The following is a 108,102-nucleotide window of genomic DNA, read 5'->3' as shown; positions in this document are numbered from 1 at the left end:
GTTTCGAGCCCGATGGACGACGTCATCAACCTAGTTGAGCACCTCGACCGAGTGCAGGAGTCTTGGGCGCGCAACATAGCCGCCCGCTTAAACCGGTTCGTTTCGGGCGAAACGGATGACGTCGCCGCAGCGCTCGATCTGAAAGTGACACGCGGAAAGCGCTGGCGCGGGGCATCAGTGTTTGACGCACGCAACGCCGCCATTCGGGAAGCCGCAGAGAAATTCTTTCCGGCACTGAAACCGACGCAGCAGGCCAAAGAGCTGGCGGCAGCGCTTCTACGCTATCAAGCTTCCGCCTGGCGCATCGATCAGCAGAAGCAAAACTGTCCCTACAAAGCCGGCGACCTGCGTGCGGCGCTCTGGCTCATCCTCACCCGCGTCGATCATGCGCTTGCGGCCCGGCGGATCAGAAAAATTCTGGCCACAAGATAGGGCTTTTCGTGGCCACGCTTTCGAACAATCCTCAAGACAACCGAATTGAGGCAGGCATGTCAAAACTGATCGTAGACGGCGAGCTGATGCTTTACGGGCCGGTTGGCTTCACGGATTTCTGGGATGAAAGCGGCTTCACCAGCTCGCAGGTGGTCGAGGCTTTGGCCGAGCTTTCCGGCGACATCGTCGTGCGTCTCAACTCCGGTGGTGGCATCGCCATGGAGGGCTCCGCGATCCACAACGCTCTGAAGCGCCACGACGGCCGGGTGATCGTGAAGATCGACGCGATCGCCGCCTCGGCGGCTTCTTTGATCGCCATGGCCGGCGACGAAATCGAAATGTCTCTCGGCACGCTGTTGATGATCCATGAGCCGTCCGGAATGACCCTCGGCCCGGCCGATGATCACCGGCGCACCGCCGGCGTTCTCGACACGATGACCGGTGTTTTTGCGCAGGTCTATGCCGACCGCACGGGCCTCTCCGAAAAGGAAATCCGGCAGATGATGAAGGATGAAACCTGGATGGCGCCGCAGGAGGCGCTGGCCAATGGCTTCGCCACCTCCGTTTCCGAACAGGCACCGTCCGCGCCGACGGCCGATGCGGCCTTCGACTATCGCAGCTACGCGAAAGCGCCGGATCGCCTGAAGAGGCTGGCAGGAGAGCGGAAGGCAATGGGTCTTCCCATGGTGGCTGTTGCGGCCGCTTCGCACAAACGAAAGGAAGTGACCATGACCGAACCGAACATGGATGCGGCCGACGACCTGGCGGCCGCCAAGATGCAGGACGTCAATTCCCGCATCTACCAACTTTGCACCACCGCGAAGATGACGCTTGCGGAGGCAAACAAGATCGTTATTGACGCGAAGGGCGACTTTGCCAAAGCGCAGAAGATGATTATCAATCATCTTGCCGATCAAGATCCGATGGGCGGGCGCGTGTCGCCATGTCATTTTGACGACAGCTACGGCTCGATGATGGTTGCCCGCGACATCGAGGATGCGCTTTATGCCCGGATCGCCGGCAAGCCTGCCCAGGGCCGCGCTTCCGAATGGCAGGGCCGCAGCCTTCTTGACATGGGGGCGGCTCTGCTGGAGGCGCGCGGCGAGCGGATCATTTCGCGAAATCGCGATCGGCTTGCAACGCAGATCATGAGCAGCGGGTCGACACACAGCACGTCGGACTTTCCCTTTGTCACCGGCAACGCCGCAAACCGCTTCCTGCTCGATGCCTATCGCGCCGCCGAGACCCCGCTGAAGCAATTGGCACGTGTCCGCAACGCCGCCAATTTCAAAGCCATGACCATCGGCCGAATGTCGGAAATGCCGAGGCTCGAAGAGGTGCTTGAAGGCGCCGAAATCACCTACGGCTCGCGCTCGGAGGCGAAAGAAACCTATCGCGTCAAGACATATGCGAAAATGTTCGGCATCTCGCGGGAAGCGCTCATCAATGATGATCTAGACGCCTTCTCCGACACGCTCCGGGCGTTCGGCCAAGCCGCCGCTCAAACGGAGGCGGATTTGATTGCCGACCTTCTGCTCGACAACAACGGCCTCGGGCCGCTGCTCGATGACGGCGTCACGCTCTTCGCAAATGCACGCGGAAACAAAGCGGTTACGCCATCCGCGCTGACGATCAGCAGCGTCAGCGCTGGCCGCAAGGCGCTGCGCGATCAAAAGGGGCTCGACAACGAGACGCCGCTTTCGCTGAAGCCGCAGTTCCTCATCGTCGGCTCTGATAACGAAACGACGGGCGAGCAAATTATCGCCGCGATCACGCCCTCGGCCACCGAAGAGGTGAACCCCTTCTCCGGGAAACTCACGCTGCTGGTCGAGCCCCGCCTTGAGGATGCGGCCTGGCGGCTCTTCGCATCGCCCGATCAGGCGCCTCTCCTTGAGATTGCCTACCTGAACGGTGTCCAGCAGCCCAAATTGGAAACGCGCGAAGGCTGGAACACGCTCGGAACCGAATTCCGGGCGATCTTGGATTTTGGCTGCGGCATAACCGGCTGGCGGGGCGCCTATCTCAACGAGGGCGAATAGAAGGTTTTGGGCTTTCCGGCCGTGCAGGCCGGAAAGGGCCGGCGGATTGAAGCGACCGCTCTGTGCGGTCTCAATCGAAAGAAGCGGACATGTCGGAACATTACTCGCATTTGACCGACGACGAGATTATGGCCGAAGGCGCAAAGATCGCCGAGGAGCGGGCGCACGGCAAAATCATGTCGATTGACGAACTTTGCGACCGCTTAGGGATCACGCTGGAAACGGCTCTCGCCCTGGCAGCCGAAGAGGCGAGCCGGATCTACGGCCGCCCAATGAGGATCGAAGTCGTTCTTGATCGTGTTCAGTGATCTGAATCTCGCACGTTCGGCAGAACTGCCTCCCTGTCCCTAGCATTTTGGTTGAATGCAAGAGGTTCTATCCGCGAGCTTTCACGGCGAGCAGTCAGAGCGCGCTTAGTCTAGAGTAATATTGCTGGGGATAGCGCGCACTGCCACAAGTGCAACCACTGCATGTCACGATATATTGCCCAATCAAAGGGTGATTCGTATGTGGGCAGGGGTGCGACAGCGGTTCCGCCGCTTTCATGAAGATCTCAATTTATCCAAGGACCAGATTGATGACGGCTTGGTTAAACAACTTGGCGTCCGGGAGTCGCTTCACCGGGCGTACTTTGGAGATTCCACCGATGAGCCGCTTGGTTTCATCGTAGGGTCCTGGGGGAAGGGAACCGCCGTCGCTCCGCCAAGCGACGTTGATATCTTCTTCGAACTGCCGGTTGACGTTTACCATCGCATCGAAACCTACCAGGGCAACAAGCAATCCGCATTGCTTCAAGAGGTGCGCGGGCATCTGTTGACCACCTACTCGCAGACCAACATGCGTGGTGATGGCCAGGTTGTCATCGTTGGTTTCAATACGATCACCGTGGAGGTGGTGCCAGCCTTCCGTTACGACGCCCACGGCCGGTTCTATATACCTGATACCAATGATGGCGGTCGGTGGAAGTTGGTCGATCCGCAAGCCGAAATGGCTTACATCGATGCGGCGGATCGGAACTCAAGCGGCAATGTCCGCCCGATCGCGCAGATGCTCAAAACGTGGAAGCGCCATTGCAATGTGCCACTGAAATCCTATCAGATCGAACTGTTGGTGGCTGAATTCATGCAGAACTATCTCTACCGGCACCACGACTACTTTTACTACGACTGGTTTATACGAGATTTCCTCGCCTGGCTGTGCAACAAGGCATGGGCGAACTTGACCATTCCGGGCACCTTGGCATTGATCAATCTCGGCGATGCTTGGCTATCTAGGGCGCAAACCGCGCACGAGCGAGCCATCCGGGCTTGTGATGATGAACACAACGATTACACGATCTCGGCGGGCGAAGAATGGCAGAAGATATTCGGGCATCACATCCCGATCCAAGTTCTATAGAACAGCGGCGCAGGGCCACAATTGCGGAATGCAAGCGGCAGGAGGAATCCTGTCTTTACACCTCTACCACGCTTTACATTTGGCTTCGCCGCGTGCGCCGGCAGAAGCAGTTCTTCGTTGCCGCGCCGATTGTCATCGGTGGGATTGCGGCGCTATCAATCCTGCAAGATCAGGGTTGGGATTGGATCATTGCCATACTGACATTCGTAGCCAGCTTATTTCCGGCCTTGGCCGATGCGTTACAGTTTGAAACGAGCGTGGATGAAATTTCCCGGTTGGCGGCAGAGTTCAAAGCCCTACAGGATCGCTTCCGCCGGACGGCAAATATCACAGCCTTGGGCGACGTACAGGCAGCAGAAGATGCTCTGGCCGAATTGATGGATCGGATGGACATAGCGAGAAGCAGTAGCGTCACCCCGCCGGAGTGGGCTTTCAAGGAAGCACAGCAGAAGATTGAGGAAGGCGATTATAATTTCGCCGTCGACCAACCGCTAGGGAAGTAAGGTGGAGCCGATAGGTATGATGAGGCAAAAGAGGTGTCTCAGCCCATTACCCTTGGCCAGCGGGTCTCTGAAAGATGCAATAATTTTGACCACGATCGAGCTGACCGATGATCAATACGGATTTACTGCGCCCGGACAGTGCCGGTTGATTATTGTCTGCATCTCCTCTCTGGCCAGTCGCTTCTGTTCGGGTGTTGGCGGCTTTGCCGGCCGTCCTCCGATCTGCGACGGGTACTTAGTTGTCGCACTACGCAGAATGTAAGTGATGTCTGGTTCCTTTTTCGCCTTTTCCTCTTTGGCGATAAGATCCAATAAATCCTTCGCCCCGCGCATTCGCCAGATGCCGACTATTTCTCCGAAGCGCTCGTAGGTCATTGGCCGACCGTTCTTGGCCACTTCAAACAAAGCGTCCCTAATCTCGTTTTTTCTATCGATGAATTTGACCACCACGAAAGCTCCTCCATCCTGCGTTGAGTTTTACAGAGCGCAAGCGCTTGTCAAATTATCCAAACGAATTAGCCACAAAAGCTTACTCAAGCTCGCTTGATTGTCGCTTATGCGTCGCTTATTGTTAGCACGCATCACACAAGCGCGTGTGTGCATCGCTTAGAGAGGGTGAGATGATGATTCCCATATCAGTGCACGTCAATAATTTGGAAGAAGCCGCTGTCGCGATTAAAGCTGTCGAGGCCATGAGGGATGGCATTCCTTATAAGGAAAAGGAGAGTGAGCAGAGCACTGCGGACGCCGGCCTTGCCGAGAAGCTCGTGGAGGCGCTGTCCTATCCCGACAAGGATGGTATCAAGAGTTCCATAATTGAGACGCTGTTCGCTGCGCCGGCATTTGAATGGGTAGCGTATCCAACAATGGTGGAAGCTGCTGCAGAACAGGTACAAATGACCAAGGAGGTCAGTGCCCGCCGGACCCCTGCAGCACTCCGCGACCTGTCGTGGCAGGTAAAGCAAAAGGTTGATCCCGTGGATTTGTCCGGGAAGCAAAAGCCTATCGAAGTTTTAGCCGAGCGAATCCGATCTGGCGGTGAATTCAGCTATCGCTTGACGCCAGCTGGTCGTCGCGCGGCTGAAATCTGGTTACACGCCTAAGTGCGTGCCAAGGGAGTTCGGCGCGGCGTCTTCCGCCGTCGCGCCGCTGACTGGTTTCCAAGCGATCCATACACGCGCTCGCTCGATCCACCGTTGTTGCCAATTGTTGCGAGGCGATTCCACCGCTATTGGAGATCGGACAACCTGTCGGTGATCGTGAACTTGAGCCCAGTACGGGGATCGAAAGTGACGTCGTCAACCGCGAAAATTGCGACATAGCTCTGTCGCGTGAATCCCGACACCATCCCTTGCGAGTCGCGATGAACGGTGTCGTTTGTAAGAATCACTTTTTTCCCATGTTGAATTGATTGAACGTATTCCTGAATATTGGCGAGGCTTGGCCCATTCTCTATTGGCTTAAAGGGATCGTGGTAATGAGGCCATTTCAACCAGTGCTTATGCACGCATGGCAGTTCTTTCCCATCCACTGTGGCGAACCAGGAACCTCGTTGACCAACGGCTTTCTTGCTCATGGAAAAACCTCTTAGTTGTCGAAGTTGGGTAGCGCCCTATCGATCCGGTCGTCAAATTAGACAAAGGTTCCCTGGTAAGGTCGCTTTTTACCCCTTTTTGATAAATATCCGCCGTGCGCCAACTCCGTTACCATCTTCGCGCCGAACTGGCGGGGATGGGGCATGCGTCACAGTTATCGCAATCCGCAGAAGAAATCGGTGCTTCTCAAGTTTCCGGGGTTGGTGATCGGCGCGCTCGCGTTTGGTGCAGCCGGCGGCATGACCGTTAGCGACTTGCTAGCGTCATGGAACGATTCTGGCGGCTCCGGACAATCGTGTAAAATCAAGGGCAATATCAGCATCGAAACGGGCGAGCGCATCTTTCACGTGCCGGGACAGCGATACTACGCACAGACAAAGATCAACCCTCAGTATGGAGAACGGTGGTTTTGCTCTGAATTTGAAGCTTGGGTGGCTGGCTGGCGGAAATCGAAATCGTGATGCTTTGGCGTGGGACATGACCAACGGCGTCACATCCGGCGGCGTCGAAGTTGAGTCACTTCTGCCGGTCGATTGCGAGCCATCGCGGATACCTGTCAGGAATGGAAGTTTTTGAGTTTCATCTCTTCACAGGCACCGTCGACGCCTGGAAAAAGGGAACCGGCTGCCACGCCCATCAGCCGGAGTTCCGACAATACCGATCCACGTTCCAAGTATGGCAGGTCAAACACTCGCAGATATGTCTTATTGGCAACTTTCCCACATTGATCGAGATAGTCCTCGACGTCGTCAACGGTCGTGATTGAGCAAACTGCTTGCTGCGGCAGTGCACGAGGGTTTTCTAATGCCACAGGATACAAAAGCGAAAAATGCGGTTTAACGTTCACGATTGAATAAACTTGACGGAAATCGGTTAGCCATGCCGCACGATCGAACATGAATATCCTAATTTTTCTACCGGGTTCCGGTGCTGTTTGCATTTTTTCGCGAAACGCGAAGTAAGCAGCCACATACGGCGAGTTTGTCCAATCCAATAGAGGCGTTGGATAACCGTGATGCTGAAGCAGATTCCAAAAGGCGGCGTTCTGAATATTGTTTTGAAGGTCGAAATAGTGGCGAGTCTTAGAAGTCACAATGCCGTGCAGTTGGGGAATATCGAACGCCTGGAAACGATGTAGATCACGCCGGTTAGTGCGATGAAACGAGGTTCTCAGGCGATTTACAACAGGCTGGCCGCGAAAGATAAATCTATCGCGCTCCATCCCACCGACCATCTGCTTGAATTTCTCCCAAGATCTAACCTTCTTGTCCGGGATAAGCTTACTTCTTTTTTCGGCCGACCCTCTGGTCATCATGGACGTTATTAGGCCGAGCGTCTGTGTGTCGTGATGCGTTGTCGCTGTAGCGCGGAGGCCCTTCCGCAACACTTTCAGATCGATCTCGGCGTGCGTCGGGAAAACCACATTTGGGAATGCTTCAGCCAGCTCAGATCGCGGGATCTCCGCAGCATCGCGATATCGTTGTATTTCTATCCGGGCGGTGAGGCGATGATGATCTCCTTTATCCGCGGTGCGAAACGTGGCTACGAAAACGCCATGGTCGTTATTGTCCTCGAAAACGCACGCTCGCCCGGCATAGTGATCATCGTACTCATCAATCTCGATAGTGAGTTCGCCGTGAGAGTATCCACTGAACCTTCCTTGCCACTGCCCCTTCATTCCCCGAACCCTACGCCCGAACGTCGATTGAGGAGTTATATCTGTTGAAGCTGTCGCGAACGACACTCGAAATAGCTTCATCAACCGGAAAATAGGTGTCCCCGTGGTGAATTGGCCGACGAGATGGTGCTGAATTGGGTGTCATTATCGCGCCACCTAAAAGGCATTTCCCGTGAGTCAGCGGTTTGTCAGTCAGTTTCCCGCTACTCATATACGGAACTTTGCCTTGACTTATACATCGTGTATAATATGGTTCCCTAAACATGGCGTATAACATGAAGGCAGTTTTATGCGTGGTTTTAGAGTCGGTGAGGTGGCCAAGCTTCTAGGAATTGAGCCTGGGGCAATTCGCATTTGGCGAAACCGTGGCATCTGTCGTTTCGGGCTTGACGGTCCGAGTATCGCCGCGTGCTATACCCCACAAGATGTGCTCGTCATGGCTTGGGCGCTTGCACTTAAGACGGTAGGCTTTGATCTGAGGGAAGCTTTCGATGTCGCTGAGTCTCACAGATGGTGCGCAGACCGTATACTCGCAGGGCAGGTCACTGAGCCGCACTATCTAATTGTCGAAAGCGGTCCATTGGACCCCCAGCGTTACGCTGAGTATCGGTTCGGCCCGGCTGCGGCCGTACTTAGAGAATGGTCGCCTGACGCGCCGGTCAGTGTAGTCATCAACGCCACAAAGATAGCGGATGATTTATTCGGCCCAGATGGCTCTCTAAGCCGCCTGGATGTTGAACTAAGCCGCCTGGGTTTTGATGCGGTTCGCAGACGGGAACTCGGGCAATGAGCAAGCTTCTTTCCCTTCGGAGGCGCTGACGTGGCGGGCGCCGATCGTAGACGAATTCCTTGCTTCGCTCTTCGGCGACAGGAGGCGGCTGCCTCAATAGGCATCTCGGCATCGTTGTTCGACGATTGGGTGGCTCAAGGTTTGATGCCGAAAGGCACAAAGATCAAAGGCGTGGTGCTGTGGGATACGGAACAACTACGCGCAGCATGGCAAGACTTGGTCGAGAGCGGTGCCGCCAACTCCCAAGACGATAACAATCCGTTTGATGGAGTGATCGCGTGATCAAGACCCGGCTCCGGTATTGCGTTTATGATCCCGATCCCCGTGGGAACCCTCGCTATTACGTGCGCAAGAAAGGCCAGAAAAAGGTCCGGATCTTTGAAAAGTTTGACGACGGCAGGGGTAACATCACCGAGGTGTTTATGAAGGCCTATTGGGCGGCGCTCGCAGCGCTGGATGGTGCCGCCCCCCCGAAAAAAGAGGTGCCGCGCGAGGATACCTTCGACTGGCTTGTCGATCAGTATTATCGGTCCAATGAGTTCAAGCGCTTAGAATTGATGACACAGAGCGATAAGCGCAGCGTGCTGTCTCGCTTCTGCGCAACGGCCGGGCCGCTGCCGTATAAGAAATTTCGGCAACAGGATGTCGCCAACAGCCAACTCAAGCGGAAGGCAACGCCAGGGGCGGCCGATAAGCTGGTGAAGGTTCTCAGGGCTCTCTTCAATTGGGCGATGAAGCAGCAGCCGCCGCTGATTGCCGCCAACCCGGCGGTAGGAATAAAGAAACTGAATGCTGCATCCGAAGGCTTTCACACGTGGACGTTGGATGAGATCGACAAGTATCGCGCACACCATCCTATAGGCACGACCGCGCGCCTTGCTTTGGAAATCATGATCAACGTCGGCGCCCGGATATCGGACGCAGCATATATTGGACGGCAGCACGAAAGCGGCGGCCAGCTTCGATTCACCGCCCGAAAAAATCGGAATCGGAAGCCCACGGTCATCGAAGTGCCGATGACGACAGATTTAATCGATGCTTTGAGGCAAACCAAAACTGGTGACTTCACCTACCTGGTGACGGAGTACGGCCGCCCTTTCACCGTCAACGGATTAGGAAACCGCATGCGCGAATGGTGTGACGCTGCAGGTCTGCCGCAGTGCTCCTCCCACGGGCTGCGGAAAGCGGCCGCTGTCATTTTCGCGGAGAGCGGCGCCAGCGCTCCAGAGATGTGCGCTGTTTTCGGTTGGTCGAAGCTGGAAACCGCGGAGACCTACATCCGTAAGGCTCAAAAACGAAGGATGGCGAGCAATGCTTTTGCCCGTCTAGCTGATTACCGAAAACCCGAAAGTGTCTCATTTTCACGCCCGGAAAAGGAGCGTGAGACAAATCGCGGAGAAAAACATGGAAAATCAACGTCGAAGAATAAGAATGGTGGGCCCGGAGGGACTCGAACCCCCAACCAAGCGGTTATGAGCCGCCGGCTCTAACCATTGAGCTACAGGCCCTCCGCGTCGGATGTCCGACGCCGTGATGCCGGAGGCCGGCACCTGGATGCCGGGGCAATGGTTCCCACGACATTGGTTCGCTCTAGCCCAAATTGCAGGGAGCCACAAGCGGGCAGGGCAACATCTGTGGATGATGCATATTTCATGGGCAGAGGCACTGGAACCTTCGCACAGCGGAAACACTTATTCGAATCATATTCCGCTCAAAAGGGCGATTGCAGATGGTGGCTTCGAGCAGTGCCGTGGTGCTCATCGTGGAGGATGAGCCGCTGATCCGGTTCAATATCCTCGATGTGCTGGAGGATGTCGGCCATGTGGCGTTGGAGGCGGCGAGTGCGGATGAGGCGCTGGTGGTGCTGAAGGGTCGGCAGGATGTCGATATCCTTTTCACCGACGTCAACATGGCCGGATCGATGGATGGCATCCAGCTTGCCAAGCGGGTGAGGGCGATGCGGCCGAATATCGGCATCATCATCACCTCGGGCATGGTGCGGCTCGATCCGATGGCCCTGCCTGCCAATACCGCCTTCCTGCCCAAGCCCTATCTGCACGATACGCTGATTTCAACGATCGATTCCCTGATGGCTTGACGTCCTTGAGGCGTTGACGACCCGAGGTGACCGGGGGGCGCGCAGCCGCAAAACGGGGACAGGTTTTGCGGCTGCGCGCGAGGCGCTGCGAGGCGTGCCCCTCTTCAGGCGCGGCGGAGGGGACCCGCGCCCTCAGCCGAAGCTGCTCTTCAGCGCCTCATTCTCATGCTGAGCCTTCTTTTCGTAGATTGTGAACAGCGCCATCGAAAGCAGATAGGAGAGGAAGGGATCCCCTATCTGCGTGGCGATGTCGCGGGATGCGAGGACATGGCGCTCCAGCGCGGAGATGTCTTTCGGTGTTGCGGTTTCAACGAGGCGTTTCATGCTGCCATCTCCAGGAATTGCGTCACGACCGAGCGGGCCGGAACATGTCTGACATAAAGGGGTAGGGTCAGGCCGAGGGCGGCGCGCATCTTGCGCAGCACGCGGTCAGATACTTCGAAGGCGCCGCAGCAGACGGGATACTTGCCGTAGCCGTCTGCCCGGCCGAGTTCTTCCACTTCGGCGCCTGCGCGTTTGTAGACACGCTTGAGATAGGGTTCGTAGTTGGAAATCATCGTGTGGATGCCGTGGTCGAGCGCGCATTCGCAGAGCGCCAGCAGCATCATCGAGAAGGCGCGGCCGGCATCGATGTTGGGGAAATCCCTGGCGATCGCCTCTTCGTCGATGCACATGCGCGTGCCTTCCCAGATACCCGGAGCGACGAGATCGGCGGCGGCCGGAAAGGTCTCACGGAAGACGTCGTAGAGAAGCGTCGGACCGGTCGTCGGCATCAGGCGCATGCCGCCATAAAGGCGCGTGCGGCTGTCGTTGCACCAGACGAGGTAGGCCGGAGAAAGCGAATCGTAGCTGTCGCGTTCGTAGGGCCCGATGACGGGAACGTCCCAGCCGAGCTGGTCGGCGAAGACCTTCTTGCGCAGGCGGAACATCTGCTCGAGTACGGCGGCGTATTTCTGATACTCGTGTGCCTGAATGATAACGAACATTTTGCCCTCCAGCGTTTGCAGTTCGTGGAGAGCAGAATGGTTCAGGCGTGCCGGATCGGAAATTCCCTCAGATGGGCCCCCTCAGATGGGGGGATTAGCCCAAAAGTATGAGGCTTGGGTCACGACCGGCGAAAACGAGGCGCGGCCGGAAGATCGCGATCCTCCGGCATTTGAAGTGACACGTCGTAACTTCGGAAAATCGATTTCGATTCTCAGGGATTGATGATGCGCAGCTGCACCGCCCGCGAGGCGGCGGCCGAAATCGTGGCGCAGCCGAGCTTGAAGCGGGCGGTTTTCAGGTAATCGCGCGTCGTGTGCTCGGATATGCCCAATATCACCGAGATATCCTTGTAATCCTTGCCGAGCGCGGTCCAGTGCAGGCACTCGATCTCGCGCGGCGACAATGTCGGCACCGGATCATGCTCGCCATGCAGTTCATAGACGGCCTTGCGGTGGATCAGATGGGCGATCTCGATCCATTCGTTGCGGCAGCGGCGCACAAGCTCGGCCCATTCCTCGACCGGGATGCGGGCGTTCAGCGACAAGAGCGCGCGGCGTTGCGCCTTGTCGGCGACGGGAATGGAATAGCCGTTGCCGCCGATGCCGTGTTTCTGGGCGTCGACCAGCATGGCATAGGCTTCCGGGGTCGGCTCGACCTCGCTCCAGTCGAAGGGCAGTTGGCGCTCGAAGCCCTGCTTTACGATCGGATCGACTTTCACATAGCTGTTCAAGAGGTAGCGGGAGACCCAGGCATCCGGATAGGTGGTGCGCACGAAGGGGGAATCGATCTTGCTCGCGATCGTCTGGGCGAGATGGTAGGTCACGAAATCGAGACCATATTCTGCCTGGAGAATACGGATGGCGGCATCCACATTGGTTGCAGCCCTGATCTGTTCGAAAGCGGGTTCGAACTTGTCGCTGTAGGTATTCTCGGTCATTTCCATTGTCCCAGTTCTCTCAATCTTACCGCGAGGACCGTCATAAATACAAGGCATCCCCACATATGCGGGGAATGACAATCCGGCCGCCGCCTGCTAGCGCCTTTCATGAGGAGACCTCATATGGACAGCAAGAGACCGTTCGAGATTGCCGAATGCCGACAGGCCGCCAAAGGCCTGAAATCCAGCTGGCAGGACATGGCAGGTTCCGAAGCGTTGATCCGCGCCCTTGTTGCCGAACGCAACGGCGACACCCCTTTGGCGCTGTTCTGGACCGAGGTCCACCGGGCGCTTTGCCAGGAAAACAACGCTTTCTGACATGGCCCGCCCCGGCGGGCGGTGTAAGGCTTTCCCCGACATGAGAGGCCCGGCCGGGCAGCAATCAGCGCCGCGGCCGGATGGAATCACGCTTCGCGCATGCGCACTTTTCTATCCCTGTTCCGTTTCCGATTTTGCGAGAAGAGTGTCGAGCGGCAATGTCGCGGGTGGGTGAAAGAAAAACCCGTACTCCATGGATTTGTGCCAATATGCTTGACGAAGTGTTTCAAGCGGAAACAGCGGCGTTCGGGAAGAGGGTTGGGCTGTGCCATTATCGACGCTCCCCGTCTTTAGGCGCCGTTCCGTCTTCCGTCGAACCAGGCCTCACCCTCTCTGAGGTGCCCCGCAGGGGCCTCGAAGGACGAGCTCGGCCACCGGGGCTTACCTGGCCTTAACCGACCCCCGTTTGGACAAATCTGGCAGCGCCCCGTAGTCCAAGGCGATCAACGCCTCCTTTTTGCGGCGCGACCAGCCTTTGATCTGCCGCTCGCGGGTGATGGCATATGATGCGGTCGTAGGTTTCGGTAAAGACAAGTTCGACCGGAAGGCGTTTGGCAGTGTAGCCGTCATAGGTCGCGGCATTGTGCTCCCACACACGTGCCTCGATCTCTTGCTTGGTCAGCCCGGTATAATAGGAGCCGTCGCTGTAGCGGAGGATATAGACGGTGACTTCCATGGCGGCAGGCTAGCACGGGGAGCGAGCGGGGCAATCGCGCGGCAGGGTGCTCCCGCCGCCAGGGAGGCAGGCTGCGCCCTCCCTCCGTTCTCCGGTGAGGCAAGCCGCACCTTCTCTCCGCCCTCATCCTAAGGCGCCCCGCAGGGGCCTCGAAGGACGAGGCCGGCCACCGGCGTCCTGGATTAACCGGCCTTGGCGGGCGGAGTGAGCCAGCCGGCGCGCGGCAGTTCCGGCCGTTGCGGCTTCGGGCGGAACTTCACCAGCACTTCACGTCCGTCGACGGAGGCCTGCGTGCGTTCCAGCGCGTCCCGCTCGGCGACTGCCTGGCGCCAATGTTCGCTGTCCCGGCCGTCAGGGCGGCCCTGTTCTTCCCAGATCGCATAGGCCCGTTTGCTGATCCACTCATGGCGTCTGTCGCTCATCTATCGATTCCGTTCGTGAAAGGCGTTATTCGGCAATTCTGTCCGGCAGAACAGGCGCGCGGCGCTTGGCTGCCATCAGCAAATCGAGTTCGATCGAGGAAGGCCCGAAACGGGTAAACAGACTCTCGGCCTGGTCGCTGCGCAGGCCATATTTGGAGGCGAATTCATCAAGGCTGTAAGGACGGCCGCGCAGGACTTTGGCCCGCCGCTCCGGTTCACGGATCTGCGTCATTGGTGGTAACCCCATCTGCTTTTACGAAGTGCGCGAACAAAACAGATTACAGCCGCAAAAGTTCCGTGATTTTTCAGGGTTTTTCCCGCCTCCCGCACAATCACACGCGGCAGGCATGGATTTTCACTAATCCGACTCATTGAGAAATTTTCGCCTAAAACATGCAGGAATTTCATGCGTTTAGGAAAACGGGTGCCGCCTCGGCCGAGAAATGGGCTTTATTCACGAAAGATTACTCTATAGAATCAATCGTGTTATTCGGTCCGCAGGGGCAAAAAACGCTGTGTTCCCCGCGTTCATGCTGACCGAGCCAGGAGGATTTGGCTTAATCCATCAAGAGGAGACAGACATGATGAATGCCCTGCCGCCACTTCATAACGGCCACGCGCCGTTTACCCTCCAGCAGCTATTTCGCGAAGCACTTTACGCCTTCGAGGAATGGGACAGCGAATTGACCGAACCGATCGTGACCCATGAAGGAAGGGTCATCCCGATCAGCTTCGTTTTCGAAGCCATGCGCGAATGCACCGACATCGTGCCGATGAATATCGTCGGTGCCGTCACCGAGCGGCTGACCAAGCCCTGGGAGGGCGAAGGTCCGCTTGACCAGATGACCTTCTCGACGGCCGCACGCGTCATGCGCGTGCTGGTGCGCAAACGCCTGCTTGCCAACGGCACAGCGGACCTTGTCGCCGTCTCGGCGCATGCGGCCGAGGACCAGAGCCGCGACTGACGGGAAAGGGATCGCGGCTAACGGATGTTGAGCTGCGATCCTTTTCCGCTTCGTCGGAACCTCCCCCATTTCCAGCCGTTTACTGAATGATCCCAGTTCGTACCGGATTTGGGAATTATTCAGTTATTCAGCGCTTTACAGCGTTCTCGCGCGTCTTGAATGCGCCGGCGCTGGAATGGCGCAGTCACAGCCCGTAGATGACGGGCGAGGAATAGCACCATGCTGAGATCCATCGTTCATGAAATCATCGGCACGCCGCGACGTGAGCCGGAACTTCCGCAATCGCTCGAGCAGTTTCGAGACAGCAAACGGGTGCTGATCATCTTCGCCGATGCGCAGGACGACCGCGCGGCAACCCAGGACGAATGGTTGCGGAACGCGCAGATGCGCCTCATCGAGGAAGACGTCGAAGTGTTCATCATCGCCGGCGGCGGCGCTTTCTCGCTGTTCGACGATGGCTGGGAACTTGATGCGGACGATATTCGCGAGCGGCTGCAAGGGCCATCTTACAGTGAGTTCGGGCTGATCCTGATCGGGCGTGACGGCGCGGTGAAGCTACGTTCAAGCGAGCCGCGGACGGCGGAAGAGATTTTCGCCGCGCTGGACAAGCTGCCGAAGAAGGCGTCGTGATAGCTGCTGGCGACGTGCGCCCAACCGCTCAGAGTTCGAAGGCTTCCTTGAGGCCGAGGCTCTTGCGTTCGCGCAGGTCGAGATCGGACTCGATATGGGCGATATGATGCAGCATCAGCTGGCAGGCGCGGTCGAGTTCCTTGCCTTCGATCGCCGAGATGATATCGCCATGTTCGGAATGGCCGCAGCTGGAAGCGGTCGACTGGCCGTAGAGCGCGATGACGAGGGATGAGCGGGCGACGAGCTCCTCCATGAAGCGCTGCATGATGGCGTTGCCCGAAATTTCCGCCAGCATCAGGTGGAAATCGCCGGATGCCTTGATCTCGGCGCGCCGGGCCGTCTGGCCGCGCTCGCTCATCAGGCGGCCTTCTTCCTGCAAAAGCTCTCGCAGATTCCCGATGTCATCAGGGGTGATCCGCGCCGCCGCCTCCCGCAATATGCCGGGCTCGACGAGGCGCCGGGCAGAAAAGATCTGGCGGGCCTCATCAGGGGAGGGATAGGCGACGAAGGCGCCGCGGTTCTTCTCGACGCTGACGAGGCCCTCATAGGAAAGCGCCTGCAGCGCCGCGCGGGCAAGTGTGCGGCTGACGTTGAAGAGATTGCCGACGTCGCTTTCGGAAAGCTTGGTGCCGGGGGAAAGCCTGCGCTCGACGATTGCCTCGCGAATGGCATCGCGGATCTGATGCGCGCCGGTTTCGGCGACTTCTTCGGCCTGCATGGCCTTGGCGGCGGATTTCATGAAAACTATTCCCTGATGGCGGGCAAACCATACCCGGCTTCGCGGCAAAAGTTAAACGGAATTTGTCATCGAAATGGCGGCTAAATTGTATACGATTTTTTGAGTAAATTGCAGACGATAGCCTAAATCCTGTGCAGGCGATGCGGTGCTTATAAAATGGGCCTGCACGGCTTTGAGTGTTAAAATCCTTTCCCGCTAAGGGCTTAGTTGGCGTTGGAAGCGATTGGCACGGCAGATGCATCATCTTTCCCGAACAGGGGAAGGCATGATGTCGAAAGCGGCAGAGATCGATATAGTATCCGTTTCGAAGGTCTACGGAGCGACGACGGCCGTGCACGGGATCAGCCTGAAGATTCCGGCCGGTTCCTATTGCTGCTTCCTCGGCCCGTCGGGCTGCGGCAAGACCTCGACGCTGCGCATGATCGCCGGCCATGAGAGCATTTCTTCCGGCGACATCAGGCTCGGCAAAACGGTCGTCACCGATCTTCCGCCTGCAAGGCGCGGCACGGCTATGATGTTCCAGTCCTATGCGCTCTTCCCGCATCTCGACCTGGTCGACAATGTCGCCTTCAGCCTGAAGATGAAGGGCGTCGACAAGGCGGAGCGGCGGGCCAAGGCGCTTGAGATGCTGAAGCTGATGCAGATGGAGCCCTATGCCAACAGGCGTCCGGCTCAGCTTTCGGGCGGCCAGCAGCAGCGTGTGGCGCTGGCCCGCGCCTTGATTACCGATCCGGAGGCGCTGCTGCTCGACGAGCCACTGTCGGCGCTCGATCCCTTCCTGAAGATCCGTATGCGCGCAGAGCTCAAGAAGCTGCAGAAGTCGCTCGGCATCACCTTCGTCCATGTCACCCACAGCCAGGAAGAGGCGATGGCGCTCGCTGACGTCATCGTCATCATGAATGACGGCCGGATCGAGCAGGCGGCGGCACCCCGCGAGGTTTTCGAGAAGCCGGCAACCGCCTTCGTCGCGCGGTTCATGGGTGATCACAACGTCTTGTCCGGCCGCGTGACGTCGAGCGCGGACGGCATGCTCGTCATGACCGTGCCGGAGGGGCAGAGCTTTTCCGTGCGGGGCGAGGGCAGGGAAGTCGGCGAACCTGTCGATATCGGCATCCGCACCGATCGCGTGCGTCTGCAGGTGGCGACAGAGTGGACGCTCGGCTTCAACGGGATAGTCTCCAACGTCGAATATCGCGGCTCCTCGGTGAAGATCACCGTTTTCGGCGCCGGCAGCGACGACTTCACCGTCATTGCTGACGATAGCGACTATTTCGCCCGTCCGGTCGCCGTAGGCGACGCGGTCTCGCTCAGCTGGGAGCGTGAGGATGCGGTGCTTCTCGGCCGCGCCTCTGCATGAACAATCAAAAACATCAACTTCCACATCAAGAAAAGGGGAACTGACATGACGACTGAAACGACATCGACTAAGGCGGAAAAGGGTCTTTCCCGCCGCACGCTCTTGAAGACGGGTGCTGCCGCCGTCGGCGCCATCGCCGGCTCCGGAGCCATCACCGGCTTTCCCACGATCTGGGCGAAGACGAACATCACGCTTCGCCAGTTCGGCACTGGCGTTTCGAACATCAACGCCATCGCCGAGAAGTGCAAAGCCGATCTCGGCATCACGCTGGAGATGACCGCGACCGATTCCGACGCTGCCGCCCAGCGTGCCGTCACCCAGCCCGACAGCTACGACATCGCCGACATCGAATACTGGATCGCCAAGAAGGTATTTCCAACGGGCGTGCTCCAGCCGATGGACGTCAAGAAGCTCAAATATTACGACAAGATCGTGCCGCTCTTCATCAACGGCAAGATGAAGCCGGACAGCGTCATCGCCCAGGGCACCGCACCGCACACCGTCGGTTTCGTTGAGGCGCAGGGCGCCAAGAAGTTCGCCAAGGAGCCGACGCAGTGGATGACGATGGTTCCCACCATCTACAATGCCGATACGCTCGGCATTCGTCCCGATCTCGTCGGCCGCGACATTACGAGCTGGGCCGACATCATGGATCCGAAGTTCAAGGGCAAGACCTCGATCCTCAACATCCCGTCGATCGGCATCATGGATGCGGCAATGATCATGGAGGCCTTGGGCAACATCAAATATGCCGACAAGGGCAACATGACCAAGGAAGAGATCGACAAGACGATCGACTTCCTCATCAAGGCCAAGAGCGACGGCCAGTTCCGTGCCTTCTGGAAGAGCTTCGACGAGTCGGTCAACCTGATGGCTTCGGGCGAGGTCGTCATCCAGTCGATGTGGTCGCCGGCCGTCGCCGCCGTCCGCTCCAAGGGCATCGCCTGCAAATACCAGCCGCTCAAGGAAGGTTATCGCGCCTGGGGCGGCGGCCTCGGCCTTGCCTCGCATCTGAAGGGCGCACAGCTCGATGCGGCGTACGAATACATCAACTGGTATACGTCGGGCTGGGTCGGCGGTTATCTCAACCGCCAGGGCTACTACTCCGCCTGCATGGAGACGGCCAAGAACTTCATGACGGCAGACGAATGGGGTTACTGGATCGAGGGCAAGCCGGCGCAGGGCGATATCCTCTCTCCCGAAGGCAAGGTCATGGAAAAGGCCGGTGCGGTGCGCGACGGCGGTTCCTTCGAAGCCCGCATGGGTGCAGTCGCCTGCTGGAACTCGGTCATGGACGAGGACCGCTACATGGTCCGCCGCTGGAACGAGTTCATCGCAGCTTGATCCCTCCTGGAGGGCGGGGAGCTGCTGTCTTTCGCCGACGCTCAAGACGTCAGTTCGCTCCGCCCCCTCAACAGCCCTTCGGGCATCGTCTCCCCGCTGGGGAGAAGCGGGAGTTTTGCGGGCGGGCCGCATGACGACAGGTGGAGTTGTGGTAGCGGAGACGCTGCCACGATTCTCTTCTCCCCAGCGGGGGTCCGAAGAACGGGTCGAGACCGGTGGCTCGACCCAGGCACAGGTGCCGGCAGGCGCATGAGGGGGGCCGCACCCACCTTTGTTCCGCTTGATGTAATCAGAACGGAGAACCGGATATGGCGACCATTGCAGTGGAAACGGAGGAAGGCAGCCGCGGCGCAGGCGGCAGACGTTCTTTCCGCCTCTCCCCCTCAGCCATCTCCTATCTCCAGGCGACGCCGCTGATCGCCATCCTCGGCTTCTTCTTCCTGCTGCCGATCGCCATGATCGCTGTCGTCAGCTTCTGGGATTATGACTTCGCCGGCCTCTATCCTGATTTCCTCACCATGAACTACACTGACACGCTCGGCTCATGGGTGACGTGGAAGACCTATCTCAACACGCTGAAATTCACCGCCATCGTCTGGGCGCTGACGCTCGTCATCGGGTTCTGGGTCGCCTATTTCCTGGCATTCCACATCCGCAAGACTTCGATGCAGATGATCCTCTTCCTCGTCTGCACCGTGCCGTTCATGACCTCGAACATCATTCGCATGATCTCCTGGATCCCGGTGCTCGGACGCAATGGCCTGGTCAATTCGGCGCTGATCAAGATGGGCATCATTCCTCAGCCGATCGAATGGCTGCTCTATTCCGATTTCGCCGTCGTGCTTGCCATGGTGCATCTCTATACCTTGTTCATGGTGACGCCGATCTTCAACACGCTGATGCGCATCGACCGGTCGCTGTTCGAGGCGGCGCGCGATGCCGGCGCATCGGGCTGGCAGGTGCTGTGGAACGTCGTCATTCCGCTTGCCAAACCCGGCATGGCGATCGGCACGATCTTCGTCGTCACGCTCGTGATGGCGGATTTTTCGACGGTACAGGTGATGTCCGGCGGCCAGAGCGCCTCGGTAGCGCTGATGATGAAGAACCAGATGTCGCTGCTGCAATATCCGGCCGCCGCCGCCAATGCGGTGGTGCTGCTTGCGGTCGTGCTGCTGATGGTCGCCGCCATCCTGCGGGTCGTTGATATCCGCAAGGAGCTTTGAGATGAATCACGAAAAACGCGGCCTCGAATTCTATCTGCTGGCGATCTTCTTCGTCGTCTTCGTGCTGTTCCTCTACGGTCCGCTCTCGGCGATCCTGATCCTCTCCTTCCAGGGACCGGATGGTGGCCTGACCTTCCCGATGAACGGCGTTTCCACGCACTGGTTCTTCAACCTGTTCGAAAAGCAGGCGGTCGGCGATTTCGGTGCCTCGTTCCGTCGCTCCTTCACCCTCGGGCTGATGGTGATGGTGGTGACCGTCGTCGTGTCGCTGCTGGCCGGCCTTGCCTTCCGCCGCCGTTTCCGCGGTTCGACTGTGCTGTTCTACGCCACGGTCGCCAGCCTGGTCGTGCCGTCGATCATCATTTCGCTCGGCATCGGCGTGGTTTTTCAGGAGGGCGGTCTCAAGCCCGCATGGTATTCCTCGGCCTTCGGCGCACATCTGACCTGGACGCTGCCCTTCGGCGTATTGATCATGTTTGCCGTCTTCAACCGTTTCTCGCCCGCTTACGAGGAGGCGGCCCGCGATCTCGGCGCCACCTCCTGGCAAACCTTCCGCCACGTCGTGCTGCCGATGATCGCACCGAGCCTGATCGGCGTCGGGCTGTTCGGCTTCACGCTGTCTTATGACGAATTCGCGCGCACATTGATGACATCGGGCAGCTACAATACGCTGCCGCTCGAAATCTACGGCATGACCACCAACGTCACGACGCCGGTGCTCTACGCTCTCGGCACGGTGACGACGCTGTTTTCTTTCACCATCATTCTCATCGCGCTCGGCATCATGACCATGCTGGGGCGGCGGCAGGCAAAGATAGACTGATATGCGCATCCTCATCGTCAATCCGAATACCACGGCCTCCATGACCGAGAAGGCTGCGGCCGCCGCGCGTGCGGTGGCGGCGTCCGGCACGGAGATCGTCGCCGCGACATCCAGCATGGGGCCGGTCTCCATCGAGGGGCATTATGACGGGGCGCTCGCGATTCCTGGCCTGCTCTTGGAACTTAAGGAGCGGCAGGCGGCGGGTTACGACGCGGCGGTGATTGCCTGCTTCGACGATACCGGGCTCGAAGCGGCGCGAAGTTTTGCCGATGTACCGGTTCTCGGTCTGTGCGAATCCGCCGTGGTCACGGCGGGCTTCCTGGCGCAGCGTTTCACCGTGGTGACGACGCTGGAGCGGTCGCGGGTGCTGATCGACAATCTGGTACGCCGCTACGGCATGGGCGACCGGGCGAAGGTGCGCGCCTCTGATATTCCGGTGCTGGAGTTGGAAAACGCGGCCTCGGGCGCGATCGGCAAGCTGAGGGCCGAGATTGAGCGGGCGCTTGTCGAAGACGGGGCCGAAGCGATCGTGCTCGGCTGCGCCGGCATGACCGATCTGGCCAGGGAATTGCAGGCGATTTACGGCGTGCCCGTCGTCGACGGTGTCGCGGCCGCCGTCAAGCAAGCCGAGGCGCTGGTGTCGCTCGGGCTTTCCACCAGCAAGCGCGGCTCCTACGCCTTGCCGCTGCCGAAACCCTTTATGGGCGCGATGAGCGGTTTCTCGCCGGCCCCGAAAATCGGCTGAACCATGGCGGTCTCCTTCGATTTCAAAGAGCTCAGCGAGCGCGAGCGTTACAAGCTGATGATCGGCACGATCATCCCGCGGCCGATCGCGCTGGTGACGACGGTCGACGAACATGGCCGGATCAACGCCGCGCCCTTCAGCTTCTTCAACTGCCTGTCGGCCGATCCGCCGATCCTGGCGATCGGCGTCGAGAACAATGCCGACATGTCGTTCAAGGACACCGGCCACAATATTCGCCTGACCGAGGTCTTCACGGTCAACATCGTCTCCTTCGCCATCGCCGAGGCCATGCATGTCTGCGGCGCGAAATATCCGCGTGGTGTCGACGAGTTGAAGCAGGCGGGGTTAACGGCGATACCTGGCGCGAAGGTGGCGTCGCCCTTTATCGCCGAGGCGCCGGCCGCCTTCGAATGCCGGCGGCATGTGACGCTGGAGCTCGGCCGCTCACGGCAGATTATCCTCGGTGAGATCGTCTATGCGCATTACCGCGACGGCGTCGTCGATCCGGAACGGCTGCATGTCGATCCGGCCGCGGTCGATGCCATTGCTCGATTGGGCGGCGATACCTGCGCCACCATCCGCGATCGTTTTGAGATGCTGACGCCGAAGCTCTGAAGACCAAGTTTTGCTTTACTTTTTCTCTTCTGATGAGAATGGTCTGCAGCGGATCATTGCAGGAGAGGAGCGCCTATCATGACAATCGACAACGATCTCAGTCGGATCGCCGAGCAGGAAAAGGCGCTGAGCTTCGATGCCTTCGATCTCACCACTGCCTGGCAGCTCGGCAAGCTTCTGCAGGAGCTCGCCAGCGAGCGCGGCCTCGGCATCGCAATCGACGTGACGCTGCATTCGATGCCGGTCTTCTATGCCGCGCTCCCGGGCGTGACGCCGGACAACGTCAATTGGGTCAGGCGCAAGCGCAACATGGTGCTGCGTTATTTCCGCAGCAGCTATGCCTCCGGCCTGAAGCTCAGCAAGGATGGCAAGACGGTCGAGGACAACGGGCTTGATGGCGCGGATTATGCGCCGCATGGCGGCAGTTTTCCGATCAACGTCAAAGGCACGGGTTGCATCGGCGCCGTCACAGTCTCCGGTCTGCCGCAGCGCGACGACCACAATCTTGTGGTCGAGGCTCTGGCGCTGATGCTGGCGAAGGATCTCGATACGTTGCGGCTCTCTCCGCTGTGACGCCGCCGCATCTGCCGGAACAATCCGAGCGCCGGACGGTCGGCGCCGGCCGCTGAAACAGCCGTCAGAGCCTGCCGCCGGCCTCGGCGATGCCCTTCGTCAGGCTGCCCGTTGCCGGGAAAAGCGGGATGAGGCAAGCCTGCAGGGCGTGATAAATGTCGCCCTTGCCGGGGAAGAGCGCGTGCGAGGGAACGAGATCCTCCGTCAGTTCCTCGTGCCAGCCTCCGCTCCTGTGGTCGATGAAGGCGCGTTCGATCACGTTCCAGATCTTGCGGTAGCATTCCTCGTGATAGTCGCTCGGCAGGTGCTCATTGAGGAAATGCGCGGCAGCCGCACCCTCGCAGGCCGGCCACCAGAGCTTGTTGCGCTTGGCCGGTTTGTCGTCCCAGTCGAGCGTGTAGAAGAAGCCGCCCTTGTCATTGTCCCAGCCGAGGGCCATGGATTGTTCGAAAAGGGCTTTCGCCGCATCCGGCATCCATTCGATGCGTTTGCCGCCGAGGGCCCAGAGCTGCAGGATGAGGCGCGCCCATTCTAACCAGTGGCCTGGCGTCGTGCCGGCCGGGCGGAACATTTCGTTTGGATGATAGTAATCCTTGTCGAGGTTCCATTCGGCGTCGAAATGTTCGGCGACGCGCCAGTCGACCGAACCGGCCGCACGGCGGATGACGAGATCGGCGATGCTTTCGGCCTTGGCGAGGTAATCCCTGTCGCCGGTGGCTTCAAAGGCCGCCATCAGCGCCTCGGTCAGGTGCATGTTGGAATTCTGGCCGCGATAGGCGCCGCCGTCGAGCGGCTGCCACTCGGCGGTGAATTCCTCGGCGATCGCGCCGTGGCGCGGTTCCCAGAACTTCTTGTTCAGGATCTCGGTGATATCGGCCAGCATGCCGTCGGCCAGCGGATGCCCGATTGTCTTTGCAGAGGAGGCGGCGAGCAGGACGAAAGCGTGGCCGTAGCCCTGCTTGTTGGAATCGACCGGACCGTTATTGTCGAGCGACCAGAAATAGCCGCCGTTCTTGCGGTCGCGATGGTGGTTCCAGAGATAGTCCATGCCATGGTCGACGACGTCGCCGGCGCCGGGACGGCCGAGCAGGGCGCCGATCGAGAAACAATGGACCGCGCGCGCCGCAATATGGATGCCGCGCACCTGGCCCTCGGCATCGAGCGGCCTACCGGTGCTGTCGAGATCGTAGAAGCCACCCTTGGGATTGATCGAATCGTGCTGAAAGAAATCGAAGAGGCCATTTGCCTGCGCCAGCAGCCAGCTGCGGTGATATGCGCGGCTTGTCCAGTTTCCAAGCGCGGCGTTGCCGGTTGCGGGTGCCATGATACTCCTCCGATTTCGTGCACAAGCCTAGCAAAGGCCTATATAGAGCTCGGGCGAGCCTGTCATCGGCGAAGCTTTGCAAAGCATGAAATCGATAGCCATATATTGACATAAAGATATCTTTATGTGATCTGGAAGTCTGGTCTTACGACGTCAAGGAGCCCTCCCGTGTTTGATACTCTCTTTGGTCCGGAAACGGGCAAGCGTGACGGCAGTGAAGTTTTCGCCGCTTTGAAGAAAGCCGCGAGCGAGCGCATCCTTGTTCTCGACGGCGCCATGGGCACGCAGATCCAGGGCCTCGGTTACGACGAAGACCAGTTCCGCGGCACCCGCTTCATCGGCTGCGCCTGCCATCAGAAGGGCAATAACGATCTTCTGATCCTGACCCAGCCGGATGCGATCGAAGAGATCCATTACAAATATGCCAAGGCCGGCGCCGATATTCTGGAGACCAACACCTTCTCCTCGACCCGCATCGCCCAGGCCGATTACCAGATGGAAGGTGCCGTCTACGACCTCAACAAGGAAGGTGCCGAAATCGTGCGCCGGGCAGCAATCCGCGCCGAGCGCGAGGACGGCCGCCGCCGCTTCGTCGCCGGCGCCATCGGTCCGACCAACCGCACCGCATCGATCTCGCCCGATGTCAACAATCCCGGTTTCCGTGCCGTCACCTTCGACGATCTGCGCGACGCCTATGGCGAGCAGATCGACGGGCTGATCGACGGCGGCGCCGACATCATCCTGATCGAGACGATCTTCGACACACTGAACGCCAAGGCGGCGATCTTCGCCTGCGAGGAACGCTTCGAGGCCAAGGGCGTGCGCCTGCCGGTGATGATCTCCGGCACGATTACCGACCTTTCCGGCCGCACGCTCTCCGGCCAGACGCCGTCAGCCTTCTGGAACTCGGTGCGCCACGCCAATCCTTTTACGATCGGGTTGAACTGCGCCCTCGGGGCGAACGCGATGCGTCCGCATCTGCAGGAGCTTTCGGGCGTTGCCGATACTTTCATCTGCGCCTATCCGAATGCCGGCCTGCCGAACGAGTTCGGCCAGTATGACGAAACGCCGGAGTTGATGGCGGCGCAGATCGACAGTTTCGCGCGTGAAGGCCTGGTCAATATTGTCGGCGGCTGCTGCGGCTCGACGCCGGAGCATATCCGGGCGATCGCCGAGACTGTCGCCAAATACAAGCCGCGGCCGATCCCGGAGCATCGTCCTTTCATGTCGTTGTCGGGCCTCGAGCCCTTCGAGCTGACCAAGGACATTCCGTTCGTCAATGTCGGCGAGCGCACCAACGTCACCGGCTCGGCGAAGTTCCGCAAGCTGATCACCAATGCCGATTACACGGCAGCCCTAGATGTCGCCCGCGACCAGGTGGAAAACGGCGCGCAGGTGATCGACATCAACATGGACGAAGGCCTGATCGATTCCGAGAAGGCGATGGTCGAGTTCCTCAACCTGATCGCCGCCGAGCCCGACATCGCCCGCGTGCCTGTCATGATCGACTCGTCGAAATTCTCGATCATCGAATCCGGCCTGAAGCGGGTGCAGGGCAAGCCGATCGTCAACTCGATCTCGCTGAAGGAAGGCGAGGAAAATTTCCTCGCACAGGCGCGGCTTTTGCGCAATTACGGCGCCGCCGTCGTCGTCATGGCCTTCGACGAAGCGGGACAAGCCGACAGTTATGAGCGCAAGGTGGAAATCTGCGAGCGCGCCTATAAGCTGCTGACCGAGAAGATCGGGTTCCCGCCCGAGGACATTATCTTCGACCCGAACATCTTCGCGGTCGCGACCGGCATCGAAGAGCACAACAATTACGGCGTCGACTTCATCGAGGCGACGCGGACGATCCGTGAGCGCATGCCGCTCGTGCATATCTCGGGCGGCGTCTCCAACCTGTCCTTCTCCTTCCGTGGCAACGAGCCGGTGCGCGAGGCGATGCATGCCGTGTTCCTCTACCACGCCATCCAGGCGGGCATGGACATGGGCATCGTCAATGCCGGCCAGCTCGCGGTCTATGACAACATCGATCCCGAGCTGCGCGACGCCTGCGAGGACGTGGTGCTGAACCGCCGTCCCGACAGCACCGAGCGGCTGCTCGAAGTGGCCGAGCGTTTCCGTGGCGCCGGGGCAAAGGAGGGTCGTGTCCAGGATCTCTCCTGGCGCGAATGGAGCGTGGAGAAGCGTCTTGAACATGCGCTTGTCAACGGCATCACCGAATATATCGAGGCCGATACCGAAGAAGCGCGCCGGCAGGCGGCCCGTCCGCTGCACGTCATCGAAGGGCCGCTGATGGCCGGTATGAATGTCGTCGGCGACCTGTTCGGCTCGGGCAAGATGTTCCTGCCGCAGGTGGTCAAGTCGGCGCGGGTCATGAAGCAGGCCGTCGCCGTCCTGCTTCCCTACATGGAAGAGGAAAAGCGCCTCAACGGCGGCGACGACCGACAGTCGGCCGGCAAGATCCTGATGGCGACCGTCAAGGGCGACGTGCACGATATCGGCAAAAACATCGTCGGCGTCGTGCTCGCCTGCAACAACTATGAGATCGTCGATCTCGGCGTCATGGTGCCGGCAACGAAGATCCTCGAAACGGCGATCGCCGAAAAGGTCGATGTCATCGGTCTTTCCGGCCTGATCACGCCGTCGCTCGACGAAATGGTGCATGTCGCGACCGAGATGGAGCGGCAGGGCTTCGAAATTCCGCTGCTGATCGGCGGCGCCACCACCAGCCGTGTGCATACGGCCGTGAAGATCCACCCCGGTTACAACAAGGGGCAGGCCGTCTACGTCACCGATGCGAGCCGCGCCGTCGGCGTCGTTTCGGCGCTGCTCTCGCCGGAGACGCGGCAGGGTTATGTCGACGATGTCAGAGCCGAATATGCCAAGGTGGCGGCCGCGCATGCCCGCAGCGAGGCGGAGAAGGTGCGCCTGCCTTTGGCACGAGCCCGCGAGAATGCGCATAAGGTCGACTGGTCGGCCTACAAGCCGACGAAGCCGCAATTCTTCGGCACGAGGGTGTTCGAGGATTACGATCTGGCCGAACTCGCGAGATATATCGACTGGACGCCGTTCTTCCAGACTTGGGAATTGCGCGGCCGTTTCCCCGCCATTCTCGAAGACGAGAAGCAGGGCGAGGCGGCGCGGGCGCTCTGGGTCGATGCCCAGGCGATGCTGAGAAAGATCATCGACGAAAAGTGGTTCCGGCCGCGCGCCGTCATCGGCTTCTGGCCGGCCGGCGCCTTCGGCGACGATATCCGCCTCTTCACCGACGAAAGCCGCAGCAAGGAGCTTGCCACTTTTTACACGCTTCGCCAGCAGCTTTCGAAGCGGGACGGGCGGGCGAACGTGGCGCTTTCGGACTTCGTGGCGCCTGTCACCAGCGGCGTGCCGGATTATGTCGGCGGCTTCGTGGTGACGGCCGGAATCGAGGAAATCGCTATCGCCGAACGCTTCGAGCGGTCGAACGACGACTATTCCTCGATCCTCGTCAAGGCGTTGGCCGACCGCTTCGCCGAAGCTTTCGCCGAGCGCATGCATGAGCAGGTGCGCCGCGAATATTGGGGCTATGCGAGGGATGAGCAGCTCAGTAACGAGGATCTCATCGGTGAAGCCTATACCGGCATCCGCCCGGCGCCCGGCTATCCCGCTCAGCCCGACCACACGGAAAAGGCAACGCTCTTCAAGCTGCTCGATGCAGAAAAAGCCGCCGGCGTGAAGCTGACGGAGAGCTATGCGATGTGGCCCGGCTCATCGGTCTCCGGCATCTATATCGGCCATCCCGACTCATATTATTTCGGCGTCGCCAAGGTGGAGCGCGACCAGGTGGAGGACTATGCCAAGCGCAAGGGCATGGAGATTTCCGAGGTCGAGCGTTGGCTTGGGCCGGTGCTGAACTACGTGCCGCGCAAGGCGGACGAGGAGATCGACGACGCGGCGTAGAGGTCCGCTCGTTGCCGTTCTTAATGCGATGAATCAACAGATGATGAAGCCGAAAAATGATTCACTTTCCGGCTTCATGCTTTTGATGTGGCGCGATAATTTCCCGTGGTCAGGCGGTTCGAATTCGATAGCGGAAGTGACGATGGAATGCATCCTTAGGTAGGTGAGGGAATGAGGCCGCAGTGCAAGTAACCATCCGAGCCGCAAAGGCCAGTCTGTCGAAATTGATCGATGCCGCTCTTTCCGGTGAGGAGGTGGTGATCACCAAAGGGCGCAAGCCCGTGGTGAAGCTTGTTCCGGTTGTACGATCCTCCTTCAAAATTGGACTGCTCAAAGGACAAGTCTTTGGAGACGGGCCGGATTTCTTTGAGCCGATCGACGAGGGCGCCCGCTGTCTCGAAAGGGATCGGTTGAGTTTGCTTCTGCTTGATAGGTTTCCAGCCTTCCCCGAATTATCCGTATAACTTGGATAGCCTCAAGCCGTCAGCTCACGCCGATCGTCAGCTCGGCCACGAAATCATAGGCATCGCCGCGATAGAGCGAGCGGGTGAATTCCACAGCGCGGCCGGAGCCGAGGTAGGAGATACGCTCGATCGACAGGCCGGCCGCACCGACAGGAACGCCGAGAAGCTGAGCGTCGGCCTCCTTCATGTTAGTCGCCGAAATGCGCTGTACGGCGCGTACCGGTCGGACGTTGAGGCGCTCCAGTTCGGCATAGAGCGAATTGGTGACGGCGGAGGGGTTCGGCAGGAATTCGCCGGAGACGCTGGCGTTTTCGATTGCCAATGGCTGGTCGTCGGCGATGCGCAGGCGCGAGAGTCGCGACACCTTCATGCCGGCGGGTAGGCCAAGGATCATCATTTCGTCGGGCGAGGGGGTATGCACGCCCTTGTGCAGCCATTCGGAGCGGGAGGACATGCCGCGGCGCGCCATGTCCTCGGTGAAAGAGGTGAGCTGCGACAGGCGCTGCTCGACCTTGGAGACTGGTTTGGCGACGAAGGTGCCCGAGCCGTGGCGGCGCACCAGCAGGCCATCGGCGACGAGCTCGTCGATCGCCTTGCGGACGGTGACGCGGCTGACGGCGGCAAATTCGGCGATGTCGCGTTCCGGCGGCAGCGCATCGCCCTGGCCGAGCGTGCCGGTGCGCACGGCTTCTTCGAGCGTGCGGCGCAGCTTGACATAGAGGGGTCCGGTACCCGCCGCCTGCAGGCGCTGCAAAGACAGGAGGGTGGCGAGATCGTCGGTCATGCCGCACCTCTCTGCTGATCGTTGAGGAGCTTGACCGCGAGTTCCACCGCGCCCTGCAGGGCATCGTTCTCCGGCCTGGCGAGCAGCGGCTTGTAGCGTTCGGAAAGCCAGGGCTCGTAAGCTTCCGCAAGACCGCCGAGCAGGCAGATCGACGGGCATTCCGGCCAGAGCAGCGCGTCGAGGCTTTCGCCGATCGCCGTTGCGGCGTCCCTGACGATACCGACCGCGACGACGTCGCCTTCTGACGCATGCTTGAAGACCATGGGCGCGTAACGGGCAAAATCCGTTGGCCGGGCCGTATGGGCGAAATTGACGATCTGCTCCGGGTCGTTGCCGTATTCGATCATGACCGCTTCGGTGATCGGCGATGCTGGGCGCACCCCGTCACGGGCGAGTAGCGACCGTTCCATGAGGTCACGGCCGAGGCGGGCGCCGCTTGCCTGGTCGCCGACAACGAAGCCCCAGCCGCCGATGCCCTTCAGCCGGCCATCCCTTCGCGCATTATAGACCGAACCGGTGCCGAAGGCGCCGACGATGCCGTCGGCATCGCCGAGCGCGCCCTGTAGGGAGATCAAGGCATCGGTGACGACACAGCCTTGGGCAAAGGGCAGGGCTCTTTCGATTCGTTTGCCGTAGTCCAAGACGTTGGCGCCCGCGACGCCGACGACCGATACAACGGAGGATAGGGCTTCAGCGTTGAGACCAGCGTCGCTGAGCGCCTGCCGGGCGGATTCGACGATGTTGAGCAGGGAGTTTTCCAGGTCGGACAGGATATTGGCAGGGCCTGCCTTGCCGCGGCCAAGGACGTTGCCGTTTCTATCCGCGACCGCTGCCCGGCAGCTCGTCCCGCCGCCGTCTATGCCGATTGCAAGCTCCGTCATCGGGCCTCCGATACGCCGTTCCCCTTGGATTTTCTTACAATACCAAAAAAATACCATTTACCAAGTGGGGGCAGCGGCGAAAATTTATCTTTTTATCGCGTTGATTTTGTTCATCAAAAATTTTTAATGAATTTTTGAAGGCCGAAAAGTTAAATTTCATCTGGACAATTGGTATTTTTTTGGCCTTAATTCCGAAAAAGGGAACAGCATTTCGAAGCCCACGAAACCCGGCAGCAAAGCCAAGCCGGACCCGCTTCGAAGATGATCGAAGAATGATCCGCCGGCTTGGTAGGCTGGCGGATAATTTAGGATCCATAGCTTTCCCCTCAGTCATCGCGCGGTGCAGATTATCTGCAGGGTGCGCAGCCGGACCGCAGGCGATCGCCTTCGGCCTATCGAGCTTTCGGGGCCGGCAGTTGCTGGCGGCCCTCCAAGGGGCATTGGGCGTTTCCTCAGGCGCGCCAATTGCTTGTTTCAGATCGAAAACGGCGCCTTGGCGCTAAAAACAGGAGAGGGAAATGAAAAACACTGCTCTGAAAAGCCTGCTGCTTGCCTCAAGCCTTCTGACCTCGGCAGGTCTCGTCCATGCCGCCGATGTCACGCTGACCGTCGAAAGCTGGCGTAACGACGACCTGCAGATCTGGCAGGAGAAGATCATTCCGGCGTTTGAAGCGAAAAACCCGGGCATCAAGATCGTCTTCTCGCCGACAGCCCCGACCGAATACAACGCTTCGCTGAACGCCAAGCTCGATGCCGGCTCCGCAGGCGATATTATTACCTGCCGTCCGTTCGACGCCTCGCTCGAACTCTTCAACAAGAAGCAGCTCGTCGACATCACCAGCCTGCCGGGTATGGAGAACTTCTCGCCGGTCGCCAAGGCTGCCTGGACGACCGACGACGGCAAGTCCACCTTCTGCGTGCCGATGGCTTCGGTCATCCACGGCTTCATCTACAACAAGGATGCCTTCGACAAGCTCGGCATCTCCGTGCCGAAGACGCAGGACGAGTTCTACGCAGCCCTCGACAAGATCAAGGCCGATGGCACCTATATTCCGCTCGCCATGGGCACGAAGGATCTCTGGGAAGCCGCGACCATGGGCTACCAGAACATCGGCCCGAACTACTGGAAGGGTGAAGAGGGCCGCCTAGCCCTGATCGCAGGCAAGCAGAAACTGACCGATCCCGAATGGGTCAAGCCCTTTGAAGAGCTTGCCAAGTGGAAGCCCTATCTCGGCGATGGTTTCGAAGCCCAGACCTATTCGGACAGCCAGAACCTCTTCACGCTGGGCCGCGCCGCCATCTACCCGGCCGGTTCGTGGGAGATCGCGCTCTTCAACACGCAGGCGCAGTTCAAGATGGGCGCTTTCCCGCCGCCGGTTCCGAAGGCAGGCGACCAGGGCTATATTTCCGATCATCCTGATATCGGCGTCGCCCTGAACGCGAAGAGCACGCATCCTGAGGAAGCCAAGAAGTTCCTCAGCTGGGTCGCTTCGCCCGAATTCGCCGATATCTATGCGAACGCGCTGCCGGGCTTCTTCAGCCTGAACTCCAGCCCGGTGAAGATGTCCGATCCGCTCGCTCAGGAGTTCGTTTCCTGGCGCGGCCCCTACAAGTCGACCGTCCGCTCGACCTACCAGATCCTGTCGCGCGGCACGCCGAACCTCGAGAACGAGACCTGGGTCGAATCGGCCAATGTGATCAACGGCACGGATACGCCGCAGGCCGCCGCCGAGAAGCTGCAGAAGGGCCTCGATAGCTGGTACAAGCCGGCCAAGTGAATGCGATCAGGGGTGGCGTTTGCGGCCCCTCATCCGGCCTGCCGGCCACCTTCTCCCCGCTTGCGGGGAGAAGGAGACTCGCAGCGACCTCCCAGCCCGTTATCGCATCCCCAGCGGGGCGTTCCCTCTCTTGCCAACCGCAGAGAGTTCGGGTGAGGCGCGACATTTTCCATCTGCGCCAGCAAGATTGCGGCGAGGCGACAAGAACAGGCAAAAGCCATGAGCGAAACCGACAACGCGGCCGATATCGTCCCGATCAAGCGCCCGGTGCGCTGGCACATCTTCGTCTTCATGCTGCCTGCGGTGATCGTCTACTCCGCTGTCATGGTGCTGCCGCTCATCGAAACGCTGAGGCTCTCGCTCTATAACACTGTCGACGGGCAGCCGGCCTTCGTCGGGCTTGCGAATTTCAAGGTGCTGTTCGGCGATCCGCGATGGGCGCATGATTTCTGGAACGCCCTCGTCAACAACGTGATCTTCTTCGCCATCCACATGTGCGTGCAGAACCCAATCGGCATTGCGCTCGCAGCCCTGCTTTCGGTACCGAAGCTGCGAGGCGTCGCCTTCTACCGCACGGCGATATTCCTGCCGACGCTGCTCTCCTTCGTCATCGTCGGCTTCATCTGGAAGCTGATCCTGTCGCCGATCTGGGGTGTGGCGCCCTGGATGCTCGACCTCATCGGCTTGAAATTCCTGTTCGCGCCGTGGCTCGGCAAGCCGGGTTCGGCGCTGATCGCCGTGTCGCTGATCTCCAATTGGCAATATATCGGCATTCCGATGATGCTGATCTATGCAGCGCTGCTCAGCATTCCCGAAGAGGTGATCGAGGCCGCCGAATGTGACGGCGTCACCGGCTGGGCCCAGTTCTGGAAGATCAAGCTGCCGCTCATCCTGCCGGCGATCGGCATCATCTCGATCCTGACCTTCGTCGGCAATTTCAACGCCTTTGACCTGATCTACACGGTGCAGGGCGCGCTTGCCGGACCCGACATGTCGACCGACATTCTCGGCACACTGCTTTACCGCACCTTCTTCGGTTTCCAGCTGCAGCTCGGTGACCGCTCGATGGGTGCGACGATCGCGACCGTGATGTTCCTCATCATTCTCGCCGGCGTCTCGCTTTATCTCTTCGTCATCCAGCGGCGCATGCGTCGCTACCAGTTCTGAGGAGCGCGCATGTCCAAGGCACGCACATCTCCGATCCGCACCGGCCTCGTGCACTTGGCGCTCAGCGCCTATACGCTGGTCGCTCTGTTTCCGGTGTTCCTGACCATCGTCAACTCGTTCAAGGATCGCAACTCGATCTTCCGCGAACCGCTGATGGTCCCGACGCCGTCGACCTTCAGCCTCGTCGGCTACCAGACGGTGCTGGGGCAGGGCGATTTCGCCACCTATTTCCAGAACAGCTTCGTTGTGACTGTTGTTTCGATCCTGCTGGTGCTGCTGTTCGGCGCCATGGCCGCCTTCGCTCTGTCTGAATACCGCTTCCGCGGCAATCTGCTGCTCGGGCTCTACATGGCGATCGGCATCATGATCCCGATCCGCCTCGGCACGGTGGCGATCTTGCAGGGCATGGTGGCGGCCGGTCTCGTCAATACGCTGACGGCGCTCGTCCTCGTCTATACCGCGCAGGGCATACCGCTGGCGATCTTCATACTGTCGGAATTCATGCGCACGGTTTCGGACGATCTGAAGAATGCCGGGCGCATCGACGGGCTTTCCGAATATGCGATCTTCTTCCGCCTGGTGCTGCCGCTGGTGCGCCCGGCCATGGCGACAGTCGCCGTCTTCACCATGATTCCGATCTGGAACGACCTCTGGTTTCCGCTGATCCTGGCGCCTGCCGAAAGCACCAAGACGGTGACGCTCGGTTCGCAGATCTTCATCGGCCAGTTCGTCACCAACTGGAATGCGGTGCTGGCGGCCCTGTCGCTAGCCATCCTACCGATCCTGATCCTTTACGTCATCTTCTCGCGGCAGCTGATCCGCGGCATCACGTCGGGAGCCGTCAAATGAACCAGGAGAAACCGATCCGCGTCGTCGTTGCGGGCCTCGGCAACATGGGCCGCAGCCACGCGCTCGCCTATCACAACAATCCCGGCTTCGAAATCGTCGGTCTCGTCAATCGCTCGACACCGGAGCTGGAGCCCGCGCTGCAGGGCTATACTGTTCATCCCGACTTCGCGACGGCGCTTGCGGAGCTGAAGCCGGATCTCTGCTCGATCAACACCTATTCCGACAGCCATGCCGATTATGCCGTCGCCGCCTTCGAGGCCGGTTGTCATGTCTTCGTGGAAAAGCCGCTGGCGACCACCGTCGCCGATGCCGAGCGGGTCGTTGCGGCAGCGGAGAAGGCGGGGCGCAAGCTGGTGATCGGCTATATCCTTCGCCATCATCCGTCCTGGATGAAGCTGATAGCGGAAGCGCGCAAGCTCGGCCCGCCTTACGTCTTCCGCATGAACCTCAACCAGCAGTCCAGCGGTCCGACCTGGGCGACGCACAAGTCGCTGATGCGCACGACCCCGCCGATCGTCGATTGCGGCGTGCATTATGTCGACGTCATGTGCCAGATCACCGATGCGAGAGCCGTCGAGGTGCGCGGCATGGGGCTGCGTCTCTCCGATGAAATCGCCGCCGACATGTATAATTACGGCCACCTACAGGTGCTTTTCGAGGACGGTTCGGTCGGCTGGTATGAGGCCGGCTGGGGACCGATGATCTCGGAGACAGCCTTTTTCGTGAAGGATGTAATGTCGCCGAAGGGCGCAGTGTCGATCGTCATGGATCCGAATGCCAAGTCCGACGATATAGACACGCACACCAAGACCTCGGTGATCCGTCTGCACACGGCTGAAACCGGCCCGGACGGCAAATTCATCAGGCCCGACCAGGATATGAGGATGACAGGCGAGCCCGGTCATCAGGCGCTCTGCGACTTGGAACAGGCCTTCATGCTGAGGGCGATCCGCGAGGATCTGAACCTCGATCGCCATATGGCGGATGCGGTGGCGTCGCTGCGCATCTGCCTTGCCGCCGACGAGAGCGTGCGTACCGGCCAGCCGGTCAGATTGTAAGGGAAACACAGTGGGATCGCTTCAACTCAAATCCATCCGCAAGACCTATGGCACGCATGAGGTGCTGAAAGGCATCAATCTCGAAGTCAAGGATGGCGAATTCGTCATCTTCGTCGGGCCGTCCGGCTGCGGAAAATCAACGCTGTTGCGCAGCATCGCCGGCCTCGAGGACGTGACCTCGGGCGCCGTCGTCATCAACGGCCGCGACGAGACGCTGACGCCGCCGGCCAAGCGCGGCATCGCCATGGTGTTCCAGTCCTATGCGCTTTATCCGCACCTGACGGTCAAGGACAATATGGGGCTCGGCCTCAAACAGGCGGGAACGGCCAAGGACGAGATCGACAAGCGGGTCGGCAAGGCGTCCGGCATGCTCTCGCTTGCGCCTTATTTGGGGCGGCGGCCAGCCGAGCTCTCCGGCGGCCAGCGGCAGCGCGTCGCCATCGGCCGCGCCATCGTGCGCGAGCCGGAACTCTTCCTGTTCGATGAGCCGCTGTCCAACCTTGACGCAGCGTTGCGCGTCCAGACCCGGCTCGAAATCGCCCGGCTGCACCGCGGCCTGAAGGCGACGATGATCTACGTCACCCACGACCAGGTCGAGGCGATGACGCTTGCCGACAAGATCGTCGTGCTGAATGCCGGCTCGATCGAGCAGATCGGCTCGCCGATGGAGCTTTACAACCGCCCGGCCAACGTCTTCGTCGCCGGCTTCATCGGCTCGCCGCAGATGAATTTCGTCCCCGGCGAAAAGGTGGGCGATCATAGCGCCAAGACGATCGGCGTGCGTCCCGAACACATGACGCTGTCGCGCGAGCAGGGGACGTGGCGTGCGAAGGTCGTGCATGTCGAGCATCTCGGCGCCGACACGATCATCTATCTGGAATCCGAGCAGTGCGGCCTGCTGACGGCGCGCCTTTTCGGCGAGCACCAGTATGAGCCCGATGAGATCGTCTATGCGACGCCGGATCAAGCGCGTGTGCATCGCTTTGACGCGGACGACCGGGCGATTCGGTGAGAGCGGCATTGTCAATTGTTTGGCGATAGGCCGGCATTGTGGGTTCACTGGCAGATGGCATTCCTGACATGAGGGTCTGCGCGCGATTGTTCCACCAGCCAACCCCACACTCCGGCATGCTCGGCCTTGAGCCGAGCATCCAAACCGCATCCATCAGCAGCTACGGGCATGGATCCCAGGCTCAAGGCAGCTCAAGGCCTGGGATGACCGAGAGTGGGGTTGGCGCTCAAGCCAAACTTGCCCCTGGCGTAGAGAGGCACACCGCGCCGGGTGTTTCAGGCGGTCACGACCTCTCCTCGATCATTCCTAACAATGAAAAGGCGCCGTTTCGCGGCGCCTCTTGCGTGAGCTATATTGGTGAACTCAGTCGCGGATGATCAGCAAATCGGCAGCCATGAAGCGGAGCGTCACGGTTTCGCCGGCCTGGGGCGGAGTGACGCCGGGGCTGTTGAACATGTCGAAGGAAATGACGTTGCCGCCGACATTCATGCGGGTGCGGATGACCGAACCGAGGAAGTGAGCCGAGACGACCTGGCCGGTCAGCGCCGTATCGCTTCTGGCGGTGTCGGAGAGCGAGCCTGCTTCCGGGCGCAGCGCCAGCGAGATGATTTCGCCGGCCTTGTGAGCTGCGACCGACTGCTTCAGGGTGATCTTCTGATCGCCGATCCGGATGACATTGGCGTCGGGGTCCACGACTTCGGCTTCGATCAGGTTCAGCGTGCCGACGAAGGAGGCGACGAAGCGTGTGGCCGGCTTGTTGTAGATCTCGAAAGGCGAGCCGATCTGGTCGGCCTTGCCGGCATTCATGACGACGATGCGATCGGAAATCGACAGCGCCTCTTCCTGGTCGTGGGTGACGAAGACGGTGGTGATGCCGAGCTGCTGCTGGATCTGGCGGATTTCCTCGCGCAGTGACACGCGAATTTTGGCATCGAGGGCGGAGAGGGGTTCGTCGAGCAGCAGCACTTGCGGTTTAACGGCGAGCGCGCGGGCAAGCGCCACGCGCTGTTGCTGACCGCCCGACAGCTGATAGGGGTAACGGTCGGCGAGATGATCGAGCTTGATCAGGCCGAGCATTTCCTTGACACGGGCGTCGATCTCCGGCTTCGGCGCGCCGGCAACCTTGAGCCCGAAGGCGACATTGTCATGCACCGACATGTTGGGGAACAGGGCATAGGCCTGGAAGACCATGCCGATATTGCGCTGGTTCGGCTTCAGCGCGCTCTGATCCTTGCCGTTGATGGTCAGCGTGCCGCCGGTCGGGGTTTCGAAGCCGGCGATCATGCGCAGGACGGTGGTCTTGCCGCAGCCTGACGGGCCGAGGAAGGAGATGAATTCGCCCTTCTCGATGTTCATGTTGAAATTCTTGACGACCTGAACCGGGCCGAAGGATTTCTGGATGTTATTCAGAGTGAGGAAAGACATGAGCCGGTTACCTTAAGCCTTTGCCGGGCGGGCTTTGCCGAAGCGGGAAACGAGATTGAGCAGGCCCATGCTGAGCCAGGTGATCGAGAAAGCGATGACGGCGAGCGCCGAAGGTTCATAGGCCTTGTTGGCGCCGACGAGCTGCAAATAGGGGCCGAAGGCCGGACGGTTGAGCAATGCGGCGAAGGTGAACTCGCCCATGACGATCGCCAATGTGATGAAGGCGCCGGAGAGTACGCCGCTCATGACGTTCGGGAAGATGCAGCGGAACATGATGGTCGTCCAGCGGGCGCCGAGGCTTTCGGCCGCTTCCGTCAACGTACGCACATCGATGGCGCGCATGGCAGTATCGACGGCGCGGTACATGTATGGCAGGGACAGCGTGATATAGGAGAAGACCAGCAGGACGTTGGTCCCGGTCGTCGAACCCGTCAGCGGCAAGTAGGATGACGAATTGTACATTCTGAGGTAGCCGAAGACGATGACGATCGCCGGAATGACGAGCGGCAGCAGCGTGATGAACTCGACAACAGGACGCATCTGCGGCAGGCGCAGCCGCACCCAGTAGGCCGTCGGCACCACGAGCAGCATGCCGAAGACGATGGTGAGCAACGCCATCAGCATGGAGTAGCCGAAGGTCTCGCGAAATTGTATGTCCGAGAAAACCGACTGATAGGCGTCGAGGCTGTATTCGCCGCGGCGCATGCGCAGCGAAAATTCGATCGTGCCGATCAGCGGGATGATGAAATAGGATGCGCCGAGAATGATGGCGATCCAGGCTCCAAGACGTTGTGTTTTCATTTCTGCCACCGCTCGGCGCGCATGCGCAGCATGAGGTAAAGGACGTTGGAGACGCCTGTGATGACGATCATGCCGAGCGCAATGGCGTAACCAAGATTGGCATTGTGCAGAACGTCGCCCCGGATCTGCGCGTAGAGCAGGATCGGCACGATGTTGAGCGAGCTGCCAGTCAGCGCGAAGGCGGTGGCAATGGCGCCGAAGGCGTTGGCGAAGAGAAGCAGCGTGGTGCCGAGCAGGCTCGGCCACAGGATCGGCAGGGCGACCATCATCCAATATTGGCGGTTGGTGGCGCCGAGAATCTCGGAGGCCTCGCGCCATTCCTTCTTCATGCCGTCGAGCGCCGGCGTCAGGATCAGCACCATCAGCGGGATCTGAAAATACATATAGGTGATGGTTAGGCCGAAGAAGGACAGAAGGTTGAAGCCGGTGCCGTAGAGATTGAAGCCAAACCATTCCCGCAGGAATACCGTCACGAGGCCGGTGCGGCCGAGCGTCGCCAGGAAGGCGAAGGCAAGCGGCACGCCGGCGAAATTCGAGGCTACGCCGGAAAAGGTCAAAAGCGTCGAGCGCACCGAGGCGGGCAGACCACCGAGCACGACGGCCCAGGCGAGAAAAAATCCGATCAGCGCGCCGCCAAGGGCGGATGCCACCGAGACCTTGATACTGATCCAGTAGGCGCTCATGATCGATGGAGTAAAAAGATCGCCGATATTCTTCAGCGTGAAATCGCCCTCGGGCGTCAGGAATGCGCCCGCCACAAGATAGAGTGTGGGGATGATCAGGAACAGCAGAGAAAAAATGATGAAGGGCGCAATGCCCAGCCAGTCGATCACGCGGTCTTTGTTGATCAAGGGGGCGCTGCTCACCATCGGCGTTGAAACGGTACTCATGAAAAGCTCATCCTGGGCATCGGAGTGAGAAAACCTCCCCGCCTTTGGGGCGGGGAGGCCGGATCGGAGTTTACTTAACGTTGGCGCCGACGACGGAATCCCAGTTCTTGGTGATGCTTTCCTTGCCTGCCGCTTGCTCTTCGAGCGTCGGGAAGACGGCCTTTTCATAGGCTGCTGCCGGCGGCAGCTTATCGAGCAGTTCCTTCGGGATCTTGTTGTTCTTGGCAAGATCGTTGAAGCGGATCGGGTGGCAATAGCCCTTCAGCCAGCCGAGCTGACCTTCGTCGGAATAGAGGTATTCCATCCAGAGCTTGGCGGCGTTCGGGTGCGGAGCGAAGGCGGAAATCGCCTGCACGTATACGCCGGCGACGACACCCGTCTTCGGAACGACGACTTCGAACGGAGGGTTGCCCTTCAGGCCTTCACCCCAAGACAACGCGTTATAGTCCCAGGCGATGATGATCGGTGTGGATCCCTGCGCGAAGGGAGCGGCCTTGCCGACGACGGGCACGAAGTTGCCGGCCTTGTTCAGCTCGGCAAAGAACTTCAGGCCTTCTTCGCCTGCCTTGGCAGCGTCACCGCCGGATGCGGAAAGACCGGCGGCGTAGACGCCCTGGACAGCCTGGTTGGCGGTGCGCGGATCGCCTGCCAGCGCGACGCTGTTTGCGTAATCGCTCTTCTTCAGGTCGGCCCAATCAGCCGGCGATTCCTTGACGAGATCCTTGTTCACGAGGAACGAGAGAACGCCGTAGTAGTCGCCGTACCAGTAGCCTTCCGGATCCTTTGCTGTGTCCGGGATCGAATCCCAGGTGGAGACCTTGTAAGGCTGGATCAGACCGTCCTTCTTGGCGGACGGGCCGAAGGAGAGGCCGACGTCGATGACGTCGGGGGCCTGCGGGCCGGTGTTGCCCTTGTTGGCCTTGATCGCTTCGATTTCGTCACCCGAGCCGGCATCCGGGTTCAGCTCGTTGACCTCGAGGCCGTACTTGGCCTTGAAGCCCGCAATGACCTCGCCGTAGCCGCACCAGTCGTGCGGGAGAGCGATCGTGGTCAGCGTGCCTTCCTTTTTGGCGGCGGCGATCAGTTCTGCGCTCGGTTCTGCGGCGGCAATCGCGGTCGAAGCCACGATCATCGCAGTAGAAAGCGACAGGAGTCGAGAAATGTTAGAGATCACTGTTGTTCTCCTTCGGGTTTTCAGTGTCTGGCGATGCTGTTAATCAGCTTACATGAAGCTTGTGTGACGGTTGGATGACGTTAGTTTTGCCGGAATAGCAGGCGCTTGTGACTGATGTTTCATTTGCGACGGCATCGTTCACTTCCGCCAAGTCCGCGTTTGTTTTTCCCTCTCTTTTAGCCTTGCCCTCTTAACCCGGTTTGCGGAAAAGCCTGCTCTGCTCGAACAGCCCTTCCAGCGTCTTCATGCGCTCCTTCGTCTCGTCCCAGGTGGAATTCTGGACGGCCTCGATCAGAGCCTCGACGATGAAAAGAGTGACGACCGACGAATCCCAGGCCGATGGCGCTTCGATGCGGACGCGGAAAGCGTGCCGTGCGAGTTTGGCAGCGGGCGAGGCCCATTGGTCGGTGAAGACGACGATTTCGGCACCGCGCTTGCGGGCGGCGGTGGCAAGGCTGACCATTTCCTGCTCATAGCGGCGGATATCGAAGATGATCAGGATGTCGCCGGCGTTCATGTTGAGGGCATATTGCGGCCAGCTGCTGGAATTGGACGACAGCAGTGTCGTGGCCGGCCGGATGACCTGCATATGGGTGAAGAAATACTCGGCCAGCGCGCCGGTGATGCGGCCGCCGACGAAATAGAGGCCGCGCTTGCGATCCGACAGCAGCGAGGCGACGCTGTCGAAGGTCGCCGTATCGAGATCGGTCAGTGTCTGGCGCAGATTGCCCATGATGGCATCGGCGAAACGGTTGAGGATATGAGTGCCCGGCGCGTTTTGCGCCCAGCGATCGTGCTTGGTGATGGGATTGGAAATCGTCGCTTCGACCTCCTGATGCAGGCGCGCCTGAAAATCGGGATAGCCCTTGAAACCGAGCTTCTGCACCATCCGCACGACGGTCGGTGTAGAAACGCCGGCGTTCTCTGCGATCGTGGTGATGCTGCCGAGGCCGGAAACCGGATAATTGTCGAGAAGGCTTTCCGCCAATTGTTTCTCGGCACGTGTCAACACGCCGAGATGCGAATGTATGACGTCCGAAACCGTCTTCGACGCAGTGGTCACTTGATCTTGCTCCCCGGGGGTGGTCTGGCGCCACTCCTCCGACCAAAGTTAACAACGCTGTCACAATCCATGTCAACCACTGTCATGAAAAGAAATTTTCAGCGACTGCTTGACAGTCGCCAAAAGCTGAAGAATTCTTTTCTATAAAGCTTTTATTAAGGGATAGGAGTGGCGCCGTTGGTGCTGGCCCGGCCAAAAATCCTCAGCGAGGCGGATGGCGATTGCGTCGGGATCGAACGCGTCGACGGCCGGAGCCCAGTGTTGCTCGTCTGCGAACACGCTTCGAAGACGCTTCCTGCCCGGTTCGGCGATCTAGGCCTGCCCAACGAAGCGCTGTCGAGCCATATCGCCTGGGATCCGGGTGCGCTCGCGGTTGCCCGCGGCGTGTCGCAGGCACTCGACGCGACTCTCGTCTTCCAGCGCTTCTCCCGGCTGATCTACGACTGCAACCGGCCGCCAAGTTCATTGGGCGCCATGCCGGAAACCAGCGAGATCTATGCCATTCCCGGCAACAAGGATTTGAGCGCCAAGGAGCGTCTGGCGCGCACCGATGCGCTTTACGTGCCTTTCCATGATGCCATCCGCGGACTGATCCGCGATCGTCGGGCGAGGGGGCAAGATACCGTCATCGTGACGATGCACAGCTTCACGCCGGTCTATCACGGCCGGCAACGCGCCGTCGAACTTGGCATACTGCACGACGAAGACAGCCGGCTCGCCGACCGCATGCTGGATGCTGCGGCTGAAGCGCCGCTTTACAGGACTGAACGCAACCAGCCTTACGGACCCGAGGATGGCGTGACCCACACGCTGATCCTGCACGGGCTTTCGAACGGCTTGCGCAATGTGATGATCGAGGTCCGCAACGACCTCATCGCAGACGATGGCGGCCAAAGGGTCATGGCCGACTATCTGACAGGACTTCTCCAGCACAGCCTGGAAGCCTGAATAAAAAGAAGACCCGAGGGAGCAGTTTATCTGCGGACGTCCGCACGGCGAAAATGCCGCGGGCAATTGGCACTGAACCGGCCCGCAATCCCGCGGCCGGTCGTGAACAGGGGGAAGTCATGTCGGATTATACCGATCTGGACAAAAAGCAGGATGTGCACATCCTGCACTCGATGGGCTATGCCCAGGAACTCGAGCGGCGAATGAGCTCGTTCTCGAATTTCGCCGTATCATTCTCCATCATCTGCATTCTCTCCGGCGGCATCAATTCGCTGGCGCAGGCGACCGCGGGCGCCGGCGGAGCCGCGATCGGCATCGGCTGGCCTGTGGGATGCTTCATCTCGCTCGTCTTCGCCGTCGCCATGGCGCAGATCAGCTCGGCCTATCCGACGGCGGGCGGCCTCTATCACTGGGGCTCGATCCTCGGCAACCGCTTCACCGGCTGGCTAACCGCGTGGTTCAACCTGCTCGGCCTAGTCACCGTGCTCGGCGCCATCAATGTCGGCACCTATTATTTCTTCATGGGCTCCTTCGGCACCACCTATCTCGGACTGACGGACACGACGACGGTGCGCATCGTCTTCCTCGTGGTCATCACCGGCGCGCAGGCGCTCGTGAACCACATGGGTATCGGCCTGACCGCGAAGCTGACCGATTTTTCGGGTTATCTGATCTTCGCGAGTTCGATCGCACTGGCGGTCGTCTGCCTGCTGGCGGCGCCTTCCTATGAGTTCGGCCGTCTCTTCACCTTCGCCAACTATTCCGGCGAAGTCGGCGGTAACGTCTGGCCGTCCACCTCGGGCACCTGGGTCTTCCTGCTCGGCCTGCTTCTGCCGATCTACACCATCACCGGCTATGACGCCTCGGCGCATACGTCGGAAGAGACGGTCAAGGCAGCCGAGTCGGTGCCGCGCGGCATGGTCGCCTCGGTCCTGTGGTCGGCGCTGTTCGGCTATATCATGCTGTGCGCCTTCGTGCTGATGCTGCCGAATATGGACGATGCGGCCGAGCAGGGCTGGAACGTGTTCTTCTGGGCGATGGATAGCCAGGTGAACCCGATCGTCAAGGACATCCTCTATCTGGCGATCCTCGTCAGCCAGTGGCTGTGCGGCCTTGCGACGGTCACTTCGGTCTCCCGCATGATCTTCGCCTTCTCTCGTGACGGCGGACTGCCTGCCTCCAAGGCGCTGTCGAAGGTCAGCCCGCAGTACCGCACGCCGGTGGCTGCGATCTGGACCGGCTCGATCCTGTCGGTGCTGTTCGTCTGGGGCTCCTCGCTCGTATCGATCGGCGACACGCCGGTTTACACGATCGTCGTCTCGTGCACGGTCATCTTCCTGTTCTTCTCCTTCGCGATCCCGATCACGCTCGGCCTCTTCGCTTGGGGTACGTCCAAGTGGGACAAGATGGGTCCGTGGAACCTCGGCGAAGGTGTCTTCAAGCTCTTTGCCGTGCTCTCGATCATTGCGATGATCCTGATCTTCATTCTCGGCATCCAGCCGCCGAACGAATGGGCGCTCTATATCACCGTGGGCTTCCTCTTGGTCACCGCGATCGTTTGGTTCGGTTTCGAGAGCCGGCGCTTCAAGGGGCCGCCGATCGGTGCCGACGTGGCGAAGCGCCAGGCGGAGATCGCGGCGGCCGAGGCGGCCGTCGGCGAAAGCGGCGAACGTTAAGCATCGAGGCTTCCCTCTCAAGTGGCGGGGCCGCATCCTGCGGCCCCATCACCGGATCAACGAAAAGGCATCGGGCCGTGATACTAGGTCGAGCGCATGCGATTTCGTTGCCCCGATTTTCTTCAATTCCAGTTCAGGCGGATCAATCATGAGCAGCAGCTACACAATCGACGACCTCAGGAAGGATGTTGCCGAAGGGCGCATCGATACGGTTCTGGCTTGCCAAGTGGATATGCAGGGCCGGCTGATGGGCAAGCGTTTCCAGGCGGAATATTTCGTCGAGAGCGCCTGGAAGGAAACGCATAGCTGCAACTATCTGCAAGCGACCGACATAGAGATGGAAACCGTCTCCGGCTACAAGGCGACGAGCTGGGAGAAGGGTTACGGCGACTATACGATGAAGCCGGATCTTTCGACGCTGCGCCGCATTCCCTGGCTCGAAGGTACGGCCCTGGTACTCTGCGACGTGCTCGACCATCACACCCATGAAGAGGTTGCCCATTCGCCGCGCGCGATCCTGAAGAAGCAGGTGAAGCGGCTCGAAGACATGGGCATGAAGGCCTATATGGCTTCCGAGCTCGAATTCTTCCTGTTCGACCAGAGCTACGAGGCGGCGCATGCCTCGGGCTACCGCAATCTCAAGCTCGCCAGCGCCTATAACGAGGACTACCACATCTTCCAGACCACCAAGGAAGAAGAGGTGATGCGGGCGATCCGCACCGGACTGCAGGGCGCAGGCATTCCGGTCGAGAACTCCAAGGGCGAGGCCTCCGCCGGCCAGGAGGAGATCAACGTGCGCTATGCCGATGCGCTCGCCATGGCCGATCGGCATGCGATTATCAAGAACGGCTGCAAGGAGATCGCCTGGTCGAAGGGCAAGGCCATCACCTTCCTGGCGAAGTGGAACTACAATGCGGCCGGCAGCTCTTCGCACATCCACCAGTCGCTCTGGAGCCTCGAGGAAAAGCCGCTGTTCTTCGACCATGCCGGCAAATACGGCATGTCGCCGCTGATGCACAATTACGTTGCCGGGCTTCTTGCCCATGCGAGCGAGATCACCTATTTCCTGGCGCCCTACATCAATTCCTACAAGCGCTTCATGGCCGGCACCTTTGCGCCGACCAAGGCGATCTGGAGCAAGGACAACCGCACTGCCGGCTACCGTCTCTGCGGCGAGGAGACAAAGGGTATCCGCATCGAATGCCGGGTCGGAGGCTCCGATCTCAATCCCTATCTCGCCTTCGCCGCGCTGCTTGCCGCCGGTATCGACGGGATCGAGAACAAGCTGGAGCTCGAAGCCCCCTTCGTCGGCGACGCCTATGGCGGCAAGGACATTCGCGAAATACCGCGCACGCTACGCGCGGCAACAACCGAAATGACGGAATCGGCGATGCTGCGCAAAGCCTTCGGCGACGACGTCATCGACCATTACACTCGTGCTGCCGAATGGGAGCAGGAAGAATACGACCGCCGCATCACCGATTGGGAAGTGGCGCGGGGGTTCGAAAGAGCCTAATACGGATTTCGCGGCTTTGCCCCTCACCCTAACCCTCTCCCCGTAAAAAACGGGGAGAGGGGACTTGCCACACGGATCGCTTGAGAGTTCGGAAAACGGTGCGGCATACCCCCTTCGCCCCGCGAGCGGGAGAAGGTGCCGGCAGGCGGATGAGGGGCTATGCCCTCGACGAAATTTTTGATCAATACGAGGACAGGAACCGATCATGGCAATGATCCAATGCATTTCACCGGTCGACGGATCGGTTTACGCGGAGCGCGCAGCACTTTCGCTCGACGCCGCCAAGGACGTGGTGGCGCGCGCCCGCAAGGCGCAGAAGGCCTGGGCGAAACGGCCGCTTGAAGAGCGTGTCCAGCTTGTCCTGAAGGGCGCCGCACGGCTGAATGAGATGTCCGACGTCGTCGTGCCGGAGCTTGCCTGGCAGATGGGCAGGCCGATCAAGTATGGCGGCGAATATAAGGGCTTTAACGAGCGCTCCAACTATGTCGCATCGATTGCGGCGGATGCGCTGGCCCCGCTCGTCGTCGAAGAGAGCGATCGTTTCGAACGCCGTATCGAGCGCGAGCCGCACGGCGTCGTCTTCGTCGTCGCACCTTGGAACTATCCCTATATGACGGCGATCAACACGATCGCTCCGGCGCTGATGGCCGGCAATACGGTGGTGCTGAAACATGCCTCGCAGACATTGCTCGTCGGTGAACGGCTGGTGCAGGCCCTCATCGAGGCCGGCGTTCCCGAAGACGTGTTCCAGAACGTCTTCCTCGATCATGAAACCACGTCGGCGCTGATTGCCATCGGCAGCTTCAACTTCGTCAACTTCACCGGATCGGTCGAAGGCGGCCGCTCTATGGAGCGGGCCGCAGCCGGCACCTTTACCGGCCTCGGCCTCGAACTCGGCGGCAAGGATCCGGGTTACGTCATGGAAGACGCCGATCTCGATGCGGCCGTCGACACCCTGATGGACGGCGCGACCTACAATTCCGGCCAGTGCTGCTGCGGCATCGAGCGCATTTATGTGCATGAATCGCTCTATGACGCCTTCGTCGAGAAATCGGTCGCCTGGGTGTCGAACTACAAGCTCGGCAATCCGCTCGATCCGGAAACGTCGCTCGGGCCGATGGCGAACAAGCGTTTCGCGAAGGTGGTGCGCGAGCAGATCGCCGAGGCGGTTTCCAAGGGCGCCAAGGCGCTTGTCGATCCCAAGCTTTTTCCCCAGGACGACGGCGGCGCCTATCTCGCGCCGCAGGTCCTCGTCGATGTCGACCATTCCATGGCCTTCATGCGCGAGGAGACCTTCGGCCCGGCAGTCGGCATCATGAAGGTGAAGAGCGACGAGGAAGCGCTGGCTTTGATGAACGACAGCCAGTATGGGCTGACCGCCTCGCTCTGGACCAAAGATGCCGAGCGGGCGGCGCGGCTTGGCCGCGAGATCGAAACCGGCACCGTCTTCATGAACCGCGCGGATTATCTTGATCCGGCGCTCTGCTGGACCGGCGTCAAGGAGACCGGCCGCGGCGGCTCGCTGTCGATCATCGGCTTCCAGAATCTGACGCGTCCGAAATCCTTCCACCTGAAGAAAGTCACAGCATGAGCAGCAGCAACATCACCGCAAACTGGAGCTATCCGACATCGGTCAAGCTCGGCCGGGGCCGCATCAAGGAGCTGGCCGACGCCTGCAAGAGCCTCGGCATCAAAAAGCCGCTGCTCGTCACTGACCGCGGCCTGGCCTCGATGGCGATCACCAAAACCGCGCTTGATATCCTCGAAGATGCCGGCCTCGGCCGGGCGATCTTCGCTGACGTCGACCCGAACCCGAACGAGAAGAACCTCGATGCCGGCGTCAAGGCCTTCAAGGACGGCGGCCATGACGGCGTCGTCGCCTTCGGCGGCGGCTCAGGTCTCGATCTCGGCAAGTGCGTTGCGTTCATGGCCGGCCAGACGCGGCCGGTCTGGGATTTCGAGGATATCGGCGACTGGTGGACGCGTGCGAGCCTCGAAGGCATCGCCCCGATCGTCGCGGTGCCGACGACGGCGGGCACCGGTTCGGAGGTCGGGCGCGCCAGCGTCATCACCAATTCCGTCACGCATGTGAAGAAGATCATCTTCCATCCGAAGTTCCTGCCGGGTGTGGTCATTTCCGATCCGGAACTGACCGTCGGCATGCCGAAGATCATCACCGCCGGCACCGGCATGGACGCTTTCGCGCATTGCCTGGAGGCCTATTCCTCGCCCTTCTATCATCCCATGTCGGCCGGAATCGCCCTCGAAGGCATGCGTCTCGTCAAGGAATTCCTGCCGCGCGCCTATCGGGAAGGTACCGATCTCGAAGCCCGCGCCAACATGATGTCGGCCGCCGCCATGGGCGCGGTCGCTTTTCAGAAAGGGCTCGGCGCCATCCATGCGCTCTCGCACCCGATCGGAGCCGTCTACAACACCCATCACGGCATGACCAATGCGGTTGTCATGCCGGCGGTGCTGCGCTTCAACCGCGCCGCGATCGAGGAGAAGATCGGCCGTGCAGCCGCCTATCTCGGCATATCGGGCGGCTTTGACGGCTTCTACGACTATGTGCTGACGCTTCGTTCCGAGCTCGGCGTGCCGGAGACGCTGACGGCGATGGGAATCGCGCCCGACCGCATCGACGAATTGTCGGCCATGGCGATCGAGGATCCGAGCGCCGGCGGCAATCCGGTGGCGATGACGCTCGAAAATACCAAGGCGCTTTTCAAGGATTGCTTCTGACAAGATCGCGGCGGACCTGCAGACCGGCCCGGAAAGCTCTTGCTTTCCGGGCCTTTTCGTCTCGGAAACATTCTGAATTTTAGGGATGTGAAAAATAAAGGCTGCAATTTCGCCGCGCGCGTTCGCAATTTGTTAACCATGATTGTAAAGGATGGGTTAACCGCACGATGCTCCGACAGTGCGCACAAGAGCGATGCCGGCTCGCGCCATTTCCTCCGAGGACCGAACATGCCAGTCATTACATTCGCAAATACCAAGGGCGGCGCCGGCAAGACGACCGCTGTTCTGCTGCTCGCGACCGAGCTTGCCCGTCAGGGCTATCGCGTGACCATTCTGGATGCCGATCCGCAGCATTGGATTTCACGCTGGCACGAGATATCGGGGCACGTGCCCAATATTTCGGTGATCGATTTCGTGACGACCGCCTCGCTGCCGCAGCATATCAGCGAGAACAAGCATAATACCGACTATTTCATTGTGGATCTGCCGGGGGCCCGCAATCCGCTGCTTGCCACCGCCGTCGGCCTTTCCGATCACGTGCTGATCCCGATCCAAGGCTGTGCCATGGATGCGCGCGGAGGCGCGCAGGTGCTCGAACTGCTGCAGTATCTGGACGAGAAGGCGGGCATCAAGATCGGTCATTCGGTGGTGCTGACCCGGGTCAACTCGATGGTGACGACGCGGGCGCTGCAGCTCGTCAAGTCGCTGCTCAGCGAGCGGCACGTGCCGGTGCTGGACACGGCGATCATCGAACGTTCGGCCTTCCGCGACATCTTCGACTGTGGCGGCACGCTGCAGACCATGGACCCCACGCGCGTCAGCAATCTCGACAAGGCGCGTGAGAACGCCACCTGTTTCGCCGAGGAAATCATGCGCAAGGTGCCTGTTCGGTTGACAGCCTCGGCTCGCATGGCGACAGCGGCCTGAATACCCAAGCATTGAAACAGAAAGGCTGTCGGAGCGATCCGGCGGCCTTATCGTTTGTGACCAGTTTGGCTTTGGCTCAGTCGACGAACTCGACCGTCACACCGGGCTTGACCATTTTCGCAAGCTCGGTTGCATCCCAGTTGGTCAGGCGAATGCAGCCGTGGCTCTGGGTGCGCCCGATCTTGGAGGGCTCTGGCGTGCCGTGGATGCCGTAGGTCGGCTTGGAAAGCGCCATCCAGACGGTGCCGACCGGGCCGTTCGGGCCTGGGGGGATGTTGAGGATCTTGTCGTTGGCGCCCTGCTGAAAGTTTATCTTCGGGTTGTAGGTATAACCGGGATTGAACGCGACGCGCTCGACCGTCACCGTGCCGGACGGGGAGGGGGTGTCGGTTGAGCCGATCGAAGCGGGGTAGGCGGCGATGAGATTGCCGGCGCCGTCATAGGCGAAAACCTGTTTGCGCCCCTTGTCGGCGATGATGCGGGCGACCTCGCCGGTCTTCATCTCGCCTGGATTGACGACCTTGATCACCGTGCCGGGAACGCTGAAATCGGCGCCGGGGTTCATCTCCTTAAGGAAGGCCTCGTCCATATGGAAACGCTCGGCCAGCATTTCAGTGGTCGAGGTATAGGCGAGCGACGGCAGCAGCGCCTTATGCGAATAATCTTCCGGGATCTCCGCGACGAAGGGGCCGGCGGCATCGGCCGGCGTGATCGTATAGCTGACGACGGGCAGGCCGCCATTCATGCGCAGCTCTTCCAGAATGGCATCGGTGTCATTGGGATCGAGATTTGACCCCGTCATCTGATTATAGGCATAAATGCCCTTGGTGACGTTCGAACCCATGTGCCCGTCGATGACGCCAGGAGAGATGCCGGCGCGGTCGAGGAAGACCTGCAGCGCGACGATCTCGGGCTTCGATTTGTTCTTCAGCGTGATCACGGGCTCGTCGGGTGCTGCCTTCGGCGCATCGGCGGGAGGGATCTGCTGATCGGGATCGATCGAGGCGTAATCGTCGCCCGACTGCGGATTGCCGATGCTGTTATCGTCCGGATAGGGCTCCTCGCCGAGCGGCAGGCGCTCGATCGCTGCGTCGCGCGGAATGCCGCCGGTGACGGCGCCACGCTCGGAATAACGCGTGTCGCCATAGGGGTTGTCGTCCGCATAGTAAGGATCGTCGCCGCCTTGGTCAGCATAGACCTCGCCTGGACGGGAACGGGGCGGATAGTAACCGCGGGCGCGCATTTCGGTGGCGACGACGTTGCCGTAGGCGTCGATCAGCACGCGGTTGCCGCTTCGGTCGCGAGCATAGGCAAAGCCGCGGGGGACATAATCGAGGATTTCGCCGTTCGGCGTGACCAGCACGACATCGCTCTGGCGGCGGTCACGAAACTGCTGCGCGCCAGCCTGCGGTGCTGCAGCCGCAACGGCTGCCAGCAGGGCCGCAAGCGAAAATGCCGACTTCAAAAAGCGATTCACGTCTCACACCTCGAACAGTGACTGGCCGACACACACCCGCGAATTTTGACGCTAGTGTGGAATTTATGAAAGCGTGCTGAACAAAATATGAAAATCCCTAAGATTTCCTTTTACTCATAAACGTTTGCATCCTTGTGTCCGTTCCGCAAAATCCACGGTTGCGGCAAAAGGGCAAGAGGAGAACGGCGCCGATTGACGAAGGCCAGTGCGAAACCTAACGCTACGGCGGCCGATAAATCCTTGAGGAGACCCGAGATGATCGAATTTGCCGCTGCAAGCGGGCCGCGCCTGATGCTCGATGAAACATCGGTGCTGGATATCGGCGGATGCATCGTCGACGGTGTCGACATCGCGCCGAAGCGGGCGATTCCCGACGATGGCGATCCGCGAATCGATCACTCGCTCGAAGGTTTTCTCTTCACCTGCGGGCCGGACCATATCCGCCATCGCCAGCCGATCGCCGGCCGTGCCGACGGCAAGGTCTATCGGCTGCACGGATCGGCCTCCGGCCACGCCGCCAAGATCCTGTGGACGAAATACGAGAATGGCAATGCCGAATGCCGCGCCGATATCGACATCATCACCGTCGAGGGATTGCCGCAGCGCATCGAGCGGCTGTGGCGGATCGACGGCGTGAACGGCGAGGTGCGGCTCGAAGACCGGGTTATCAATACCAGCGATCAGGTGGTGCCGACCTTCCTGATGTACCATATGAATGTCGGCGGCAAATGGCTGGACGACGGCACGCGGCTCGAAGGCCGGATGCTGGAGAATGGCGGCTTCCCCTGGACATTCGGCGAGGAGCCGGGCGGCATCTTCTGTGTGCCGGCGACGGCGACGGCGGAGGGCTTGGCGGAAGTCCGGCTCGGGCCGATCGCCGCAATCGGCGGCAGGACGCTCAGCGTGCGCTTCCGCGCCGATACGCTGCCTTATCTGCAGGTCTGGCGAAACCAGAAGGCGCCCGCTCATATTATCGGCATCGAGCCGGTGTCGCATCGCTGGGTATCGCGCGACGAGCTTCAGGCGGCCGGTGAATTTAACATGCTCGCCACAGGCGAAAGCCGCAGCTATGCGCTGACCTTTGCGTTCCTGTGAGTGAAGTGTTGTTGACGCTTGCGGGCCTCCCGTCGTAGACCATCAGCCCACGATCTTTGAGGAGACAAGACGATGGATATTCGCCAGATCGACGATGAATATTCGGTTTCGGGGCAGATCACGCTTGAGGACCTCGACGAGATCAAGGCGCTCGGCTTCAAATCGATCGTCTGCCATCGCCCCGACCATGAAAGCCCCGACCAGACATCATTCTCCGTCATCGAGGCGCGTGCCAAAGAGCTCGGACTCGATATAGCCCACGTGCCGGTTGGACCGATGGGCGTGACCGAAGAGGCGGTGCAGGGAATGGTCGACGCGCTCGATGAATTCCCACGGCCAATGCTCGGCTACTGCCGCTCGGGCGCGCGCTCGACGGCGATCTACCAGAAAACCCACCATATCCGCAGTTGAGCATCGTGCGGGACGCTGATTTTCAGGCGCTGCTCCGCAGCGCCGCCACTTCCAATCACCCAGGAGACGATAATGAGCATTAAGCGTATCGACGTCGGCGCACGTATGAGCGGCGCCGTCATTCACGGCAACACGGTCTACCTCGCAGGCCAGGTGGGCGAGGGCGAAAGCGTCACCGATCAATGCAAGTCGGCGCTCGCCGAAGTCGACCGTCTGCTGGCGGCCGCCGGCAGCAGCAAGTCGAAGATCCTGCAGACCCTCGTCTATCTTTCCGACATTGCTTATTTCGGCGAGATGAACGCAGCCTGGGAAGCCTGGATCGATCCGGCCAATCCGCCGGCACGCGCCACCAGCGAAGCCAAGCTCGCCGCGCCGAAATACAAGGTCGAGTTCATCGTCACGGCTGCGCTCGACTAAGGTCGCCGCAGTTCCGTCTCTCAAAGCCGGTGGGGCAACCTTACCGGCTTTTTGTTTGCGCGATTTCCGAAAGCGTTCTGGTCGGTGTGATCGCTTCCGGATCGAGCTTCACTTCGATGATCGCCGGTTTGCCGCTTGCGCGCGCGCGCCCGAAAGCCGGCGCGAATTCCTCTGTGCTTTCCACCGTCTCGCCATGGCCGCCATAGGCGCGGGCAAGGGCTGCGAAGTCGGGGTTGGTCAGATCGGTGCTGCTGACGCGACCGGGATATTCACGCTCCTGGTGCATGCGGATCGTGCCGTACATGCCGTTGTTGATAACGATTGCGATGATCGGCAGATCGTAGCGGATGGCGGTTGCGAATTCCTGACCGTGCATCAGGAAGCAGCCGTCGCCAGCAAAACAGATGACCTCGCGCTCGGGAAAGAGCCGCTTGGCGGCCACCGCAGCCGGCAGGCCGTAACCCATCGAGCCGGAGGTGGGGGCGGCCTGCGTATTGAATCGGCGGAAACGATGGAAGCGGTGCAGCCAGGTGGCGTAGTTGCCGGCGCCATTGGTGAAGATCGTTTCCGGTCCGATATTGCTTTCGAGCCACTCCATGATCGGTCCCATATGGACGGCGCCCGGACCCGTGGCCGGCGGCTTCGACCAGACGAGATAGGCCTGATGCATATACGCGGTCCGCTCCGCCCAGCGTGGCTCGGCCGGTGCTTCGAGATCGGCGAGTGCTTCAACAAAATTGGCGGGGCTGGCGCAGATGGCAAGATCGGGACGATAGACGCGGCCGAGCTCCGACGGGTCCGGATAAATATGAACGAGCGACTGGGCCGGGTAGGGGATGTCGAGCAGCGTATAGCCGGAGGACGGCATTTCCGACATGCGGCCGCCGAGCAGGATCAAGAGGTCGCTCTCCTTGATCTCCTTGGCGAGCCCCGGATTGATGCCGATGCCGACATCGCCGGCATAACAGGGGTGAAGATGATCGAACAGCATCTGTCGGCGGAATGAACAGCCTACCGGCAGCTGAAAACGTTCTGCGAAGGTTGCGAAATCGGCGACGGCATCGGCATCCCATCGCGTGCCGCCGAGGATTACCATCGGCCGTTCGGCTTTGAGCAGGCGCAGATAAAAATCGTCGATCTGGCTGCGGCCGGGATGGGCCTCGACGCTGGCATAACGCCTGGCGCGGGGCGCCACGACCTCGTCGCGCAGCATGTCTTCCGGCAGGGTGAGCACCACGGGGCCGGGACGGCCGGAGGTTGCGACCGCAAAGGCGCGGGTGACGAATTCGGGAATGCGGGCGGCGTCGTCGACCTCACCAACCCATTTGGCGAATTCGGTGAAGGCGCGGCGGAATTCGACCTCTTGAAAAGCCTCCCGTTCGCGCGCCTCTCGCTGCACCTGGCCGATCAGGAGGATCATCGGGATCGAATCCTGCTTGGCTATATGCAGGCCGGCGGAGGCGTTGGTGGCGCCGGGGCCGCGGGTCACCATGCAGATGCCCGGCTCGCCGGTGAGCCGGCCCCAGCAATCGGCCATCATCGCCGCCCCGCCTTCCTGCCGGCAGACGAGGACGTCGATATCGCTGTCGCGCAATGCGTCGAGAACGGCGAGGAAACTCTCGCCAGGCACGCAGGAGAGACGTTTGACGCCATTTGCCTTCAGCGCCTCGACAATCAACTCCCCGCCAGTCTTTTTCATGATGATACCTTCTTCATGACGATGCCTTCCTCTCAAGCTCGGCCAGTTCCGCCAGAATTTCCTCTCTATGCTCGCCGAGACGCGGGCTGGGCCTGGCGTAGCGCAAAGGTGTTTCCGACAGCACGACTGGCGTCCTGACCCCGGGGATGACGGTGCCGGCGGAATCGGCAAGGTCGATGCGCAGACCGCGAGCTTTCACCTGCGGGTCGGCGAACATTTCCTCGATCGTATTGATCGCGCCTGATGGAACCGCGTTCTGCTCGCAGGCCTTCAGGAGATCCGCTTTCTGCCATTTCAGCGTCTCGGTGGAGATCAGGCGGCGCACCTCGCCGCGGTTGGCGACGCGGGCCTTGTTGGTGGAGAAACGCTCGTCATCCGCGATCGTCTCCAGGCCGAGGATGGTAGAGAGGCGGCGGAACTGGCCGTCGTTGCCGACGGCCAGGATGAGATAACCGTCGGCCGTCGGTACGACTTCATAGGGCGAGATGTTCGGATGGGCGTTGCCGAGGCGGGTCGGTGCGGCGCCGGAGACGAGGTAATTCATGTTCTGATTGGCGAGCACGGCCGATTGCACGTCAAGCAGGGCCATGTCTATCAACTGGCCTTCGCCGGTTTTCAAGGCATGGATCAGGGCGGCCTCGATCGCCGAGACGGCATAGATGCCGGTAAAGATGTCGGCGATCGCCACGCCCGCCTTCATCGGCTGGCCGTCCGGCTCGCCGGTGATCGACATGAAGCCGGACATGCCCTGAACGATGTAATCGTAGCCGGCGAATCCGGCATAGGGGCCGGTCTGGCCGAAGCCTGTGATCGAGCAATAAACGAGCCTCGGGTTCACCTCGCGAACGCTGTCGTAATCGAGCCCGTATTTGACGAGGCCGTCGACCTTGAAATTCTCGATTACCACGTCGGCAGTGGCTATGAGACGACGGACGAGCTGCTGGCCCTCAGGGCTCTTGAGGTCGGCGGTGATGGAGCGTTTGCCGCGATTGGTGGCGTGGTAATAGGCGGCCGAGAGATTTTCGCCGTCCGCACCTTCGACGAAGGGCGGCCCCCATTGGCGAGTATCGTCGCCGCCGTCGGGATTTTCAACTTTGATGACGTCGGCGCCGAGATCGGCGAGCATCTGGCCCGCCCAAGGGCCGGCCAGCACGCGGGCAAGCTCAATCACCCGGATGCCGGTAAGCGGCGGCTTTTTCGTCGCGGTCTCGGTCATGGTCCTCCCGTCCAGCGTCTACGGCGCCAGCGTCACCTCAGATGTATCGGATACGGGCTTTGAAGCAAAGCGGCGCTCTCGCCAGAGGATGTAGAAGCCCGACGCCATGATGATCGTGATGCCGAGCCATTTGACGGCATCCGGAAAGTCACCGAAAACAAGCCAGGCGAAGATCGTAGCTGAGACGATCTCGAAATATTGCAGCGGTGCCAGCGTCGACGCCGGTGCTGCCCGATAGGCGTAGACGCCGAGGATTCCGGCTGTGGCGGCCATAGCCCCGACGCCGGCGACATAGAACCAGGCGCTGCCCACGGGCATGACGGGATCGAAGAGATCGGAGCCGCTTCCTTCACCGATAAAAAGCAGGAGGGTGCAGAAGAGCAAGCCCCAGATGCCCATCTGAAACTGCATCGACCAAGGGTCCTCGCTGTGTGAGAGGACGCGGGTCATCAACACGAAGGTCGCGACGCAGAGCGCCGTCAGGATGGGCAGGAGCGCGATGTAGCCGACCTCTTCGAAACTCGGCTGAATGATCAGCATCGCCCCGAAGAAGCCGACGCCGCAGGCGGTGTAACGCCGCCAGCCGATCGTCTCCTTGAGGAAAATGCCGCCGAAGATGGTCACGATGATCGGCTCGATGAAGAAGATCGCGATCGCGTCGGCGACCGCCATGTATTTCAACGTGGTGACGAAAGAGATCATCGAGACGGTGATGATGAAGCCGCGGATGGCGTGGAACAGGCTCTGACGCCAAGAGAAATCGGCAAAGCTGCGCCGCCATAGCACGATCGGCAGCATGCAGAGCGCCTGCACGACGAAGCGGCCGGCGGTGATCTCGGCTGACGGGACGGTTACGACGGCAAGCTTGGCGAAGATATCGATGAGCGGCGAGACCATCACCGACAGAAACATCAGCGCCAGCCCTATCGTCACTTCGGAGGCGGACGAAGCGGCGCGGGCGGAGGGGCTACTCATGACGGATTCTTTCTGGCTTTGGATGTCGCGAGTGCCTCTCCGCACCAGTCCGCGAAGGCTGCGATCGCCGCATCGGCGCCAATTTCGTTCAGCGTCTCATGCCGCATACCCTGATATATCACTGTACTGATACGAGAGAAGCCTCTGGCTTTCAAATTGTTTGACAGCCAGCGCACGGCTTTTCCACTCTCCGTCGCGGGATCATCGGCGCCGCCGACGAGATGGATTGGCATATCACGCGGCAGCCGATCCAGATGGAGTTTCCGCGGCGCGCGAAAAGTCAGCTCGAAGAGATCGAGCCAGAGCGAGACTGATGCGTCAAAGCCGCAGAGCGGATCGGCGATATATTTGTCGACTTCATCGGCGTGGCGCGACAGCCAGTCGAACTCGGTGCGGCGGTCCGGGATCGATTTTCCCCAAGCTCCGAAGGTGAGCTTCGGCAAGAGGCCGCTCGGGACGTCGGAGCCCTTCAGCATACGTTCCGCAAGGAGGATCGCCTGGGCGGCTCGGCCGGCAAGGCCGACTGCGAAATTCGAATTCCAGACGGCGACAGCATCGAAGTCGGAGGGAGCGGTGACGGCGGCATTGAGCGCGATGAGGCCGCCCATCGAATGGCCAAATAGGATCACCTTCAGGCCGGGATTGCGCGAGGCCGCATGGGCGCGCATGGCAATGACGTCGCCGATCACCCGATCGACGCCATTCCAGCGGGCGAAGCGGCCGATCGGCGCGTCGGGCGCGGTCGTCTCGCCGTGGCCACGGTGATCATGGGCATAGACGTGATAGCCGCGCCCCGCCATCGCCTCGGCAAAGCGGCCATATCGCTTCGAGTGCTCCGCCAGGCCATGCGATATCAACAGGATGCCGCGTGCCGGAGCGGCGGCTTCGGCATGGTGATAGGCCAGAGACGCTTCCCCTGTGGCGAGCCTTTGCGTATCAGAAAACATCCGGATCCTCCCTGCCGCAGCAGAGCAGATCGCTACTGCATAATTCCTTAAAGCGGAATCGATTTAAGCAGAATATTCTGCAACCCAAGTGCGACAGCGTCCGTGCGTAACTCAAGAACAGGGAGCTTCCCGGAATAGCCGACTGTTTCCGACGACGCAGTCGAGAACAAATTCCAGGATAGTTGCGATTCAGGGTTGCTGCCGTTTATGCTTTGTGCTTATCTGTTCCTGCATTGTTCTTCTTTTGGGGGTTGAAATGAGCAGCATGCAGTTGCGTACCTTTACATTCGCCGTGTCGATGATCCTTGCCGGCGCTGCCGTGGCGCAGGAGGCCGAGGGCCGTACCCGTTTCATTCTTGCTGCGAGCTGGCAGCCCGCCTTCTGCCAGACGAACCAGAAGAAGCCCGAATGCGCCAGCCAGACCGGCGAGCGCCATGACGCGACGAATTTCTCCCTGCATGGCCTGTGGCCGATGCGGCAGGATTATTGCGGCGTCAGCGACGATCAGAAGGCTGCCGACAAGGACGGCAAATGGGATACTTTGCCTGATGTCGCGCTTTCGGCCGAGGCAAAGGCGTCGCTTGCAAAGGCGATGCCCGGCACGCAGTCCGGCCTCGAACGGCACGAATGGATAAAGCATGGCACCTGCACGAAAATGAGCGTGGAGGATTATTTCGGCGTCGGCGTCCATCTGGTGGATGCGCTCAACACATCGGCCGTGCGCGATCTATTTGCCGCCAATATCGGCAAGACGGTCAAGGCGGAGGCGATCAAGGCTGCTTTCGACAAAAGCTTCGGGCCGGGTGCGGGCGAGCGCGTCAAGATGAGCTGCCGGCGAGCCGGCAGTGTCAGGGTGATCAGCGAGTTGACGATCGGACTGTCTGCGGATGCGGGAGCGGCATCGGCCAAAAGCGCAAGCCTTGCCGATCTGATCCAGGGCGGGGGAAAAACCTCGTTCGGCTGTGACGAGGGCGTTGTCGATGCGGCGGGCTTCTGACCGGAATCCGGCGTAAACGGGTTTCGGCGTTGCTCACAGGCGCTGTTTCGCCTACATAGCGGCACGAAACGAAGTTTCCCGCCCGGAGCAGCGCAGCATGGCACGTCAATTCATCTATCATATGTCCGGCCTCAACAAGGCCTATGGCAACAAGAAGATCCTGGAGAACATCCACCTTTCCTTCTACCCGGATGCCAAGATCGGCATCCTCGGACCGAACGGCGCCGGTAAATCCACTGTGCTGCGCATCATCGCCGGCCAGGACAAGGAGTATACCGGCGAAGCCTGGCTCGCCGAGGGTGCCACAGTCGGCTATCTCGAGCAGGAGCCGAAACTCGACCCCACCAAGACGGTTTTCGAGAACGTCATGGAAGGTGTTGCCGCGAAGACGGCGATCGTCGATCGTTACAACGAATTGATGATGAATTACTCGGACGAGACAGCGGAAGAGGGGGCGAAGCTCCAGGACATCATCGACAGCCAGAACCTCTGGGATCTGGAAAGCCAAGTCGAGATGGCGATGGAAGCCCTGCGCTGCCCGCCGCGCGATGCCGAGGTCACCAGCCTGTCCGGTGGTGAGCGCCGCCGCATCGCACTCTGCCGCCTGCTGCTCTCGCAGCCGGATCTGTTGCTGCTCGACGAGCCGACTAACCATCTGGACGCCGAAACCATCGCCTGGCTCGAAAAGCATCTGCGCGACTATCCCGGCGCCGTGATGATGATCACCCACGACCGCTACTTCCTGGATAACGTCACCGGCTGGATCCTCGAACTCGATCGCGGCCGCGGCATCCCTTACGAAGGCAACTACTCCGCCTATTTGCAGGCCAAGGCCAAGCGCATGCTGCAGGAAAACCGCGAAGAGGCATCGCGCCAGAAGGCGATCAGTCGCGAGCAGGAATGGATTGCTTCCAGCCCGAAGGCTCGCCAGGCCAAGTCGAAGGCGCGTATCAAATCCTACGAGCAGTTGGTGGAGGCGGCCGAGAAGCAGCGTCCCGGCGACGCGCAGATCATCATCCCGGTCAGCGAACGGCTCGGCCAGGTCGTCATCGAGTTGGAAGGCATCACCAAGGGCTTCGAGGGTCGCACGCTGATCAACGACCTGTCGATCAAGCTGCCGCCGGGCGGCATCGTCGGCATCATCGGCCCGAACGGCGCCGGCAAGACGACCCTGTTCAAGATGATCACTGGCCAGGAAAAACCGGATAGGGGCTCGATCCGCATCGGCGAGACCGTGCATCTCGGTTATGTCGACCAGAGCCGCGACGCGCTGGCCGCCGACAAGACGGTCTGGGAGGAAATCTCCGGTGGCGCCGAAATCATCAAGCTCGGCAAGTTCGACATGAACTCGCGTGCCTACTGCGGCGCCTTCAACTTCAAGGGTGGTGATCAGCAGCAGAAGGTCGGCAATCTCTCGGGCGGTCAGCGCAACCGCGTGCACCTCGCCAAGATGCTGAAGGCCGGGGGCAATGTTCTGCTGCTCGACGAACCCACCAACGACCTCGATACGGAAACGCTCGGCGCTCTCGAAAACGCGCTCGAGAATTTCGCCGGCTGCGCCATCATCATCAGCCACGACCGCATGTTCCTCGACCGTCTGGCGACGCACATCCTGGCTTTCGAAGGCGAGGGCCATGTCGAATGGTTCGAAGGCAATTTCGAGGATTACGAGCAGGACAAGATCCGCCGCCTCGGCCCCGACGCCCTTAATCCTGGCAGTCAGGCTCACAAGCGCCTGACGCGCTGATCCTGCTTTATTTCTGCTTGCAAGGCCCCGGTTCGACCGGGGCTTTTTCATCTCGTGCCCTGTCGCAATTTGCACAGGCAATTTCGCGAACAGTGTGAATTGCCGCTTGCCACCGCTTTTCAAATCACATAAAGATATCTTTATATCTTGATTGGGCTGATGATGAGCGAACCTTTGAAGCTGGGACTGGATGGGCTGGTGGACGTCTTGAAGGCGGCCGGCGAACCCACGCGTCTGCGTCTTCTGGCGCTTCTCGACGGTGGCGATCTGACGGTGACCGATCTTACCGAAATTCTCGGTCAATCGCAGCCACGCATCTCCCGCCACCTGAAACTGCTCGGCGAGGCTGAACTGATCGAACGCTATCAGGAAGGGGCCTGGGCCTATTTCCGCCTCAAACAGGACGGCAAGGCGGCCATGCTGGTGCGGGCATTGCTGAGACACGTCTCCGAGAATGATCCGACCATCCTTCGCGACGGCGAGCGGCTTTCACAGGTCAAGCGCCAGCGGGCCGAGCGGGCGCAGGCCTATTTCAGCCGCAACGCCGCCGAATGGGACGAGCTTCGTCGCCTGCACGCGGCCGATGAGGAGGTCGACGCCGCCGTCATTCGGCTGCTCGGCAACCAGCCGATCGATTCGCTGCTGGATCTCGGCACCGGCACCGGCCGCATCCTCGAACTCCTGTCCGGGCTCTACCGCCGCGCCGTCGGTGTCGACGCCAGCCGCGACATGCTGAGCGTGGCGCGCGCCAATCTCGACAAGTCGCGTATCACCAAGGCGACGGTGCGCCACGCCGATATCCTCAACCTTCCGTTCGAGGGGCAGGATTTCGACCTTGTGACGATCCATCAGGTGCTGCATTTCTTCGACCAGCCGGAGATTGCGATCGCGGAAGCGGCGCGCATGCTGCGGCCGGGCGGGCGGCTCGTGGTCATCGATCTCGCACCGCACACGCTCGAATATCTCCGCGACGAACATGCCCATGTCCGTCTCGGCTTTTCGCACCAGGCGATGTCCGACTGGCTGCGCAAAGCCGGGCTCGACGTCGAGCAGGTCGTCGATCTTCATCCGGGTCAGCAGGGCGGGCAGGGGTTGACGGTCACCGTCTGGCTCGCGCGCGATCCGAGGCGCCTCATGGCTTCGCAGACCAGCGAAGGCGCCGAAGCTACATTTGCCGGGAGAGTATGAACATGGCTTTGAAAAGCGAAGGACGCGGGCGCAACTTCGGGATCTCCTTCGAGTTCTTTCCACCGAAATCGGAAGAAATGGAGGCGCAGCTCTGGGATGCCGTCGCTAAGCTGCAGGACTGGGATCCGGATTTCGTGTCGGTGACCTATGGCGCCGGCGGCACCACCAAGGCGCCGACGCTGTCGGCGGTGACGCGCTTCCTGTCGCAGACGCCGCTTGCCACCGCTTCGCACCTGACCTGCGTCGGTGCGACGAAGGAGGAAACGCATCAAGTGATCGATACGTTTCGCAAGGTCGGCGTAAAGCATTTCGTGGCGTTGCGCGGCGATGCGCCTGGCGGCGTCGGTGCGCCCTATCAGCCGCATCCCGGCGGTTACGCCAATGCCGCGGAACTGGTGGCCGGTCTCAAGTCGGTCGGTGATTTCGAGATTTCGGTCTCCGCCTATCCGGAAAAACACCCGGAAAGCCGTGATACGGCCGCCGATATCGAGATGCTGAAGCGCAAGGCCGATAACGGCGCTGACCGGGCTTTGACGCAGTTCTTCTTCGACAACGACAATTTCGAGCGCTACCTGGAGCGGGTGCGCGCCGCCGGCATTTCGATCCCGATCGTGCCCGGCATCATGCCGATCCAGAACCTGACGCAACTGAAGCGTTTCGCCGGCGCCTGTGGCGCGGTCATCCCGGCCTTCCTCGATGAGCGTTTCGCGGGCTTCGACGACAAGCCTGAGGATCGGGCAAAGGTCGCGGCCGAAGTTGCTGCCGAGCAGATCGAGGATCTCGTCCGGCGCGGCATCGGTGATTTCCATCTCTATACGATGAACCGCGCGCCGCTGGTTTCCGCGGTGCTCGACAACCTCGGCTACTCCCGTCGGGCGGCAAAGAGCGCGGGCGCCGCCGCCTGATCCCTTCAGACGTTCAAAAGTGAAAAAGCGCATGTCGGGCGGGACATGCGCTTTTTCGTTGGCGGATTGATCAGGGGAGTTTAGGCACTATCAGCGCTACCAGCCCGTCAGCTCAAATAAAGAGCATGGATAGGACGAAAGCAAACGCTGCACTGACCAACAGAACATTCAAGGATTGCGTGAGTCCCATGTCTGTCTCCTCGCGTTAACCGGCCGATATTATGTCTGAAATATGTCGATTGAAAAGCGGATTTTATGCTGCGCTGCCGAAGCGGCCGGCGGATGAGGCGAATAGCGTTTTCGCAAATCATTGATAGCACGGGATAATTTCATGCTTATTTTTGTTCACAGATTTTAACGCGGCGTTAAATCGGGCGATTGCGGATTTACCTATGCGCCCGAAACATGGCGGCTCGGCAACCGGTTGAAAACATAGGGAATATGCAACCAGCTTTCAGGCAGCTTTCACCAGCAGGCGGTAGGCGCGGCCATCGAGGATGACAAGGCCGAAACCGATCAGCGCCATGCCCGCAAATTCGCCAACCGCCAGCCGCTCTCCGAGGAAAAGCACGCCGAGCAGGATGGCGCTTGGAGGCACCAGCAGGGTGACAAGCGAGGCGTTGGTGGCGCCGGCCGCCGCCATGATCCGGAAATAGAGAATGTAGGCGAAGGCGGTCGACACCAGCGCCAACGCCAGGACGGCGAGCAGGATATTGAGCGGCGGCAAGGAGAGCGTCCAGGGGCGATCGGCAATTAGCGACATCGGCAAAGTGATCAGCGAGGACGCGGTCAACTGGCCGGCTGCGGTGACTGGTGCCGGAACGTCCTTGAATCGCTTGCCGTAGGTGGCTGCGAACCCGTAGGAGATGGCGGCAAGCACAGGGAGCAGCAGCGCCCAGAGGGGGGCTTGGCCGCTGGCCGACAGGCCAGGGCCGACCAGTACGATCGTTCCGGCGAGGCCGACGAGGCAGCCGGCGATCTTGGCCGAGGACAGCTTTTCGTCGGAGGTGAGATAATTGGCGATCAGCACGGTCCAGATCGGCGTCGTTGCGTTCAGGATCGCCGCAAGGCCGGCGCCGATGCGGGTCTGGCCGAAGAAGATCAGCGCATGCGGCAGGGCATTGTTGATCAGCCCTAGGATCAGGAATTCGCGCCAGCGGGCTTTCAGGGTCGAAAAGATATCGAAACGGCCAGCGATATAGACGTGCAGCGCCAGCCCGGCCAGCAGCAGACGGAGGAAGACGAGCGTCAGCGGCGGGATATGCTGGACGGCGATGCGCGCGAAGAAAAAGGAGCCGCCCCAGATAAGACCAAGCAGGAGCAGCAGGCTCCAGATCCAGGCACTCATTTTGCTGTCCATGCCATGTTCCTCCATCCAAAGCCGCATCGTCTAGACCCGGCGTCGCTCCTCAGCATTATGCTTTAACGCGGACGGTAAGCGGCACCACCCGTTTCTTGCGAAACGAGCGGCGGAAGTGCCAGAGGCGATCAGAGAGCGTTGAGAAGGGCAGGCGTCGCCCAGCCGTCGGCCGGTATGCCCAAGCGCTGCTGTTCCTTCTGGATTGCGATACGCGTGCCGGAACCGAGAATACCGTCGATCTCGCCGACATCGTGGCCGAGTGACTGCAGCTTGGTCTGCAGCGTCTTCATCTGGTCGTTGGCAAGACCCTGTTCCGGTGTGCCCTTGAGATAGGTCGGGGCGCCGGAAAGGCGGGTGGCGAAATAGGCGGCCGACGTCGTGTAGATGAACGATTTGTTCCATTCGAGATAGATCTTGAAATTGGGATAGGCGATGAAGGCCGGTCCCATGCGGCCCTGCGGCAGGACCAGATCGCCCTCCAACTCACCGAAGGCCGTGTTTCCGTCGCGCGGCTTGACGCCGAGCGCGAACCACTCGCTCGCCTTCATTGCGCCGCCAAGGCCGGATTTCTCCCAAGGCAGGTTGTCGGGCAGGGTGACTTCCTGCAGCCAGGGCTGACCGCGCTCGAAGCCGAGATGCTGGATGAATTTCGCTGCCGTCAGAATGGCGTCCGGGCCGCTCTGCTTCAGGCGGACATGGCCGTCTCCGTCGCCATCCATGCCATAGGCAATGATGTCGCGCGGCAGCATCTGAACCTGGCCTATCTCGCCGGCCCAGGCGCCGGTGTTGGTGGCGGGGTCGAGGTCGCCGTGCTCGACCATCTCGATCAAGGCGATCAGTTGCGGGCGGAAGAGCTCCGGGCGGCGGCAGTCGTGCGACAGCGTCACCAGGGCATTGCGGGTGTTGAAATCGCCCTGGACGGCACCGAAATCGGTTTCCATCGCCCAGAATGCAGTGATCACGCCTGGGGGAACACCGAATTCCTGCTCGGCCCGGGCAAAAACGTCGGCATATTGCTTCATCTTCTGGCGGCCGATGTCGAGGCGGGCCTGGCTAACAGTGCGCTGCGAGAATTCGAGGAAGGTCTGCTTGAAGACGCCCTGGGCGCGGTCCCGGCTCAGGACCTTGGGATCGATTTCGGCGCCGGCCAGCGCCTCGTCGGCGGCTGCGGCGCTGGCGCCTGCGGCCACCGCATCAGTCTTGACGCCCTGGAGGAAGGCCGACAGATCGCCGCCGCAGGGAGCTGCCGGAGCCGAGGCCGTGGGCGCCTGCTGGGCGGCCGCGCCGCCTGCAAAAGCAAGGGCAAACAGGAGGGCGAGTGCAGAGCGGCTTGTGAGCGAGCGGTGCATGAAGGCGGTCCTTATAGCAAATGGATATCCGTCGCTTTCACAGAGGAATGTGACGGAAGCAAGAAAGATTGAAAGACGTTACTAAGAATTTCTATCCTTGGAAACGGCCGCGACCCAATTGTTCCAGTTCTTCGCGCTGCCGGCAAAGACGTTGATGTCGGTCGGCCCCTTGATGCCTGGAATAACGCCGGTCGAGGTATATTGCCAGAAGGCCCAGCGTCGGTCGGAATAGGTCACTTCGGGATGTTTCGCCACCGAGCGGACCCAAAAATGATAATCCTGGAAATAGCCCGCGAGATTGTCGCGGTGGAAATCCACCGAAGTATAGATGATCGGGCGCTTGCCGTAGTAAGCCTCCAGCCGGTCCATGAAACGCTGCATTTCGGAGCGCACCGTTACCGGGTCGGGACGATAGCGGCAGGTCTTCGATTCGGCGTTCCATTCGACATCGAGCACCGGCGGCAGGCGCATGGCCTCCTTGGGCACGTTGCGGATGAACCAGTCGGCCTGCTCATCGGCCGAGGAGCAGAAATAATAGAAATGGTAGGGGGCGTGCGGGATGCCGGCGGCGCGCGCCTCGCGCCAATATTCGTCGAAGCGCGGATCGACCCTGTCCTTGCCTTCCGTCGCCTTGATGAAGGCGAAGCCGACGCCGGAATTCCTGACCGTCGCCCAATCGATGTCACCCTGCCATTTGGAGATGTCGATGCCGTGGATCGCGTTCTGCTGCGGATGCTTCGGGCCGAAATCCTGCGGATCGGTGTCCTGGAAGCGCGTCTTCGGCTTTATCGATGCGGTTTCGAGATAGTCATGACCGGAGGAGGAGCAGCCCGCCAGCAGGATGGCCAGAGGCAGAACGCAAAACAAAAGCCGGCGCATGGGTATCCCGTCGTGAACCGAATGATCTCTTTGCCCCACAGCCTGACCTTCGAAAATGACGAGCCCAGCAGAGGAATAACCCTCTTTTCATCATATCAACGTAAAAAATCGGTTAGTTTCAAGCGAATTATGAGCGCTTGCTGATAATGGCCGCCCGCCAGGCGTAACCGCCGCCGACTGTTTCAAAGGACAATCGCGCATTGTGTTCCTCGGCCTGCGCTTCCAGGACCTCCTGCAAATCGGCGCGCGGAGTGACATGGAATTTCGCAAGCCAGGCCTGCAGCATGCGGCGGAACCAAGGCGGCAGGCCTTCCTGCTGGCCGAAATCGACGATATGCAGCTGGCCGCCGGGATTGAGTGCGGCGATCGACGCATCGACGGCGCGTTCCCAGTCCGGGATCATCGACAGGGCATAGGAGATCAGGATGCGGTCGAAGCCGCTGACGCCGAATTCGCGTGGGGTAAACGCCGTGGCATCGGCGACGCGGAATTCCGGAATCGTCGCCTTGGTGGCGAAGGTCTTGCGAGCCGAGATCAGCATTTCTTGGGAAATGTCGAGGCCGAACAGCTTGGCGCTCGGGAAATGCCTGTGAGCCAAAGCCATGTTGCGGCCGGTACCGCAGCCGACTTCGAGCAGGGTGCCGCTGTCTGGCACGTCGAGATTGCGAATTGTGTTGTCGCGGCCGAGGAGGTAATATTTGCGGGTCAGGTCGTAGATATGGCGCTGGTAGCGGTACATGCCATCCATCAGGCTGGCATGTTGATTGCTCTTTCCTGCCGTCTCGGCTCCGATCTTGCTCACGCCTTCTTCCCGTAAATGTGGAAGCCGCCGTAGATCGCCGAGCGATCCAGCGCGGTCAGCTCTCGCGACTTCTCTTCGAAATAATCCCATTGGTCGTGGATCGAAGGTGACAGACGGCCTTCGATGATGCTTCTTTCGGCGGCGGTACGGAAGATTGCGCGAGCGCCTTCGCGCGCCGTGCGGGTGATCTCCCGCCAGACGTCGTTCAGCTGTCCGTCGGTCATCCAATCCTGCGCGTCGAGCAGGATATAACGGTCGCGGGAAGCCGCCGGCTCGCGGGCCAGAAGTTCGGTGAAGCTTGCGTGGTGGACGTTGACGCGGTCGATATTGGCGCGGATCACCTCGTAGTGCTCCGGCTTCAGATAGGTTGGCAGCGGGCCTTCTTCTTCGGTGCCGTAGCGGCGACCGAAGGCCTGCCAGGCGAAATAGTTGTCGCGCATCGGGAAATGACAGGCGAGCTTTTCCAGGCGATGCTTCAGCACCGGCGCGATCGAATGATCGTCAGCAAGACTTGCGAGCTCATCATATTGCTGCGGCGGAATGCCGAGGCCGAAGAGTGAGCTTTTGCGGCCGGTGATCCAGCGTACGACCGGCTTTTCGAACAGGGGTGCGATCTGCTCGTCGAAGAACTGGCGCTGCTCGCGGATCGAACGGGTTTTGGTCATTTCGCGCAGCTTGACGCCGTGCAGACGGGCAAGGAGGTGGGCAGCACCGATGAAGCGGCCGAGCAGGCCGGTTTCATAGATGTTGCGGTCGAAGACCGTGACGCGGCGGCGACCGAACTTGCGTCCGTTCCAGTAACTGCGCGTCGCCTCGTCGAGTTTGGCAGCGAGATGCTGATCATAAGCGCGGCTGTTCGATTTCTCGTTCGGCATCGCCAGGAAGCGGATGAGATCGGCGTGACAGGGAAGGTGCTTGAAGGCGGCAAGCTTCAGGCGGTTCAGCGCGATATGGTGCGGGTTGAGGTCGACGACGTCGATCGAAGCCGGCGCCTTGGAGAGATAGGCGAGCATGTTGCAGCCGCCCGAACCGATGGTGACGATGCGGTGATTGGGCTTCAACTCCATCGCCTGCATGTCGAGATCCGGATCCTCCCAGATCTGCGGATAGACGAGGCCGGAGAAGAGAAGACCGAAGAGCCGCTCGGAGAAGCCCTCCTTCGAAAAAGGCTTGTGGCGGAGAAGGGCGTCCTTGAGTTTCCGGTTCTTGCGGAAGCCGGCATCCGGTGCAAATTCTGACATGAGTCTGTCACCTTTTTAGCGTTCAGGGCGTGTAGCGCGCCACTGCTACAGTTTGATGACGTGGGCTGTGGGCCTGCGCCGTTCGAGAACATCGCCCTCCTCGGAAAGTGATTGGGTGACGGAATATTCTTCGCGCCGCGCCCTTTCCGGCAGCCGGAATTCCTGCTTCTCTCCAAGCATTCGGAGGAATGCCATGCGATTTGTCCTGCGTGTCCTGAAGGCGCTTGCTCTCCTTGTCGTTCTCATCGTCGTTGCCGGCGCCGCCTGGCTGTTCGTCCGGCCGCCGGAGCTTCTGCGCGTCGGCGACGGCTATGCCGCCAAGATCGTCTGCTCCAATGTCTTCATTGCCGGCCGGGAGGCGGATGATGTGCTTCATGACGATGTCCAGGCGCCCGGAAATCCGTTGCTTCGGCTGATGAGTGTAAGCGTCGATCGCGAAAACAGCCGTGTGACGGCGCGCTTCATGGGGCTGTTCGCGCCGAGTTACGCCTTCTATCGCAGCGGTCTCGGTTGTACGAGCGTGCCGGACGGCGACTTCGAGGCGGCGGCGGATGCCGTGCCCTTCGATGCGGCCGTCAAAGCGGAGACGAATGGTGCCTTATGGCCGCAGGGCGAGGGCGTAGGTGATCCCGACGAGAAGATCGCCGCGCTGCTGGGCGATGCCGGACTTTCCGGCCCGGCGATGCGGGCGATCGTGGTGGTGTGTGACGGCCGCATCGTGGCCGAAGCCTACGGCCCCGGATTCTCAGCGAAGACGCCGCTGATCGGCTGGTCGATGACGAAGACGGTTAATGCGGCGATCCTGGGACGGCTGATGCTCGACGGCAAGATCTCCTTCGACGACGATCATCTTCTGGCGCAGTGGAAGGACGATGCGCGCGCCAATATCAAAGTTTCCGACCTGCTCGGCATGGAGAGCGGCCTTGCCTTCAATGAGAATTATGGCGAGGTCGCGGATGTGACGCGCATGCTCTATCTCGACCCCGACATGGTGTCGTTGCCGGCCAATGCCCCGATAGAGGCGCCGCCGGGGCTGCGCTTCCGCTATTCGAGCGGCACGGCCGTGCTCTTGTCGCGTATCTGGATGGACAGGGTAGGCAATGCGCCGGCAGCCTTCTCCTACCCGCACGACGCGCTCTTCTCCCCTCTCGGCATAACGAGTGCCGTCTTCGAACTCGACGCGCGCGGCACCTTTGTCGGAAGCTCCTATCTCTACGCGACGGCGCATGATTGGGCCCGCTTCGGGCAGTTCCTGTTGCAGGATGGCGTGTGGAACGGCCAGCGGCTGTTGCCGGAGGGCTTCGTCGGCGCCATGCGCACGCCGACGGCGGCGTCGAACGGCCGGTATACGCAAGGTCAGGCCTGGCTTGCGCCCGGTGGCTCGAGCGCCGCGTTCGGGCTGCCCGAGGATACGTTCTGGCTCACGGGGCATGACGGGCAGAGCATGGCGATCGTGCCTTCCGCCAATCTGATCGTCGTCCGGCTCGGCCTGACGCCGGGCTGGCTCGGCTATCAACCGCAGACGCTTCTGAAGGCAGTCCTGGCGGCGTTGCCGCAAGCGCGAGCGCCGCAACAGCAAGCCGAATCACACCGGCAGGCTCAGCCGCAGCCGTAGGCTACGACCGCTGTTTCAATTGGGTTGTTTTGGTAGCTGCCAGGTTTCAGTAATTACCCTGGGCGACATCATTCATGCCCTTGCGCTTGGCGTCGTAGTAATAGCCGCGCGCATAGAGGCGGACAGCGTCGTCTTCCTTGTTGTCGGAGACGAGCCAGGCGCCGCGCAGATATTTTGCGGCATATTTAATGTTGGTTTCGGCGTCGAAGAGGCCGCCCGGCGCACCGTCATAGCCCATAGATTTGGCGGTGTTGTATTTGATTTGCATGAGGCCGAAATAGCCGCGCTTGTTGTAAGCCTTCGGATTGTAGCGGCTCTCGCGATGGACGATGCGGTGGAGCAGCGTCTCGGGAATTTCGTAGATCTTCGAATATTTCTGGATGAGCTTGGTGACGAAGCTCTTCTCGACTGTCGGCGCATCGTCCCTGTCGTCGTCGCTGAACATCGGGGGAGCCGTCGGCGGATCGATCGGTCCTGACTCGTCGAAGCCGTAATCCATGGAACGCGGCGTGGTGTCGACTGCGGCAAGTGCAGCAAGCGCGCTGTTCTGCGGGGTGGCGGCAAAGGCAAGCTGCGTCGCCGGCTGTGACGGCGTTCCCGGGCGCGGCGTCGGCACGACGGATTGGATCGCTGTCATCTCGGGCGTCAGGGGGATCTGCGCATAGGCCGCCGGCCGGATGCCGGCCTGCATGGTCAGATCGGCAGGCTGGGTGCCCGGCGCGGTCGGCATCGCCGTTGCGGTGAGCGACGGAGCTGCCTGGGGAAGAACGCTGCCGGCGATCGCCTGGCCGGCAGCACCTTCAGCTGTCGGGACTGCGGCAAGCATCGCATCTTCGCCGGGCTTCGGCGTCGGCACCACGGTCTGAGCGGCTGTCAGTTCGGCCTGAGAGGTATATTCGACGCTCGTGCAGCCGGTGATCACGCCGCAGCAGAGCACCGTAGAAACGACAAGACTGCGTTTCAGGCCGGACAATCCGATCGCTACCATTCCGTCACTTTCGTGAAATCGCGCCGCCCCGGCAGCGTTATAAAAGTTACTAAAAAGCTTAAACCCGATGACCCCATTAACCTATTCGTTGCATTCCGGCAACCACGGAATATTTCTAAGCTGCAATAGCGCGATACGCGGATTTCTAAGCCGCAATACGGCGATACCCAGCCGTGACGGCGCCTGCAGCGATCAGCAGGGTGCCGCCGGTGCGGTTCACGGCACGCTGAACGCTCGCCTTGCGAATCAGTCCGCGAGCGGAATGGGCCAGAAAAGCGTAGGTGGCGGCATTGAGGATCGCCAGCACCAGGAAGGTCGCTTCCATGATCGTCATCTGCCCGAAGAAGGGCAGGGCCGGATTGAGGAACTGCGGCACGAAGGCGACGAAGAAGACGATACTCTTCGGATTGAGGGCGGTGACGATATAGGCGTGGAGGAAGATCTTAAGCGACTTTTCCTCCGGCAGATTGTCGTTGTCGGCGACCGGCTCGCCAATCACCGGAGCCCGCCAGAGCTTGATTCCCAGCCATATCAGGTAGGCGCCGCCGATCCACTTCAAGAGGGTGAAGAGGGCGGCGGAGGTGGCGAGCACCGCGCCGAGACCGAAGAGGGACGCGGTCATTGCGGTGAAGTCGCCAAGCGCCACGCCGCTCACCGTCGCAAAGGCCGTCCGGCGGCCATGACCGAGCGCATAGGAGACGACGAGCAGTATCGTCGGTCCCGGTATGGCCAGCATGATGGCGGATGCGGCAGCAAAAGCGAGCCAGGCTTCAAGCGACATGGAATCTCCTCCTATTCCGTCGGGAACAAGCAAAGACACCATATTAGCCGTCCGTCAATCATGCTTCTTTGTATTTCTGGCCTATATTGTGCATGACTTCTGCAAACCATGCCGTCGACAGGTCAAAAGCTTTGCCACCTTTGATGCGGGGAAATTCTATAGTGCGCAACTTACCGTTCTGCGCTTCGTCATGGCCGGTGACGCCGGAAACCTTATTGAGCGCGCTTTCGACGGCGAGATCGACCATACTCTGGATCAGCCTGAGGTCGTCGGCATTGGCAGGGGCCGAGCGAGCGAAATAGCCCGATTTCTGCACCAGCGAACGCTCTGCGTTCAGCAGGCTGGCGAATTGCTTCTGGAACCAGGCGCCGACATTGATCGTGTCGATCTTCACGTGACCGAAAGCGTCACGCTTGACGGTCTCACCCGCAGCTTCGCGCTCGGCGACGATGGCGTCGAGGCAGGCGCCTTCCGAGACGAAGACGGTGGCATGGCCCGTGCGGTCCATGATGTCCTTCAGGCGGGCGGCCTCGGCGTCGAGGTCGAAGGCCATTTCGGGCAGATAAACGGCGTCGATGCTCTTCAGATGCGCGTCCATCATCAGGCCGTCGACATATTGGTTGCGGCTGGTGCGCTGAAGATAGGCACGGGCGGTGGCTGCCGTCAGCCAGCCGCAATGGCGGCCCATCACCTCATGGATGACGAGCGTGCGCGGCGCGGCCGTCTGCTCATTGCTGACATTGTCGAAGAAATGCGCGCCGACTTCGGCGGCCGTCCAGGCGCCGAGCGACTGGCGGATGGGGACGACATCGTTGTCGACCGTCTTCGGCAGACCGACGACCGTCAGGTCGTAGCCGTTGGCGGCGAGGTAGGCGGCAAGGTCGGCGGCGGTGGTATTAGTGTCGTCGCCCCCGATCGTGTGGAGAATGGTAATGCCGTCATCGGCAAGACGCTCGGCGGCGACCCTCAGCGGGTTCTCGCCTTCCTTGACAAGGCCGCGCTTGACGCAGTCCGCGGCATTGGTGAGCTTGACGCGGCTATTGCCGATCGGTGAGCCGCCATATCGGTGCAGCAGCGGCGCCGTTTCCCGCATTTCACTGGTGATCTCGATGCGGTCACCGAGCAACACGCCCTGATAACCGGACTTATAGGCGACGATGTCGATTTCGGGCGCGACGTCGCTGTAGCGTTCGATGAGGCCGCCAACTGCGGAGGAAAGACAGGGCGCCAGGCCTCCGGCGGTCAGCATTGCGACTTTCTGTTTGGCCATGATCCCTCCTATGGTGTTCAGTGCGGCAGCGTTAGCTAGCGCATGGATGCGGCAGGGAAAGGGCTCTGTAAAGTAAAGAATTTACGAAAAAAGCGGCTTTTTGCCGGGTTGAACGGCGAAGGTGTCGCGAAGTATCGATATAATCGTTTCAAGCCTGCTTTGCTTGTCGGGAACTGTTTGTGGAAATCGGCGGCTAAGTATCGAGTGGAATCGTGCGGCACTTTCTTACGGCAGATCCGGCGAAAGCGACCGACGGCTTGCTGCGATGCAATAATTACCGAATTGTGAAAACTGTTTTCGATCCTATGACCAATCGTCGCCTTGCAAAGGCTCAGATTCTTTGGTCAAGCTGATTGCTCATACCTGACAGCGTGCGAGAGATTTTCGATGTCCTTCTGGGAAAAACTGTTGAATGCCATTGGCAATACCGCGGGCAATGCGCTTTCCGCGGTCGTCGAGGCGATCCGAACGGTTTTCGAAGGAGATCCCGAAACCCGGCGCAAAGTGGCGTTTTCTGTGGCGATCATTGCGCTTTCGGCCAAGATGGCCAAGGCCGACGGCGTCGTCAGCGAGAAAGAGGTCGAGGCCTTCCGCGAGATCTTCGAATTTCCCGAAGATCAGGCCAAGAATGTTGCCAGGCTCTATAATCTCGCACGCCAGGATGTCGCCGGCTACGAAGCTTATGCCGAGCGGCTTTCGACGCTCTGCGTTACCTGCGCGGCCAATTGCCCGGTGCTGGAAGACGTGCTCGACGGCCTGTTCCACATTGCCAAGGCCGATGGGCTGATTCACGAGAAGGAGCTGAATTTCCTCAGCCATATCGCCGAGATCTTCCAGATGAGCGAGACACGTTTCGAGCAGATCGCCGCTCGCCACGTCTCGTCCGGCGGCGATCCCTACAAGGTGCTCGGCGTGTCGCCTTCCGACGACTTTCCGACGATCCGCCGCCGTTACCGCGGCCTCGTCAGCGAGCACCACCCAGATCGACTGATCTCGCGCGGGGTGCCGAAGGAGTTTCATTTGATCGCCAATGAGCGCATGGCCGCGCTGAACGCAGCCTATGCGGCGATCGAGAAGGAACGCCGCGCCGCATGACCTCTTTCGAGGCCGATTACCGAGGCGCTTACGTGCGGCCGTCTCCCAACCACGGCGAGCGGGCGGACGGGCGCCGTCCCGATATGATCCTGCTGCACTATACGGGTATGCCGACGGCCGATGGTGCGCTCGACTGGCTCTGTCGGGACGAGAGCCAGGTTTCCAGCCATTATTTCGTGCACGAGAATGGCGAGGTGATTCAGCTCGTGCCCGAGGCGCGGCGCGCCTGGCATGCGGGCAAGAGCAGTTGGCACGGCGAGAGCGATATTAATTCGCTGTCGATCGGCATCGAAATTGCCAATGCCGGTCATCCCGGCGGCCTTCCCGACTATCCGAAAGAGCAGATCGCAGCAGTCATCGAATTGTGTCACGACTGTGTCAAACGTTGGTCGATTGCGCCGGAAAGAGTGCTCGGGCATTCCGATGTCGCACCGATTCGCAAGGTCGATCCGGGCGAAAAATTCCCTTGGGCCGAGCTTCATCGGGCGGGTGTGGGCCATTGGGTCGAGCCAGCGCCGATCACCGGTGGGCGTTTCTTTCAGCGCGGGGACGCCGGCCAGCCGGTGGAAGCGCTGCAGTCGATGCTGTCGCTGTATGGTTACGGCACTGAGATTACGGGGGAATTCTCCCAAAAGACGGCCGGCGACGTGGAAGCCTTCCAGCGACATTTCCGGCCCGAACGGGTGGACGGGATCGCCGATTTCTCGACGATCGACACGCTGCACCGGCTGCTGTCGGGGCTACCGCGTTACTCCTGATTCTCGGCAATTACTGAAACGCGAAATTTCGCATTGCAGCGCGAAATTCGGCCTGCCACATCATTTCCCTATTATCTCCTCATTGCGATGGTCTAAGAACGTCCGCCAAGCGGTGCTCGGGGTTGTTTTTCGAGTTAAACCACGGGCGGTATGTGAAACGATAAGAATTACCGTGAATCCCGATCGGTTCTTGATCTGGTATTCATTGTGACAGCGAGGCGCGCGTCCGGAAATTCTTTGGGTCGGAGTGTTCAAGACTACATGAGAAAACTGATTGTTGTTGCTGCAACATGCGTTGGCATGGTGCTGGCGGGAAATAGCTTTGCGTTTGCGAATGATTGGGGTGTGCGAGCCGATGCGCCGGTGAAGAAAGTCGAGCGTCCTTCGAAGAAGGCAGAGCGTCCGTTGAAGAAAGCGGAACGTTCGGTCAAGCCGGCGAAGCGTCCGCTCAAGACGGCGGAACGCCCGCTGAAGACGGTCGAGCGCCAGAGCGGTTATCCCGTCGCCAATGTTTCCGGCAATTCCTATTCCGCGCTGATCAGCAAATATGCGAACCAATATGCTGTACCGGTTGCGCTTGCGACCGCGGTCATCCGCGTCGAAAGCAATTTCAATCCGAATGCACGCGGCAGCCACGGTGAAATCGGGCTGATGCAGATAAAGCCTGCAACGGCCCGCATGATGGGTTATTCCGGCAGCGCCAAGGGCCTGTTCGATCCGGAAACCAACATCAAGTACGGCATGAAATATCTGGCTGCTGCTCATGATCTCGGTGGTGGAGAGACCTGCAACACCATCCTCAAGTATAATGCCGGCCACGGCGCAACGCGCATGAACCCGGTCTCGAAGACGTATTGCGGTAAGGTCCTGGCAATGCTCGACTGAACCGCCGAGCGGACCGGAGGAAAATCCTCCGCCGCTGTTTTTGCGATATGAATCGGCACGCGCGCCATGATATCCCAGCTGGAAACGAGGTGGGCCACCTCGAGATGAGGTGAGATATGGCAGTCGATTTCAGGTTCATCGTCATCGGGCGCGGCATGATGGGGGCGGCGGCGGCACGGCACCTCTCCTCCATGGCCGACGGCATCGCGCTGATCGGCCCGCCGGAGCCCGAGGAGCGCAAGGTCCATCACGGCGTCTTTGCCAGCCATTATGACGAAGCACGCATTACCCGCACCTTCGACGGCAATCTTACCTGGGGAACCTTCGCCGCGCGGGCGCTCGGGCGCTACCGCGAGATCGAGGCGAAGAGCGGCATTTCCTTCTTTTCGGAAGTCGGCTGCCTCTTTGCCGGTCCGCCGCCTAGGGATGAGCAGGATTTTCTTCTGAGGGCGCTGGCCGTCAGCCGGAGGCTCGGCAGCGATATCGAAACCGTCGCGCCGGCGGAGCTCGGGCAGCGTTTTCCCTATCTTACCGTCGGTCCTGATTTCAGTGGGTATTTCGAGCGCAAGCGCGCCGGGCACATCAATCCGCGGGCCCTGGTGCGCGCGCAAGCCAGGCTTGCCGAGGAGGGCGGCGTCTCGCTGATCGACGCGACCGTGACATCGGTGCGCGATACAGGCTCCCATGTCGAGGTGACGGCCGGCGACAGAAGCTACAGCGCCGAGCGCGTGTTGGTCGCGGCCGGGGCTTTCAGCAATTTCCATGCCCTGCTGCCGCGTCCCGTCGATTTGAGAGTGATGGCGCGCACCGTTGTCTTCTACGAAATCGGCGAGCGCGAGATGGCGGTTTTCGGCGATATGCCGTCGACCATCGTGCTTGGCGACCGGGAGGAGGACCACATCTATATCCTGCCGCCGGTGCGTTATCCCGACGGCAAGACCTATCTGAAGCTTGGCGGCGATACCGAAGCGCTTTCCTTCAGCCGGCTGGAAGAGGCCGGCACGTGGTTCCGTTCCGACGGCAGCGTGGCCGAGCGCGATCATCTCTCGCGCATCGCCCTGCAACTGATGCCGGAGCTTGCCGGCTGTCCGGTCACGTCGGCTCCGTGCGTGGCGAATTTCACGCCGACCGGTTATCCCTACGTCGGCTTCACGCCGTCGCCGCGGGTCGCAGTGCTGACCGGCGGCAATTTCGTCGCGGCCAAATCCTCCGATGAACTCGGGCGTCTCGGCGCCGTGCTTCTCAGGGAAGGGCGGCTCGGGGATGAGGATTTCGGCCGCGAGCTGACGCCAGTCTTCACTTGAGAGGAATATCATGGCAGTCGATTTCAAATATATCGTCGTCGGCCGCGGGCTGATGGGAGCCGCTGCCGCGCGGCATCTGGCGCGGCAGACGGATGGTGTCGCGGTGATCGGCCCGGACGAGCCTGGTGATCGCAAGGCGCATCAAGGCGTTTTCGCCAGCCATTACGACGAGGGGCGCATTACCCGCACAATCGATCCCGACCGCAACTGGGCGCTGCTCGCCAATCGCTCGATCGGTCGCTACCGGGAGATCGCGAACGAGAGCGGCATCGACTTCTATCGGGAGGCCGGCTGCGTCGTCGTCGCGCCTGATGGAAGCGATTATCTTGAAAGGACTCGGCAGGCCGCCGTTTCGCTCGGCGTCGAGACCAGGCTTCTGGACGTGGGCGGATTGAAGACTTCATTTCCCTTCTTTGCCTTTCCCGCCGGCAGTGCAGGTGTGTTCGAGGCGAGGGGCGCCGGACATATCAGTCCGCGCAAACTGGTGAATGCGCAATCACTGCTGGCAGAAAGGGCAGGCGCGACTGTCATCCGGGATCATGTGGTCTCGATCCGCGAGGAGGGCGGGCTGGCGACCGTCAACACTGCCGGAGGCCTCACCTATCGCGGTGAAAAGGTGCTGCTGGCGGCGGGGGGATTTTCCATTGCGGAGAATCTGTTGCCACGGCCAGTTGCCATGACGGTTTACGGCCGGACCGTCACGCTATTCCAGGTCGGCGAGGCTGATGCGCTCCGGCTTGGGGCGATGCCGTCACTCATTCTCGACGTGCCCGGCATCCACATCTATCTGCTGCCGCCGATCCGTTATCCCGATGGCAAACTCTACCTGAAGATCGGCGGCGATCCCGACGATCTGATTTTACACAACGACATCGAGATGCGGGCCTGGTTCAGGACCGAGGGGCGCGAGAGCGTGCGCTCGCATCTGCAGCGCATCGTCGCCGACCTCGTGCCTGATATGACGCCGCTGTCGATTTCGACGGCCGCCTGCGTCGTCTCGTTTACGGAAAGCAGCTATCCGATGATCGGCTATACCTCTTCGGCCAGGATTGCGGTGCTGACGGGCTGCGCCGGCACCTCGGCCAAGAGTTCGGACGAAATCGGCAGGCTCGGTGCGGAGCTGCTTTTGTCAGGCAGAATCAACGAACAGGGCTACTCCACGGATTTCACACCTAATTTCCGTTAAGCCTGTCCCCTATATTTCAGTAGCAATTACGGGCTCTCTCGTTTATGGGAGCCCTGCCAGTTGGCCGGGCAGCCGCGCTTTACCAATGCCGAAAGGCGGTAAGGTGAGGAAAGTCCGGGCTCCACGGAAACACGGTGCCGGATAACGTCCGGCGAGGGCGACCTCAGGGAAAGTGCCACAGAAAGCAAACCGCCTGTCATGACAGGTAAGGGTGAAAGGGTGGGGTAAGAGCCCACCGCATCTCCGGCAACGGATATGGCACGGTAAACCCCACCGGGAGCAAGACCGAATAGGGATGACGCGGCGGGCCGAAAGGCTCTCCGGCCGGTTTCCAGGCCAGTCATCCGGGTGGGTTGCGTGAGGCAGCGTGCGAGCGCTGCCCCAGAGGAATGGCTGCCACGTTCCGGTTCACGCCGGAGCCATACAGAACCCGGCTTACAGGCCAACTGGCGATTAACATCCGTGCTGCTGCAGGGCCGGGACTTCACCCTAAGCTGCTGAAACCAGCTGTTTTCAAGCTAATATTAACACACTTTCTGGCTGTTTGTTTGTGTCACGCTGCCAATGCGCGCCATGCTGAAAATGACGCCGCTAACCCTTTGTTAAACTTAACAGCTTATAAATGTTTGATCACGCGTCCGTTGCAAAACGGGCGTATCCCATTGACGCCCATATGGTCCCATGCTATCCCAAATGCGCACTGCATCAGGGCAATCATTTGCCCATTCATCGCAAAGCAAAGGCGTCTTCCTTTCCGGATGCGTCGGGTGGGATTTGGCTCATCCGGCTTGCGAAGCTGTGCCTGATATTGGGACTTTCGGGCGTCTTTTTGTCCGGCTCCCTGCGGAAACGGATGTTTCGAGTCATGAGCCGCTTCCTTTCGAACGCGACCAACAGGATCGACGCCAAGGGCAGGGTTTCCGTGCCTTCGGCATTCCGTTCCGTGCTGGCGCAGCGCAACGTCCAGGAGCTCTACTGTTTCCAGGACTTTGTGTTTCCGGCGATCACCGTCGGCGGCCCGGATCTTCTCGAAAGATTCGAGCGGCAGATTGCTGCGGAAGATCCGTTTTCGCCGGACGCGAACGCGATGTCGCTTCTGATCCACGGAGGCGGGGTCTTCATGAAGCTCGATGCCGAGGGGCGGCTAATGGTCACGGATTTCATCCGCGACTTCACCGGCGTCTCGGACGAAGTGACCTTCGTCGGTCGGGCGGATCATTTTCAGCTCTGGCAGCCGCAGGTATTCTTGGCTGCGCAGGCGCAGGCACGAGGGGAGCGCAAGCTGGCGGGCAAGCGTTCCTGAAGGAACGAGGGAACGGAATGGTGACGAATCCTGGCGGAGGTTCAGCTGATGCCGGTGGCGGACCGGTTCGTCACATTCCTGTTCTTCTCAATGAAGTCCTCGCGGCGCTCTCGCCCGCACCCGGCAAGCTGATTCTCGACGGTACATTCGGCGCGGGTGGTTATAGCGCGGCCATTCTTGCGGCCGGCGCCGAGGTGATCGCGCTCGATCGCGATCCCAGCGCAATTGCCGCAGGCCAGGCCATGGTTGCCGCCCACGCCGGTCGTCTCACGCTCATTCACTCGCAGTTCTCGAATCTCGCCGATCATGCGCCGCGGGGCGGGCTCGACGGCGTCGTGCTCGATATCGGCGTCTCTTCCATGCAGATCGATGAGCCCGAGCGCGGCTTCTCCTTCCAGAAGAGCGGGCCGCTCGACATGCGCATGTCGGCAACAGGTGTTTCGGCCGCCGATGTCGTCAATCGCGCCAAGGTCGCGGATCTGATCCGCATCTTCCATTTTCTCGGTGAGGAAAACCAGGCGCCGCGAATCGCACATGCGATTGAGAAGCGGCGCGAGGAAAAGCCCTTCGAAACGACCCGCGATCTTGCCGGCCTCATCGAGCTGGTCACCCCGCGCAAGATGAAGGACAAGATCCATCCCGCGACGCGCGTCTTCCAGGCCTTGCGCATTTTCGTCAATGACGAGCTCGGGGAACTGGCGCAGGCATTGTTTGCGGCGGAACGAGCTCTGAAGCCCGGCGGCCGGCTCGTCGTCGTGACCTTTCATTCGCTTGAAGACCGCATCGTCAAGAAATTCTTCTCCGACCGCGCCGGCAAGGCGACGGGCTCGCGGCACCTGCCGGCCGCACATGAGCGGGCGGCGACCTTCACGGCGATCGGCAAGCCGATGGTTTCGGCGAGCGAGGCGGAGGCCGAAGCCAATCCGCGCGCCCGCTCCGCCAAGCTGCGCGCAGGCCTGCGGACGGAGGCGGCCGCCGAGGCGGCCGATATGTCGCTCTTCGGGTTTCCCAATCTTGCCTCTCTTGGAAAGCTCGGAGGTTGACATGCTGAAAACGTTCGATCTCGTGCTCATCGGCGTCATGACGGCGACTGCCGCCGTCACCTACACGATCAAGCATCGCGCCGAATTGAAGCTCGAGGAGGTTCATCGCCTCGAAGCCGAGATCAAACTCGAGAAGGACACAATCGATCTTCTCAAGGCCGATTGGGCGCTGCAATCGCAGCCGAACCGGCTGGAGCGGCTGGTCAACGCCTACAATGCGGAATTGCAGCTGCAGCCGACGGATTCGACGGCGCTCGTGCATGCGAAGGAGCTGCCGATGCTGAAATCCGAGGTTCCGGTACCCGACGTAACGGAGGCCAAAGCCGGTGCCAAGGGTGCGACCGTGGCCAGCGCCAAAGGCGCGACCGGCAAAGCGCAGCCCCCGCCGATGCCCGTGCCACGCGGCGCAGCACAGCAGCGCGACGCTGTCGAGCAGCGTGGTGTGGTGGCGGATGAAGCAGACGAGATCGAAACGGGGTCGGTGGAATAATGTCGTTTCTTTCCCGCATCATGGTCCTGAAGAGCCAGGCGCATTTCTCCGCCGGCGTCTATAACCGCTTCGGCGGCCCTTCTGCCGGAGTGGCCATCGAGGGGTCGCGCAAGAAGAAGACGGGGCAGGCAAAAAGCCGCGTAGGGCTGCTGATCCTTGGCTTCATGGGTGTCTATGTCGTCATCGGTGGCCGTCTGGTCGAATATGCCATGAAGGATCAGGAGGTCGTCTCCAGCATCCTGCCGCCCGACCGGCTGATGGCCTCGCGGCCCGACATTCTCGATCGCAACGGCGAGGTGCTGGCGACCGACATCCGAACGGTCTCGCTGTTTGCCGAGCCGAACAAGATCGTTGACGTCGACGAGGCGGTGGAGAAGCTTGCAACTGTTCTGCCGGAGCTCGACGTCAAGGACACCTACAAGAAGCTTTCCGTCAAGAGCTCGCATTTCGCCTGGCTGCGCCGGCAGCTGACGCCGAAGCAGCAGAGCCAGATCCTGGCGCTCGGCATTCCCGGCATCGGCTTCCGGCCGGAGAAGCGCCGCTTCTATCCCGGCGGCTCGACCGCGGCGCACATCCTCGGCTATGTCAACATCGACAACCGCGGCGTGGCCGGCATGGAGAAGTTTATCGACGACCAGGGGCTCGCCGATCTCGCCTCGGTCGGGATGACGAGCGACCAGCCGCTGGAGCCGGTGCGGCTATCGATCGACCTGCGCGTGCAGAACATCGTTCGCGATGCGGTCGTCAACGCCGTCAACAATTTCCAGTCCAAGGGGGCCGGCGCGGCTGTTATCGACGTGCACACCGGGGAAGTGCTCGGCATGGCATCGGCCCCCGACTTCGATCCGAACAATCCGCAGGAGGGGGCCAAGGAAGGCTGGCTCAACCGGATGACGAACGGCACCTTCGAAATGGGGTCGACGTTCAAGACCTTCTCGCTGGCGATGGCGCTCGACAGCGGCAAGGTGAAGATGTCGGACACGTTCGACGCCAGCAAGCCGATCTATATCGGCGGCTTCACCATCCATGACTTTCACGGGCAGCGCCGCTGGCTGACTGTTCCCGAAATCTTCCAGTATTCCTCGAACATCGGCACGGCGCGCGTGATCGATCTCGTCGGCATCGACTCGCAGAAGGATTATCTTACCAAACTCGGCCTGTTGACGAAGATGCAGACCGAGTTGCCGGAAGTGAAGATGCCGAGCCAGCCGCGTGTCTGGAAGAAAATCAATTCGATCACGATTTCCTTCGGTCACGGTGTTTCGACGACCGCGCTGCAGACGGGCGTGGCGGCGGCTGCTCTGGTGAACGGCGGCAAACTGATCGAGCCGACATTCCTGCCGCGCACCCGCGAAGAGGCCGATCAGATCGCCAAGCAGGTGCTCAAGAAATCGACCAGCGACGAAGTGCGCTACCTTCTGGATTTCAATGGCTACAAGGGGTCGGGGCGCGTCGCGCGCGTGCCGGGCTTTGCCGTCGGCAGCAAGACCGGTACGGCGGACAAGGTGGTGAACGGGCGTTATTCCTCGACGCTCAACTTCAACTCTTTCATCTCCGCCTTCCCGATCGATAATCCCCAATATGTCGTCATCACCTTCTGCGACGAGCCGAAAACAGGCGAAAAGCAATATGGTGGAACGATCTCCGCCGGTACTGCCGGCCCGATCGCTCGTGAGATCATCCGCCGCGCGGCTCCCATTCTCGGCATCGAGCCGAAATTTGGGGAGGGCGGTTCGGCCTTGCTGGTGTCTTATTGAGTGTGAATGAATACCGACGCCGATTCGCGAGGGGTGAACCGGCTTCAAGAGAGAAAAGTGCGTTCGATGAAATTGCGAGACCTGGCCGGAGATCAGTTTCCGGAACTTGAAGCACAACTCGAAGGCCCGGCAGACTTGCTTGATATCTCAGGCCTGTCTTCGGATAGCCGCAAGGTGGAACCGGGCAATGCTTTTATCGCGGTCGCCGGCACCAAGGCGGATGGCGCGGGCTTCATCGCAGATGCCGCCGGCCGCGGGGCCGCCGTCGCGATCACCTCCCAGGCTGTCGATGCTCCCATCCCGGTGCTTGCGGTCAAAGAACCACGCCGCTTTCTTTCCATTGCCGCCGCCCGCTTTTACGGCAGGCAGCCTGAAACCATGGTCGCCGTCACCGGCACGGCAGGCAAGACTTCGGTCGCCTCTTTTACCCGCCAGATCTGGGCACATGCCGGTCATGCAGCCGCGATGATCGGCACAACAGGTGTCGTTTCGCCGACGCGCAATGAATATGGCGCGCTGACGACGCCGGATCCGGTGTCGTTGCACAAACTGCTGGCCGAGCTCGCCGACGAGGGTGTTACGCATGCCTCGATGGAGGCTTCCAGTCACGGCCTCGACCAGTGCCGTCTCGACGGTGTCAGGCTCGCCGCCGCAGCCTTCACCAATCTCGGCCGCGATCACATGGATTATCATCCCACGATCGAGGCCTACATGTCCGCCAAGATGCGGCTGTTCGATACGCTGCTGCCGAAGGGTGCGCCGGCGGTCGTCTTCGCGGACGATCCGTGGTCGGCGCAGGCCATCAAGGTGGCTGCCGATGCCGGTCATGACGTCCGCACCGTCGGGCGCAAGGGTCAATATCTGTCACTCAAACGCGTCGAGCATTTCCGCCACAAGCAGACGGCCGAGATCCATATCGGTGACGAGATCTTCGAGGTGGATATTCCACTGGCCGGTGATTTCCAGGTCGCCAATGCGCTGGTCGCGGCGGGCCTTGCCATGTCCACGGGGGTCGAGCCGAAGGTCGCGATGGCGGCGCTTGAAAAACTGGCCGGCGCGTCCGGCCGCCTCGAACTGGTCGGCCATACCAAAGATGGCGCACTCGCTTATATCGATTATGCCCACAAGCCGGATGCGTTGGAAAATGTGCTGAATTCGGTGAGGCCCTTCACCACCGGCCGCGTCATCGTCGTCTTCGGCTGCGGCGGCGACCGCGACCGCGGCAAGCGGCCGATCATGGGTGAAATCGCCTGCCGCCTTGCCGATGTCGTGATCGTCACCGACGACAATCCGCGTTCGGAGGAGCCGGCTGCGATCCGGGCCGAGATCATGGCGGCAGCAGGGTGCGCCTCCGAGATCGGCGATCGCGCCTCGGCTATCCGTGAGGCGGTTGGCATGCTGAAATCCGGCGATACGCTGATCGTCGCCGGCAAGGGGCACGAGGAAGGGCAGACGATCGGGAGCGTCACACTGCCGTTCTCCGATCATGCGGAGGTGCGCAAGGCCTTGGAGGAACTGAAATCTTGAGCTGGCTCTGGACGACCGAGGACATGATTGCAGCAATGGCGGGGCGCCCTTTCGGCACTTTGCCCGAAGGCATCACCGGCATTTCCATCGACAGCCGCTCGATTACATCAGGCGAAGCGTTCTTCGCCATCAAGGGTGATCGTGTCGACGGTCACGACTATGCATCGATGGCGATGGCGAACGGCGCGTCGCTTCTCGTCGTCAGCGAGGCGAGGCTTCCTGCCCTCGGCCGCCTGACGGTACCGATGATCGTCGTCGACGACGTGCTGGCGGCACTCGGGCGTCTGGGGCAGGCTTCTCGCGAGCGCTCGCGGGCAAAGATCATCGCCGTCACCGGTTCCGTCGGCAAGACGACTACCAAGGAGATGCTGCGGCACGTGCTGTCGCCATCGGGCAAGGTGCACGCCTCCGTCGCTTCCTTCAACAATCACTGGGGCGTGCCGCTGACCCTGGCGCGGATGCCTGATGACACGGATTACGGCGTCTTCGAAGTCGGAATGAATCATCCCGGCGAGATCCGACCGCTGGTGGCCATGATCCGTCCCGATGTCGCCGTCATCACGACGATCGCACCGGCGCATCTCGGCAATTTCAAGAGCATAAAGGAGATCGCTGCCGCGAAAGCAGAGATCTTCGAGGGGCTCGAGCCCGGCGGCCATGTTGTGCTCAACCGGGACAATGACCAGTTCAATTTCCTCGATCGAACCGCGCAGTCGCTCGGCATCGAGCATATTCATTCCTTCGGCCAGCATGCCAAGGCGGAATTCCGGCTGGCGGAATTCAACGGTGCGGACGAGAATTCGACACTATGGCTGACGATCGGCGGGGAGACGCTGGAGGTGGCGATCGGTGCGCCGGGCCGTCATATCGCCGAAAATGCGCTCGCTGCTCTCGGTGTCGTCACGATCGTCGGCGCCTATCTGGACAAGGCGATTGCGGCACTTGCGACGCTGAAGCCGGAAAAGGGCAGGGGCAAACGCCACCGGCTGTCGATCGGCGGCGGTAACGGCAGCTTCACGCTGATCGACGAGAGCTACAATGCCAATCCCGCCTCTATGCGGGCGGCGATCGCGTTGCTCGCAGCTGCCGAGCCGACTGGGCGCGGACGCCGTATCGCCGTGCTCGGAGACATGCTCGAGATGGGCGAGTATGCCGAAAAGGTCCACAGCGATCTCGCCGGACCGCTGCTTGCGGCCGGCATCGAACATGTCTGGCTCGCAGGCGCCGAAATGGCTGCGCTGAAGGAATCACTGCCGGAAAGCGTCCACGTCCAGTATTGCGAAAAGACGGACGACATGACGGACTATGTCTTGAATTCGGTCGCTCCGGGCGACGTGTTGATGGTGAAATCGTCTCTGGGCATTGGTTTCGGCAAGATCGTCGCCGCGCTCCTTGACAAGTTCCCGCCATTTGCCGACACGCAACGCGAACTTTGATCGGGTAAACAAGGGGCCCTGAATGCTGATCTGGCTTGTCGAACTGTCGGAATATTTCAAATTTCTGAATCTGTTCAGATATATCACTTTCCGCACAGGGGCCGCTCTCTTCACCTCCGCATTGATCGTCTTCCTGTTTGGGCCGACGATCATCAATTCGCTGCGCATCCGCCAGGGCAAGGGCCAACCGATCCGCGCCGACGGGCCGCAGACGCATTTCAAGAAGGCCGGCACGCCGACCATGGGCGGCCTGATGATTCTTGCCGGCATCGTCGGCGCTTCGCTGCTCTGGGCCGATCTTTCCAACGTCTATGTCGTCGCCACGCTGCTGGTGACGCTGGGATTCGGGGCGATCGGCTTCTATGACGATTATCTCAAGGTGACCAAGCAGAGTCACAAGGGCTTCTCCGGCAAGGCGCGCCTCGGCATCGAGTTCGTCATTGCCGGTATCGCGGTCTATTTCATGATGCGCACGGCCCTTGCCTCCGGGGCAGCGGGCTCGACCTTTGGCTCTTCAATCGCCTTTCCATTCTTCAAGGACTTCCTGATCAATCTCGGCATCATGTTCGTCGTCTTCGGCGGATTCGTCATCGTCGGCGCCGGCAATGCCGTCAACCTGACGGATGGCCTCGATGGGCTTGCCATCGTACCTGTGATGATCGCCGCCGCCTCTTTCGGCGTCATCGCCTATCTGGCCGGCAACGTCGTGTTTGCGAACTACCTGCAGATCAATTTCGTGCCCGGTACCGGCGAGCTTGCCGTCGTGCTCGGCGCCGTCATCGGCGCCGGCCTTGGCTTCCTTTGGTTCAACGCGCCTCCCGCCGCCATCTTCATGGGCGATACCGGCTCGCTTGCCCTCGGCGGCACGATCGGCACAGTTGCCGTCGCCACCAAACATGAGATCGTCATGGCGATAATCGGTGGTCTTTTCGTCATGGAGACGCTGTCGGTCATTATCCAGGTGGGCTTTTTCAAGATGACCGGCCGGCGCGTCTTCCTGATGGCGCCGATCCATCATCACTTCGAGAAGAAGGGCTGGACCGAGAGCCAGGTGGTGATCCGTTTCTGGATCATTGCCGTCGGCCTCGCTCTGCTCGGCCTCTCGACGCTGAAACTCCGGTGAGGCGGCGATGATCCCGGTCACGACGCTCAAAGACAAGAAGGTCGCGCTCTTCGGGCTCGGCGGCTCCGGTTTTGCCACTGCCCGCGCGCTGGTCGCCGGCGGCGCCGAGGTGACGGCCTGGGACGACAATCCTGACAGCGTCGCCAAGGCCTCGGCGGAAGGCATCAAGACGGAGGATCTGCACAATATCGACTGGGGTCAGCAGGCGCTGTTCGTGCTGTCGCCCGGCGTGCCGCTCACCCATTCGAAGCCGCACTGGACAGTGGACCTTGCGCGGGCGGCCCGCGTCGACATCGTCGGCGACGTTGAGCTCTTCGTGCGCGAGCGCCGCGCCCATGCGCCGGATTGCCCCTTCATCGCCATAACAGGCACCAACGGCAAATCGACGACGACGGCGCTGATCGCCCACATACTGAAATCCGCAGGCTACGACACCCAGCTCGGCGGCAATATCGGCACGGCGGTGCTGACGCTCGATCCGCCGAAGGCGGGACGCTATTACGTCGTCGAATGCTCTTCCTACCAGATCGATCTGGCGCCGACGCTGAACCCTTCCGCGGGCATCCTGCTCAATCTGACGCCCGATCATCTCGACCGTCACGGCACGATGCAGCACTACGCCGACGTCAAGGAACGCCTGGTTGCGGGCAGCGATGTCGCGATTGTTGGCATCGACGACAGCCATTCGGCATTGATTGCGGACCGCATCGAGCGGGCTAATGTCAAAGTGGTCCGCATCTCGCGCCGGAGTGTGGTGGCTGACGGTATTTATGCCGAGGGCACCAAGCTCGTTCAGGCCGCTGGCGGCGCCATGCTGCCTTTCACCGATCTCGACGGCATCCAGACGCTGCGTGGCAGCCACAATGCGCAGAATGCCGCCGCGGCCGTTGCCGCCTGCCTTGCCATCGGGGTTTCCGCCGACGCCATCCGCGCCGGCCTTGCCTCCTTCCCCGGCCTTAAGCATCGTATGCAGCCTGTGGGCAAACGAGGCCGCGTCGTCTTCGTCAACGATTCGAAGGCGACGAATGCCGATGCGGCCGCACCGGCGCTTTCAAGCTACGATCGCATCTACTGGATTGCCGGCGGCTTGCCGAAGGCGGGCGGCATCACGACGCTGGCGCCCTATTTCCCGCGCATCGCCAAGGCCTATCTGATCGGCGAGGCGGCGGCGGAGTTCGCCGCCACCCTCGGCGAGGCCGTGCCCTACGAGATCTCCGGCACGCTGGAGCGCGCAGTCGTACATGCGGCGGCCGACGCGGAGCGCGACGAAGCTGCTGCTTCCGCCGTGATGCTATCCCCGGCTTGCGCAAGCTTCGACCAGTATAAGAATTTCGAAGTCAGGGGCGATGCCTTCGTCAGCCATGTGGCCGCCCTTGACGGAATGACGATGCTGATCGATCCGGCAATAGGAGAGAAATGACATGGTAAGCCGCGCGGAACGTGGGCCTCTGGCCGATTGGTTCTGGACCATCGACCGCTTCTTCCTGGCGATGTTCATCTTCCTGATGGGCATCGGCTTCATGCTGTCGTTTGCGGCATCTCCAGCTGTTGCTGAGCGCATCGGGCTCGAACCCTTCCACTTCGTCAAGCGTCATGCGGCCTTCATGATCCCCTCGATCGCCGTCATGCTCGGGCTGTCCTTCCTGACGCCGCGCCAGGTGCGGCGAACCGCAATCCTGCTCCTGATCATCTCGCTTGCGATGATGGTGCTGGTGCTGTTCGTCGGCCAGGAGGTCAAGGGCGGCAGGCGCTGGATCTGGATCGCCGGCCTTTCGATCCAGCCGTCGGAATTCATGAAGCCCGCTTTCGTCGTCGTCTGCGCCTGGCTGTTTGCCGAGCATGCGCGTCAGCCTGAAATCCCCGGCAATCTTTTTGCCATTATCTTGTTCGGCATTGTCGCCGCGCTGCTCGTTGCGCAGCCCGACCTCGGCCAGACCATCCTGACGACCGCCGTCTGGGGTGGCATGTTCTTCATGGCCGGCATGCCTTGGATCTGGATCATGCTGCTCGGCATCGGCGGCGCCGGCGGTCTGCTCGGCGCCTACTACGTCTTTCCGCACGTTGCGCTGCGCATAGACAAGTTCATGACCGGCGAGGGCGACACGTTCCAGATCGACACGGCCCGTGAGGCGATCATCCGCGGCAGCTGGTTTGGTCAGGGACCGGGCGAGGGCATTGTGAAGCGCATCATCCCGGACGCGCATACCGACTTTATCTTCTCCGTCGCTGCCGAGGAATTCGGCATCGTCTTCTGCATGGCGCTCGTCGCGCTGTTTTCCGTGCTGGTGCTGCGCGGCCTGTCGCATGCCTATCGCGAGCGCAACGATTTCAACCGTTTTGCCGTCGCCGGTCTCGTGCTGCAGATGGGCATCCAGTCGATCATCAACATCGGCGTCAATCTCGAGCTGCTGCCGGCAAAGGGCATGACGCTGCCGCTTATCTCCTACGGCGGCTCGTCCATGGTGGCGATCTGCGTCACCGCCGGCTTTATTCTGGCGCTGACGCGCCATCGCCCGGAAAAACGTGCGCAGGACCGGAGCCTCTTCCGCGTCCCGCACGGAATGCCCGCGGAGTAAGAGGTCATGAGCAAAGGCATCGTGCTGCTTGCCGCCGGGGGGACCGGCGGCCACGTGTTCCCGGCGGAGGCGCTGGCCTTCAAGCTGAAGGAGCGTGGTTATTCGGTGCATCTCGTCACCGACAGCCGAGCCGAACGTTATGCCGGCAAGTTCCCGGCCGAGCAGATCCATGTCGTGCCGTCGGCGACGATCGGCTCGAGGAACCCGGTCGCCGTCGCCCGCTCGCTGTGGACGCTGTGGAGCGGCATGCGAGCGGCCAAAAGGCTGATCCAGCGGCTGAAGCCGGTGATTGTCGTCGGCTTCGGCGGTTACCCAACCGTGCCGCCGCTGCTGGCCGCCACGCGGCTCGGCGTTGCCTCGATGCTGCATGAGCAGAATGCGGTCATGGGCCGGGCAAACAAGGCGCTGGCTCCGCGCGTCAAGGCGATTGCCGGCGGCTTTCTGCCGGAAAGCGGCGATGCTTTTTCCGAGAAGACGGTTGCAACAGGCAATCCCGTGCGCCCGGCGATCCTTGCTGCGGCCGAGCAGCCCTACCTGCCCTCGCATCCCGGCGAGCCGTTCAATCTTGTGGTCTTCGGCGGCAGCCAGGGCGCGCAGTATTTTTCCAAGGCCATGCCGACGGCGATCAGCCTGCTCGACGACGGCCTGCGCGCACGGCTCAGGGTGACTCAGCAAGTGCGCCCTGAGGATATGGAGATGGTCAGCGGCTGCGTCGCCAAGCTGGAGATGGGAGCCGATATCGCGGCATTTTTCAACGATATGGCGGAACGCCTTGCCCGGGCACATCTGGTGATCTGCCGCTCCGGCGCCTCCACGGTCTCGGAAATCTCCGTCATCGGACGCCCGGCCATTCTGGTGCCTTATCCGCATGCGCTCGACCATGATCAGGCGGCAAACGCCGCCGCGCTGGCTGCGACCGGAGGAGCGAAGGTGATCCCTCAGTCGGAGCTTTCGCCTGAACGCATCGCCTCTATACTGAGCCATGTGATGAACGATCCGGACAAGCTTTCGCACATGGCGGCGGCGGCCAAGCTCGCCGGAAAACCGGATGCGGCGAACTTGCTTGCCGACATGGTTGAGGCTATTGCCGCCGGCAAGACAGTCTCGGAATTCAAGAGGACACGCGCATGAAACTGCCGAAGGCGATCGGTCTCGTCCATTTCATCGGCATTGGCGGCATCGGCATGAGCGGCATTGCCGAAGTGCTGCACAATCTCGGCCACAAAGTGCAGGGATCGGATCAATCAGACAGCGCCAATGTGCAGCGCCTGCGCGACAAAGGCATTGAGGTCTTCGTCGGCCATCGCGCCGAAAATCTGGGCGATGCCGAAGTCGTCGTCGTTTCGACGGCGATCAAGAAGAGCAATCCGGAACTCATCGCCGCGCGTGAAAAGCTGCTGCCGGTGGTGCGCCGCGCCGAAATGCTTGCCGAGCTGATGCGCTTCCGCAATGCGATCGCCATCGGCGGCACGCACGGCAAGACGACGACCACCTCGCTGGTCGCCACCCTGCTCGAGGCTGGCGGGCTCGATCCGACAGTCATCAATGGCGGCATCATCAACGCCTACGGCACCAATGCCCGCATGGGCGAGGGCGAGTGGATGGTGGTCGAGGCCGACGAATCCGACGGCACCTTCCTGAAGCTGCCCGCCGATGTCGCCGTCATCACCAATATCGATCCCGAACATCTCGACCATTACGGCAGTTTCGACGCCGTGCGCGCCGCCTTCCGGCAGTTCGTCGAAAACGTGCCGTTCTACGGCTTCGGCGTCATGTGCCTTGATCATCCCGAGGTGCAGTCGCTGGTCGGCCGCATCGAGGACCGCAAAATCATCACTTATGGCGAGAACCCGCAGGCCGACGTGCGTTTCAAGAATGTGCGCATCGACGGCACGCGCTCTATTTTCGACGTCGAGATCCGCCGCCGCCGCACCGGCCAGAGGACCGAGCTCAAGGGGCTGGTCATGCCGATGCCCGGCCGCCACAATATATCGAACGCCACGGCGGCGATCGCGGTCGCCAACCGGCTCGGCATATCGAGCGAGGCTATCGCCAAGGGGCTTGCCTCCTTCGGCGGCGTCAAGCGCCGCTTCACGCTGACCGGCGAATGGAACGGCGTGCAGATCTTCGACGATTACGGCCACCATCCAGTCGAGATCAAGGCGGTGCTGAAGGCGGCCCGCGAGGCCTGCAAGGGGCGCATCATCGCCGTCCATCAGCCGCACCGTTACACGCGTCTCGCCAGCCTGTTCGAGGAATTCGCCGCCTGCTTCAACGACGCCGACAGCATCTTCCTTGCGCCCGTTTATGCGGCGGGCGAGGATGCGATCGAAGGTATCGACTCGATATCGCTCGTCTCGCGCATCAAATCCGGCGGCCATCGCGACGCCCGCTTCCTCGCTTCGGCGGAGCTTCTGCCGCAAATGGTTGCGGAGGTTGCAAAGCCTGGCGATTTCGTGGTTCTGTTGGGGGCTGGGAGCATCACATCATGGGCAGCAGCACTGCCCAAGCAACTGGAAGGCCTATCGGGAAAGTCCGCATGAAACAGGTGAATGGGGAAAAGCTTCTCGCGTCTCTCGGAGACGGTGTAAAGGATATCCGCGGCCGGATCACGCCGGATGCCCCCATGGATCGCGTCACCTGGTTCAGGGCCGGGGGGCTGGCCGAACTGATGTTCCAGCCGCATGACGTCGACGATCTCATTGCCTTCCTGAAGATATTGCCGGAAGAGGTGCCGCTGACGGTGGTCGGCGTTGGCTCCAATATCCTGGTGCGCGACGGCGGCATTCCCGGCGTGGTGCTGCGCCTGTCGGCCAAGGGCTTCGGCTTCGTCGAACTGGCCGGTGAAAACCGCATCCTTGCCGGCGCCATCTGCCCGGACAAGCATGTCGCGGCGATGGCGATGGACAATGGCATCGGCGGCTTTCATTTCTTCTATGGCATACCCGGCGGCATCGGCGGCGCGGCGCGCATGAATGCCGGCGCGAACGGCGTCGAGACGCGTGAGCGGCTGATCGAGGTTAACGCCGTCGACCGCAAGGGCAACAAGCATGTGCTTTCCAATGCAGAGATGGGCTATTCCTACCGGCATTCAAAGGCACCCGCCGATCTGATCTTCACTTCGGTGCTGTTCGAGGGCTATCCGGAAGACCGCGCCCAGATTCGCGCCGAAATGGACGCTGTGCGCAATCACCGCGAGACGGTGCAGCCGGTGCGTGAGAAAACCGGCGGCTCGACCTTCAAGAACCCGCCGGGCCATTCGGCCTGGAAGCTGATCGATGAGGCAGGCTGCCGCGGCCTCGTGATCGGCGGCGCACAGATGTCGTCGCTTCACTGCAACTTCATGATCAACATGGGCCAGGCGACGGGCTACGATCTCGAATATCTCGGAGAGCAGGTGCGCCGTGAGGTCTTCGAGAAAGACGGCATCAAGCTCGAATGGGAGATCAAGCGCCTCGGCGTCTTCATGCCCGGTCGGGAAGTGCGCCCGTTCCAGGGCGTGACGAGCGAATAAGCTATTCTACTGCCTGTTTGAGGCCTTCGAGCGGGGTGACGACGGGTGACCAGCCGAGAACGTCGCGCGCTCGGGATATGTCGACCTGCAGCGAACCACAGAGGCGCTGATAGACGGCTTCCTTCCCGAGTGCCTTTGCCGCCATGTGCAGCAGTGCAGGCGGGAGGGGGGCCAGCATCGGCTTGACGCCCATCCCCGCGGCAATTCCCCTGATGAGATCAGGCGTCGAGAGGTCCTCGCCATCTCCAGCAAGGAAAGTCTCGCCCGCAGCGGCGGGATGGTCCATGCAGGCGATGATCAGATCGACGAGATTTTGCACTGCGACCAATGTGCGGCGGTTCTTTAGCGAAGCGAAGGGGAGCGGCAATTTCCTGCGGACAAGATTGACGAGCAGCGCGAAGTTGCCGCGTGCGCCGGGACCATAAACCAGCGGCGGGCGGATGATGACGACTTCCATGCCGGTGCGCGCTGCGATTTCGCGCAGGCCGATTTCGCATTCCAGTTTCGAAATGCCGTAGGGATCGATTGGGTTCGGCCTGTCGTCGTGCCGGAACGGCCGGTCGGTCTCTTCTCCGTTGACCTTGATGGTGCTGATGAAGACGAACCTCTGCACGCCGGCGTGGGCGGCTTGTTCGGCGAGATTGAGTGCGGCGGCGGTGTTGACCCGGCGGAACTCCGCTAGCGGATCGGCTGCGCGGTCGTTCATGATGTGAACGCGGGCGGCGAGATGGACGATGACGTCGACGCCTTCAAGCGCGGCTGTCCAATCGGTTCCGTCGGTAATTTCAATCGGAAAATGCGCTACCTCAGGCGGAAAGGGAGAGGCCTGGGATCTCGTGGTCGCCACGAGCTCGCAAGTCTTGTCTATGTGCAGTCGTTTGACAAGCGGACTACCGACGAAGCCGGCTGCGCCGGTGACGAGGCATCGCATGATTTTCTCCCTGCTCACCCATGCGTCTTCGCTAGCCGGAAGTGATATCGGCATCAATAGAAAAGCGGTGACCGCGCCGAGACCCTTTGCATTAATCAAATCGAGTCGCTGGCCGCCGCCTCACTGTTGCCGGTATCCGGCTGAGAGATGACACCCGATTCTGTTGACTGATTCCATCGCGACTGAGCGCAATTGGGTATGTCGTTGAATGAATGGGCTTTTTCGATTCCGCTCGGGTTCATTTTCCGGGCGCGAAGGGAATGGTTGCACAATCAGCAAAAGTTAAAAGGCCGCATAACTCCGGGCTAACGGTTAACGAAAGTAAACACTTCATTAACCATAATGATGCTCTAATGCATGTGAGGCCCGGCAAAGGCGCGAACGACGCAGACAGCTTCGCGCAAGCGTCGATTTCAAAAGTGGAAGTTATTTTTGGGGGTGTTGATGAGTCGCAAGCATGTCGCTGTCCTGATGGGCGGATTTTCCTCGGAAAGGCCTGTCAGCCTTTCCTCGGGAAAGGCTTGCGCAGAGGCCCTCGAAGCCGAAGGCTTCAAGGTGACGTGCATCGACGTGGCGCGCGACGTCTCCGAGAGGCTCGCGGCGCTGAAGCCCGATGTCATCTTCAATGCGCTGCATGGGCCCTTCGGGGAGGATGGCACTATCCAGGGTATCCTCGAATATCTCGAGATCCCCTATACGCATTCGGGCGTGCTTGCCTCGGCTCTGGCGATGGACAAGGACAAGGCGAAGCTTGTTGCCGCTGCCGCCGGCATTCCGGTCGCCGAATCGCAGGTCATCAATCGTTTCGCTTTTCCTTCGGTGCATCCGATGAAGCCGCCCTATGTGGTGAAGCCGGTGCGTGAAGGGTCGAGCTTCGGCGTCGTGATCGTCACCGAAGATCAGACGCATCCGCCGCAGGTCGTCAGTTCGCCCGAATGGCGCTATGGCGAAGAGGTGCTGGTCGAGCGCTATGTCTACGGCCGCGAGCTCACCTGCGGTGTCATGGGCGAGACTGCGCTCGGTGTCACGGAGGTGGTGCCGCAGGGACACAATTTTTATGATTACGATTCCAAGTATGCTGCGGGCGGTTCAAAACACGTCATCCCGGCGAAAATTTCACCGAATATTTACCAAAAAATACAAACATTGGCGCTAAGGGCGCATCAGGCAATCGGTTGTCGCGGCGTCAGTCGGTCCGACTTTCGTTACGACGATCGTTTCTCCGAAGACGGCGAAATCATCTGGCTGGAGGTCAATACCCAGCCAGGCATGACTCCTACCTCGCTCGTGCCCGAAATGGCCGGTCATGCCGGCTATTCCTTTGGTGAGTTTCTCCGGTGGATGGTGGAGGACGCGTCTTGTTTGCGTTGACGGTCAAGAGGATAGGGCGCCCCAGCCATCATGCTGTGCTTCCGATCGTGGAAGTCGAAGAGCGGTTCGTGCTGCCGCGTCCGCTGCGCCGCGTCACTCGTTTCTTGATCAGCCTCGGTAGCGGCCGCATCTACATTCCGGCCCATACCGGGACGGTGTCGGCGCTTGCCTTTTTGGCTGCGACCGGCCTCTACGGTATGTCGCTCGGCGGTCACACCGAAGCCGTCGCGCAGGCCACGACGACGGCCGCAGGTTTTGCGATCGAGGATGTGAAAGTCTCCGGCAATTCGGAAACCTCCGAAATCGAGATCCTGCAGCTGATCGGCCTCGACGGCACGACCTCACTGGTCGCGCTCGACGTCGATGCGGCCCGCCGGAAGATCGCGCACCTTCCCTGGGTCGAGAATGTCGAGGTTCGGAAGATCTATCCGAGGACAATCGAAGTGAAGCTCAAGGAGCGTGAGGCCTATGCGATCTGGCAGCACGGGCAGGAGCTTTCGCTGATCGAGAAGAACGGCAGCGTCATTGCGCCGTTGCGCGACAACAAATTTTCGTCGCTGCCGCTCGTCGTCGGCCGCGACGCCGAGACTGCGGCGGCTTCGCTCGGCGACGCCTTCGCGAAGTGGCCCGACGTGAAGGCCCGCGTGAAGGCCTATGTCTGGATATCGGGCCGTCGTTGGGATCTGCACATGGATAACGGCGTCATCGTCAAGCTGCCGGAAGACGGCATCGATCAGGCGCTGGCGACGCTTTCGAAGTTCGACAAGGAGCATCAGCTCCTGGAGCGGGACATCGCCGCGGTCGATCTGAGATTGCCCGACAGGACCGCGATCCAGCTGACGCCGGAGGCGGCGGTCCGCCGGCAGGCGGCGGTAACGGAGCGTACCAAGGAATTGAAGAAGGCGGGGCAGAATATATGAGCTTGTTCGGTTCATCCCATTTCGGATTGCCGCGCTTGAAGCCGCTTTCGTCGAAGCGGTCGCATGTCGTTTCGGTGCTCGACATCGGCTCGACCAAGGTCGTCTGCATGATCGGCCGGCTGACGCCGCGCGAGGAAAGCCAGATCCTGCCGGGCCGCACGCACAATATCGAAATCATCGGCATCGGCCATCAGCGCTCCCGCGGCATCAAGACCGGCGTCATCGCCGATCTCGATGCGCTGGAAGGCGTCATCCGTCTTGCCGTCGATGCGGCGGAGCGTATGGCGGGGCTGACCGTCGAGAGCCTGATCGTCAACCTGACGGCCGGCCGCCTTGGCAGCGACATCTACACCGCGACGATTGATCTCGGCGGTCAGGAAGTCGAGCTTAACGACCTCAAGAAAGTGCTCTCGGCTGCCTGCCAGCAATCGCTGCGCCAGGACCGCTCGGTGCTGCATTCGCTGGCGACCGGCTTCTCGCTCGACGGCGAGCGCGGCATTCGCGACCCGCTGGCAATGTACGGCGATGCGCTCGGCGTCGACATGCATGTCGTGACCGCGGAGCGCTCGGCACTGAAGAACCTCGAGCTTAGCGTCAATCGCGCGCATCTTTCTGTCGAAGGTATCGTCGCGACGCCTTATGCATCGGGCCTTGCCGCTCTCGTCGACGACGAGGTCGAGCTCGGCTGTGCGGCGATCGACATGGGCGGCGGCACGACGACGATCTCGGTCTTTGCCGAAGGCAAGCTCGTTCATACCGATGCCGTCGGGCTCGGCGGCCATCATGTCACCACAGACCTCGCCCGCGGCCTTTCGACCCGCATCGAGGATGCCGAGCGGCTGAAGGTCGTGCATGCCTCCGCGCTCTTGAATTCCTCCGATGAACGCGAGCTGATCTCGATACCGCCGATCGGCGAGGACGATCGCGACCAGCCGTCGCAGGTGCCGCGGGCGCTGGTTTCGCGCATCGTATCGGCCCGAATCGAAGAGACGATGGAACTGATCCGCGACCGTATCCAGCGTTCCGGCTTCAGCCCGATCGTCGGAAAACGTGTCGTGCTGACGGGAGGCGCGAGCCAGCTGACCGGCCTTGCCGAGGTGGCGCGGCGCATTCTGGCCCGCAACGTCCGCATCGGCCGTCCGATGGGCGTTTCGGGACTGCCGACGGCGGCCAAAGGCCCGGCCTTTTCGACGGCCGTCGGCCTGATGATCTATCCGCAGGTCGCGGACATGGAGACACATGCGTCACAGAGCGGTCTGCTCATGTCGCTTGGGGGAAATAACAGCCGCATAGCCCGCATGGGCCAGTGGCTGAAGGAAAGCTTCTGAAATTTGCGTAATTGGCCGGCGTGGCGATGCGGCCAGAGAGAGAAGGAACAGGTACCATGACCATCAAGCTGCAAAAGCCTGACATCACAGAGCTGAAGCCGCGCATCACCGTGTTCGGCGTCGGCGGCGGCGGCGGCAACGCCGTCAACAATATGATCACCGCAGGCCTCCAGGGCGTCGACTTCGTCGTTGCCAACACGGATGCGCAGGCGCTGACGATGACGAAGGCCGAGCGCATCATCCAGCTCGGCGCCAACGTCACCGAAGGCCTCGGCGCCGGCTCGCAGCCGGAAGTCGGCCGCGCGGCCGCCGAAGAGTGCATCGACGAGATCATCGATCACCTGAACGGCACGCATATGTGCTTCGTCACCGCCGGCATGGGCGGCGGCACCGGCACCGGTGCTGCTCCCGTCGTCGCGCAGGCCGCCCGCAACAAGGGCATCCTGACGGTCGGCGTCGTCACCAAGCCGTTCCATTTCGAAGGCGGCCGCCGCATGCGCCTGGCCGAGATGGGCATCCAGGAACTGCAGAAGTCTGTCGACACGCTGATCGTCATTCCGAACCAGAACCTCTTCCGCATTGCCAACGACAAGACGACCTTCGCCGACGCTTTCGCCATGGCCGACCAGGTTCTCTATTCCGGCGTTGCCTGCATCACCGACCTGATGGTGAAGGAAGGCCTCATCAACCTCGACTTCGCCGACGTCCGCTCGGTGATGCGTGAAATGGGCCGTGCGATGATGGGCACCGGCGAGGCCTCCGGCGCCGGCCGCGCGTTGCAGGCAGCCGAAGCGGCAATCGCCAACCCGTTGCTCGACGAAACCTCGATGAAGGGTGCCCAGGGCCTGCTGATCTCCATCACCGGCGGCCGCGACCTCACCCTCTTCGAAGTCGACGAAGCTGCGACCCGCATCCGCGAAGAAGTCGATCCGGACGCCAACATCATCCTGGGCGCCACCTTCGACGAATCGCTCGAAGGCATCATCCGCGTCTCGGTCGTCGCGACCGGTATCGACCGGGCGATCAGCGAAGCCGCCGAGCGCAACTTCCAGCAGGCCGCCAGGCCCGCTATCCGTCCCTCCGCGGCTGTTGCTCCGGCAGCGGCCGCAGTTCAGCCTGCGCCGGTGATGCAGGCACCGAAGGCCATCGATCCGATCGCGCAGACCATCCGCCAATCCGAGATGGAACGTGAGCTCGAAATTCCGGCCCCGCGTGCCAGCGCCCCCGTCCAGCAGCCTGCTGCGCAGCAGGAAGTCTTCCGTCCGCAGAGCAAGATCTTCGCGCCTGCACCGGAAGCTCCGGCCATGCGTCCTCAGGTGCAGCAGCAGGCTCCGGCGCCGGTAATGAGCCAGCCGGCAATAAGCCAGCCGGTGATGAGCCAGCCCGTCCAGCCGCAGCCCATCCAGCAGCAGCCGATCCGACAGGAGCCGATTATCCGGCAGGCGGCTGAACCGGTGCGCATGCCGAAGGTCGAGGATTTCCCGCCGGTCGTCCAGGCTGAACTCGACCACCGCACGCAGCCGGCTTCGGCGCATCAGCAGGAAGAGCGCGGCCCAATGGGCTTGCTCAAGCGAATCACCAATTCGCTTGGCCGCCGCGACGATGACGCGGTTGCCGCCGACATGACCGCCGCGCCGCCAGCCGCATCACAGCAGCGCCGTCCGTTGTCGCCGGAGGCAAGCCTCTATGCGCCACGCCGCGGCAATCTCGATGATCAGGGTCGTGCAGTTCCGCAGGCTCGCATGATGCAGGAAGACGATCAGCTGGAAATTCCGGCATTCCTGCGCCGCCAGTCGAATTGAAATATCGCGGCCTTCGGCACCGTTCATGCCCGGGATCCAGGTCCCGGGCATTGCTGTTTTCGGCCGAGAATTCCTGAGCGATATCAATCGTGTGACTTCGTAACAAAACGAAAGAAACAGTGATTTGGATTGGAGCGCCGGCGCACGTAAATATGGCGCAAGAAAACTGCGCTGGGAGTCGTCTAGACGAGGCTCTTTCTGCAGAAAGAATGATAACCGCGCCGTGGCACCAACCGCTGGAGCGGAAAAATAAAGGCAGATTTTATGGCTATTGGCTTGCTGGGTTTTCAAACGACGGTATCGCGTCCGGTGACGCTCTCGGGCATCGGCGTTCATTCGGGCGCGAATGTCTCGATCACGCTGAACCCGGCCGAAGCGGACACTGGCGTCGTTTTCCAGCGCCTGCATGATAATGGCGACATCACCGAACTGAAGGCCGTCTCCTCGCAGGTCGGCAATACAGACCTCTGCACGGTGCTCGGCTTCTCACCCACGCATTCAATCGCGACGATCGAACATGTCATGGCCGCCGTCTATGCGCTCGGCCTCGACAATGTCCTCATTGAGGTGCAGGGCGCAGAAATGCCCATCATGGACGGCAGTTCGCTGCCCTTTGTCGAAGCGATCGAGCAGGCCGGTCTCATCTCGCTCGGCGTCAAGCGTCGCTATATCCGCATCACCAAGCCGGTGCGGATCGAGCATGGCGGCTCCTGGAGCGAATTCCGTCCCTATGACGGCACGCGCTTCGAAGTCGAGATCGATTTCGAATGCCCGCTGATCGGCCGGCAAAAGTGGGCCGGCGACCTAAACGCCGCCGTCTTTAAGTCCGAACTTTCCCGCGCCCGCACCTTCGGTTTCATGCGTGATGTTGAACGTCTCTGGGCATCGGGACATGCGCTCGGTTCTTCGCTTGAAAATTCCGTCGTCATCTCGGACGACAATACCGTCATCAATGTCGAAGGCCTGCGATATGCCAAGGACGAGTTTGTTCGCCACAAGACGCTTGATGCCGTTGGCGACCTGTCTCTCGCTGGCGTCCAGTTCATCGGTTGCTACCGATCCTATCGTGGCGGCCATAAGATGAATGCCAATGCTTTGAAGGCGCTGCTCGCCGATCCCTCCGCCTACGAGGTGGTCGAGACCTCGACGCCGCGCCAGCGCGTCGCCGCTCGTGAACTGATTGCCGTCAGCGCTTCGGAATTCGCTCCCTGGTCGGCATGACCTCCAGCATATTCTCAAGACCAGGCCGCCTCTTCCCGGAGGCGGTTTTTTTATGTCGGCCCGAGTCTGTGGTGATAGGCATTTTCTCGCAGTTGCTTAGCTGCCACAGGTCGGCAAGAAGGTGAAAAGCCAGCCAATCCGGCGGCGGCTGCCACAAAAATGCGTTAATGCCTTATCATTGCGTTGCTCTTGATGCACATTTGTGGCTAGAAACGCCAGCGAGGCGTGGCTGTCGTGGAGCGAGCGGCGGCATTGGGGTTCTTTTGAATGGCTTATGCAGGATCTGAAGGTATGATGAAGACAGCGCGCGCTTTGTTCGCATCGCTTCTGGTGCTGAGCGCAGGCGCCTCGATCTCCGGCTGCCAGTCGGATCCCGATATCGACATCACCAAGCTTGGCCTCGAAACCGATCCGCCTGACGTGCTCTACACCCAGGGCCTTGCCAATATGAAGGCGGGCAACATGGCGGAAGCAGCGCGCAAGTTCGATGCAATCGATCGCGAGAACCCATTCTCCGAATGGGCGCGCAAGGCGCTGGTCATGAGCACCTTTGTCAAATACCGCCAGGGCAAGCTCGATGATGCGCTTGCCTCGGGTAATCGCTACATGTCGCAATATCCGAAGTCCCAGGACGCTGCCTATGTGCAGTATCTCATCGGTCTCACCTATTCCAAACAGATCGTCGACGTGACCCAGGACCAGCGCGCCTCGGCCAAGACGATCGAGGCGATGCAGGCTGTGATCGACAACTACCCGAACTCCGAATATGTCGATGACGCGCAGGCGAAGATCCGCTACGCCCGTGATCAGCTCGCCGGCAAGGAAATGCAGATCGGCCGCTACTATATGGAGCGGAAGGAATATCTCGCCGCAATCTCGCGTTTCCGCATCGTCGTCGAGAAATATCCGAATACGAACCAGATCGAGGAAGCCTTGGCCCGTCTCGTCGAGGCTTATTACGCCATGGGTATCGTCGACGAGGCGCAGACCGCGGCAGCCGTTCTTGGTCACAACTATCCGGACAGCCAGTGGTACGCCGATTCCTACAAGCTGCTGCAGACAGGTGGCGCCGAGCCGCGTGAGAACAAGGGCTCCTGGATCGCTGCGGCAGGCAAGAAACTCCTGCTCGGTTCCTAAGTCCCATGCTGATCCAGCTTTCGATCCGCGATATCGTCCTGATCGAGCGGCTGGATCTTGCCTTCGAGACCGGTCTGTCCGTGCTGACGGGCGAGACCGGCGCGGGCAAATCCATCCTGCTCGACAGTCTTTCGCTGGCGCTCGGCGGGCGCGGCGATGGCGGTCTGGTGCGCCATGGCGAAGACAGGGGCCAGGTGACGGCGGTGTTCGATGTCGGCATGGACCACGGGGCGCGGGTGCTCCTGCGTGAAAACGGCATCGACGACGAGGGCGACCTGATCTTCCGCCGTCAGCAATCGGCCGATGGTCGCACCAAGGCCTATGTCAACGATCAACCGGTGAGTGTGCAACTGATGCGCCAGGCCGGCCAGATGCTGGTCGAGATCCACGGCCAGCACGATGATCGCGCTCTTGTCGACACGAATGCCCATCGCAACCTGCTCGATGCCTTTGCCGGCCTCACCGATGAGGTTGCTGAGGTCTCCCGCCTGTATCGTATTTGGCGCGACAGCGAACGGACGCTGAAAAAGCATCGCGAGAAGGTGGAAAGTACGGCGCGCGAGGCTGACTATCTGCGTTCCTCTGTGGCAGAGCTGGAGAAACTCTCGCCACAGGACGGCGAGGAGGACGAACTCGCCGAAAGCAGGCAGAGGATGATGAAGGCGGAGCGAATCGCCGGCGACATCGCCGAAGCCTCCGAATTCCTGAACGGCAATGCCTCGCCGGTGCCGCATATCGCCTCGCTGGTGCGCAGACTGGAGCGCAAGTGCCATGAAGCGCCCGGGCTGCTCGAAGACACCGTGACGCTACTCGATGCTGCGCTCGACCAGCTTTCCAATGCGCAGATGGAAGTCGAGGCCGCACTGCGCAAGACCGAATACGATCCGAGAGAACTGGAGCGGGTAGAGGAGCGGCTTTTTGCGCTCAGAGCTGCGTCGCGCAAATATTCCGTGCCCGTGACCGAACTGCCGGCGTTGGCGATGCGCATGATCGCTGATCTCGCCGATCTCGATGCAGGCGAGGAGCGGCTGGCGCATCTGGAAGCGGAGGTCGGTCTGGCGCGAGAGAATTACGATTCGGCGGCGCGCTCGCTTTCCGACAAGCGCCATCAAGCCGGCACTGCGCTGGCTGCTGCCGTAATGGCCGAACTGCCGGCGCTGAAGCTCGAACGCGCTCGTTTCATGGTCGAGATCACCACGGATGCGCAGGAGGCGCTTCCCGAAGGCATCGACGTCGTCGAGTTCCATGTCCAGACCAATCCCGGCACGCGCCCCGGCTCGATCATGAAGGTGGCCTCCGGCGGTGAGCTGTCGCGTTTCCTGCTGGCGCTGAAGGTGGCGCTCGCCGATCGCGGCTCAGCCCCAACGCTCGTTTTCGACGAAATTGATACCGGTGTCGGCGGTGCTGTGGCCGATGCGATCGGCCAGCGGCTGAAGCGGCTGTCCGAGCGGGTCCAGGTGCTGTCGGTCACACATGCGCCGCAGGTCGCGGCGCGGGCGGCAACGCATCTGCTGATCTCCAAGGGGCCGGCGGCCGAGGGTTCCGAAAAAATCGCCACGCGCGTCGCGACGATGGCGCACAAGGATCGCACCGAGGAGATCGCCCGCATGCTCGCCGGCGCCTCGGTAACGGAAGAGGCGAGGGCGGCGGCGAAGCGGCTGCTGGCCGGTAACGGCTGATTGCCGCAGCCGGCACGCTGACAAATACCCCCGTTTCGCGCTATGCCGATTGCTCCGATTAGCGGCGATCCGTTGCCATGCGCCTTTTCCATTTCAGCGATAACTTCGGCATCGCAGCGTTCGAGCCGCGTGCCGTTCGCATCCCCTCGATCCGCCCGGCCGGCCAGGAATGGCTGAACGGTCCGCTCGTCTGGGCCATCGATGCCGATCATGACTTCATGTATCTCTTTCCGCGAGATTGCCCGCGGATCCTGATCTGGGCCACGTCCGAGACGCCGGAAGCCGAGAGGCGGCATTGGCTTGCAGGTTGCCGGGCAGCAGCCTATGTCGAGCGTCGTTGGCTGGAACGGCTCTCGGCGGTGACAGTTTATCGTTACGCGCTGCCGGCCGAAGGTTTCGAGGAGCTCGGCGATGCGGGCATGCGGGTGGCTCGCCGGCGTATAGTTCCGATCGAATGTACCGCCATTTCGCGGCTCGACCGGGAATTCATGCCGCGCGGAGTGGAACTGCGGGTGGTCGACAGTTTGCAGCCGCTGAAAGGCCTGTGGAACAGCGGACTGCATGTCAGCGGCATCCGGCTGCGCAACGCCTTGGATTGGGAATAGGCTGGTAGGCAGTCCTCACTGGTCAGGGTAAGCAGCCTCTCTTTTCATCCGGCGATTTTGCTCTAAAAACAATGCAGATTTCTGGCCAGATTCTCTGGAGTGATGTTCCATGTCCACCGAAGGTTCCGCCATCGACACGTTGACGATTGAAGAGGCTGCCGCCGAGCTCGAGCGGCTGGCAAGGGAGATCGCGCACCACGACGCGCTCTATCACGGCAAGGACCAGCCGGAGATTTCAGATGCCGATTACGATGCGCTGAAGCGCCGCAACGATGCGCTGGAAGCGCGGTTTCCCGAGCTGATCCGTGAGGACAGCCCGTCGCGACGGGTCGGTGCTGCGCCCTCGGTCACCTTCTCGCCCGTCGTCCACGCGCGGCCGATGCTGTCGCTCGACAACACGTTCTCACAGGAGGACGTGCAGGATTTCGTCGCCGGGGTCTATCGCTTCCTCGGCCGCCTGCCGGACCAGTCGATCGCTTTTACCGCCGAACCGAAGATCGATGGGCTATCGATGTCGATCCGCTACGAGAACGGGAGACTGACGACGGCTGCGACGCGCGGTGACGGCACCACGGGGGAAAACGTCACCGCCAACATCCGCACCATATCTGAAATTCCCAACCAGCTGCCGAAGGGTGTCCCCGCAGTCGTGGAAATCCGCGGCGAGGTTTATATGGCCAAGAGCGATTTCCTGGCGCTCAACCGCCAGATGGAAGCGGAGGGCAAGCAGACCTATGTCAATCCGCGCAACACGGCGGCGGGATCGCTGCGCCAACTCGACGCCAAGGTGACGGCGAGCCGCAAGCTGAAATTCTTCGCCTATGCCTGGGGCGAGATGTCGGACATGCCGGCCGACACGCAATTCGGCATGGTGCAGACCTTCAAGGACTGGGGCTTCCCGGTCAATCCGTTGATGAAGCGGCTGAATTCGGTCGCCGACATCCTGGCGCATTACGACGAGATCGGCCTCAAGCGCCCGGATCTCGATTACGATATCGACGGCGTCGTCTACAAGGTCGACAGCCTGGAACTGCAGCAGCGCCTCGGCTTCCGCTCGCGAAGCCCGCGGTGGGCGACGGCGCATAAATTCCCGGCCGAGCAGGCCTTCACCGAGGTCGAGAAGATCGAGATCCAGGTCGGCCGGACCGGTGCGCTGACGCCTGTGGCCCGGCTGAAGCCGATCACGGTCGGCGGCGTCGTCGTCACCAACGCGACACTGCACAATGAGGACTACATTAAGGGCATCGGCAATAGCGGCGAGCGCATCCGGCCGAAGGAGCACGATATTCGCGAGGGCGATACCGTCATCGTCCAGCGCGCCGGCGATGTCATTCCGCAGATCCTCGACGTGGTGATGGAAAAGCGTCTCGCCGAGGCGAAGCCATATGATTTTCCCAAGACCTGCCCGGTCTGCGGTTCGCATGCGGTGCGCGAGGTCAATGAGAAGACCGGCAAGATGGATTCGGTGCGCCGCTGCACGGGCGGCTTCATCTGCCGGGCGCAGGCGACGGAGCATCTGAAGCATTTCGTTTCGCGCAACGCCTTCGATATCGAGGGGCTCGGTTCGAAGCAGATCGACTTCTTCTTCGAAAATGAAGATGCGTCGCTGCAGATCCGCACGGCGCCCGATATCTTCACCTTGGAGAAGCGCCAGGCGCAGTCGCTGACCAAGCTGGAGAATATCGACGGCTTCGGCAAGGTCAGCGTCCGCAAGCTCTATGCGGCGATCAACGAGCGGCGCAGCATTGCGCTCCACCGTTTCATCTATGCGCTCGGCATTCGCCATATCGGTGAAACCACGGCAAAACTCTTGGCGCGCTCCTACGGCACCTATGAAGCCTTTGCGGCCGCGATGAAGGAGGCCGCACCGCTTTCCGGCGACGCCTGGAACGATCTCAACGCCGTCGAGGGTATCGGTGAGGTCGTGGCGCGCGCGATTGTCGAGTTCTACAAGGAGCCGCGCAACATCGAAGTGATCGGCCGTCTGCTTGAAGAAGTGACGCCCGCAGCGGCCGAGCAACCGGTGACGACGGGCAGTCCTGTGGCTGGCAAGACCGTGGTCTTCACCGGCTCGCTCGAAAAATTCACCCGCGACGAGGCGAAGGCAAGGGCCGAAAGCCTTGGCGCCAAGGTCGCGGGATCGGTATCGAAGAAGACCGACATCGTCGTTGCCGGTCCCGGCGCCGGCTCGAAGCTCGACAAGGCGCGCGAACTCGGCGTCCAGACGATGGATGAGGATGAGTGGCTGGCGCTGATTGGCGGGTGAGGAAGCCGGCGTCAGAATGTCCGCATCCTGTTCGACGTTGCCTCGGCCTTGTGCGAGAATCTGCTGCGTCCGTTGCCAATGCTCGGGATAAGCCGGGCAAGCCCAAGCATGACGAGGGATGCGGATAGACCTGTCCGACTCAGGTCCTCAGCCGCGCCATCGTATAGGCATCGGCATAGTGTCCGGCGCGATATCCGAAAGCACGCAGATGCCCTTCCTTTTCGAAGCCGAACTTCTCATAGAGAGCGATTGCAGCCGCGTTGTCGGTATAGACGGTCAGTTCGAGCCGCTTGATGTCGAGCCAGTCGTCGGCGGCGTCGACCATTGCGCCAAGCAGAATGCGGCCGAAACCGCGACCTGTGAAATCGTCGTGCACGCCCATGCCGAGGCTGGCGACGTGCTGGCGACGGCCGCCAAGGCGATTGAGGCCGCAATTGCCGACGATCTTGCCATTTAGAGTCACGACAAGGTTGAGCGCGCCCGCCGACGGGTTTTCCATGTTCTTGCGGACCTCCTCAATCCGCTGGTAAGGCGGCCTCAGCGTGCCGGCCCGATAGCCCGGTAAATTTATAAGATCGGTGATCTCTTCGGCGTCGGAGAGACGCACGGCTCGCACGACGACACCGTCGGGCAGGGGCGCCCGGCCGCGGGGTTCATTCTCTTCGTTTTCAGGCATGGCATCTCTCCTTGGGTCACAGCGAGGAGAGCCGGGATTTTTTGGAAAACCCTGCTCGCCTCGGCAGGGTTCTCGGGATGATCGGACGGCTAGTGACGCACCATCGCTCCCGCGTACCCTGGAGGGGTCGTGGCGATATAATGCATGGTATGCGTCACAGAGTTGATCATGCGCGAAAGCTTCCCCATCCGCGTGCAGATGTCAATAGGCCGGGATTTGCCTTCGCCTCCGGCTGACATTATGCCGGTAGGGCAGACGATTCGGATTTTACCCTTGAAGACCATTGCCATCGATTTCGAGACAGCCAACGAGCAGCGCGGCAGCGCCTGTTCTGTCGGGCTTGCCTGGATCGAGGAGGGTAGGGTGACGCGCGTCGAGGAGCGGCTGATCCGACCCAGAGACATGCGCTTTTCCGGCATGAACATCGCGATCCACGGAATTCGGCCGGAGCATGTCGAGGATGCGCCTGAATTTCCCGAGGTGATTGAGGAGTTCTACGACGATATCAGCGGCGCGACGATGATCGCGCACAATGCGGCATTCGATTTCAGCGTCTGGCGGGCGAGCCTCGATCTCTACCGGCAATCCTATCCTGAACTGACCTATCTCTGCAGCTTAAAGATGGCGCAGCGCATCTGGCCGCATTTCCTCTCGCATCGGCTGAACCTGATCGCCGAGCATCTCGGGCTGCGCTTCATGCACCATAATGCCGCCGAGGATGCGGCGGTTTGCGCGGCCGCGGCGATCGAGATGGCAAGGGCGGTCAAGGCGAAGGCCGTGGAAGCAATCCCGGCGCTGATCGGTATGACGCCGGGGCGGCTGACGGCGCGTGGCTATGCGCCCTGCACCTGCCGGAAGGCCTGAACGCCCCGCAACAACAGCGATTTCTTGCAAAGCCCAGGTGCATGCTTATCTAGAATGCGGATCATCCAGGGAGCCGCCATGACCAAGCTTCGCACGTTTCTTCTCGCCGCATTTTCCTTCGCCGCTATTTCCGCGGGCGCCGCCTCGGCCGAAGTCGTCGGCAAGGTCGGGGTCGACTGGATCGGCAACGACATCATCGTCGAGGCACTCTCCGACCCGGAGGTCAAGGGGATCACTTGCCACGTCACCTATTTCGATCGCAGCCTGATCGATCGGTTCAAGAACGGCAACTGGTTCGAAGATCCGTCCAACAATTCGATCGCTTGCCGCCAGACCGGACCGATCGAGATCGGCAACATCGACCTCTCCAAGGACGGCAGCGAGGTGTTCCGCCAGGGCATGTCGCTGATCTGGAAGACGCTGGTTGTCAACCGCATCTACGACAAGGCCAACGACACGCTGATCTATCTCGCCCATTCGCGCCAATTGACCGATGGTTCGGCGAAGATGTCGATCTCGACCGTTCCGCTTTATGGGCAGAGCGTGACTTGGAAGAATGGGAAGCCATAGGGGCTGGAGATCCTTTCTTCTGATGTGCCGCGTCCTCATCCGACCCTTCGCGCCACATTCTCTCCGCG

At 60.9% G+C, this 108,102-nt stretch carries 103 protein-coding genes, 1 tRNA gene, 1 other RNA gene and 2 pseudogenes; 71 read left to right on the top strand and 36 right to left on the bottom strand.

Going from position 1 to position 108,102, the window contains the following annotated elements:
• From AC13QO_RS20830 to AC13QO_RS20810, 5 genes are all read left to right on the top strand, one after another.
• The coding region (locus AC13QO_RS20830) for a hypothetical protein (RefSeq protein WP_488541680.1) at window positions 1–432 on the top strand (432 nt) is incomplete at its 5' end.
• 56 nt (window positions 433–488) lie between these two features.
• Window positions 489–2,471: a head maturation protease, ClpP-related gene (locus AC13QO_RS20825; protein ID WP_488541679.1), complete on the top strand. Its 1,983-nt coding sequence runs from the start codon at window positions 489–491 to the stop codon at window positions 2,469–2,471.
• Window positions 2,472–2,560: 89 nt separating this feature from the next.
• Complete coding sequence (locus AC13QO_RS20820) at window positions 2,561–2,779, top strand: hypothetical protein (RefSeq protein ID WP_488541678.1); 219 nt, start codon at window positions 2,561–2,563, stop codon at window positions 2,777–2,779.
• Between the two features lie 199 nt (window positions 2,780–2,978).
• A complete protein-coding gene (locus AC13QO_RS20815; protein WP_488541677.1) occupies window positions 2,979–3,869 on the top strand; it encodes an SMODS domain-containing nucleotidyltransferase in 891 nt (296 codons plus the stop codon).
• Entirely contained in the window at window positions 3,824–4,372 is a 549-nt protein-coding gene (locus AC13QO_RS20810) for a hypothetical protein (protein ID WP_488541676.1), read from the top strand. The genes AC13QO_RS20815 and AC13QO_RS20810 overlap by 46 nt, the downstream gene beginning before the upstream one ends.
• Before the next feature lie 111 nt (window positions 4,373–4,483).
• Here the strand turns inward: AC13QO_RS20810 and AC13QO_RS20805 are convergent, their stop codons facing one another.
• Entirely contained in the window at window positions 4,484–4,822 is a 339-nt protein-coding gene (locus AC13QO_RS20805) for a hypothetical protein (RefSeq protein ID WP_488541675.1), read from the bottom strand.
• A gap of 170 nt (window positions 4,823–4,992) precedes the next feature.
• Here AC13QO_RS20805 and AC13QO_RS20800 point away from each other — a divergent pair, with 170 nt between their 5' ends.
• Window positions 4,993–5,475, top strand: coding sequence for a hypothetical protein (locus tag AC13QO_RS20800; RefSeq protein WP_488541674.1), 483 nt, complete (start codon window positions 4,993–4,995; stop codon window positions 5,473–5,475).
• 125 nt (window positions 5,476–5,600) lie between these two features.
• On the opposite strand, the gene AC13QO_RS20795 is transcribed toward AC13QO_RS20800, so the two are convergent.
• A complete protein-coding gene (locus tag AC13QO_RS20795) occupies window positions 5,601–5,948 on the bottom strand; it encodes a hypothetical protein (RefSeq protein WP_488541673.1) in 348 nt (115 codons plus the stop codon).
• Between the two features lie 162 nt (window positions 5,949–6,110).
• On the opposite strand from AC13QO_RS20795, the gene AC13QO_RS20790 reads away from it, so the two are divergent.
• Window positions 6,111–6,428, top strand: coding sequence for a sunset domain-containing protein (locus AC13QO_RS20790; protein WP_488541672.1), 318 nt, complete (start codon window positions 6,111–6,113; stop codon window positions 6,426–6,428).
• A gap of 95 nt (window positions 6,429–6,523) precedes the next feature.
• On the opposite strand, the gene AC13QO_RS20785 is transcribed toward AC13QO_RS20790, so the two are convergent.
• Window positions 6,524–7,645, bottom strand: coding sequence for an FRG domain-containing protein (locus AC13QO_RS20785; protein WP_488541671.1), 1,122 nt, complete (start codon window positions 7,643–7,645; stop codon window positions 6,524–6,526).
• Between the two features lie 289 nt (window positions 7,646–7,934).
• On the opposite strand from AC13QO_RS20785, the gene AC13QO_RS20780 reads away from it, so the two are divergent.
• The 3 genes and pseudogenes from AC13QO_RS20780 to AC13QO_RS20770 form a co-directional block, all read left to right on the top strand.
• Entirely contained in the window at window positions 7,935–8,435 is a 501-nt protein-coding gene (locus AC13QO_RS20780; protein WP_488541670.1) for a MerR family transcriptional regulator, read from the top strand.
• Between the two features lie 30 nt (window positions 8,436–8,465).
• Window positions 8,466–8,717 carry a helix-turn-helix transcriptional regulator gene (locus AC13QO_RS20775; protein WP_488541669.1) on the top strand — a complete coding sequence of 84 codons (252 nt, stop codon included), beginning with the start codon at window positions 8,466–8,468 and terminating at the stop codon, window positions 8,715–8,717.
• 140 nt (window positions 8,718–8,857) lie between these two features.
• Window positions 8,858–9,718: pseudogene (locus tag AC13QO_RS20770) on the top strand (site-specific integrase); the annotation flags it as partial.
• 149 nt (window positions 9,719–9,867) lie between these two features.
• Here the strand turns inward: AC13QO_RS20770 and AC13QO_RS20765 are convergent.
• A tRNA-Ile gene (locus AC13QO_RS20765) sits at window positions 9,868–9,943 on the bottom strand.
• A 221-nt stretch (window positions 9,944–10,164) separates the two neighbouring features.
• Between AC13QO_RS20765 and AC13QO_RS20760 the strand changes: the two genes are divergently transcribed.
• Window positions 10,165–10,533: a response regulator gene (locus tag AC13QO_RS20760; protein WP_285191507.1), complete on the top strand. Its 369-nt coding sequence runs from the start codon at window positions 10,165–10,167 to the stop codon at window positions 10,531–10,533.
• A 132-nt stretch (window positions 10,534–10,665) separates the two neighbouring features.
• Here the strand turns inward: AC13QO_RS20760 and AC13QO_RS20755 are convergent, their stop codons facing one another.
• From AC13QO_RS20755 to AC13QO_RS20745, 3 genes are all read right to left on the bottom strand, one after another.
• Window positions 10,666–10,857: a hypothetical protein gene (locus tag AC13QO_RS20755; protein WP_020921840.1), complete on the bottom strand. Its 192-nt coding sequence runs from the start codon at window positions 10,855–10,857 to the stop codon at window positions 10,666–10,668.
• Window positions 10,854–11,519, bottom strand: coding sequence for an acyl-homoserine-lactone synthase (locus AC13QO_RS20750; protein ID WP_085778842.1), 666 nt, complete (start codon window positions 11,517–11,519; stop codon window positions 10,854–10,856). The genes AC13QO_RS20755 and AC13QO_RS20750 overlap by 4 nt, the downstream gene beginning before the upstream one ends.
• 212 nt (window positions 11,520–11,731) lie before the next feature.
• Window positions 11,732–12,457 (bottom strand): LuxR family transcriptional regulator, encoded by a 726-nt coding sequence (locus AC13QO_RS20745; RefSeq protein ID WP_085780132.1) that lies wholly within the window; start codon window positions 12,455–12,457, stop codon window positions 11,732–11,734.
• 123 nt (window positions 12,458–12,580) lie between these two features.
• Between AC13QO_RS20745 and AC13QO_RS20740 the strand changes: the two genes are divergently transcribed.
• Window positions 12,581–12,775, top strand: a complete 195-nt coding sequence (locus AC13QO_RS20740) for a hypothetical protein (RefSeq protein ID WP_020921837.1) — start codon at window positions 12,581–12,583, stop codon at window positions 12,773–12,775.
• A 381-nt stretch (window positions 12,776–13,156) separates the two neighbouring features.
• On the opposite strand, the pseudogene AC13QO_RS20735 reads toward AC13QO_RS20740, so the two are convergent.
• The 3 genes and pseudogenes from AC13QO_RS20735 to AC13QO_RS20725 all read right to left on the bottom strand — a co-directional run bounded on the left by AC13QO_RS20735 (window position 13,157) and on the right by AC13QO_RS20725 (window position 14,105).
• Window positions 13,157–13,451, bottom strand: a pseudogene (locus AC13QO_RS20735) (GIY-YIG nuclease family protein).
• Window positions 13,452–13,633: 182 nt separating this feature from the next.
• The gene (locus AC13QO_RS20730) at window positions 13,634–13,873 is read right to left on the bottom strand and encodes a DUF2934 domain-containing protein (RefSeq protein WP_488541668.1); all 240 of its coding nucleotides are present in this window, start codon (window positions 13,871–13,873) and stop codon (window positions 13,634–13,636) included.
• A 25-nt stretch (window positions 13,874–13,898) separates the two neighbouring features.
• The gene (locus AC13QO_RS20725) at window positions 13,899–14,105 is read right to left on the bottom strand and encodes a hypothetical protein (protein ID WP_085778840.1); all 207 of its coding nucleotides are present in this window, start codon (window positions 14,103–14,105) and stop codon (window positions 13,899–13,901) included.
• 349 nt (window positions 14,106–14,454) lie between these two features.
• On the opposite strand from AC13QO_RS20725, the gene AC13QO_RS20720 reads away from it, so the two are divergent.
• Both AC13QO_RS20720 and AC13QO_RS20715 read left to right on the top strand, forming a co-directional pair.
• Window positions 14,455–14,838: a BRA0787 family protein gene (locus AC13QO_RS20720; protein WP_038690240.1), complete on the top strand. Its 384-nt coding sequence runs from the start codon at window positions 14,455–14,457 to the stop codon at window positions 14,836–14,838.
• 219 nt (window positions 14,839–15,057) lie between these two features.
• Window positions 15,058–15,468, top strand: a complete 411-nt coding sequence (locus AC13QO_RS20715; RefSeq protein WP_085778839.1) for a DUF4174 domain-containing protein — start codon at window positions 15,058–15,060, stop codon at window positions 15,466–15,468.
• 28 nt (window positions 15,469–15,496) lie between these two features.
• On the opposite strand, the gene AC13QO_RS20710 is transcribed toward AC13QO_RS20715, so the two are convergent.
• The gene (locus AC13QO_RS20710; RefSeq protein WP_085778838.1) at window positions 15,497–16,207 is read right to left on the bottom strand and encodes a GntR family transcriptional regulator; all 711 of its coding nucleotides are present in this window, start codon (window positions 16,205–16,207) and stop codon (window positions 15,497–15,499) included.
• A gap of 268 nt (window positions 16,208–16,475) precedes the next feature.
• Between AC13QO_RS20710 and AC13QO_RS20705 the strand changes: the two genes are divergently transcribed.
• The 7 genes from AC13QO_RS20705 to AC13QO_RS20675 all read left to right on the top strand — a co-directional run bounded on the left by AC13QO_RS20705 (window position 16,476) and on the right by AC13QO_RS20675 (window position 22,887).
• Entirely contained in the window at window positions 16,476–17,564 is a 1,089-nt protein-coding gene (locus AC13QO_RS20705; protein WP_085778837.1) for an ABC transporter ATP-binding protein, read from the top strand.
• 45 nt (window positions 17,565–17,609) lie between these two features.
• Window positions 17,610–18,908, top strand: coding sequence for an ABC transporter substrate-binding protein (locus tag AC13QO_RS20700; RefSeq protein ID WP_085778836.1), 1,299 nt, complete (start codon window positions 17,610–17,612; stop codon window positions 18,906–18,908).
• Between the two features lie 308 nt (window positions 18,909–19,216).
• On the top strand, window positions 19,217–20,131 hold the full coding sequence (locus AC13QO_RS20695) for an ABC transporter permease (RefSeq protein ID WP_430958286.1): 915 nt from the start codon (window positions 19,217–19,219) through the stop codon (window positions 20,129–20,131).
• A gap of 1 nt (window position 20,132) precedes the next feature.
• A complete protein-coding gene (locus AC13QO_RS20690; protein ID WP_430958287.1) occupies window positions 20,133–20,954 on the top strand; it encodes an ABC transporter permease in 822 nt (273 codons plus the stop codon).
• 1 nt (window position 20,955) lies between these two features.
• Window positions 20,956–21,699 (top strand): aspartate/glutamate racemase family protein, encoded by a 744-nt coding sequence (locus tag AC13QO_RS20685; protein WP_488541667.1) that lies wholly within the window; start codon window positions 20,956–20,958, stop codon window positions 21,697–21,699.
• Window positions 21,700–21,702: 3 nt separating this feature from the next.
• Window positions 21,703–22,314, top strand: coding sequence for a flavin reductase family protein (locus AC13QO_RS20680; RefSeq protein ID WP_097597916.1), 612 nt, complete (start codon window positions 21,703–21,705; stop codon window positions 22,312–22,314).
• Window positions 22,315–22,392: 78 nt separating this feature from the next.
• Window positions 22,393–22,887: a heme-degrading domain-containing protein gene (locus tag AC13QO_RS20675; RefSeq protein WP_011426147.1), complete on the top strand. Its 495-nt coding sequence runs from the start codon at window positions 22,393–22,395 to the stop codon at window positions 22,885–22,887.
• Window positions 22,888–22,951: 64 nt separating this feature from the next.
• On the opposite strand, the gene AC13QO_RS20670 is transcribed toward AC13QO_RS20675, so the two are convergent.
• Window positions 22,952–24,211 carry an AGE family epimerase/isomerase gene (locus tag AC13QO_RS20670; protein WP_488541666.1) on the bottom strand — a complete coding sequence of 420 codons (1,260 nt, stop codon included), beginning with the start codon at window positions 24,209–24,211 and terminating at the stop codon, window positions 22,952–22,954.
• Window positions 24,212–24,379: 168 nt separating this feature from the next.
• On the opposite strand from AC13QO_RS20670, the gene metH reads away from it, so the two are divergent.
• Together metH and AC13QO_RS20660 are read left to right on the top strand one after the other, a co-directional pair.
• Complete coding sequence (gene metH, locus AC13QO_RS20665; protein WP_488541665.1) at window positions 24,380–28,153, top strand: methionine synthase; 3,774 nt, start codon at window positions 24,380–24,382, stop codon at window positions 28,151–28,153.
• Between the two features lie 182 nt (window positions 28,154–28,335).
• Entirely contained in the window at window positions 28,336–28,617 is a 282-nt protein-coding gene (locus tag AC13QO_RS20660) for a type II toxin-antitoxin system Phd/YefM family antitoxin (protein ID WP_488541664.1), read from the top strand.
• Window positions 28,618–28,636: 19 nt separating this feature from the next.
• Here AC13QO_RS20660 and AC13QO_RS20655 read toward each other — a convergent pair whose 3' ends face one another.
• From AC13QO_RS20655 to AC13QO_RS20645, 3 genes are read right to left on the bottom strand one after another with little or no spacing between them, the layout of a single operon-like run.
• The gene (locus tag AC13QO_RS20655) at window positions 28,637–29,401 is read right to left on the bottom strand and encodes a GntR family transcriptional regulator (protein ID WP_488541663.1); all 765 of its coding nucleotides are present in this window, start codon (window positions 29,399–29,401) and stop codon (window positions 28,637–28,639) included.
• Entirely contained in the window at window positions 29,398–30,282 is an 885-nt protein-coding gene (locus AC13QO_RS20650; RefSeq protein ID WP_488541662.1) for a glucosamine kinase nucleotide-binding domain-containing protein, read from the bottom strand. The genes AC13QO_RS20655 and AC13QO_RS20650 overlap by 4 nt, the downstream gene beginning before the upstream one ends.
• A 34-nt stretch (window positions 30,283–30,316) precedes the next feature.
• Window positions 30,317–30,598, bottom strand: a complete 282-nt coding sequence (locus AC13QO_RS20645; protein WP_488541661.1) for a hypothetical protein — start codon at window positions 30,596–30,598, stop codon at window positions 30,317–30,319.
• Window positions 30,599–30,800: 202 nt separating this feature from the next.
• On the opposite strand from AC13QO_RS20645, the gene AC13QO_RS20640 reads away from it, so the two are divergent.
• The 5 genes from AC13QO_RS20640 to AC13QO_RS20620 all read left to right on the top strand — a co-directional run bounded on the left by AC13QO_RS20640 (window position 30,801) and on the right by AC13QO_RS20620 (window position 36,146).
• A complete protein-coding gene (locus AC13QO_RS20640) occupies window positions 30,801–32,060 on the top strand; it encodes an ABC transporter substrate-binding protein (RefSeq protein WP_488541660.1) in 1,260 nt (419 codons plus the stop codon).
• Between the two features lie 219 nt (window positions 32,061–32,279).
• A complete protein-coding gene (locus AC13QO_RS20635; protein WP_085778826.1) occupies window positions 32,280–33,227 on the top strand; it encodes a carbohydrate ABC transporter permease in 948 nt (315 codons plus the stop codon).
• A 9-nt stretch (window positions 33,228–33,236) separates the two neighbouring features.
• Window positions 33,237–34,076: a carbohydrate ABC transporter permease gene (locus tag AC13QO_RS20630; protein ID WP_488541659.1), complete on the top strand. Its 840-nt coding sequence runs from the start codon at window positions 33,237–33,239 to the stop codon at window positions 34,074–34,076.
• Window positions 34,073–35,134, top strand: coding sequence for a Gfo/Idh/MocA family protein (locus AC13QO_RS20625; RefSeq protein ID WP_285191520.1), 1,062 nt, complete (start codon window positions 34,073–34,075; stop codon window positions 35,132–35,134). The genes AC13QO_RS20630 and AC13QO_RS20625 overlap by 4 nt, the downstream gene beginning before the upstream one ends.
• Window positions 35,135–35,144: 10 nt before the next feature.
• Window positions 35,145–36,146: an ABC transporter ATP-binding protein gene (locus tag AC13QO_RS20620; protein WP_488541658.1), complete on the top strand. Its 1,002-nt coding sequence runs from the start codon at window positions 35,145–35,147 to the stop codon at window positions 36,144–36,146.
• A 363-nt stretch (window positions 36,147–36,509) separates the two neighbouring features.
• Here AC13QO_RS20620 and AC13QO_RS20615 read toward each other — a convergent pair whose 3' ends face one another.
• The 5 genes from AC13QO_RS20615 to AC13QO_RS20595 all read right to left on the bottom strand — a co-directional run bounded on the left by AC13QO_RS20615 (window position 36,510) and on the right by AC13QO_RS20595 (window position 41,499).
• Entirely contained in the window at window positions 36,510–37,571 is a 1,062-nt protein-coding gene (locus AC13QO_RS20615; protein WP_085778822.1) for an ABC transporter ATP-binding protein, read from the bottom strand.
• Window positions 37,572–37,583: 12 nt separating this feature from the next.
• Window positions 37,584–38,372, bottom strand: coding sequence for an ABC transporter permease (locus AC13QO_RS20610; protein WP_488541657.1), 789 nt, complete (start codon window positions 38,370–38,372; stop codon window positions 37,584–37,586).
• Window positions 38,369–39,262 carry an ABC transporter permease gene (locus tag AC13QO_RS20605; protein WP_085778820.1) on the bottom strand — a complete coding sequence of 298 codons (894 nt, stop codon included), beginning with the start codon at window positions 39,260–39,262 and terminating at the stop codon, window positions 38,369–38,371. The genes AC13QO_RS20610 and AC13QO_RS20605 overlap by 4 nt, the downstream gene beginning before the upstream one ends.
• Window positions 39,263–39,332: 70 nt before the next feature.
• Window positions 39,333–40,436 carry an ABC transporter substrate-binding protein gene (locus tag AC13QO_RS20600; RefSeq protein WP_488541656.1) on the bottom strand — a complete coding sequence of 368 codons (1,104 nt, stop codon included), beginning with the start codon at window positions 40,434–40,436 and terminating at the stop codon, window positions 39,333–39,335.
• Window positions 40,437–40,626: 190 nt separating this feature from the next.
• Window positions 40,627–41,499: a MurR/RpiR family transcriptional regulator gene (locus AC13QO_RS20595; RefSeq protein WP_085778818.1), complete on the bottom strand. Its 873-nt coding sequence runs from the start codon at window positions 41,497–41,499 to the stop codon at window positions 40,627–40,629.
• A 177-nt stretch (window positions 41,500–41,676) separates the two neighbouring features.
• Here AC13QO_RS20595 and AC13QO_RS20590 point away from each other — a divergent pair, with 177 nt between their 5' ends.
• The 6 genes from AC13QO_RS20590 (at window position 41,677) to AC13QO_RS20565 (ending at window position 49,308) form a co-directional block, all read left to right on the top strand.
• On the top strand, window positions 41,677–42,447 hold the full coding sequence (locus AC13QO_RS20590) for an N-formylglutamate amidohydrolase (protein WP_488541655.1): 771 nt from the start codon (window positions 41,677–41,679) through the stop codon (window positions 42,445–42,447).
• 119 nt (window positions 42,448–42,566) lie between these two features.
• A complete protein-coding gene (locus AC13QO_RS20585) occupies window positions 42,567–44,123 on the top strand; it encodes an amino acid permease (protein WP_488541654.1) in 1,557 nt (518 codons plus the stop codon).
• 148 nt (window positions 44,124–44,271) lie between these two features.
• Window positions 44,272–45,639: a glutamine synthetase family protein gene (locus AC13QO_RS20580; protein ID WP_285191525.1), complete on the top strand. Its 1,368-nt coding sequence runs from the start codon at window positions 44,272–44,274 to the stop codon at window positions 45,637–45,639.
• A gap of 205 nt (window positions 45,640–45,844) precedes the next feature.
• A complete protein-coding gene (locus AC13QO_RS20575) occupies window positions 45,845–47,230 on the top strand; it encodes an aldehyde dehydrogenase family protein (protein WP_488541653.1) in 1,386 nt (461 codons plus the stop codon).
• The gene (locus tag AC13QO_RS20570; RefSeq protein WP_085778813.1) at window positions 47,227–48,381 is read left to right on the top strand and encodes an iron-containing alcohol dehydrogenase; all 1,155 of its coding nucleotides are present in this window, start codon (window positions 47,227–47,229) and stop codon (window positions 48,379–48,381) included. The genes AC13QO_RS20575 and AC13QO_RS20570 overlap by 4 nt, the downstream gene beginning before the upstream one ends.
• A gap of 228 nt (window positions 48,382–48,609) precedes the next feature.
• Window positions 48,610–49,308: a ParA family protein gene (locus tag AC13QO_RS20565; RefSeq protein WP_085860059.1), complete on the top strand. Its 699-nt coding sequence runs from the start codon at window positions 48,610–48,612 to the stop codon at window positions 49,306–49,308.
• A gap of 76 nt (window positions 49,309–49,384) precedes the next feature.
• Here AC13QO_RS20565 and AC13QO_RS20560 read toward each other — a convergent pair whose 3' ends face one another.
• Window positions 49,385–50,785, bottom strand: a complete 1,401-nt coding sequence (locus AC13QO_RS20560) for a L,D-transpeptidase (RefSeq protein ID WP_488541652.1) — start codon at window positions 50,783–50,785, stop codon at window positions 49,385–49,387.
• A 255-nt stretch (window positions 50,786–51,040) separates the two neighbouring features.
• Here AC13QO_RS20560 and AC13QO_RS20555 point away from each other — a divergent pair, with 255 nt between their 5' ends.
• The 3 genes from AC13QO_RS20555 to AC13QO_RS20545 all read left to right on the top strand — a co-directional run bounded on the left by AC13QO_RS20555 (window position 51,041) and on the right by AC13QO_RS20545 (window position 52,708).
• A complete protein-coding gene (locus AC13QO_RS20555) occupies window positions 51,041–51,880 on the top strand; it encodes a DUF4432 family protein (protein WP_488541651.1) in 840 nt (279 codons plus the stop codon).
• Between the two features lie 72 nt (window positions 51,881–51,952).
• The gene (locus AC13QO_RS20550) at window positions 51,953–52,291 is read left to right on the top strand and encodes a protein tyrosine phosphatase family protein (RefSeq protein ID WP_085778809.1); all 339 of its coding nucleotides are present in this window, start codon (window positions 51,953–51,955) and stop codon (window positions 52,289–52,291) included.
• Window positions 52,292–52,363: 72 nt separating this feature from the next.
• Window positions 52,364–52,708, top strand: a complete 345-nt coding sequence (locus AC13QO_RS20545; protein ID WP_097597936.1) for a RidA family protein — start codon at window positions 52,364–52,366, stop codon at window positions 52,706–52,708.
• 40 nt (window positions 52,709–52,748) lie between these two features.
• On the opposite strand, the gene AC13QO_RS20540 is transcribed toward AC13QO_RS20545, so the two are convergent.
• Genes AC13QO_RS20540 through AC13QO_RS20525 form a run of 4 tightly spaced genes read right to left on the bottom strand, consistent with a single transcriptional unit; the run spans window position 52,749 to window position 57,545 of the window.
• Window positions 52,749–54,407, bottom strand: a complete 1,659-nt coding sequence (locus tag AC13QO_RS20540) for a thiamine pyrophosphate-binding protein (RefSeq protein WP_488541650.1) — start codon at window positions 54,405–54,407, stop codon at window positions 52,749–52,751.
• Between the two features lie 13 nt (window positions 54,408–54,420).
• Window positions 54,421–55,623, bottom strand: a complete 1,203-nt coding sequence (gene caiB, locus AC13QO_RS20535) for a succinate--glutarate CoA-transferase (protein WP_097597938.1) — start codon at window positions 55,621–55,623, stop codon at window positions 54,421–54,423.
• Between the two features lie 18 nt (window positions 55,624–55,641).
• Window positions 55,642–56,598, bottom strand: a complete 957-nt coding sequence (locus AC13QO_RS20530; RefSeq protein WP_285191530.1) for a DMT family transporter — start codon at window positions 56,596–56,598, stop codon at window positions 55,642–55,644.
• Window positions 56,595–57,545: an alpha/beta hydrolase gene (locus AC13QO_RS20525; RefSeq protein WP_488541649.1), complete on the bottom strand. Its 951-nt coding sequence runs from the start codon at window positions 57,543–57,545 to the stop codon at window positions 56,595–56,597. Before AC13QO_RS20525 ends, AC13QO_RS20530 begins: the two co-directional genes overlap by 4 nt.
• A 256-nt stretch (window positions 57,546–57,801) precedes the next feature.
• On the opposite strand from AC13QO_RS20525, the gene AC13QO_RS20520 reads away from it, so the two are divergent.
• The 4 genes from AC13QO_RS20520 (at window position 57,802) to metF (ending at window position 62,382) form a co-directional block, all read left to right on the top strand.
• Window positions 57,802–58,542 carry a ribonuclease T2 family protein gene (locus tag AC13QO_RS20520; protein ID WP_488541648.1) on the top strand — a complete coding sequence of 247 codons (741 nt, stop codon included), beginning with the start codon at window positions 57,802–57,804 and terminating at the stop codon, window positions 58,540–58,542.
• 97 nt (window positions 58,543–58,639) lie between these two features.
• Window positions 58,640–60,289 carry an energy-dependent translational throttle protein EttA gene (ettA, locus tag AC13QO_RS20515; RefSeq protein WP_488541647.1) on the top strand — a complete coding sequence of 550 codons (1,650 nt, stop codon included), beginning with the start codon at window positions 58,640–58,642 and terminating at the stop codon, window positions 60,287–60,289.
• 162 nt (window positions 60,290–60,451) lie between these two features.
• On the top strand, window positions 60,452–61,477 hold the full coding sequence (locus tag AC13QO_RS20510; RefSeq protein ID WP_085780130.1) for an ArsR/SmtB family transcription factor: 1,026 nt from the start codon (window positions 60,452–60,454) through the stop codon (window positions 61,475–61,477).
• A gap of 2 nt (window positions 61,478–61,479) precedes the next feature.
• Window positions 61,480–62,382 (top strand): methylenetetrahydrofolate reductase [NAD(P)H], encoded by a 903-nt coding sequence (gene metF / locus AC13QO_RS20505; protein WP_488541646.1) that lies wholly within the window; start codon window positions 61,480–61,482, stop codon window positions 62,380–62,382.
• 454 nt (window positions 62,383–62,836) lie between these two features.
• Here the strand turns inward: metF and AC13QO_RS20500 are convergent, their stop codons facing one another.
• The 6 genes from AC13QO_RS20500 to AC13QO_RS20475 all read right to left on the bottom strand — a co-directional run bounded on the left by AC13QO_RS20500 (window position 62,837) and on the right by AC13QO_RS20475 (window position 68,208).
• A complete protein-coding gene (locus AC13QO_RS20500) occupies window positions 62,837–63,742 on the bottom strand; it encodes a DMT family transporter (RefSeq protein ID WP_488541645.1) in 906 nt (301 codons plus the stop codon).
• A gap of 128 nt (window positions 63,743–63,870) precedes the next feature.
• Window positions 63,871–65,091, bottom strand: coding sequence for a lytic murein transglycosylase (locus AC13QO_RS20495; RefSeq protein WP_488541644.1), 1,221 nt, complete (start codon window positions 65,089–65,091; stop codon window positions 63,871–63,873).
• A gap of 81 nt (window positions 65,092–65,172) precedes the next feature.
• Window positions 65,173–65,970: a glycoside hydrolase family 25 protein gene (locus AC13QO_RS20490; protein WP_285191535.1), complete on the bottom strand. Its 798-nt coding sequence runs from the start codon at window positions 65,968–65,970 to the stop codon at window positions 65,173–65,175.
• Between the two features lie 127 nt (window positions 65,971–66,097).
• The gene (locus AC13QO_RS20485) at window positions 66,098–66,772 is read right to left on the bottom strand and encodes a class I SAM-dependent methyltransferase (RefSeq protein ID WP_285191536.1); all 675 of its coding nucleotides are present in this window, start codon (window positions 66,770–66,772) and stop codon (window positions 66,098–66,100) included.
• Window positions 66,769–68,013 (bottom strand): BtaA family protein, encoded by a 1,245-nt coding sequence (locus AC13QO_RS20480; protein ID WP_488541643.1) that lies wholly within the window; start codon window positions 68,011–68,013, stop codon window positions 66,769–66,771. Before AC13QO_RS20480 ends, AC13QO_RS20485 begins: the two co-directional genes overlap by 4 nt.
• 45 nt (window positions 68,014–68,058) lie before the next feature.
• Window positions 68,059–68,208: a hypothetical protein gene (locus AC13QO_RS20475; RefSeq protein ID WP_157131411.1), complete on the bottom strand. Its 150-nt coding sequence runs from the start codon at window positions 68,206–68,208 to the stop codon at window positions 68,059–68,061.
• On the opposite strand from AC13QO_RS20475, the gene AC13QO_RS20470 reads away from it, so the two are divergent.
• Window positions 68,207–69,628 carry a serine hydrolase domain-containing protein gene (locus AC13QO_RS20470; RefSeq protein ID WP_488541642.1) on the top strand — a complete coding sequence of 474 codons (1,422 nt, stop codon included), beginning with the start codon at window positions 68,207–68,209 and terminating at the stop codon, window positions 69,626–69,628. The genes AC13QO_RS20475 and AC13QO_RS20470 overlap by 2 nt on opposite strands.
• A gap of 46 nt (window positions 69,629–69,674) precedes the next feature.
• Here the strand turns inward: AC13QO_RS20470 and AC13QO_RS20465 are convergent, their stop codons facing one another.
• From AC13QO_RS20465 to AC13QO_RS20455, 3 genes are all read right to left on the bottom strand, one after another.
• On the bottom strand, window positions 69,675–70,616 hold the full coding sequence (locus AC13QO_RS20465; RefSeq protein WP_488541641.1) for a transglycosylase SLT domain-containing protein: 942 nt from the start codon (window positions 70,614–70,616) through the stop codon (window positions 69,675–69,677).
• A gap of 145 nt (window positions 70,617–70,761) precedes the next feature.
• Complete coding sequence (locus AC13QO_RS20460; protein WP_085778793.1) at window positions 70,762–71,397, bottom strand: LysE family translocator; 636 nt, start codon at window positions 71,395–71,397, stop codon at window positions 70,762–70,764.
• 58 nt (window positions 71,398–71,455) lie between these two features.
• Window positions 71,456–72,667, bottom strand: coding sequence for a pyrophosphate--fructose-6-phosphate 1-phosphotransferase (locus AC13QO_RS20455; RefSeq protein ID WP_488541640.1), 1,212 nt, complete (start codon window positions 72,665–72,667; stop codon window positions 71,456–71,458).
• A 387-nt stretch (window positions 72,668–73,054) separates the two neighbouring features.
• Here AC13QO_RS20455 and AC13QO_RS20450 point away from each other — a divergent pair, with 387 nt between their 5' ends.
• The 18 genes from AC13QO_RS20450 (at window position 73,055) to murB (ending at window position 92,664) form a co-directional block, all read left to right on the top strand.
• On the top strand, window positions 73,055–73,762 hold the full coding sequence (locus AC13QO_RS20450) for a J domain-containing protein (protein ID WP_285191542.1): 708 nt from the start codon (window positions 73,055–73,057) through the stop codon (window positions 73,760–73,762).
• Window positions 73,759–74,520 carry an N-acetylmuramoyl-L-alanine amidase gene (locus AC13QO_RS20445; protein WP_488541639.1) on the top strand — a complete coding sequence of 254 codons (762 nt, stop codon included), beginning with the start codon at window positions 73,759–73,761 and terminating at the stop codon, window positions 74,518–74,520. Before AC13QO_RS20450 ends, AC13QO_RS20445 begins: the two co-directional genes overlap by 4 nt.
• A gap of 261 nt (window positions 74,521–74,781) precedes the next feature.
• Window positions 74,782–75,405, top strand: coding sequence for a lytic transglycosylase domain-containing protein (locus AC13QO_RS20440; RefSeq protein WP_088681326.1), 624 nt, complete (start codon window positions 74,782–74,784; stop codon window positions 75,403–75,405).
• Between the two features lie 116 nt (window positions 75,406–75,521).
• Entirely contained in the window at window positions 75,522–76,709 is a 1,188-nt protein-coding gene (locus tag AC13QO_RS20435) for an NAD(P)/FAD-dependent oxidoreductase (RefSeq protein WP_285191544.1), read from the top strand.
• A gap of 10 nt (window positions 76,710–76,719) precedes the next feature.
• Complete coding sequence (locus AC13QO_RS20430) at window positions 76,720–77,895, top strand: NAD(P)/FAD-dependent oxidoreductase (RefSeq protein ID WP_488541638.1); 1,176 nt, start codon at window positions 76,720–76,722, stop codon at window positions 77,893–77,895.
• Between the two features lie 56 nt (window positions 77,896–77,951).
• Window positions 77,952–78,349: RNase P RNA component class A (rnpB, locus tag AC13QO_RS20425), an RNA gene on the top strand.
• 411 nt (window positions 78,350–78,760) lie between these two features.
• Window positions 78,761–79,198, top strand: coding sequence for a division/cell wall cluster transcriptional repressor MraZ (gene mraZ / locus AC13QO_RS20420; RefSeq protein WP_488541637.1), 438 nt, complete (start codon window positions 78,761–78,763; stop codon window positions 79,196–79,198).
• Between the two features lie 17 nt (window positions 79,199–79,215).
• Complete coding sequence (gene rsmH, locus AC13QO_RS20415) at window positions 79,216–80,241, top strand: 16S rRNA (cytosine(1402)-N(4))-methyltransferase RsmH (protein WP_085778785.1); 1,026 nt, start codon at window positions 79,216–79,218, stop codon at window positions 80,239–80,241.
• 1 nt (window position 80,242) lies between these two features.
• The gene (gene ftsL / locus AC13QO_RS20410; RefSeq protein WP_085778784.1) at window positions 80,243–80,731 is read left to right on the top strand and encodes a cell division protein FtsL; all 489 of its coding nucleotides are present in this window, start codon (window positions 80,243–80,245) and stop codon (window positions 80,729–80,731) included.
• The gene (locus AC13QO_RS20405; RefSeq protein ID WP_085778783.1) at window positions 80,731–82,488 is read left to right on the top strand and encodes a peptidoglycan D,D-transpeptidase FtsI family protein; all 1,758 of its coding nucleotides are present in this window, start codon (window positions 80,731–80,733) and stop codon (window positions 82,486–82,488) included. Before ftsL ends, AC13QO_RS20405 begins: the two co-directional genes overlap by 1 nt.
• Window positions 82,489–82,494: 6 nt before the next feature.
• Window positions 82,495–84,015, top strand: coding sequence for a UDP-N-acetylmuramoyl-L-alanyl-D-glutamate--2,6-diaminopimelate ligase (locus tag AC13QO_RS20400; RefSeq protein WP_488541636.1), 1,521 nt, complete (start codon window positions 82,495–82,497; stop codon window positions 84,013–84,015).
• Window positions 84,012–85,451 carry a UDP-N-acetylmuramoylalanyl-D-glutamyl-2,6-diaminopimelate--D-alanyl-D-alanine ligase gene (locus AC13QO_RS20395; RefSeq protein ID WP_488541635.1) on the top strand — a complete coding sequence of 480 codons (1,440 nt, stop codon included), beginning with the start codon at window positions 84,012–84,014 and terminating at the stop codon, window positions 85,449–85,451. Before AC13QO_RS20400 ends, AC13QO_RS20395 begins: the two co-directional genes overlap by 4 nt.
• Before the next feature lie 22 nt (window positions 85,452–85,473).
• Entirely contained in the window at window positions 85,474–86,574 is a 1,101-nt protein-coding gene (gene mraY, locus AC13QO_RS20390) for a phospho-N-acetylmuramoyl-pentapeptide-transferase (protein WP_085778781.1), read from the top strand.
• 7 nt (window positions 86,575–86,581) lie between these two features.
• Entirely contained in the window at window positions 86,582–87,994 is a 1,413-nt protein-coding gene (murD, locus tag AC13QO_RS20385) for a UDP-N-acetylmuramoyl-L-alanine--D-glutamate ligase (protein ID WP_488541634.1), read from the top strand.
• Between the two features lies 1 nt (window position 87,995).
• On the top strand, window positions 87,996–89,150 hold the full coding sequence (gene ftsW, locus AC13QO_RS20380) for a putative lipid II flippase FtsW (protein WP_085778779.1): 1,155 nt from the start codon (window positions 87,996–87,998) through the stop codon (window positions 89,148–89,150).
• A 6-nt stretch (window positions 89,151–89,156) separates the two neighbouring features.
• Complete coding sequence (murG, locus tag AC13QO_RS20375) at window positions 89,157–90,281, top strand: undecaprenyldiphospho-muramoylpentapeptide beta-N-acetylglucosaminyltransferase (RefSeq protein ID WP_285191550.1); 1,125 nt, start codon at window positions 89,157–89,159, stop codon at window positions 90,279–90,281.
• Window positions 90,278–91,693 (top strand): UDP-N-acetylmuramate--L-alanine ligase, encoded by a 1,416-nt coding sequence (gene murC / locus AC13QO_RS20370; RefSeq protein ID WP_183701716.1) that lies wholly within the window; start codon window positions 90,278–90,280, stop codon window positions 91,691–91,693. Before murG ends, murC begins: the two co-directional genes overlap by 4 nt.
• On the top strand, window positions 91,690–92,664 hold the full coding sequence (gene murB / locus AC13QO_RS20365; RefSeq protein WP_064810823.1) for a UDP-N-acetylmuramate dehydrogenase: 975 nt from the start codon (window positions 91,690–91,692) through the stop codon (window positions 92,662–92,664). The genes murC and murB overlap by 4 nt, the downstream gene beginning before the upstream one ends.
• Before the next feature lies 1 nt (window position 92,665).
• Here the strand turns inward: murB and AC13QO_RS20360 are convergent, their stop codons facing one another.
• Window positions 92,666–93,595: a UDP-glucose 4-epimerase family protein gene (locus AC13QO_RS20360; protein ID WP_488541633.1), complete on the bottom strand. Its 930-nt coding sequence runs from the start codon at window positions 93,593–93,595 to the stop codon at window positions 92,666–92,668.
• 444 nt (window positions 93,596–94,039) lie between these two features.
• On the opposite strand from AC13QO_RS20360, the gene AC13QO_RS20355 reads away from it, so the two are divergent.
• The 9 genes from AC13QO_RS20355 (at window position 94,040) to ligA (ending at window position 105,924) form a co-directional block, all read left to right on the top strand.
• The gene (locus AC13QO_RS20355) at window positions 94,040–94,966 is read left to right on the top strand and encodes a D-alanine--D-alanine ligase (protein WP_097597961.1); all 927 of its coding nucleotides are present in this window, start codon (window positions 94,040–94,042) and stop codon (window positions 94,964–94,966) included.
• On the top strand, window positions 94,954–95,886 hold the full coding sequence (locus tag AC13QO_RS20350) for a cell division protein FtsQ/DivIB (RefSeq protein WP_488541632.1): 933 nt from the start codon (window positions 94,954–94,956) through the stop codon (window positions 95,884–95,886). The genes AC13QO_RS20355 and AC13QO_RS20350 overlap by 13 nt, the downstream gene beginning before the upstream one ends.
• Window positions 95,883–97,214, top strand: coding sequence for a cell division protein FtsA (gene ftsA / locus AC13QO_RS20345; RefSeq protein ID WP_064803798.1), 1,332 nt, complete (start codon window positions 95,883–95,885; stop codon window positions 97,212–97,214). The genes AC13QO_RS20350 and ftsA overlap by 4 nt, the downstream gene beginning before the upstream one ends.
• A gap of 56 nt (window positions 97,215–97,270) precedes the next feature.
• Window positions 97,271–99,016 carry a cell division protein FtsZ gene (gene ftsZ, locus AC13QO_RS20340; protein ID WP_488541631.1) on the top strand — a complete coding sequence of 582 codons (1,746 nt, stop codon included), beginning with the start codon at window positions 97,271–97,273 and terminating at the stop codon, window positions 99,014–99,016.
• A 264-nt stretch (window positions 99,017–99,280) separates the two neighbouring features.
• Complete coding sequence (gene lpxC, locus AC13QO_RS20335) at window positions 99,281–100,237, top strand: UDP-3-O-acyl-N-acetylglucosamine deacetylase (RefSeq protein ID WP_488541630.1); 957 nt, start codon at window positions 99,281–99,283, stop codon at window positions 100,235–100,237.
• Window positions 100,238–100,504: 267 nt separating this feature from the next.
• Window positions 100,505–101,374 carry an outer membrane protein assembly factor BamD gene (locus AC13QO_RS20330; RefSeq protein ID WP_170965882.1) on the top strand — a complete coding sequence of 290 codons (870 nt, stop codon included), beginning with the start codon at window positions 100,505–100,507 and terminating at the stop codon, window positions 101,372–101,374.
• Window positions 101,375–101,379: 5 nt separating this feature from the next.
• Window positions 101,380–103,053 carry a DNA repair protein RecN gene (recN, locus tag AC13QO_RS20325; protein WP_488541629.1) on the top strand — a complete coding sequence of 558 codons (1,674 nt, stop codon included), beginning with the start codon at window positions 101,380–101,382 and terminating at the stop codon, window positions 103,051–103,053.
• A gap of 77 nt (window positions 103,054–103,130) precedes the next feature.
• Window positions 103,131–103,658, top strand: coding sequence for a DUF6886 family protein (locus tag AC13QO_RS20320; protein WP_488541628.1), 528 nt, complete (start codon window positions 103,131–103,133; stop codon window positions 103,656–103,658).
• Between the two features lie 109 nt (window positions 103,659–103,767).
• Complete coding sequence (gene ligA / locus AC13QO_RS20315) at window positions 103,768–105,924, top strand: NAD-dependent DNA ligase LigA (RefSeq protein WP_488541627.1); 2,157 nt, start codon at window positions 103,768–103,770, stop codon at window positions 105,922–105,924.
• A 139-nt stretch (window positions 105,925–106,063) separates the two neighbouring features.
• On the opposite strand, the gene AC13QO_RS20310 is transcribed toward ligA, so the two are convergent.
• On the bottom strand, window positions 106,064–106,600 hold the full coding sequence (locus AC13QO_RS20310; RefSeq protein WP_488541626.1) for a GNAT family N-acetyltransferase: 537 nt from the start codon (window positions 106,598–106,600) through the stop codon (window positions 106,064–106,066).
• A 273-nt stretch (window positions 106,601–106,873) separates the two neighbouring features.
• Here AC13QO_RS20310 and AC13QO_RS20305 point away from each other — a divergent pair, with 273 nt between their 5' ends.
• Together AC13QO_RS20305 and AC13QO_RS20300 are read left to right on the top strand one after the other, a co-directional pair.
• Entirely contained in the window at window positions 106,874–107,464 is a 591-nt protein-coding gene (locus AC13QO_RS20305) for a 3'-5' exonuclease (RefSeq protein ID WP_488541625.1), read from the top strand.
• A 78-nt stretch (window positions 107,465–107,542) separates the two neighbouring features.
• A complete protein-coding gene (locus AC13QO_RS20300) occupies window positions 107,543–108,034 on the top strand; it encodes a CreA family protein (protein WP_085780127.1) in 492 nt (163 codons plus the stop codon).
• The last annotated feature ends 68 nt before the right edge of the window (window positions 108,035–108,102 follow it).

This window comes from Rhizobium sp. CNPSo 3670 (assembly GCF_057784555.1).
The sequence above is the reverse complement of the archived record's forward strand: the minus strand, read 5'-3'. Positions and strand labels throughout refer to the sequence as shown.

Bases quoted from the DNA above. Each gene is read 5' to 3' on its own strand.
- AC13QO_RS20825 (WP_488541679.1), top strand. From the start codon at position 489: ATGTCAAAACTGATCGTAGACGGCGAGCTGATGCTTTACGGGCCGGTT.
- AC13QO_RS20820 (WP_488541678.1), top strand. From the start codon at position 2,561: ATGTCGGAACATTACTCGCATTTGACCGACGACGAGATTATGGCCGAA.
- AC13QO_RS20815 (WP_488541677.1), top strand. From the start codon at position 2,979: ATGTGGGCAGGGGTGCGACAGCGGTTCCGCCGCTTTCATGAAGATCTC.
- AC13QO_RS20810 (WP_488541676.1), top strand. From the start codon at position 3,824: ATGGCAGAAGATATTCGGGCATCACATCCCGATCCAAGTTCTATAGAA.
- AC13QO_RS20800 (WP_488541674.1), top strand. From the start codon at position 4,993: ATGATGATTCCCATATCAGTGCACGTCAATAATTTGGAAGAAGCCGCT.
- AC13QO_RS20795 (WP_488541673.1), bottom strand. From the start codon at position 5,948: ATGAGCAAGAAAGCCGTTGGTCAACGAGGTTCCTGGTTCGCCACAGTG.
- AC13QO_RS20790 (WP_488541672.1), top strand. From the start codon at position 6,111: ATGCGTCACAGTTATCGCAATCCGCAGAAGAAATCGGTGCTTCTCAAG.
- AC13QO_RS20785 (WP_488541671.1), bottom strand. From the start codon at position 7,645: ATGAAGGGGCAGTGGCAAGGAAGGTTCAGTGGATACTCTCACGGCGAA.
- AC13QO_RS20780 (WP_488541670.1), top strand. From the start codon at position 7,935: ATGCGTGGTTTTAGAGTCGGTGAGGTGGCCAAGCTTCTAGGAATTGAG.
- AC13QO_RS20760 (WP_285191507.1), top strand. From the start codon at position 10,165: ATGGTGGCTTCGAGCAGTGCCGTGGTGCTCATCGTGGAGGATGAGCCG.
- AC13QO_RS20755 (WP_020921840.1), bottom strand. From the start codon at position 10,857: ATGAAACGCCTCGTTGAAACCGCAACACCGAAAGACATCTCCGCGCTG.
- AC13QO_RS20750 (WP_085778842.1), bottom strand. From the start codon at position 11,519: ATGTTCGTTATCATTCAGGCACACGAGTATCAGAAATACGCCGCCGTA.
- AC13QO_RS20745 (WP_085780132.1), bottom strand. From the start codon at position 12,457: ATGACCGAGAATACCTACAGCGACAAGTTCGAACCCGCTTTCGAACAG.
- AC13QO_RS20740 (WP_020921837.1), top strand. From the start codon at position 12,581: ATGGACAGCAAGAGACCGTTCGAGATTGCCGAATGCCGACAGGCCGCC.
- AC13QO_RS20730 (WP_488541668.1), bottom strand. From the start codon at position 13,873: ATGAGCGACAGACGCCATGAGTGGATCAGCAAACGGGCCTATGCGATC.
- AC13QO_RS20725 (WP_085778840.1), bottom strand. From the start codon at position 14,105: ATGACGCAGATCCGTGAACCGGAGCGGCGGGCCAAAGTCCTGCGCGGC.
- AC13QO_RS20720 (WP_038690240.1), top strand. From the start codon at position 14,455: ATGATGAATGCCCTGCCGCCACTTCATAACGGCCACGCGCCGTTTACC.
- AC13QO_RS20715 (WP_085778839.1), top strand. From the start codon at position 15,058: ATGCTGAGATCCATCGTTCATGAAATCATCGGCACGCCGCGACGTGAG.
- AC13QO_RS20710 (WP_085778838.1), bottom strand. From the start codon at position 16,207: ATGAAATCCGCCGCCAAGGCCATGCAGGCCGAAGAAGTCGCCGAAACC.
- AC13QO_RS20705 (WP_085778837.1), top strand. From the start codon at position 16,476: ATGTCGAAAGCGGCAGAGATCGATATAGTATCCGTTTCGAAGGTCTAC.
- AC13QO_RS20700 (WP_085778836.1), top strand. From the start codon at position 17,610: ATGACGACTGAAACGACATCGACTAAGGCGGAAAAGGGTCTTTCCCGC.
- AC13QO_RS20695 (WP_430958286.1), top strand. From the start codon at position 19,217: ATGGCGACCATTGCAGTGGAAACGGAGGAAGGCAGCCGCGGCGCAGGC.
- AC13QO_RS20690 (WP_430958287.1), top strand. From the start codon at position 20,133: ATGAATCACGAAAAACGCGGCCTCGAATTCTATCTGCTGGCGATCTTC.
- AC13QO_RS20685 (WP_488541667.1), top strand. From the start codon at position 20,956: ATGCGCATCCTCATCGTCAATCCGAATACCACGGCCTCCATGACCGAG.
- AC13QO_RS20680 (WP_097597916.1), top strand. From the start codon at position 21,703: ATGGCGGTCTCCTTCGATTTCAAAGAGCTCAGCGAGCGCGAGCGTTAC.
- AC13QO_RS20675 (WP_011426147.1), top strand. From the start codon at position 22,393: ATGACAATCGACAACGATCTCAGTCGGATCGCCGAGCAGGAAAAGGCG.
- AC13QO_RS20670 (WP_488541666.1), bottom strand. From the start codon at position 24,211: ATGGCACCCGCAACCGGCAACGCCGCGCTTGGAAACTGGACAAGCCGC.
- AC13QO_RS20655 (WP_488541663.1), bottom strand. From the start codon at position 29,401: ATGACCGACGATCTCGCCACCCTCCTGTCTTTGCAGCGCCTGCAGGCG.
- AC13QO_RS20650 (WP_488541662.1), bottom strand. From the start codon at position 30,282: ATGACGGAGCTTGCAATCGGCATAGACGGCGGCGGGACGAGCTGCCGG.
- AC13QO_RS20645 (WP_488541661.1), bottom strand. From the start codon at position 30,598: ATGGATCCTAAATTATCCGCCAGCCTACCAAGCCGGCGGATCATTCTT.
- AC13QO_RS20640 (WP_488541660.1), top strand. From the start codon at position 30,801: ATGAAAAACACTGCTCTGAAAAGCCTGCTGCTTGCCTCAAGCCTTCTG.
- AC13QO_RS20635 (WP_085778826.1), top strand. From the start codon at position 32,280: ATGAGCGAAACCGACAACGCGGCCGATATCGTCCCGATCAAGCGCCCG.
- AC13QO_RS20630 (WP_488541659.1), top strand. From the start codon at position 33,237: ATGTCCAAGGCACGCACATCTCCGATCCGCACCGGCCTCGTGCACTTG.
- AC13QO_RS20625 (WP_285191520.1), top strand. From the start codon at position 34,073: ATGAACCAGGAGAAACCGATCCGCGTCGTCGTTGCGGGCCTCGGCAAC.
- AC13QO_RS20615 (WP_085778822.1), bottom strand. From the start codon at position 37,571: ATGTCTTTCCTCACTCTGAATAACATCCAGAAATCCTTCGGCCCGGTT.
- AC13QO_RS20610 (WP_488541657.1), bottom strand. From the start codon at position 38,372: ATGAAAACACAACGTCTTGGAGCCTGGATCGCCATCATTCTCGGCGCA.
- AC13QO_RS20605 (WP_085778820.1), bottom strand. From the start codon at position 39,262: ATGAGTACCGTTTCAACGCCGATGGTGAGCAGCGCCCCCTTGATCAAC.
- AC13QO_RS20585 (WP_488541654.1), top strand. From the start codon at position 42,567: ATGTCGGATTATACCGATCTGGACAAAAAGCAGGATGTGCACATCCTG.
- AC13QO_RS20580 (WP_285191525.1), top strand. From the start codon at position 44,272: ATGAGCAGCAGCTACACAATCGACGACCTCAGGAAGGATGTTGCCGAA.
- AC13QO_RS20575 (WP_488541653.1), top strand. From the start codon at position 45,845: ATGGCAATGATCCAATGCATTTCACCGGTCGACGGATCGGTTTACGCG.
- AC13QO_RS20570 (WP_085778813.1), top strand. From the start codon at position 47,227: ATGAGCAGCAGCAACATCACCGCAAACTGGAGCTATCCGACATCGGTC.
- AC13QO_RS20565 (WP_085860059.1), top strand. From the start codon at position 48,610: ATGCCAGTCATTACATTCGCAAATACCAAGGGCGGCGCCGGCAAGACG.
- AC13QO_RS20555 (WP_488541651.1), top strand. From the start codon at position 51,041: ATGATCGAATTTGCCGCTGCAAGCGGGCCGCGCCTGATGCTCGATGAA.
- AC13QO_RS20550 (WP_085778809.1), top strand. From the start codon at position 51,953: ATGGATATTCGCCAGATCGACGATGAATATTCGGTTTCGGGGCAGATC.
- AC13QO_RS20545 (WP_097597936.1), top strand. From the start codon at position 52,364: ATGAGCATTAAGCGTATCGACGTCGGCGCACGTATGAGCGGCGCCGTC.
- AC13QO_RS20540 (WP_488541650.1), bottom strand. From the start codon at position 54,407: ATGAAAAAGACTGGCGGGGAGTTGATTGTCGAGGCGCTGAAGGCAAAT.
- caiB (WP_097597938.1), bottom strand. From the start codon at position 55,623: ATGACCGAGACCGCGACGAAAAAGCCGCCGCTTACCGGCATCCGGGTG.
- AC13QO_RS20530 (WP_285191530.1), bottom strand. From the start codon at position 56,598: ATGAGTAGCCCCTCCGCCCGCGCCGCTTCGTCCGCCTCCGAAGTGACG.
- AC13QO_RS20525 (WP_488541649.1), bottom strand. From the start codon at position 57,545: ATGTTTTCTGATACGCAAAGGCTCGCCACAGGGGAAGCGTCTCTGGCC.
- AC13QO_RS20520 (WP_488541648.1), top strand. From the start codon at position 57,802: ATGAGCAGCATGCAGTTGCGTACCTTTACATTCGCCGTGTCGATGATC.
- ettA (WP_488541647.1), top strand. From the start codon at position 58,640: ATGGCACGTCAATTCATCTATCATATGTCCGGCCTCAACAAGGCCTAT.
- AC13QO_RS20510 (WP_085780130.1), top strand. From the start codon at position 60,452: ATGAGCGAACCTTTGAAGCTGGGACTGGATGGGCTGGTGGACGTCTTG.
- metF (WP_488541646.1), top strand. From the start codon at position 61,480: ATGGCTTTGAAAAGCGAAGGACGCGGGCGCAACTTCGGGATCTCCTTC.
- AC13QO_RS20500 (WP_488541645.1), bottom strand. From the start codon at position 63,742: ATGGACAGCAAAATGAGTGCCTGGATCTGGAGCCTGCTGCTCCTGCTT.
- AC13QO_RS20495 (WP_488541644.1), bottom strand. From the start codon at position 65,091: ATGCACCGCTCGCTCACAAGCCGCTCTGCACTCGCCCTCCTGTTTGCC.
- AC13QO_RS20490 (WP_285191535.1), bottom strand. From the start codon at position 65,970: ATGCGCCGGCTTTTGTTTTGCGTTCTGCCTCTGGCCATCCTGCTGGCG.
- AC13QO_RS20480 (WP_488541643.1), bottom strand. From the start codon at position 68,013: ATGTCAGAATTTGCACCGGATGCCGGCTTCCGCAAGAACCGGAAACTC.
- AC13QO_RS20470 (WP_488541642.1), top strand. From the start codon at position 68,207: ATGCGATTTGTCCTGCGTGTCCTGAAGGCGCTTGCTCTCCTTGTCGTT.
- AC13QO_RS20475 (WP_157131411.1), bottom strand. From the start codon at position 68,208: ATGGCATTCCTCCGAATGCTTGGAGAGAAGCAGGAATTCCGGCTGCCG.
- AC13QO_RS20465 (WP_488541641.1), bottom strand. From the start codon at position 70,616: ATGGTAGCGATCGGATTGTCCGGCCTGAAACGCAGTCTTGTCGTTTCT.
- AC13QO_RS20460 (WP_085778793.1), bottom strand. From the start codon at position 71,397: ATGTCGCTTGAAGCCTGGCTCGCTTTTGCTGCCGCATCCGCCATCATG.
- AC13QO_RS20455 (WP_488541640.1), bottom strand. From the start codon at position 72,667: ATGGCCAAACAGAAAGTCGCAATGCTGACCGCCGGAGGCCTGGCGCCC.
- AC13QO_RS20450 (WP_285191542.1), top strand. From the start codon at position 73,055: ATGTCCTTCTGGGAAAAACTGTTGAATGCCATTGGCAATACCGCGGGC.
- AC13QO_RS20445 (WP_488541639.1), top strand. From the start codon at position 73,759: ATGACCTCTTTCGAGGCCGATTACCGAGGCGCTTACGTGCGGCCGTCT.
- AC13QO_RS20440 (WP_088681326.1), top strand. From the start codon at position 74,782: ATGAGAAAACTGATTGTTGTTGCTGCAACATGCGTTGGCATGGTGCTG.
- AC13QO_RS20435 (WP_285191544.1), top strand. From the start codon at position 75,522: ATGGCAGTCGATTTCAGGTTCATCGTCATCGGGCGCGGCATGATGGGG.
- AC13QO_RS20430 (WP_488541638.1), top strand. From the start codon at position 76,720: ATGGCAGTCGATTTCAAATATATCGTCGTCGGCCGCGGGCTGATGGGA.
- mraZ (WP_488541637.1), top strand. From the start codon at position 78,761: ATGAGCCGCTTCCTTTCGAACGCGACCAACAGGATCGACGCCAAGGGC.
- rsmH (WP_085778785.1), top strand. From the start codon at position 79,216: ATGGTGACGAATCCTGGCGGAGGTTCAGCTGATGCCGGTGGCGGACCG.
- ftsL (WP_085778784.1), top strand. From the start codon at position 80,243: ATGCTGAAAACGTTCGATCTCGTGCTCATCGGCGTCATGACGGCGACT.
- AC13QO_RS20405 (WP_085778783.1), top strand. From the start codon at position 80,731: ATGTCGTTTCTTTCCCGCATCATGGTCCTGAAGAGCCAGGCGCATTTC.
- AC13QO_RS20400 (WP_488541636.1), top strand. From the start codon at position 82,495: ATGAATACCGACGCCGATTCGCGAGGGGTGAACCGGCTTCAAGAGAGA.
- mraY (WP_085778781.1), top strand. From the start codon at position 85,474: ATGCTGATCTGGCTTGTCGAACTGTCGGAATATTTCAAATTTCTGAAT.
- murD (WP_488541634.1), top strand. From the start codon at position 86,582: ATGATCCCGGTCACGACGCTCAAAGACAAGAAGGTCGCGCTCTTCGGG.
- ftsW (WP_085778779.1), top strand. From the start codon at position 87,996: ATGGTAAGCCGCGCGGAACGTGGGCCTCTGGCCGATTGGTTCTGGACC.
- murG (WP_285191550.1), top strand. From the start codon at position 89,157: ATGAGCAAAGGCATCGTGCTGCTTGCCGCCGGGGGGACCGGCGGCCAC.
- murC (WP_183701716.1), top strand. From the start codon at position 90,278: ATGAAACTGCCGAAGGCGATCGGTCTCGTCCATTTCATCGGCATTGGC.
- murB (WP_064810823.1), top strand. From the start codon at position 91,690: ATGAAACAGGTGAATGGGGAAAAGCTTCTCGCGTCTCTCGGAGACGGT.
- AC13QO_RS20360 (WP_488541633.1), bottom strand. From the start codon at position 93,595: ATGCGATGCCTCGTCACCGGCGCAGCCGGCTTCGTCGGTAGTCCGCTT.
- AC13QO_RS20355 (WP_097597961.1), top strand. From the start codon at position 94,040: ATGAGTCGCAAGCATGTCGCTGTCCTGATGGGCGGATTTTCCTCGGAA.
- ftsA (WP_064803798.1), top strand. From the start codon at position 95,883: ATGAGCTTGTTCGGTTCATCCCATTTCGGATTGCCGCGCTTGAAGCCG.
- ftsZ (WP_488541631.1), top strand. From the start codon at position 97,271: ATGACCATCAAGCTGCAAAAGCCTGACATCACAGAGCTGAAGCCGCGC.
- lpxC (WP_488541630.1), top strand. From the start codon at position 99,281: ATGGCTATTGGCTTGCTGGGTTTTCAAACGACGGTATCGCGTCCGGTG.
- AC13QO_RS20330 (WP_170965882.1), top strand. From the start codon at position 100,505: ATGGCTTATGCAGGATCTGAAGGTATGATGAAGACAGCGCGCGCTTTG.
- recN (WP_488541629.1), top strand. From the start codon at position 101,380: ATGCTGATCCAGCTTTCGATCCGCGATATCGTCCTGATCGAGCGGCTG.
- AC13QO_RS20320 (WP_488541628.1), top strand. From the start codon at position 103,131: ATGCGCCTTTTCCATTTCAGCGATAACTTCGGCATCGCAGCGTTCGAG.
- ligA (WP_488541627.1), top strand. From the start codon at position 103,768: ATGTCCACCGAAGGTTCCGCCATCGACACGTTGACGATTGAAGAGGCT.
- AC13QO_RS20310 (WP_488541626.1), bottom strand. From the start codon at position 106,600: ATGCCTGAAAACGAAGAGAATGAACCCCGCGGCCGGGCGCCCCTGCCC.
- AC13QO_RS20300 (WP_085780127.1), top strand. From the start codon at position 107,543: ATGACCAAGCTTCGCACGTTTCTTCTCGCCGCATTTTCCTTCGCCGCT.